The sequence below is a fragment of the Citrobacter portucalensis genome, assembly GCF_023374935.1.
GTDB lineage: Bacteria > Pseudomonadota > Gammaproteobacteria > Enterobacterales > Enterobacteriaceae > Citrobacter > Citrobacter portucalensis.
In genome coordinates this window covers 3,048,844-3,164,186 of sequence record NZ_CP092466.1, presented here as the reverse complement: position 1 = coordinate 3,164,186, position 115,343 = coordinate 3,048,844, and the positions used below count along the sequence as shown (strand labels likewise).

Sequence of the window (115,343 nt, the reverse complement as noted above, 5' to 3'; positions counted from 1 at the left end):
CGACGGGTTCCCCGTCAGTCTTATGACCAATGCAATTGCACTGCTGAAGGTAGTCAACGCAACGACACCTTCCCAATTGGCCAGGGCGTAGACCTGACTTCCGAGAACCGAACCCAGCGCCATACCGATAAACACCATCGTAAACAGCAGAGCGTTCAATCGTCCTCGTGCCAGAGGCTCCAGGCTATAGACCAGATTCTGGTGAGCAACCAGGCTGGATTGCAATCCGAGATCAAAACCTACCGCCGAAAGGGCGATGAGCAGCCACTGCCCCTGAACGGGCAGGGCGGGTAACAAAAACATCAGAGCGAAAGATGCCGTTACCAGCAAAGCACCCAATTGCGTTACTTTTGCCGCACCCACTTTATCGGCAAGATGACCCGCCAACGGTGCGGCAAGCGCTCCGGCTGCTCCCGCGATACCAAAAGCACCCGCTATAGCGCTACCCATGTGGTAATGCTCAGATAACATTACCGCCAGCGTAGACCAGAAGGCGCTAAAAGCAATGGACAGAAAGCCTTGTGCCAGTGCTGCGCGACGCAAGGTGGAATATCGTTGCCAAAGTTGCGCCATTGAGAGCATTAATGATGGATAGCTCAACGTGGAATGGACCGTAAAGCGAGGCAGTACTTTCCACATAATCGCGGTAATTATGGCAATGCTGACGGCAGCGAGTTGATACATCTCGCGCCAGCCAAACGCTTCGCCCACCACTCCACTGACGGTACGTGAGAGTAAAATCCCCAGCAGAAGGCCCGTCATCACAGTGCCCACCGTTTTTCCCTGCTTGCCGTTGGGCGCCAGTATTGCCGCCGCAGGCACAATATCTTGTGCCATGGTTGCCGCCATTCCCATCAGCAGGCTCACCAGTAATAGCGAATGCAACTGACCGGTAAAGCTACAGGCCAGCAGCAGCGCGGCAAGAGAGATGCTTTTCAGCAGGATTAATGTCCGGCGGTCATAACGATCGCCTAATGGCAATAAAAACAATATACCTAACGCATATCCCGCCTGGGTCAGCGTCGGGACCAACCCCATACCGGTGAGACTTAAGGCCAGATCCTGACCCATTAAAGGCAGAAGAGGCTGGGCGTAGTAGATAGCGGCCACGCTGAATCCGGCGCCCATTGCCAGAACAAAAATGACCCAACGGGAAAGTGCGGTATGTGTGTTCACAAATGATTCCTCAATCACAGGATGTGCGGCTATTTTTATCCTTCTGCGGGTGGTGCGGTAGCGAGCGCAGTGGTAAAACAGTTATACGCCAGACGTATGAAGAAACTGATAATGATAAAAACTGAACGTATAGATAGGGTGGAGCTGATGCGCACGTTTGTGCGTATCGTAGAAGCAGGATCGCTTTCGGCAGCGGCAAAACAGATAGGGACGACGCAAGCGACCGTTAGCCGACGGCTGCAATCGCTGGAGACGCTGCTGGGTGTGAAACTGCTTATGCGTACCACGCATGCGATGAAATTGACCGACGACGGCGAAAGAGGCTATCAGCATGCTAAGAAGATTATTGATGCCTGGCTGGCGCTGGAAGATGGACTTAATGTCACAGAAGATGAACCGGTGGGGACGTTGCGAGTCCGCGCACCGCATGCCTTCGGGCAACAACAACTACTTGAGCCGCTTTTGCAGTTTCTTTCACGCTATCCCCAGTTGGCAGTAGAGTGGATGCTCAACGATAAAACCGTTGATTTTCTGAGCGATAATATTGATTGCGCTATTCGGGTTGGCGCGGAAGTCGATCCGGCCACGGTTTCCGTCTTACTGGCTGAAGTTCCCCGTAGTATGGTGGTGAGTCCAGGACTGCTGGAGCAATATGGCGAGCTTTCTCATCCTGAGCAGTTATCAGCGCTGCCCTGGATTGCAGTGAACACGTTTTATCAGCATAGCGTTTCGTTGTTGCACCAATTGCGTAATGAGCCAGTCACGCTGAATATTTCACCCAGATTAAGCACAGACAGTATTTATGTCGCAAGAAATGCCGCGCTGGCGGGGTTGGGAGTGACTATTGTTTCAAGCTGGATGGTGGCGGAGGATATTGCCGACGGACGTCTGGTTGCGTTGCTACCTGAGTGGCATGCGGCGCCGTTGCCTGTACATTTGGTTTATCCGTGGGCGCGTTACTATCCGACCCGCTTACGCAAGTTTCTGGCCCTAATGAAGGATGTTATGCCGCAGCTGACGGGGATGAAAGGCGTAGATCAGATATAAAAAAGCCGACCCGAAGGCCGGCTTTGATATTGATTATGGCTTACTCAACAGGCTGTGGACGTGTTGCTGGCGCAGTCGCTTGATGCGTTGCGCTATGTCCACCTGCGGCACCTTTGCCTTCAAAGGCGAATGCCGGACGCTGCCAGTCGCTATGACGCGGCGCTTCTGGCACATATTCCGGTGCCGGAGCGCGGGTCATTGGCGCGGTTGCATGGCTGTGCAGGTGTTCAGCATCAGCGCTTGCTGCGACAACTTCAGCCTTAACGACTTCAGTTTCGACGACAGGCGCGGCAACAACGACTTTCGGCGCTGCAACCTCTTCAACAGCTGGCGCTGTTTCCACAACTTCAGCAATCTCTTCAACCACTTCTGGCTGGGGAATAACCACCTCTGCAGGCTCTTCGGCAACCGGTGCAGTCACAACGTCAGCCACAGGTTCGGCTTCACCGGCGATTTCTTCTGCTACGGGCGCATCAGATGCAGCGATAATTTGCGGTTGTTCCTCGACAGGGGTCGCAATCACTTCCGGATGCGTGGTTTCAACCTGTGTGGTTTCAACAACGGCGGCCTGAGGCTCAGCTACGACAACCTCTGGCTGCACGGCTTCAACCGGCGCAGGGGTATCCACAATGTGTTCAACGGCAGCGGCAGCAACCTGAGGCTCTACGGCGACAGGTGCAGCTTGTTGCTGGACCATTTCCTGTTCGCGCTGTTCTTCAACCTGCTGATCCTGAGGACGTGCAACAGGGTAGCGGATCCAAACCTTACCGGACGCTAATTCAGGAGATGCGCAGGCGACCGTTAACGGCATCGGTGACTGAACCGGATAACGCTCGTCACGGTAACGACGACGACGCTGTCCACTGACGCGCAGATGGCGAGGAGAGCGGCGAGAACGACGCGGCATACCGTTGGAGTCACGAGCTTCGCTGTTGTCTTCCTGCTCAGTCGCAACGACGGCTGGCAGATCAACTTTCGCCAGTTCGGTGCGCTGTGCCGGTACCGGCTGTTCTGTTGGTTGAGCAACAGCAGTTTCAGCGATTGCAGCAACAGTAGCCACTTCGGCTTCAACCGCCGGGCTGTCTGTGAAACGAACTTTCTGAGTCAACTGACGCTGTTTGCGGCGGGTTTGAGGCTGACGTACGCGCTCTTCCTGCTCAGTATCCTGCACAGGTTGTTCAGCCTGGTTCAGCTCTTTAACTTCCTGCTGAGCCTGACGCTTGTCATCGTTACGACGGCGGTTGCGTTCGCGACGCGGCGCCTGCTGTTCATCACCGGATTTCGCTTTGTCTGCAACATCAGTGGTTTGCTGGCGGTTATCGCGAGCTTCCGCATTTTGCTGCTGGGACTGACGACGGTTACGGCGGTTATCTTCACGGTTTTCGCCGTTTTCTGAACGTTCGCTACGGTTGTCGCGGTCACCGCGATTATCACGGTTATCACGACGATCGTTACGGTCGCGACGATTGTTCTGACGCGGTTTACGACGATCCTGCTGGCGTTCGGTTTTCTCTTCAGCTTTCGGCGCAGGTTGTTCAACCGGTTTCACTTCTTCGCTACCACCGAAGATGGACTTCAGTGCGCCAAAGAAACGGCTAATCAAACCGGGTTGTGCGGCAACGGCTGCGGTTGCTGCTGCAGCTTTAGGCGCGGTGGCTTTCGCGGCAGGTTCCTGCAGAGCAGGGGCTGGCGGAACGTCTGGCATGGCGAAGGTGGCCAGCGCCGGTTGCTCAGGCTGTTTACGCTCGACGTACTCTTCTTCCGTCGGCAATGCCATTGCCTCTTCATGCAGTTTCGGCAGCAGGTAGCTCAGGGTCGGTGTTTCTTCCCCTTTACGTACGCGCAGCACAGAATAGTGCGGGGTTTCCATCTGATCGTTTGGCACGATCACACAGCGCACGCCATTCTGACGCGTTTCGATAGCATTAACCGCGGTACGTTTTTCGTTAAGCAGGTAAGAGGCGATTGGCACAGGAACAATAGCATGAACTTCTTGCGTATTTTCTTTCAGTGCTTCTTCTTCGATCAGACGCAGAATAGACAGCGACAGTGATTCGTTATCACGTACGGTACCGGTGCCGGAACAGCGTGGGCACACGTGATGGCTGGATTCACCCAGAGACGGGCTCAGACGCTGACGAGACATCTCCAGCAGACCGAAGCGAGAAATATGGCTGATCTGAATACGCGCTCTGTCCTGGCGTACGGCCTCGCGCAGACGGTTTTCAACCGCGCGCTGGTGGCGAACCGGCGTCATATCAATGAAGTCGATTACAATCAGACCGCCGAGGTCGCGCAGACGTAGCTGACGGGCAATTTCATCGGCTGCTTCAAGGTTAGTGTTGAACGCAGTTTCTTCGATGTCGCCGCCGCGAGTTGCACGCGCGGAGTTGATATCGATAGCGGTCAGGGCCTCTGTGCTGTCAATAACGATTGAGCCGCCGGACGGCAGGCGCACTTCGCGCTGGAACGCGGATTCAATCTGAGACTCGATCTGATAGTGGCTGAACAGCGGGATTTCACCGGTGTACAGTTTGATTTTGCTGCTGAAATCCGGACGACCCAGTGCGGCGATGTGCTGACGCGCCATCTCCATCACTTTCGGATTATCGATAAGGATTTCGCCGATGTCCTGACGTAAGTAGTCACGGAAAGCGCGAACGATAACGTTGCTTTCCTGGTGGATCAGGAACGGAGCAGGGCGGCTGTCAGCGGCTTTTTGAATCGCTTCCCAGTGCTTCAGGCGGAAGCTCAGGTCCCACTGCAGCGCTTCGGCGGATTTGCCGACCCCTGCGGTACGCACGATAAGGCCCATGCCATCAGGCAGTTCCAGGCTTGCCAGCGCTTCTTTTAATTCGGTACGGTCGTCGCCTTCAATGCGACGGGAGATACCGCCCGCGCGCGGGTTGTTCGGCATCAGAACCAGATAACTACCCGCCAGGCTGATAAAGGTAGTCAGCGCAGCGCCTTTATTGCCGCGTTCTTCTTTATCGATCTGAACGATGACTTCCTGACCTTCGCGCAACACGTCTTTAATGTTGGGACGACCATGGGAGTTGTAGTTAGCGGGGAAGTATTCGCGGGCAATTTCTTTTAACGGGAGGAAACCGTGACGTTCAGCGCCGTAATCAACAAAAGCAGCTTCCAGACTCGGTTCAATACGGGTAATTTTGCCTTTATAGATGTTGGCTTTTTTCTGTTCGTGTCCAGGACTTTCGATATCCAGATCGTACAGACGTTGCCCATCTACAAGGGCGACACGCAACTCTTCCTGCTGAGTTGCGTTAATTAACATTCTTTTCATCGTAACTTACTCATTATTCTTACATTGACGACTAAGCTGCGGGCAGAGTAATGCCTTTCCGGGTGTGAACCGATGGCCTCGTGTCTATTCGCGTCGCCAACCTCACGGTTATCGTCAGCTCAAAGAGGCGCAGAGTGTCGGTTGCCTGCATTTCATACGGAAACACAGCGCAATTATCAGGGGAACAGTCTGGGTGTTACTCTCCAGAAAAGCTTCCATATTACCGGTAAGGACTGCAACCCGCAGCCCGCTAACTGCCTGAAAGATCAATACGTCTTACGCCATTGCTGCGTTGATGATCGGTCGGGCAAAATTGGGTCATTCCGGAAAAGTTCTTGTTTTAACAAGATTCAACACGGAAACAACCTCATTATTCCACTGCTAACCTTGTTATAGCAAGATGACTTTTGCCATTTATCACCCGGTTACTCACAGTTTTTTCACTTCCGCGTAGTGATTGCTTTAATAACCACCAAATCGGCTATGTCAAACTTAAGTAATAGGGTATAGCAGTTAATATAAGCATAGAAAAATGTGTGGCGCGAATCTTGATGGCTATTTAAAATCGGCCCCCATGAAAACAGAGACTCCAGCCGTAAAAACAGTTGCCATTACTGCCGACGAAGCAGGGCAACGCATCGATAACTTTTTGCGCACCCAGCTTAAGGGCGTGCCGAAAAGTATGATTTATCGCATTTTGCGTAAAGGCGAAGTGCGGGTGAATAAAAAACGCATTAAACCCGAGTACAAACTCGAAGACGGGGATATTGTGCGTATTCCACCTGTGCGTGTCGCTGAACGTGAAGAAGAGGCCATTTCACCGAACCTGCAAAAGGTCGCGGCGCTGACCGACGTCATTTTATATGAAGATGACCACATTCTGGTGCTTAACAAACCTTCAGGTACGGCCGTACATGGCGGAAGCGGGTTAAGCTTTGGCGTCATTGAAGGATTACGAGCACTGCGCCCAGAAGCGCGTTTCCTTGAACTGGTGCATCGCCTCGACCGGGATACCTCCGGCGTGCTGTTGGTTGCCAAAAAACGCTCAGCCTTGCGTTCATTGCATGAACAACTGCGTGAAAAAGGCATGCAGAAAGACTATCTCGCGCTGGTTCGAGGCCAATGGCAGTCGCATGTCAAAACCGTGCAGGCGCCGCTGTTAAAGAACATTCTGCAAAGTGGCGAGCGTATCGTGCGGGTGAACCAGGAAGGCAAACCGTCAGAAACACGTTTTAAAGTGGAAGAGCGCTATGCGTTTGCCACGCTTGTGCGCTGTAGCCCGGTGACCGGACGTACGCACCAGATTCGTGTGCATACCCAGTATGCCGGTCATCCAATTGCTTTTGACGATCGCTACGGTGACCGTGAGTTCGATAAGCAACTGGCGGATACGGGGTTGAATCGACTTTTCCTGCACGCCGCAGCGTTGAAATTTACCCATCCTGGAACGGGTGAAGTGATGCGTATTGAGGCGCCGATGGATAAGCAATTGAAGCGCTGCCTCGAGGTTTTACGCAGTAAAGCCTGATGCGCGTTGCTTATCAGGCCTACAATCGTGTGATGCGCCGTAGGCCTGATAAGACGCATCGCGTCGCCATCAGGCAGATCAATCAGGCATTCAACGGGTTCATCTCTTCCCGCCGCAGCATTTGACACAACGCGATAAGCGGCAAACCGATCAGGGTATTTGGGTCACGACCCTCCAGGCGTTCAAAGAGTGCAATACCTAACCCTTCACTTTTGAAGCTACCTGCACAATGGAGCGGGCGCTCTTTGCGCAGATAATCATCAATTTCCGCCTCGCTTAAATGACGGAAATGGACGTCAAAAGGTTCTACTTCAGTTTGTAAATGTCCGGTCGCAGAATTATACAGCGCCAGTCCGGTGTAAAACGTCACAATATTGCCACGGGCTTTGAGTAATTGTTGGCGCGCATTTTCTTCAGTTAATGGTTTGCCGGTTATTTCACCATCAAGAACACAAATTTGATCGGAGCCAATAATCAGATGCGATGGGTAACGGTGGGCGAGAGATTGCGCTTTTTTCTGCGCCAGTCGCAAGACTAAATGGCGTGGTGCTTCGCCGGGCAACGGCGTTTCATCAACCTCTGGCGCAGCGCATTCAAACGGGATTGCCAGTTTTTCGAGTAAAGCGCGACGCCAGGGGGAGGTAGAAGCAAGAATAAGTTGAGGCATATTTTTTCCCTCGCATATAGCGTATTGATGAGAGCCATTTTAAACTATGGACTTCGACCTACAAGCTGGCTGTAGTGGCTTGTCTTGAGCGATTTTAAGTCGATGACCCGCAATGTGTGCGAATTATTGGCAAAAGGCAACCACAGGCTGCCTTTTTCTTTGACTATATGACGTTACAAAGTTAATATGCGCGCCCTATGCAAAAGGTAAAATTACCCCTGACTCTTGATCCGGTTCGTACGGCTCAAAAACGCCTCGATTATGAAGGTATCTATACTTCTGATCTGGTTGAGCGCGTCGCCGATTCTGTAGTCAGTGTGGACAGTGATGTGGAATGCTCCATGTCGTTCGCTATCGATAACCAGCGTCTCGCCGTTATAACCGGTGATGCGAAGGTATCGGTTACGCTCGAATGTCAGCGTTGCGGGAAACCGTTCCCACTTCATGTTCACACAACATATTGTTTTAGTCCTGTCCGTTCTGACGAGCAGGCTGAAGCACTCCCGGAAGCGTATGAGCCGATTGAGGTTAACGAATTCGGTGAAATCGATCTGCTTGCAATGGTTGAAGATGAGATTATCCTCTCCTTGCCGGTAGTTCCGGTGCATGATTCTGAACACTGTGAAGTGTCCGAGGCGGACATGGTCTTTGGCGAATTGCCTGATGAAGCGCAAAAACCAAACCCATTTGCCGTATTAGCCAGCTTAAAGCGTAAGTAATTGAGGAGTAAGGTCCATGGCCGTACAACAGAATAAACCAACCCGTTCCAAACGTGGCATGCGTCGTTCTCATGACGCTCTGACCGCAGTCACCAGCCTGTCTGTAGACAAAACTTCTGGTGAACAACACCTGCGTCACCACATCACTGCCGACGGTTTCTACCGTGGCCGTAAGGTAATCGCTAAGTAATCACGCATGACTCAATGGCTTTCCCACTTCTGGTGAGAAAGACAAAGAGTGAACGCGTGATGAAGCTTAGTGAGGCTTTCCCCGGGTAACTGGGGAAACACCTAACCGGGCAGCGACGATACCTTGACACGTCTAACCCTGGCGTTAGATGTCATGGGGGGAGATTTTGGCCCTACCGTGACAGTGCCTGCAGCATTGCAGGCACTGAATTCTAATTCGCAACTCACACTTCTTTTAGTCGGGGATCCCGATACAATCACGCCATTACTTGCCAAAGCTGACTTCGAACAACGTTCGCGTCTGCAGATTATCCCTGCTCAGTCAGTTATTGCCAGTGATGCCCGGCCCTCGCAAGCTATTCGCGCCAGTCGTGGAAGCTCAATGCGTGTTGCCCTGGAGCTCGTGAAAGAAGGTCAGGCACAAGCTTGTGTCAGCGCCGGTAATACGGGCGCACTCATGGGACTTGCGAAGTTATTGCTCAAACCTCTTGAGGGGATTGAGCGTCCTGCGTTGGTGACGGTGTTACCCCATCAGCAAAAGGGCAAAACGGTGGTGCTGGATTTGGGCGCCAACGTAGATTGTGATAGCACGATGTTGGTGCAATTTGCCGTCATGGGTTCCGTGCTGGCAGAAGAGGTTGTTGGCATTGCCAATCCTCGCGTAGCGTTACTCAACATCGGCGAAGAAGAAACGAAAGGTCTCGACAATATTCGAGATGCTTCAGCTGTGCTAAAAACAATCCCTTCCATTAATTATATCGGCTATCTTGAAGCCAATGAGTTACTGACTGGCAAAACCGATGTGTTGGTCTGTGACGGTTTTACAGGTAATGTCACATTAAAGACGATGGAAGGTGTTGTCAGAATGTTCCTTTCACTGCTGAAATCTCAGGGTGAGGGCAAAAAACGGTCGTGGTGGCTTCTGTTATTAAAACGTTGGTTACAAAAAAGCCTGACAAGGCGATTTAGTCACCTCAACCCCGACCAGTATAATGGCGCCTGTCTGTTAGGATTGCGCGGCGCGGTGATTAAGAGTCATGGTGCGGCCAATCAGCGAGCATTTGAAGTCGCGATTGAACAGGCAGTGCAGGCGGTGCAGCGACAAGTTCCTCAGCGAATTGCCGCTCGCCTGGAATCTGTATACCCAGCTGGATTCGAACTGCTGGACGGTGGCGAAAGCGCAAAATCACGAGCACACAGATAACGGTGCGTTTGTGAATGTGGCCAACGTATCAGCGATTTGCTCGTAGCGGTATATAACCAAAAAGTGACTGAGCGTACATGTATACGAAGATTATTGGTACTGGCAGCTATCTGCCTGAACAAGTGCGTACTAACGCCGATTTGGAAAAAATGGTTGAGACGTCTGATGAGTGGATCGTCACTCGTACAGGTATCCGTGAACGCCATATTGCAGCGCCAAATGAAACAGTTGCGACGATGGGCTTTGCCGCCGCAAACCGTGCGATTGAAATGGCGGGCATCGACAAAGAACAAATTGGTCTGATTGTGGTTGCTACCACATCATCCACTCACGCATTTCCAAGCGCGGCGTGCCAGATCCAAAGTATGCTGGGGATCAAAGGCTGTCCAGCGTTTGACGTTGCAGCCGCTTGTGCTGGCTTCACTTACGCCCTGAGCGTTGCCGACCAGTACGTTAAATCTGGCGCAGTTAAGCATGCTCTGGTCGTTGGCTCCGATGTCCTGGCCCGTACCTGCGATCCAACCGATCGCGGAACGATCATTATTTTCGGTGATGGGGCTGGTGCGGTTGTACTGAGCGCATCAGAAGAGCCAGGCATTCTCTCCACGCATCTGCACGCTGACGGTCGCTACGGCGAACTGTTGACGCTGCCTAACGCCGATCGCGTGAACCCGGAAAACCCGATCCACCTGACGATGGCGGGTAACGAAGTATTTAAAGTCGCGGTGACTGAGCTTGCACACATCGTTGATGAAACGCTGGAAGCCAATAATCTCGACCGTTCTGCGCTGGACTGGCTGGTGCCGCATCAGGCTAACCTGCGCATTATCAGCGCGACAGCTAAAAAGCTGGGTATGTCGATGGATAATGTTGTCGTGACGCTCGACAGACATGGTAATACCTCTGCTGCCTCCGTACCGTGCGCGCTGGACGAAGCCGTCCGCGACGGGCGTATTAAAGCTGGGCAGTTGATATTGCTTGAAGCCTTCGGGGGTGGATTCACCTGGGGCTCCGCGCTGGTTCGTTTCTAGTATAAGGATTTAAACATGACGCAATTTGCATTTGTGTTTCCGGGGCAGGGTTCCCAGACCGTTGGGATGTTGTCTGAAATGGCAGCAAACTACCCAATTGTTGAAGAAACATTTGCTGAAGCATCAGCTGCACTGGGCTATGATCTGTGGGCGTTGACTCAGCAAGGTCCGGCTGAAGAACTGAACAAAACCTGGCAGACGCAGCCCGCGCTGTTGACCGCATCCGTTGCGCTTTATCGCGTATGGCAGCAGCAGGGGGGTAAAACACCTGCGCTGATGGCGGGTCACAGCCTGGGCGAATATTCTGCGCTGGTATGTGCGGGTGTTATCAGTTTTGCCGATGCCGTACGTCTGGTTGAACTGCGTGGCAAATTCATGCAGGAAGCGGTTCCGGAAGGCACTGGCGGCATGTCTGCTATTATCGGTCTGGACGATGCTGCTATCGCTAAAGCGTGCGAAGAGTCTGCCGAAGGCCAGGTGGTTTCACCGGTAAACTTTAACTCACCGGGTCAGGTGGTTATTGCCGGGCATAAAGAAGCCGTAGAACGTGCTGGTGCTGCCTGTAAAGCCGCGGGCGCTAAGCGTGCGCTGCCGCTGCCGGTCAGCGTTCCTTCTCACTGCGCGCTGATGAAGCCTGCCGCTGAGAAACTGGCCGTTGAGCTGCAGAAAATCACCTTTAACGCACCGACTGTTCCGGTTGTGAACAACGTCGACGTGAAGTGTGAAACTACGGCAGACGCAATTCGCGATGCGCTGGTTCGTCAGCTGTATAGCCCGGTTCAGTGGACTAAAACCGTTGAATTTATGGCATCCCAGGGCGTAGAGCACCTGTATGAAGTCGGTCCGGGTAAAGTTCTGACCGGTCTGACGAAACGTATTGTTGACACCCTGACTGCTTCGGCACTGAATGAGCCGGCGGCACTGTCTGCGGCGCTAGAGCAATAAAAGAGGAAGACCATGAGTTTTGAAGGAAAAATCGCGCTGGTTACCGGTGCAAGCCGTGGCATTGGCCGCGCAATTGCTGAGACACTTGTTGCCCGTGGCGCGAAAGTTATCGGTACTGCTACCAGCGAAAGCGGCGCGCAGGCCATTAGCGATTACTTAGGTGCAAATGGTAAAGGTCTGATGTTGAATGTGACCGATCCGGCATCTATCGAATCTGTTCTGGAAAATATTCGCGCAGAATTTGGTGAAGTCGATATCCTGGTCAATAATGCCGGGATTACTCGTGATAACCTGTTAATGCGCATGAAAGATGACGAGTGGAACGATATCATCGAAACCAACCTGTCATCTGTTTTCCGTCTGTCAAAAGCGGTAATGCGAGCTATGATGAAAAAGCGTCATGGGCGTATTATCACTATCGGTTCTGTGGTTGGTACCATGGGAAATGCGGGTCAGGCTAACTACGCTGCGGCGAAAGCGGGTCTGATCGGCTTCAGTAAATCACTGGCGCGCGAAGTTGCGTCTCGTGGCATTACTGTAAACGTTGTTGCTCCGGGCTTTATTGAAACGGACATGACGCGTGCGCTGTCTGATGATCAGCGTGCGGGTATTCTGGCGCAGGTTCCTGCGGGTCGCCTTGGCGGCGCTCAGGAAATCGCCAGTGCGGTTGCATTTTTAGCTTCTGACGAAGCAAGTTACATCACAGGTGAGACTTTGCACGTCAACGGCGGGATGTACATGGTTTAACCACGATGAAAAATATTTGCGTTATTGTGGGTCTTGGCCTCAAAATAACGTAAAATCGTGGTAAGACCTGCCGGGATTTAGTTGCAAATTTTTCAACATTTTATACACTACGAAAACCATCGCGAAAGCGAGTTTTGATAGGAAATTTAAGAGTATGAGCACTATCGAAGAACGCGTTAAGAAAATTATCGGCGAACAGCTGGGCGTTAAGCAGGAAGAAGTAACCAACAATGCTTCCTTCGTTGAAGACCTGGGCGCAGATTCTCTTGACACCGTTGAGCTGGTAATGGCTCTGGAAGAAGAGTTTGATACTGAGATTCCGGACGAAGAAGCTGAGAAAATCACTACCGTTCAGGCTGCCATTGATTACATCAACGGCCACCAGGCGTAAGTGAACATCTCCAGGCGGTCATTCGACCGCCTGAGTTTTATCTTTTTATCCCACTTGAATTATTTTCCCTCCCTGGAGGACAACCGTGTCTAAGCGTCGTGTAGTTGTGACCGGACTGGGCATGTTGTCTCCTGTCGGCAATACCGTAGAGTCTACCTGGAAAGCTCTCCTTGCCGGTCAGAGTGGCATCAGCCTGATCGACCATTTCGATACTAGCGCCTATGCAACGAAATTTGCTGGCTTAGTAAAGGATTTTAACTGTGAAGACATTATCTCGCGCAAAGAACAGCGCAAGATGGATGCCTTCATTCAATATGGAATTGTCGCTGGCGTTCAGGCCATGCAGGATTCTGGCCTCGAAATTACGGAAGAGAACGCTCATCGTATTGGCGCCGCTATCGGCTCTGGTATTGGCGGTCTCGGTCTTATCGAAGAAAACCATACCTCACTGGTAAACGGTGGACCGCGTAAGATCAGCCCGTTCTTCGTTCCGTCGACGATTGTTAACATGGTGGCTGGTCACCTGACCATCATGTACGGCCTGCAAGGGCCAAGCATCTCCATCGCGACCGCCTGTACTTCAGGCGTGCATAACATCGGTCATGCCGCACGTATCATTGCATACGGCGACGCAGACGCGATGGTTGCGGGTGGTGCTGAAAAAGCCAGTACGCCGTTGGGTGTGGGTGGCTTTGGCGCGGCACGTGCACTGTCTACGCGTAATGATAATCCGCAAGCGGCAAGCCGCCCATGGGACAAAGAGCGTGACGGTTTTGTGCTGGGCGACGGCGCTGGCATGGTGGTACTGGAAGAGTACGAGCATGCGAAAGCGCGCGGTGCAAAAATCTATGCTGAAGTCGTTGGCTTCGGTATGAGCAGCGATGCTTACCACATGACGTCGCCACCGGAAAACGGTGCAGGCGCTGCGCTGGCAATGGTCAACGCACTGCGCGATGCGGCTATCGAAGCGGGTCAGATTGGCTATGTCAACGCACATGGTACGTCCACCCCAGCGGGCGATAAAGCGGAAACCCAGGCAGTGAAATCTGTCTTTGGCGATGCGGCAAGCCGTGTAATGGTAAGCTCCACTAAATCCATGACCGGACACCTGTTGGGTGCGGCGGGCGCGGTAGAGTCAATTTTCTCTATCCTGGCGTTGCGCGATCAGGCTATTCCGCCAACCATCAACCTGGATAACCCGGATGAAGGTTGTGACCTGGACTTCGTACCTCACGAAGCGCGTCAGGTTAGTGGTCTGGAGTATGCGCTGTGTAACTCCTTTGGCTTCGGTGGTACCAACGGCTCTTTGATCTTTAAAAAGATTTAAGTCCGTCAGGTGATGCGCTAGCATCGATAGCAAATTGAAAAGGTCCGCTTGTCGGGCCTTTTTTTATTCGGTTTTCCGCCCTTGTCCTGTGTTACTCATCCTGCCAAACTAGCGGACCAGAAATAAGGAGCCACCATGTTCTTAATTAATGGCTGCGAGCAAGATATGCTGGCCGCAAGCGATCGAGCGACCCAATTTGGTGATGGCTGTTTTACCACTGCCTGTATTATCGACGGTGAAATCCCTCTCTTTGCAGCGCATCTTGAGCGTTTACAAGACGCTTGCCAAAAACTGCTGATCTCTTTTGAAGATTGGTTCGAGCTGCAAAATGAAATGAAAATGCTGGCGAAAGGGCACGTACGCGGTGTGTTGAAGGTGATTATCAGCCGTGGCAGTGGAGGCCGGGGTTACAGTGGCAAAAATTGTCATAGTGCCACACGCATCCTCTCCGTTTCAGCCTGGCCCGATCATTACGATCGATGGCGCCATGAGGGGATTACGCTGGCGTTGAGTCCAGTGCGTCTGGGCCGTAATCCACTGCTTGCCGGACTTAAACATCTGAATCGTCTGGAGCAGGTATTGATTCGCTCTCATCTTGAGCAGACGGATGCTGATGAAGCGCTGGTTCTTGACAGCGAGGGATGGGTTACGGAATGCTGTGCGGCTAATTTGTTCTGGCGTAAAGGCAATGTGGTTTACACTCCCCGGGTGGATCAGGCCGGAGTGAACGGCATTATGCGACAATTCTGTATCCGTATGCTGGCACAATCACCGTTCAGCCTTGTCGAAGTGTATGCCGGGTTGGACGAGGTTATGCAAGCCGATGAAATCGTCGTCTGTAACGCATTAATGCCGGTTATTCCCGTGCGTACCTGTGGCGACACGTTGTTGTCTTCACGTTTATTATTCGATTATTTAGCCCCACTTTGTGAGCACCCGAATTAGTCATGAAAAAACTGTTACTTGTTGTCCTGTTATTGCTGGTTGTGCTGGGCATTGCCGCTGGAGTGGGAATGTGGAAAGTTCGTCATCTGGCGGACAGCAAATTATTGATTAAAGAAGAAACGATTTTTACGCTGAAAGCGGGGACGGGCCGTCTGGCTCTCGGCGAACAGCTGTATGCAGACAAAGTTATCAATCGTCCGCGCTTGTTCCAGTGGCTGCTGCGTGTGGAGCCCGAGCTGTCGCATTTTAAGGCCGGAACATATCGCTTCACGCCTGACATGACGGTGCGGGACATGCTGCAACTGCTGGAAAGCGGCAAAGAGGCGCAGTTCCCGTTACGTCTGGTTGAAGGGATGCGCCTGAGCGATTACCTCAAACAGCTGCGTGATGCCCCGTATATCAAACATACGTTAAGCGACGATAGCTATGAGACCGTGGCCGAGGAACTTAAGCTGGAAAACCCGCAATGGGTAGAAGGCTGGTTCTGGCCAGATACCTGGATGTATACCGCCAATACTACTGACGTAGCGTTGCTAAAACGCGCGCATCAGAAAATGGTTAAAGCGGTGGATACTGTCTGGGAGGGGCGCGCTGATGGCCTGCCTTATCAGGACAAAAATCAGCTGGTAACCATGGCTTCTATTATTGAAAAAGAAACTGCGGTTGCCAGCGAGCGCGACCAGGTGGCTTCGGTCTTTATTAACCGCTTACGTATCGGTATGCGTTTACAAACCGATCCGACCGTGATTTACGGGATGGGTACACGGTATAATGGCAAATTGTCGCGTGTGGATTTAGACACCCCGACCGCCTATAACACCTATACCATTACGGGACTGCCGCCTGGCCCGATTGCCATGCCGGGAGAGGCTTCATTGCAGGCCGCGGCGCATCCGGCAAAAACGCCGTATCTCTATTTTGTGGCTGACGGTAAAGGCGGCCACACGTTTAACACCAATCTTGCCAGCCATAACCGGTCCGTGCAGGATTACCTGAAAGTGCTTAAGGAAAAAAATGGGCAGTAACTATATCGTCATTGAAGGCCTGGAAGGCGCCGGAAAAACCACCGCGCGTAACGTGGTGGTGGAGACACTTGAGCAACTCGGTATTCGTGACATGGTTTTCACCCGTGAACCTGGTGGAACGCAGCTGGCTGAGAAACTAAGAAGTCTGGTGCTGGATATTAAATCGGTCGGTGACGAGGTCATTACCGACAAAGCCGAAGTTCTGATGTTTTACGCGGCGCGTGTACAGTTGGTCGAAACCGTTATTAAACCTGCACTGGCGAAAGGCGCGTGGGTAATTGGCGATCGTCACGATCTGTCGACCCAGGCGTACCAGGGCGGCGGACGCGGTATCGATCAAAATATGCTGGCAACCCTGCGCGATGCGGTGCTTGGTGATTTTCGCCCGGACCTGACGATTTATCTGGATGTGACACCAGAAGTCGGGTTGAAGCGTGCCCGTGCCCGCGGCGAGCTGGATCGTATTGAGCAGGAATCTTTCGACTTCTTTAATCGTACTCGCGCGCGCTATCTTGAGCTGGCTGCCAAAGACGCCAGCATTCGTACTATAGACGCTACGCAGCCGTTGGAGGCTGTGATGGCTGATATCCGTCATACCATCACCCAATGGGTGAAGGAGCAGGGCGCATGAAATGGTACCCATGGTTACGACCGGATTTTGAAAAACTGGTAGCCAGCTACCAGACGGGTCGTGGTCACCATGCGTTACTGATTCAGGCGTTACCCGGAATGGGCGACGACGCGCTGATTTACGCCCTCAGCCGCTATTTAATGTGCCAGCAGCCGGAAGGGCATAAAAGCTGTGGACAGTGCCGCGGCTGTCAGCTAATGCAGGCGGGGACGCACCCTGACTACTATTCGCTGCTGCCGGAAAAAGGCAAAAGCACGCTGGGGGTTGATGCGGTACGCGAAGTCAGTGAAAAGCTGTACGAGCATTCGCGTCTCGGCGGTGCGAAGGTCGTGTGGATCCCGGATGCTGCCCAGTTAACCGATGCCGCCGCCAACGCCTTGCTGAAAACGCTGGAAGAACCCCCGGCACAAACCTGGTTTTTCCTCGCCAGCACAGAGCCAGCTCGCTTGCTGGCGACATTACGCAGTCGTTGCCGGTTACATCATCTTGCGCCACCGGCTGAGTCGTATGCGATCTCCTGGCTTGCCCGAGAAGTGACCGCGTCTCCAGAAGCGCTGCTTAGCGCGTTACGCCTGAGTGCTGGTTCGCCTGGCGCGGCACTTACGTTGTTACAGGCTGAAAGCTGGGCGCACCGCACAGATTTTTGTGCGGCACTGGGGAACACATTAAATGCAGGCGACTGGTATATCTTGCTCGCGGCGTTAAACCACGATCAGGCTGCCGCCCGTTTGCACTGGCTGGCAACGTTGTTGATGGATGCGTTGAAACGTCCGTATGGGGTTTCCCATTTAACGAATCCTGATGCGCTGGACCTGATATCTTCTATCGCAGAACGGTTATCCGTTGCCCAGATACAGGCGATACTCGGTGACGTTTGTCATTGTCGTCAGCAACTGCTGAACGTAACAGGCGTAAACCGTGAGCTGGTGTTAACCGATCTTATTCTTCGTATTGAGCATTACCTGCAACCAGGCACCGTACTGCCTGTTCCCCATCTTTGAGAGAGACATTATGTTTTTAGTCGACTCACACTGCCATCTTGATGGCCTGGATTATCAATCTCTGCATAAGGACGTGGATGACGTGCTGGCGAAAGCGGCCGCACGTGATGTGAAATTCTGTCTTGCCGTTGCGACCACTCTGCCAGGATATCGCAGTATGCGCGAACTGGTCGGTGAGCGTGATAATGTGGTTTTCTCCTGCGGCGTGCATCCGTTAAATCAGGATGAAACCTATGATGTTGAGGACCTGCGTCGTTTTGCCGCCGAAGAGGGGGTTGTGGCGATGGGAGAAACCGGGCTGGACTATTTTTACACGCCGGAAACAAAGGTGCGCCAGCAGGAATCTTTTATCCACCATATTCAGATCGGCCGTGAGTTACAGAAGCCGGTTATCGTGCATACCCGCGATGCGCGAGCCGATACGCTGTCTATTCTGCGCGAAGAAAAAGTGACGGATTGTGGCGGCGTACTACACTGTTTTACAGAGGACAGAGAAACGGCGGGCAAATTGCTGGACCTTGGATTCTATATCTCGTTTTCCGGCATCGTCACGTTCCGAAATGCAGAGCAGCTCCGTGATGCCGCCCGCTATGTTCCTCTGGACCGGTTATTGGTCGAGACGGATTCTCCCTACCTTGCGCCTGTACCGCATCGTGGAAAAGAGAACCAGCCCGCCATGACTCGTGACGTTGCAGAGTACTTGGCCGTAGTGAAAGGTGTTGCCGTTGAAGAACTGGCGCAGGCAACCACTGATAACTTTGCCCGCCTGTTTCACATCGACGCTTCTCGCCTGCAATCTGTTCGTTAACTGACTTTTTTTAAAGCTCGTAATTAATCACTAATGCGAGTAAAGTTCACCGCCACAAAATGGGCGGTGAATAATCAGTTTGACACATTCAGAAACTCATTTTATCGGAATGTGCGGATTTTGCGGCCATTCACGACTGAACTGTGATAGCCGTCAAACAAAAACAAACTGAATTATTTTACTCTGTGTAATAAATAAAGGGTACTTAGATGCCCTGTACACGGCGAGGTTCTCCCCCCTCGCCAATGCGTGAGAACGTAGAATACACAAAGTCAATCAAGCTGCATCAAGGCGGCAAGTGAGTGAATTGCAGGAGCTTACTAGAGTAAGTGTCTGGGATGAACGAGCGCAGCCCGCGCTGAGGCGGTTTGAAGGATGAAGTGTATAAGCACAAATACTCAGGAGCACTCCTAATTATGTTTAAGAATGCATTTGCTAACCTGCAAAAGGTCGGTAAATCGCTGATGCTGCCGGTATCCGTACTCCCGATTGCAGGTATCCTGCTGGGCGTCGGTTCCGCTAACTTCAGCTGGCTGCCAGCCGTTGTATCGCACGTAATGGCAGAAGCAGGCGGTTCTGTTTTTGCGAACATGCCGCTGATTTTTGCTATCGGTGTTGCGTTAGGCTTCACTAATAATGACGGTGTATCTGCACTGGCATCCGTTGTTGCTTACGGCATCATGGTTAAGACCATGGCTGTTGTTGCGCCGCTGGTTCTGCATTTACCTGCTGAAGAGATCGCCGCTAAACACCTTGCTGATACGGGTGTTCTCGGGGGGATTATCTCCGGTGCGATTGCAGCGTATATGTTCAACCGTTTCTACCGTATCAAATTGCCTGAGTATCTTGGCTTCTTTGCGGGTAAGCGTTTCGTTCCTATCATTTCTGGTCTGGCTGCCATCTTCACAGGTGTGGTTCTGTCCTTCATTTGGCCACCGATCGGTACTGCGATTCAGACGTTCTCTCAGTGGGCTGCATACCAGAACCCGGTCGTAGCGTTCGGTATCTATGGCTTCATTGAACGCTGCCTGGTACCGTTTGGTCTGCACCATATCTGGAACGTTCCATTCCAGATGCAGATCGGTGAGTACACCAACGCTGCGGGCCAGGTGTTCCACGGTGATATTCCTCGCTATATGGCGGGTGACCCGACTGCGGGCAAACTGTCCGGTGGCTTCCTGTTCAAAATGTACGGTCTGCCGGCTGCTGCTATCGCTATCTGGCACTCTGCTAAACCAGAAAACCGCGCGAAAGTGGGCGGTATCATGATCTCCGCGGCGCTGACCTCGTTCCTGACCGGTATTACCGAGCCGATCGAGTTCTCCTTCATGTTCGTGGCGCCGATCCTGTACATCATCCACGCGATTCTGGCTGGTCTGGCATTCCCGATCTGTATCCTGCTGGGTATGCGCGACGGTACGTCGTTCTCCCACGGTCTGATCGACTTTATCGTTCTGTCCGGTAACAGCAGCAAGCTGTGGCTGTTCCCGATTGTCGGTATCGGTTATGCGATTGTTTACTACACCATCTTCCGTGTGCTGATCAAAGCGCTGGACCTGAAAACGCCAGGTCGTGAAGATGCTACCGAAGACAGCAAAGCAGGTGCGACCGGTGAAATGGCTCCGGCTCTGGTTGCTGCATTCGGCGGTAAAGAAAACATCACTAACCTCGATGCGTGCATCACTCGTCTGCGTGTCAGCGTGGCTGACGTTGCTAAAGTGGATCAGGCTGGCCTGAAGAAACTGGGTGCGGCAGGCGTTGTGGTAGCTGGTTCCGGTGTTCAGGCTATCTTCGGGACTAAGTCCGATAACCTGAAAACTGAAATGGATGAGTACATCCGTAACAGCTAAGCAGTAAGAAGTTGGGGAGAACTAAGGCAGCCTGCGGGCTGCCTTTTTTATTGCATTAATTAGCCTGAACGCGAATCGGTGCGGTGGCAGCGAACAGCCAGGGACGAGCCTCTGCGTTCACGCGCGGGGATAGCGTCTCTCTGACCTGCTGGTGGTAATCATCAATCCACTGTTTCTCAGCATCACTCAGCAGATGCAGTTCGACCAGATTCAAATCAATCGGTACCAGCGTCAGCGTTGAGAAACGACAGAAACCAGGACGACTGTTGATAATCTCCACTTGATTTTCAATGCGGATCCCATATTGTCCAGCCAGATAATAACCTGGCTCGATGGTGATGATGTTGCCTGCGACCAGTGGCCACGGGTTTACTTTTTTGGCAATGCGATGTGGCTGCTCATGAATAAGCAACTGGTGACCCACGCCGTGTCCCGTGCCATGATCAAAATCCAGTCCCAGCTCCCACAACGCCCGGCGGCTAAAAGCATCCAGTTGATGGCCCTGAGTCCCGCTGGGAAACTGCAGCGAAATAAGCGACAAAAAGCCTTTCAACACGGCGGTGTAATGCAGGCGACGTTGCGGATCCTGTGGGCCAAATGCGAGGGTACGCGTCGTATCCGTCGTACCATTGTGGTACTGGCCACCGGAATCATTCAGATACATGGCCTGCGAGGTAATTGGCGTATTGGTCTTTTCACTGGAGTGGTAATGACACATTGCGGCATTGCTGGCAGAGGCCGAAATCGTGCTGAAACTTTGCTCGATAAATCCCGGCTGCTGCTGGCGAAATTCCAGTTGCTTGGCCTGCGCTTCCAGCTCGGTGACCGGATTGCCTGCGGCTTCGCGCAAAGGAACTTCATGGGCCAGCCAGGCAAGGAAGTTTACCCAGGCTGCGCCATCTTGTTCATGGCATTCACGATAGCCTGCCAGTTCAACGTCATTTTTGTGGGATTTCATCAGAGTGATGGGATCGGGCGCCCAAAGAACGTTGCCACCGTGTTCTTCAATGGCAAAACGCAATGCGACCGGGGCGTAGTCTTTATCGACCAGGAAACGCTTCCCATTAGCTAATTGCTGGCAGCGAGTCAGAAAATTCTCTTGCGGGGCCAGAGTAAGCGTATCCAGCAGTGATGAGGGGAGCTGTTGCGTTTTATTGCTATCCACAAACCATTCCAGCTCACCGCTGCGATGGAGCAGGGCAAACGAAAACGGCACTGGTACCATGGCCAGATCCGAACCACGCACATTCAATAACCAGGCAATGTTATCCGGCAGGGTAATTGCCAGCACGTCAGCCTGGTGTTGAGCGAGTTGTTCCACGACGCGGGCACGCTTTTGCGTGCTGCTTTCCCCGCTGATTTCAATGGGCATTTCACGAATGATGCCGCAGGGTGCTGCCGGACGGTCTAGCCATACCTGGTCAAAAGGATCTTGCTCAAGAGGCATCAGCTCGCAGTGGGTTGCCGACAGTGCTTCAAACTGACTATTGACCATCAGCATTGGTTCAAAGCCGATACGTGTACCTGCTGCAACATGAGACTGCAAATAGTCGGCCAGCGGCTCATCGTGTAAATGATGAATTTCAAAATCATCCAGCGAGACTTCATTGCGTACCTGGACCTGATAGCGTCCATCGACAAACATTAACGCGCGATCCCGAAGGACCAACGCGAGGCCAGCAGAGCCGCTAAAACCGGTCAGCCAGGCCAGTTTATTGTCATGCGGCGTACAATCTTCACTTTGATGAGCATCGGCGCGCGGAACAATCATGCCATCCAGCCCCTGCGCTATCAGCAGGTTGCGCAGGGCGGAAAGAGGAGTTGAGTTGTGCATAGTTACCTTCAGGTCTTAACGGAACGGCGGTTCGTTGAATGTACGTAATTTACGGGAGTGCAGTCGGTCGCCTTCAGCACGCAAACGATCGATAGCCCGGATACCTATTTGCAGATGCTCAGAAATGGCACCTTCATAAAAACGGTTGGCCTGACCCGGCAGTTTGATCTCACCGTGCAGCGGCTTGTCGGAAACGCACAGCAGCGTGCCGTACGGAACGCGGAAACGGTATCCCTGGGCGGCGATGGTGGCGCTTTCCATATCGATAGCCACCGCGCGGCTGAGGTTAAAGCGTAGCGCAGAAGCGGAATAGCGTAGCTCCCAGTTGCGATCGTCAGTGGTGACGACGGTACCGGTACGCAGGCGCTGTTTAACCTCTTCGCCGGGCATACCGCTGACTTCTTTGGTAGCGTCATACAGTGCGCGCTGCACTTCCGCGATGCTCGGAATTGGAATATCTGGCGGCAGTACGGCATCCAGTACGTGGTCATCACGCAGATAAGCGTGGGCCAGAACATAGTCGCCAATCGCCTGGCTTTCACGCAGCCCGCCACAGTGACCAATCATCAACCAGACGTCAGGACGCAGTACGGCCAAATGATCGCAAATGGTTTTGGCGTTAGACGGGCCAACGCCGATATTAACCAGCGTGATTCCCTGACCGTCGGCGGTAATTAAATGCCAGGCGGGCATCTGGTGTTTCTTCCAGGCGAGATCGGAGATGGCTTCTTCAGGCGCTTCAGTTTCAGCGGTGATCCAGATCCCGCCCGCGCAAGAAAGCGCGATATACGGGCTGTCCGGGTCGAGGATCTGGCTGCAACCCCAACGCACAAACTCATCGACGTAGCGGGTGTAGTTGGTGAACAGCACAAACGGCTGAAAATGTTCAACCGGTGTTCCCGTGTAGTGGCGCAGTCGCGCCAGCGAAAAATCTACTCGTCGGGCGTCGAAGTGCGACAACGGGGAGAATTCCGCCGGATGATAGATACCGTCGGCTGTTTCATCGCCAATCTGTGATAGCTCGGTAGTGGGGAAATGGCGCGTTAGGCCGGCGCTCATCGAGCGGTCGAGTGTCAGTTCAGAACCGTCAATGACATACGGATAGGGAATTTCATGCTGCGACGGCTCAACGGAGATATGCGCATCATAATCCTGATACAGCAGCGTGAGTTGTTCTTCAAGATACGGACGAAAAAGCGACGGACGGGTAATCGTAGTGGTGTAGCAGCCCGCATGGGTAAAACGACCATAGGCGCGGGTTTTCGGGGGATTGGTGGCGCTGCCATCCCAGGTGACACACAGTGATGGGTAAACAAAAAGACCGTTATGGCGGGCAATTACGTCAGGGAGCGTCCCTGTTTCAATATACTTACCAATGGCGCTACGCAGTGCTTTAACCGACTGCTCGTACAGCGCGTCCAGTTTATCCAGTGCCTGAGCCGGGGTCAGGCTGGAGCCCTTATTGTTCATGTCTGTCTCCTTGTTCCACAGATGTACTGCTCTCCCGATAGTATGTCACAGGAATGTGAAACAAAAGTCAGACGTTGAGGAAGATTGTGCGAAGACCGGACGGCCTCCGCACCCGGGCTTAACCGTGCTGCTTATCCCGCATCAGCAATGCTGTAGTGGCGGAAATAAGACAACCCGCCATCAGATAAATGGCCACACTGTGCCAGTCTCCGCCGGAGAATGTTACCAGCGCAGCAGCAATGAAGGGGGTAAAACCGCCGCCAACCACACTTGCTACCTGATAACCAACGCCAGCGCCGCTGTAGCGGTAGCTTGCGCCAAACAAACCGGTAAACATAGGTTGCTGCACGCAGACCACCATATCGTGTGCAATGTTGGCCAACATAATCGCGAAGAACACGATCCAGAAAATGGATTGCGCTTCTAACGCCATAAAGAACGGGAATGCGCTGAGCGTCCCGACCAGTGCGCCGGTAATGTAAACGCGCCGGCGACCAAAGCGGTCGGCGAGCCAGGCAAAGCAGGGAATGGTCAGACAGCTCAGTCCACCTACCAATAAGCCGATATTCAGAAACAGTTCGCGAGGTAAGCCCAGATTCTGCGTGGAGTAATTTAGGGCAAACGCGGTGACGATATACATCGTCAGCAGTTCACACAGGCGCAGAGCGATAATTTTCAAAAAGGCACCTGGATGACGGATTAACGCCTCGACTACCGGTAGTCTCTTTTTCTCTGGTTGCGCTGCCTGCTGCTGCTGTTCGAATTCGGCTGATTCATCCATTCGGTTACGCATCCACAACGCGCCCAATACCAGCACGATGCTGAACAGGAATGGAATACGCCAGCCCCAACTCAGGAACTGCTCATCGGTGGTTTGCGAGCTAATCAGCGAGACCAGACCGGTAGAAAGCAGTAGCCCGACGCCATAACCGACTTGAACACCGCTGCTGTAGAAGGCTTTTTTATTTTTCGGCGCGCTTTCGACCGAGAGCAACGCCGCGCCGCCCCATTCACCGCCAACGGCGAATCCCTGAATAGCACGCAGCGTCACCAGCAGAACGGGAGCCCACCAGCCAATGGTGTCAAAGGAAGGAATAATCCCTATCAGTGCAGTGGCGATCCCCATCATCCAGACGGTGAGCATCAGCATACGTTTACGCCCCAGGCGATCGCCGAAGTGGCCGAAGATCACCCCGCCTAACGGGCGGAACAAAAATCCGACGCCAAAGGTAGCAAATGCGGCAAGTGTCCCCATTGCCGGGCTGACTTGCGGGAAGAACTCGCGGTTAAAGACCAGTGCGGCAGTGATGCCGTAAAGCAGAAAATCATACCAGTCGACCACGGCACCCGCGAAGCTACCAAGCGCAGCGCGTCGGGCGCGGTTAAGTGAAGAGGCGTCCTGTTGGGGACCCGTGGAGGTGAGGGAGGAATCCATAGTTATCCTGTCTGTACTGTTTTTAGTTATTAGTATTTGAGTTGGGTTACACACATTGCAGTCGCAATATTAACGACCGTTATGAGATTACCGCGACAGACGGGAAGTGAAAACGATTATCTCCCTCATCTGATGGCAACATGAAAAATAAGACGAATGAGAAAACAGAAAAGCAAAAAACTGCTGCGAAAGCAGGGTGTTCAAAAATTGGTGCCTTTTGTTCAAAGTGTGCGCAGTAGATGCGGTAGCCCAGCGCATTAAGCAACATCGCGTCGGCCGGTGTGGCTTCACGGATTTGTAATGTCATGAATGATTCCCGTCCTGGTAATAAATTGGCGATTGCTGAATCATATCAAAACTGTCAGTGATACAGTGGTATGCGAACATTTCAGAGGCTTATCAGTATGAAGATTGTTTTTATCCCTGCGTTGATCGTAGTCCTGATTGATAAAGAACAGGACATGGGACGGGAATTGACCCGCGATGAGGTTGAGTCCATCCGCGATGGCGCTACAGCCATCCGCCTGCCGGCCGAAGCAGCCGAGGATATAATCAGAGAGCGTGGCTACCGCGATATTGATCCTGAGAATGTCTGGCGCGAGTGGCAGGCGTATAAAGCTGACTGAATGTTGATGGGAACACGCTGCTTAAATGGCACATGAAAATTGTGCACTTACACGGATGCGTTTACTCCGCACCTGGCGTGGCGCTGAGGGGCAACTTTGAGCGACATGCAGTCAGTGAGTTTTGAATAAAATATAACGGCTAAATCGACGCCCCGTGATTTTTGTAATCGGGGCATTTTTATCTTCAGAACCTATTAACTCCAGCCTTGTTTACTACGACGGATATAAGGTAATACGGATAATAAGGCCATAACCGCTAATACCATTCCAATCCATAAAGCTGAACGCAAACCGAATCCAGATGAAATTGCCATTCCACCTAAATAAGAACCGCCACCTAATCCAATATTGATAACGGAAGTATGAACGGCATTGACCATTGGTCCTGGATGTGCCACGCTGACAATTCTTGCCATCATTGCCGGATTCATTGGCACGCCTGACAAACCGATGAGTATGACAGCCAGAATAGCAATAATCTGATATTGAACAAATAGTGCCATGCCGAGCAAAGAAATACTCAATGTTGTTAAGCCGACAACCATAACAGCTAAACTATGGCGATATGCAAGACGTCCCGTTACCATATTACCGATGATATTGGCTAGCCCATAAAGCATTAGAATGAAGGGGACCGTCTGCATTGTAAATTCACTGACATCAGTCAGCATGGGAACAAAATAACTGAATGCCGCAAAACTTGCGCCCAAAATCAAACAGCTGGTTGCACAGGCTTTCCAATAGGCTTTGTTTTTAAATGCCTTAATCTCTTCAGCCATCTTAATAGCACTGCCGCCGCTCATATGTGGCAATAATCGTACTAATGCTAACAGGCATATGAAAACCAGGATCGCGACCAGCCCAAAACTCATTTTCCAGCCCCATTGCTGGTCAATGATTGTCGCGATAGGTACACCAAAGACATTGGATACCATAAAACCTGCTATCACTATTGATGCGGCACGAGGGCGATTTTCTACAGATACAAGAGCCATACTTGTCGCGAGTGAAAGACTTAAACACCCTGCACACAAAATTCCTGTCATGATTCGAATAGCAACTAACACATTGTAATCGGAGACAAAGACGCTTAATCCTTGTACGATAACATATAACCCTAACAGCCATAATAACGTTGAACGATAGGGTGCTTTAAATTTAAGAAAGGCGTAGGTTAATACAGGGCCACCTAGCATTACACCGAATGCATAATATGAAATCAAATGCCCAACTTCGCCGACTGTAACACCAAATGCTTCAGATAGCGTGGTCATCATACCCGCTACCATTAACTCTGCTGTACCTAATGAAAAAATGGCTAACCCTAAAATATATACGACTAATGGCATGGTTTTTTATTTTCTCCTTGTATTGGAATGATCGTTACAAAAATGAATGCAAGTAGACAATGAACTTTTGCGTTTTTTTATAAATTGATTAACAGACCAGCGACGACATCTTCGAGGATTTTTCTATCTGAAATGTTTTTATTCAGCACACGTAAACCGTAATAGCCTGCCATAAAGCCTCTCGCCATTTCGACGGCTGATGCTTTATTGTTTAGTTCGCCGCTTTGTTGACCTTCAATGAATACTGCCACCAGCGTTTGTTCTAAATGCTGACGATATTCATTATTCAGGTTTGCAACGGCTTCATCTTTACTGCCCATCTCCAGAGCTGAAAATAAGACCATCGCATCATGCTGCTCTGGCTGAGAAAGATCTTCGGCAATACCCCAGAGCAGAAGGGTATGCAATCGCTCTTTTACCAGACCTGATTGTGTGAGTATTGCTAACTGTGCTGACATAGTTTGTTCATGGCTGCGCAACAAAGCTTGCTCGTACAGGGCTTGCTTGCTTCCAAAGGCATTGTATAGGCTTCCCCGCCCTAATCCCGTACCATTGCATAAATCTTGCGCAGAGGTGCCTGCATAACCATTGGCGCTGAAAACAGCGACGGCAGCATCAATGACATCCTGATCTTCGAACTTTCGTGGACGACCTGGAAAGGCTGGTTTTTCAGCACTCATAGGGATGTGGGACTTGAAATGAGTTGAGGCGGCATAGTATTGATTATGGAACGATCAGTCAAATAATTCTCATAAAAAAATCAGCGGTGACTCGAAGACAGATTTTCTTATGAATTGCTATGCGTTTCTGTAGAGGGATGTGTGGATTTTATCCTTTCCAGAATAGTACATTGATAAAACAGCTACCACGCGTAATGATTAATCATCATACCTGAATTTACCGTATTCTAGTGGACATACAATGTCCAACGTCCCCCTTCGATTAAGGATAGCGTTGCATCGACCGATTGAACTCACAGGGAAGAGTGAAGTCATCGCAGCACGAGTGATATGACGGCGACCCAGACTGTATCATCTACCTCACTACACACATTGGCCTGCCAGATACTGGTTCGGGGTGTATCTCCGTATCCACGCTGAATATGGTTCTCAGCAATCCAGGGTTCATCACCTCTTCTGGTGTGCCTTGCGCCATAACATGTCCGTTCGCCATTACCACCAGATGGTCGCAGTACCGGCTGGCTTGATTAAGGTCGTGCAGCACGGCGACCACCGTTTTCCCCTGAGCCCGGAGTTCGCCCATCAGCCGCATCAGTTCCACCTGGTGATTGATATCGAGATAGGTGGTTGGCTCATCGAGTAGTACAACGGGCGTATCCTGCGCCAGGACCATCGCCAGAAATGCGCGCTGTCGCTGACCGCCAGAAAGATCGGTTAACCGTCGGTCAGCAAGATGTTGGATCTGCGTCTGGCTCATAGCATCATGGACTCGCGTATTGTCTTCAACGGAGAGACGTCCCCAGAGTGACAACCACGGGTTGCGACCGTACGAAACAAGCTCCTGGACGGTGATCCCCTCGGGAGTTAAATGGTGCTGGGGCAGCAGCGCCAGCCTGCGGGCTAGCTGGCGTGATGAGAGCGTATTGATGGCTCTATCGCCGAGAAATACGCCGCCGGACTGCGGCGTTAACAGTCGTGAAAAACAGTTTAACAACGTTGACTTCCCGCAGCCGTTAGGGCCGAGCAGGGCGGTTGTCTTCCCCGCTGGTAGGGCGAGTGAAACGCCATCAAGCACCTTGTTTGTACCGTAACAGACCGTCAGATTTTCAGTTCGTAATGTCATTTATCGCATTCTCACAAGCAGCCAGACAAACCATGGTGCACCGATAATGGCGGTCAGCACGCCAGCCGGAAGTTCCAGAGGAGGATGAATAATTCGCGCCAGCAGGTCGGCAACCACCAGCAGTAACGCACCTGTCATGGCTGAAACGGGCAGCAGCCAGCGGTGACGTCCACCAGTAATGCTGCGCACCATATGCGGCACCACAAGACCAATAAAGCTAATTGGGCCGCAGACGGCCACGCCGGTCGATGTCATGGCGACGGCCAGTAGTAAAGCCTGGAGCCGAATACGCGGCACCGACACACCGAGCGTGGCGGCGCGCGCATCGCCCAATGCCAGGAGGTCGAGATCGCGGCAAAAACGCAGACTCAGCGGCAGAAACAAAATCAGCAGTGGGGCGGCTATTTTCACAAAGTTCCAGTCACGGCCCCATAAGCTGCCGGTCAGCCACAGCAGGGCGCTGTTCACATCCTGCGGACGCGAAAGTATCAGATAATCCGTCAGGCTGGCCCAGCAGGCAGAGAGCGCAACACCCGTGAGCGCAAGCTTCATCGGCTGGCTGGTGTTCGCCAGTATTCTCAGCAGGATCAGGCCCGCCATGCCACCGGCAAAGGCCAGCAGCGGCAGAGTAATCACCGGTAGTGACGGTAAAAGAAGCAGTGCGCCTACAGAGGCAAGACTGGCGGCATGGTTTACGCCGAGGATATCCGGTGATGCCAGAGGGTTACGCACGATCCCTTGCACCAGCGCGCCTGCCACCGCGAGGGCTGCACCGACAAGCAGCGCCAGCAGCAGTCGCGGCAGGCGGTACGCCGTTAATATGTAATGATATTCGCGCCCGGTCTGCCAGTCGCTCAGCAGAGCACGCCAGGGAACGGCGATCACCCCCATTTGTAGTGACAAAGCCGAAAGTCCTGCCAGCGCGAGGGCGATGAAAATGACGAACGCAATTTTCATCCACGTCTCCTGACCAGCCAGACAAAACAGGGTGCACCAATCAGCGCCACTACTGCCCCCGCGGGCAATTCGCCAGGGAAGGCCAGCGCTCGGGCCAGAACATCAGCCAGCAGCAGCAGCGTGGCGCCCATAAGCATGCTCATCGGCAGGACCTTGCGCTGATCGAATCCCACCCAGAAGCGAGCCAGATGCGGCATCAGCAGGCCGATAAAGGCTACCGGGCCCGCCACGCTAACGCAGGCGCCCACCAAAATGAGCACCAGAAGATTGAGCGCCAGGCGCAGCCGGGTCAAATTCACCCCCAGCGTTTGCGCAGTGCTGTCGCTCACGTTAAGCAAGTTCAGTTGATTAGCCAGCAGCAATACCACCGGTACAGCAACCACTACCATTGGGAAAAGCTGCCAGAACTCCTGCCAACGTGCGTGGGATACGCCTCCCGCAAGCCAGTAAAAAATGCCGTAGGCGTGATCTTCCGTCAGCAGCAGAGTGATGCGGGTAAGGGCCATGCAGAAAGCCGAGAACGCGATGCCCGCGAGGATCAATTTGTTTCTGTCCTGGGTGTGGCGAAATCCACCACCTGCGGTCATCACCATCAGCCAGCTTACGCCGCCACCGCAGGCGGCGATAAAGGCGATGGAGTAACCCGTAACGGGCGCAGGGCTGATAGCGCTGGTAAGCGCCATCGCCAGCGCTGCGCCACTGTTAATACCGAGTAGTGAAGGGGAGGCCATTGCATTATGCGTCAGGGTCTGCAGCAGCGTTCCTGCCAGAGCCAGGCTTGCGCCGATCAAAATGGCGACCAGGCTTCTCGGCAAACGAAGGTTTTGCACCAGTGCTTGTGGAAGCGTCGGCGTATGGCCTGGCAGCAGGGCGTGAATGGCATCAACGCCGGAAACAGGAATGGCCGAGTAGCAAAACAGACTCAGCCAGAAGATAGCGATAAGCGCGACAAGGGGAAGCCCCCACTGTAGCGCTGGATGTTTGAAAATTGTCATTTCACATCGGATAAAGGCTGGTGGTGAAAGATTTTTACCGTGTCGCTGGCAATGCGTTCGGCTGCGAAAATGCCGCGCATCCGCGCCCAGGCGTTACTGTCGACCGACGCCGTCTGCTGTTTTTGCGCCGCAGTTAACATCTGCCACAGCGGGTCTTGTTGCCAGCGTTTCACGATGCTCTCTTCACGATAGTGCGCGACCAGCAGCCATGCCGGATTGAGCGCCAGTAGCTGTTCCAGACCGATGGACGGCATAGACGAACCCGCCATAGCCGCAGGCACCGTCAGCCCCAGAGAGGTCAGGACGCCCCCGGTCCAGGTCTCCTGAGTATGCAGGTTGAACTGCTGCTCCCGGGACGTACCAAACACCACCATCGTGTCTTTTGGCAGTTGGCTGGCCCACGCAGACATCTGTTGTTGGTGCTGCGCCAGACGTGACTGCATCTGTGCCTTTTTACCCACGATTGCACCGATGATGGCCGCAGATTGCAGATTTTCAGCGTAAGTTTCATTGCGGGACTTGAGCAGCAGCACAGGTGCGATTTGCTGTAAGGCGCTGTAAATACCCGCATGGCGGTTGCTGTCGGCAATGATCAGATCCGGTTTCAGCGCGCTGATGGCTTCTAAACTCGGCTGCGCACGCGTGCCGACAGACTGCCAGGGTTTCAGATGGGCACGAACCTCTGGAAGAATGCGCATGGCATCGTTATCGTCGGCAATGCCGACCGGACTGACATCGACAGCAGCCAGTGCGTCCGCGAACGACAGTTCCAGCACCACTATCCGTTGTGGCGTTTTATCAAGCGTAAAGGTGCCATGTTCGTCATGAACCGTGGTGGCAAAAGCATGGCCGGTGAGCAGCAGAGCGGCGAATAGCGTACGTAATAGTGTGAACATGTAAATTGCCTGCGTCGGGTGGCGTTTCGTTTGCCCGACCTACAAAAGCATCATGCAGGCCGGTCAACCGGGATTTAGAACTTCAACGAACCCTGCATATACAGCGTGCGCGGCTGGCCTGCGTAGATGCCTTTGTTGTTGTCGTCGTAAGAGCGGGTGAAATACTCTTGGTCGAAGATATTTTTCACGCCAAACGCCAGGTTCAGGTCTGCCATCTGCGGACCAAAGTCATAGGCCATGCGTGCGTCCCAGAGCATAAAGCCAGGGATGCGACCGGTACTGCCGTCAGCGCTCTCTTTAACGGTGTTGGTGTTGTCCGCAAACTGGCTGGACTGGAAATCGCTGTTCAGGTTGAAGGTCCAGCTACCCGGCTTATAGTCCACGCCCAACGTGCCTTTGTGTTTTGGTGAGAAGGGCACCTGATTGCCGTAGGTATCGCCTTTCTCGCGGATCTCAGCGTTCACATACGCATAGCTTGCGTAGACTGAAACGTTGTCGAGCGTTGGCGTCAATGTGCCGAGATCATAGCGAGTCTGAGTTTCCAGTCCGGTATGGCGCGTTTTACCGCGTGCGGTAACGGTGTCGTTGGTTTGGTTGGAATCGTACTGATTATTAAAGTTAATCAGGAACAGCCCCATTTCCGCCGTCAGCGCGCCATCGTCGTATCGGGTTCCGAGCTCCCAGGTTCGCGCTTTTTCCGGTTCCACATTGCCGCTTTGCACAGCCTTGCCAATTTGGCTGTACTGTACGGTGCCGAATGAGCCTTCAGTGTTTGCATAAAGATTCCAGCTATCAGTCAGGTGATAAAGTACGTTTAGCGCCGGAAGTGGGGCGTTGTAGCTTACTTCCTCATGTGTGCCTTTGATGGCGTTGTTCTGGTATGACTCGATATGTTCAAAGCGCATACCCGGTGTGATAGTCCAGTTGCCAATGTCTATTTTGTCATCCAGATACCAGGCGTGCGCTTCGGTGCCGGAACGAGTGTCGCGATCGTAAGGGCTGGCGCTGGACGGCAGTTGTCCACTGCTGGTGGCCGTGTAGTAACGCATTTCATGCGTCGACTCGCTCACATAGCGGTATCCCACGCCCACTTCGTGCGCGGAAGGACCTACCATAAAGCTCTGACTGTAGCGTGGTTCAATGCCGCGTACCCAGTAGTTACGCGGTGAAAGGGTGAGGCGTTTTCCCTGTTCCAGGTAGCCGCTGCGCAGGGTTTCAGTGTAGAAGCCCTGAATATTGAATTTATGCTGGCTGTCCGGCTGGAACTGATAGCCGAGGCTTGCCAGCTTGCGGCGCCCCCAGAAGCGATCGTAAGGGCGCGTGGATTGCCAGCGGTCGGCGTCGTAATCCGCGCGAGACAGGCCGCTGGGCATGTCGGCTTCACCGTCGTAGTATTGCAACAGACTGTTGAAGGTATGCACTTCGTTTGGCGCATATTTGCTTTTCAGCATCAGGTCGTCGATGCGGGTCGCGCTGTGTTCGCGCCAGTCGCTTCCACGTGTACCGGAGTAAAGCAGGGCGGTACCAAAACCGTTATCCGCCGTGCCACCCACCATCAGATTGTGCGTTTCTTTTGGGTTATTTTGTGAAGATGTTGGGCTGAGCTGGCCTTCCACGCCGGCTTCCATGCCGAAGTCTTGCGGAATAGCGCGGGTAACAAAGTTTACCACCCCGCCCACGCTCTGTGGCCCGTAACGCACTGCGCCACCGCCGCGAACCACGTCGATGGCGTCCATATTTCCGAGTGAGACAGGCGCCAGTGAAAGCTGCGGCTGGCCGTAAGGGGCAAACGGCACGGGAATACCGTCCATCAGCACCGTTGAACGGCTGGCCAGGCGCGGATTCAGGCCGCGAATACCAAAGTTCATTGCCAGATCGTGGCTACCGGTGCCGTTGTTTTCTGGGGCGGTAACGCCAGGAATGCGGTTCAGTACCTCGCGCATGGATGTTGCGCCGGTTTTGGCGAAATCCTCACGGCGGATAACGTCACGTGCGCCAGCATGTTCGAAAACGTCGTTTTCGCGCGCATCCCCCAGCCAGTCGCCCACCACGGTCAGGGCATCTTCTTGCGGTGTTGGTGCGGGCTCCAGCGTCCAGCTGTTATTACCCAGCGGTTTCACCTGCAGGCCACTACCGTTCAGCAGGTGTTGCAGGCCGGTTTCGACGTCGTAGTCACCGTGAAGACCGTTACTCTGTTTGCCGCGCGTCAGGCTGGCGTCAACCGACAGGGTAATTCCGCTGAGCGCGGCATACTGATTAAGGGCTTTGTCGAGCGAACCCGGTGCGATATCAACCTGCGCTGCGAAGGCGGATAACGACAGCCCGGCCAGCGGCAGCAGGCTCAGGCGAACGGCGTTAACCAAAGGTGTTGTTTTGCGAAAAACGCGTAAAGGCGTCATACCTTCTCCATCATCATTTTTGTTGTGTTCATCTATGAGTCGAATGAGAAGGGGGAAAAGGACAATCGAAATGAGAATTATTTTTCTTACAATGCAGAAATATTTACCCAGTATCGCGTAACTGACTGAATTTTCACTGGAAGAGTCTTGGCAATAACATCCAGGATTGCATCGGTATTTTTCAGCGGGAAAGTGCCACTCAGGCGTAACCCGGCCACCGCCGGATCGCAGCGCAGCACGCCGTTGCGATAACGGCTCAGCGTGGCAATCACGTCACCCAAAGGTTTATCGCTGAAGCTCAGAATGCCCTGCGTCCAGGCGGCGCTTTCATCATCCGCAGAGGTAATTGCACCAAATTCAGACGCGCTAAACTGCAGGCTCTCGCCAGCGCTGACGATGCGTTTTTCCTGCGGACGGTTTGCGAGTAAAACTTCAACAGCGTGTTGTTGAACGACAACGCGTGTGACGTTGTCCTGCTGGTAGACGGTAAATTCTGTGCCTAATGCGGTGAGCTGGCCCTGGCGGGTCACAACGCGAAAAGGTCTCTGCTGCGCGTCTTTTGCAGTGGTAATAGCAATTTCGCCGTACCAGAGATGGACAGCGCGTTGACGCGTATCAAAACGAACGTCCGCGGCGCTTTGTGTGTTGAGCGTCAGCAGAGAACCATCTTCCAGCCGCTGATGGCTCACCGCGCCTTTGGCGGTGCGGTAATCCGCGCGCAGACCTTCACCGGCTTCAGACTGCCAGAGCTGCCAGCCGCCGCCCACGCCGAGCAGCAGCAGTAGCCCTTTCATGACATGACGACGGGTAAGGCGCGTATCGTGCAGCGCCCGGCTGGCAACATCGCCCGGTACGCGGCTGAGCTGGCTGCGCAGGTTTTCAACCTGTTGCCAGGCCCACTGATGATCTTTGTCCTCTTCGTACCATTGTTGCCAGCGCGCTTCTTGCTGTGGGCTGACACGCTCGCCGCTCAATACAGCATACCAGTGCGATGCCGAGCGCAATGCCTGGCGGCGAGAATCGGTGATAGAAGCATTCACAGGCCGTGCTCCAGACGAAACAGCAGACAATGTTCGATAGCCTTTGCCATATACTTTTTCACCGAGCTGACGGAGATACCGAGCTTCAGCGCGATCTCGCTGTATGTCAGACCATCCAGTTGCGAAAGCAGAAACGCTTCTCGTGTTTTCCCGTTCAGCCCGTCAAGCATGCTGTCGATGAGTTGCAGGGTTTCGAGCTGGCTCTCGCGTTCCTCGGGGGAAGGCGCGAGCGCCTCCGGCATAAGCGCCAGCATCTCCAGATAGGCTTTTTCCAGCGCGTTTCGGCGAAACAGGTCGACCATCACCCGTTTGGCGAGAGTGCACAGAAAGGAGCGCGGATCGCGGAGCGTCGAGAGCGAGTCGCTGCCCATTACCCGTAGAAAAGTGTCCTGGGCAATGTCATCTGCATCAAAGGCGGACTGGAGTTTGCGCGTCAGCCAGCTTTTCAGCCAGCCGTGATGTGCGCCATAAAGCGACTCGAGCGTAAAGGAAGCAGTGGTAGTGGCGTGGTCAGACATGCGGAATGTATCAAAAGTTAATTATCACGCGATCATAGTAATATGAGAATGGTTATCATTACAATTGGAAATATAATTGTATTACGTTGAACTTCTTAATGCGTTGTTATTTATAAAAATGTTCTGAGGTGGATATCGGAAGGGGAAGAGGGAGTCTGCTTCTGGCATGTGACGGTTGGAATGACATCTGACCATGTCTGCTGTGAGCATGGAGCAGACGAATGCTTTAAAGCATACTGAATTCTTTAAAAGTAAACCGTTTTGGGAGGACACTGAGAGCAGAGCAGCTGTTACTTTTCGGGAAAAGGTGAGTTGCGGATCAGGAAATGCTCAATCGAGTCGATTAAACCGGGAGCTAAGGGGAGCGCGGGTTCAGCGTATGTCGCGATATTCGCTTTGCGATCGTCCGAAGTCACCTCTTTCATAACATGGTTCATATTGGGCAGTATAACCAGGGACGCTTGAGGATTCGCGGCCTTAAGCAGTCCTGCATCCGTTTCTTCCACCTGGAGATCGCGTTGCCCTTGTAGCACTAACACGGGTTTGGAAATACTCGAAATGAGTTGACCCGGATTATATGAAAACGCATTGATCAAAAACCCCTGAACAGCAGGATTAAAGATACTTTGCAGTGCTGGGTGAATATTCGTAATATCGACTCGCTGCTGATGCTCCAGAGCATCAATTATCGGCAGCGCCTGCTTTAATAGAATTTCATTTTCCGGATTAGCGTTAAGTTGCCCCCTCAACACCTCGCCCATCGGCCTCCCGGGCGTTGCGATAAGAACCACACCGCACACATTCTCTTCTTGAGCCGAGGCAAGTGCGACTACGCCCCCTTCGCTGTGCCCTAAAACCCAAACACAGGGAGTGTGCATGTGACGTCTAAGCACGTCTACCCAGGATCGAATGTCGTCAACATAGTCAGCAATCGTCACCGCATTGGCATCCTCTACAGCCATTGCGCTAGCGAACATTCCACGTTTGTCAATACGAAGCGTCGCAAAGCCTTTGGCAGCAAGGCCTTCAGCAAGAAGTCGGTAAGGCGATGCATTCACACCAAGCGGGTTGTTTCCATCCCGATCGGTTGGCCCGGAGCCAGGAACGATAAGAACAACGGCTGTTGGTTTTGAATTCGGGGTGAGTAACGTGCCTTTCAAAGGGCCTTTTGGCCCTGCGGCATCCAGGACAGTTTCGGAAAAGGTCACCGGTACTGCCGCCAGACTCACAAATGGGCAAGCGCCCAAAAGGGCAATTGAGGCGGCAATATTCATTGGAGATGTTCCTGTAAAATTCAGCGTATCCGTCAATTTATATTATAAATATGGCCTGCTCTCCATTGATTACTATATCAGCGGCGATAGAAAACGCCGCTGCTGGCACAGAACGGAGGTACTGGGTGAGTTTAAAGTCTGCAGTGAGCGAAGAGCGGACATCTCAACTCATTGTCGGTCCTGTCTATTGATATGGAAGCCCGGAACGGCAAGCGTCTGGAACAAATACCTGCGGCTATTATGAATGAAGTGTTGGCCAAACTAAGTTGAGGTTTTGATATGCGCAATGAGCAATGGCATAAAAGCAAAAAGCCTGCTTAGTTTCCTAAGCAGGCTTCTTAAATATGGCTCCTCTGACTGGACTCGAACCAGTGACATACGGATTAACAGTCCGCCGTTCTACCGACTGAACTACAGAGGAATCGTTTGAACGAGGCGCATATTAGCGAGGGTGGTGAGGCTTGTCAAAGGGGTAAATACATTTGTGTGTTCGTTTGCTGACAAAATCAGCAAAGAGGCGATCTTTCCGTCTTTTTATGCTTTTGCCCCATTCTGGTGCGTGTCTACCTCTTCCAGGGCAGACTGAATGAGATACTTAGGTGTGCAGAATGATCTTCCTTCGCTTTTACTCCTGACTTTATGCGGCTTTAACCGTAAAACACCGTTTTAGAAGAAAGTGGCAAGCATCTTGCAATCCTGAATTCAATGACTGCCAGCACGGGTTCTGGTATTCCGACAGGAGGCAAAATGAACTTCAGACGACTGAAATATTTCGTGAAAATCGTCGATATTGGTAGCCTGACCCAGGCAGCGGAAGTGTTGCACATTGCGCAACCCGCGCTGAGCCAGCAGGTCGCTACGCTGGAAGGTGAGCTGGATCAGCAATTGCTGATTCGTACCAAGCGTGGCGTCACGCCGACGGAAGCAGGAAAAGTGCTATATACCCACGCCCGGACGATTTTACGTCAGTGCGAACAGGCGCAACTTGCGGTTAATAACGTGGGCCAGACCTTGAGTGGACAGGTCTCTATCGGCCTTGCGCCGGGGACAGTCGCGTCATCCATTACCATGCCGTTATTACAGACGCTACGTGCCGAATTGCCTGATGTGCTGGTCTATTTGCATGAAAACAGTGGGGCAGTGCTGAATGACAAGCTGCTCAGCGGGCAATTAGATATGGCTGTGCTCTATGAGCGTTCTCCTGTGGCGGGCATCAGCAGTCAACCGTTGCTTAAAGAGGATCTGTACCTGGTCGGCACGCGTGAGTGTCCTGGCCAAAGCGTCGATTTAGCCGCAGTGGCGCAGATGAATTTGTTCTTGCCACGGGATTACAGCGCGGTTCGCCTGCGCGTGGATGAAGCTTTTTCGCTACGTCGCTTAACGGCTAAAGTGATTGGCGAAATTGAGTCTATCTCCACCCTAACGGCCGCCATTGCCAGTGGTATGGGTGTCACAGTGTTGCCTGAGTCGGCCGCCCGTTCATTATGCAATACGGCTAACGGCTGGATGGCGCGTATTACAACACCGTCGATGAATCTGCCATTATCGTTGAACGTATCCGCCAGAGGGAGCTTATCGCCCCAGGCGCAGGCCGTGAAGGAGATCCTGTTGTCGCTGGTCAGCCGTCCGGCGCTGGAAAATCGCGAGCTGCAGCTGGTCAGCTAAACCTTATTCCCGCAAGGAATAAGATGCAGGTTTTTATTATTTGTTATGCCGGGCATCAGACTTTAACAATAGCGTAATGTCTGATGTGCCCGGAGCGAAACGTGAATTTCCAGCAACTTAAAATAATCCGCGAGGCGGCCCGTCAGGATTACAACCTGACAGAGGTCGCGAATATACTGTACACCTCGCAGTCGGGCGTCAGCCGACACATTCGTGAACTTGAAGATGAACTTGGCATCGAGATTTTTATCCGTCGCGGTAAACGCCTGTTGGGCATGACCGAACCGGGTAAAGCCTTGCTGGTTATTGCCGAGCGTATTCTGAATGAGGCCAGTAATGTTCGTCGACTGGCGGATCTGTTTACCAATGACACGACCGGCGTTCTGACGATTGCCACCACGCATACCCAGGCACGCTATAGCTTGCCTGCGGTGATAAAAGCCTTTCGTGAGCTGTTCCCTGAGGTGCGTCTGGAACTTATTCAGGGCACGCCACAGGAGATTGATGTCCTGCTACAAAATGGCGGGGCAGATATCGGAATTGCCAGTGAGCGGCTGAGCAGCGATCCATTGTTGGTGGCTTTTCCCTGGTTTCGTTGGCACCACAGCCTGCTTGTTCCTCACGACCATCCATTAGTGAAAGCCTCTCCGCTCACGCTGGAGTCTATTGCTCACTGGCCGTTAATTACCTATCGTCAGGGGATTACAGGGCGTTCCCGCATCGATGAAGCATTTGCTCGCAAAGGGCTGATACCGGATATTATTCTCAGCGCCCAGGACTCGGATGTGATTAAAACTTACGTGTCGCTGGGGTTGGGGATTGGGCTGGTGGCAGAGCAATCCAGCGGCGAGCAGGAAGAGGGGACCTTAACCCGTCTGGATACCCGGCATTTGTTTGATGCAAATACCGTTTGGCTGGGGCTTAAACGCGGACAGCTGCAGCGCAACTACGTCTGGCGATTCATCGAGCTATGCAATGCAGGGTTATCCGTCGATGAAATTAAGCGTCAGGCGATGGAGCCAGATGAGGCGGTGATTGATTATCAGATTTAACTACAAAAGCCCGTGAGTAAACGGGCTTCCCTGACGTCGCTGAATAGCGGGTAGAAAGCTGCGTTACCTCAAGGTCTCCAGCCTCAGATCCTGCGTCGGCACCCGCGACAATATCGAACAAGACACCGCCCGTCCCGAATCCGCATAAATAAACTGAAATCCATTCTTCACCGAAAGAACATCTCGATTAGTAAACGTATAGAATTTATTACTCTGACTACGCCGGGCATCGGAAACATAAAAACTATTGTTTTCCCACAGCACGCTAACGTGCTGGAACAGATGAAATGTCACCTCCGCCCAGCCTCTGTCCGGGCAACGTAGCGTGACTTTCTCACCGGCTATTGTACTCAGTGAAATTACTAATAAAGCGGTTAGCGCTGCTTTCAGCAGTATCGGCATGGGCAAGTATGGGTCTCATTCTGATGTCGTTGCACGATAAGATACTTAACCATGACGTTAACGAATTGGATCACAGAGACATTTTGCATAAGCAGACGGACATTCTCCCGTCGGTAGTATGGAAAACCTGGTGTGGAATGAAGCGGTCTACCTGGCAAATGGGATCGCAGAAAAGCAAAAAGCCTGCTTAGTTTCCTAAGCAGGCTTCTTAAATATGGCTCCTCTGACTGGACTCGAACCAGTGACATACGGATTAACAGTCCGCCGTTCTACCGACTGAACTACAGAGGAATCGTTTGAACGAGGCGAATATTAGCGATGCCGCTCAGCGTTGTCAAAGCCTGAATGGATAAATGCGATCGTTTGCTGAAATATTCCCCATTTCGCCGCTTATTCAGACGCAACCGGTTGTTTTATGCACTTTTCGCGTTCGGGGCGCGGGTATTTCCACAGCCAGCGGCCGGTGACCATACGCCAGTAAAATAACGCGGCGCGTACGGCCCAGTCGAAGAACATGCCTAACCAAACGCCGACAACTCCCCATCCTAATACGATACCCAGGGTGTAACCCGCGACTACGCGGCAGCCCCACATGCCCAGCATCGATACCCACATAGCAAAACGTGCATCTCGCGCACCTTTAAAGCCTGCTGGTAACACCCAGGAGGCTGCCCATATCGGCATAAATGCTGCGTTGAGCCAAATCAGGATGACTATGACCTCTTTTACATCCTGATCGTGGGTATAAAATGAGGCCATCACCCCGGCGAAAGGAGCGGTCAACCAGGCAATTGCCGTCAGGCCGATCGTCGACAGCCAGAATACATGCCGTAGCTGGATTTCAGCCTGGGCAATCTGGCCATTTCCCAGACGCCTGCCGGTAATGATCGTCGACGCGGAACCTAAAGCATTCCCCGGTAAGTTGATAAGCGCGGCGATAGAAAATGCAATAAAGTTCCCGGCGATAACGCTGGTTCCCATGCCTGAAACAAACATCTGCGTCAAAAGTTTACCGCCATTGAACAGCACTGACTCGATACTTGCCGGAATGCCGATCCCCATCACCTCCCAGATAATGGCGAGATTGAGTGGCTTAAAATAGCTTTTGAAGGGGATTCGCAGTGCGGGGTTAAAACCAATCATCAGTACCCAGATGATGGCAATCGCCCCGATGTAGCGCGAAATGGTCAGTCCCAGGCCTGCTCCCACAAATCCCAGACCTTGCCAGGAAAAGATCCCGTAAATCAGGATGCTACTGATGATGATATTCAGGATGTTCATGCCGCCGTTAATCAACAACGGTATTTTTGTATTTCCGGCTCCACGTAGTGCGCCACTGCCGATCAGCGCAATGGCTGCCGCCGGGTAGCTGAGCACCGTCAGCTCCAGATAGGTGAGTGCCAAAGCTTTAACGTCTGGTGTTGCTTCACCTGCGACAACGTCAATAATCTGTTGACCAAAATAGTGAATGACCGCTGCCAGCACGGTAGCAAAAATTGTCATGATCACCAGTGATTGTCTGGCCGCGGCTCTGGCCCGTCGACGATCTCGTTTCCCGAGGCTAAATGCTACAACCACGGTGGTGCCCAGATCGATGGCGGCGAAAAATGCCATGATGACCATATTAAAGCTGTCGGCGAGTCCAACCCCGGCCATCGCTTCTTTTCCCAACCAGCTGACCAGGAAGGTACTCAGAACACCCATCAATAGCACACAGGTGTTTTCCAGAAAAATGGGGACAGCCAGCGGAGTGATTTCGCGCCAAAAGAGAACCTTATAACTCTTGCGTTTGGCATACCAGGGCGTGCGGGAAGCGACCTGGCGTAAGGCAGCGGAGACGTTCAAAGTGGACCTTAACGAAGAAAGTTGAAACCTCATTTCAAATGATGAGGGAGAATCAAAAAAGCTGCAAAGTTTTTTCTATTTAAAATGTCTGTAAATGCAACAAACTGTTGAGAGAAGCATCAATTGATTCGCATTCGAGGAAATGGGGTTTGACAAAAATTTTTTCGCCGCTAAGATAAGCCTCCACAACGATTCCTCTGTAGTTCAGTCGGTAGAACGGCGGACTGTTAATCCGTATGTCACTGGTTCGAGTCCAGTCAGAGGAGCCATATTTAAGAAGCCTGCTTAGGAAACTAAGCAGGCTTTTTGCTTTTTTGCGTCTCTGGTGTTAACTCAGAATCGCATCCAGCCTAGCAAGCACCTCATTGACAACGGCGTCAGGTATGCGTTCCAGACACTTGCCGTTCCGGGCCGCCATATCTATAGTTCTGGGCTGGTCGCAGCGAATAACGCCCGTTGTTTTTGTTCCCGCGTCGTCCAGGGAGACGGTAAAACCGGCTGCACGGGCAAAGTTTCCGCCACTGGTGACGGGAACGACAATGGGTAGCCGGGTGAACTTATTAAATGATGCCTTCGATACGATAAGTACCGGACGTTTTCTGCTTTGTTCATGTCCGGCTGTAGGATCCAGTGAGACGAGCCAGATTTCCCCTCTGTCCATTTACAGGACCTCCTTGCCCACCGCAGGCGCATCAATCCATTCCCGATTCTCGTCGCTCATTTCGGCGTGCGGATCGCACTGTGCCAGCAGTTCCTCAAGCGAATAACGGGGCCGTTTCTGGGGTTCAATAATCAGGCAGCCATCATCAATGGTCATGCCCACTTCGCTGTCCGTCGACAGCCCCAGCGTTTTCAGCACGGCGGGAGGGACCGCCAGCATGACGGATCCGCCAACCTTTTTCAGACGCGTGGTATACATAGAGCACCTCCGGATATTATATTTTAATATAACATCAATGGCGGGTGGTGCGCAATTTTTAGTCAGATTCATTATGGTTTCCTTAGTGTGGCTAAGCGTGAAGGAGGCCTTAATCCGTACGAAGACAGATCCGGCAGTTTTCAAAGGCTGCATTACCGGTAAAACGGCGACCATACTGATACATCAGGCGCTTCTTTCAGGTCATGAAGCATTTTGTGCAGGCGGGAGCTTAGTTCGTGGTAAGAAGGCCGATAATAGAAAACTGTTTTTTCGGTTCAAAGGATTATGACGGATCAGATAAACGAAATGCGGCGCAGGTTCTGGATCCGGACTGCACTGGAAAGATATCTGCGATGGTGCGTTACATCAACGGTGAATGTACCAGAATGTCACACTGCACGAGATGTAATGCGACAAGATCTCACTAGGCAAGGTAGGTCAAATCATCGGTAATGATTTGTTTTGAGGGAGTATTATGGTTATCTATACTGAACAAAGTATAATAAAAAAGTGAGAGGTTGGTAAGTTGGGTGGAATGAGCGGGTAATATTCTACTCAAATATATAGGTTCACACTTAATCAAAAATCCTTACTATTTATTTAGTTGTTTATGCCTGTGCCAGAAGCCAGACTTTCGAAGTTATTTTAATTCTAGAAAGATTTTTCTTCTAATCTTCTAAGGAGATGCGTTTTCATGAGTATTAAGGCGCAGGTAAGTATCGCGCAAAAACTGGGATTCACCTCTCACCAGAATGCGGTTCCGCTGCTACGTGAGCTTGTTTTGCATAACGAATCAGATCAAACCCTTCAGGATCTTACGTTGCATCTGCAGACGGCACCGGCAGTATTAGAAGCAAAGCAATGGAATATTGATCGTCTGCTTCCTGATTCATCTCTTGATATTCGTGAGCGTGATGTGAAGCTCAACGCAGAATGGCTGGCCGAACTTACTGAAAGTGTGACTTGTGAAGTTACATTAAGTTTGCGTCAGGGGGACGAAGAACTTTTTACCCTTAATTATCCCCTCGAAGCGTTGGCGAAAAATGAGTGGGGTGGCAATGCGATGTCTGAGCTGCTGCCCTCTTTCATTATGCCGAATGATCCTGCCGTAGACCGTCTCCTCAAAGCTACATCAGACGTTCTGCGTAGTGCCGGGAAAAACGATGCGCTGGATGGATATGAAAGCCAGTCCAGAACTCGCGTATGGGAGATTGCGTCCGCGCTCTGGACAGCGGTCTGTAATTTGGGTATCAGCTATGCGCTACCTCCCGCCAGCTTTGAGCGTAATGGGCAGAAAATTCGTACACCCGGTGCCATCCTGGAGGGTAAAGTCGCTACCTGTCTGGATACAACGCTCTTGTTTGCCTCCACGCTGGAGCAAATTGGGTTTAACGCACTGGTATTCCTTAGCGAAGGACATGCTTTTGCAGGTTTCTGGCTTCAACCTCAGGAGTTTGCGCAATTAGTGACTGAGGATGTTTCTTCGGTTCGTAAACGTGTTGATTTGAAAGAAATGGTGGTATTCGAAACAACCCTGGTGACTAAGGAATATCCACCTTCATTCTCGCAGGCGTGTGAGGTTGCGCTAAAACACCTGACGGAAGAGGAATTTCATGCCGCTATTGATACTCGCCGTGCACGAATGCAAAAAATTCGTCCTTTGGCATTGGGCATCACTCGTCTGGAAAACCCGACTAACTTAGCAGCAGATGTTCGGCATGGGTTTGAAGATGCCCCAATACTCCCTTCCTTTGATTTAGATATCGACATTGAAGGTAAGAAAGAAGCCGCCAGTCGGCTGGCGCACTGGCAGCGCAAGCTACTTGATTTAACGACTCGTAACCGTCTGTTACACATGCCCGAAAATGCGAAAGGTATCCGGCTGATATGTACAAATCCAGGGCATCTGGAAGATAAACTGGCAGAAGGCAAACGAATACGCATTGTCTCAATGCCAGACCTGGAGTCGGGAGGGCGTGATGCAGAGTTATATCGCCAGCAAACAAACGCTAACCTGCAGGAAGAGTATGCTCAGCTTGCGCTTGATCGTGGGGAAGTTGTGTCACTGCTTGAAAAAGATCGTCTGGAATCCTCCCTCATCGATCTGTATCGTAAATCAAAGAGTGACCTGGAGGAGGGCGGTGCTAACACGCTTTTTCTTGCGGTAGGCTTCCTTAAATGGAAAAAATCGGCTGATGACCCCAAGAGCTATTCTGCGCCGCTGATCCTTCTGCCGATTCAACTTGATCGCAAGAGCGCACTGTCAGGCGTGACCATGCGTTTGCTGGAAGAAGAGCCGCGTTTCAACCTGACGTTACTCGAACTATTACACAACGATTTTGCATTGACGATCAACGGTCTTGATGGTGAGTTGCCCACGGATGAAAGCGGCATTGATGTGGAGGGTATCTGGAACACTGTTCGCCGTGCAGTACGGGATATGGTCGGTTTTGAAGTCACCCGGGATGTCGTGATTGGCACCTTCTCTTTTGCTAAATATCTGATGTGGAAAGATCTTGTCGGTCGTGCTCCGCAGTTAATGCAAAGCCCTCTGGTAAAATATCTTATTGAACGCGGTCAGGAGAATGCTGTACTGGAAAATAGCGGCGAAATTGTTGAGGTTGATAAACTCGACGATGCCATCAGTACACACGACCTTTTCCTGCCGTTACCTGCCGACTCCTCGCAAATTGCCGCCGTTGTCGCTTCCGCCAAAGGCCGTGATTTTGTACTGGATGGGCCACCTGGTACCGGTAAATCCCAGACGATTGCTAATATGATTGCCCATAACCTGGCGCTGGGTCGGCGTGTATTGTTTGTTGCCGAAAAGAAAGCTGCGCTTGATGTGGTCTACCGCCGACTGGAGGCAAAAGGTTTGGGAGAGTTTTGTCTGGAATTGCACTCCAGTAAGACTTCAAAAATGGATTTCCTTAAACAGCTTGAACGAGCCTGGGATGCGCGCGATGTGCTGACCACCAGTGAGTGGGAAGCAGAAGCGGGTAAAGTGCAACGTTTGCGTGACAAGTTAAATGAGGTTGTTCGGTTACTGCATCTACGATGGCCTAATGGCCTGACTCTCCATCAGGCAATGGGGCGTGTCATCAAAGACGCCGGGAGTACAACACCGCAATTCACCTGGCCTGCTGGTACTCTGCATACTGCTGAACAAATGACAGCGTTCAGAGAGATAGCCAAACGTCTTGAACTCAACCGTGATGCTTTTAAACAGCATGGTACATATTTTGGACTTATAAACCAAACTGACTGGACCAACGGCTGGCAAGCGTCGTTGACCACAGAAGCTCAGGCAATCCCGGAGAAAATTGAGCATCTAGAAAAAGCCGCAGGAGAATTACTTAAAGCGACGGGCATCACTCCGGATTCCAATGAACCTGACAGGCTGCTTCAACTGGTCTCACTTTGTGAGCTGTTGTCTAAAGTGGCAGGTATTGATCTGAGTTTTATGTTTGCTCCGGATGCTGCGGCTCGAATTGATGCGGCTAAAACGGCAATCAGTCTGCTTACGGAAATTGAATCCAGTAAAGCGCATTTGTCCGTATCCTATCCCGGCAATAGCTGGCAGAACGTCAATGTTCAACAGATTAAACACTCACTCGAAGAGGCTGACAAAAAGTTTTGGTTCTTCGCCACCAATGCTCGCAAGAAAGTCATTGGCGAAGTGGTTCGACAATATTTGCTTAGCGCGCCCCCCGACCTTGCCATCGATCTTCCCGTTATTGATAAGCTTCAGGCATTACACCAGAGGCTATCAGAGCTGGCTCCTTTGACAGCGATTCTGCCGGGGTGGAACGGCCTTGATACCGATAACTCTGATCTACAGAACTCACTGGATCTGGTTGACGCCATTCGGAATGCTCTGGGCAGTTTTGCTTCATCCCCTCAGCAACTTGCAGAGCTCCGTTCTGCGGTTAAAACGTTAGTTATTGATGCTAATGACTTGCTTAGTCCGCTGGGGATTATTGCTGTACTCACCCAGAAACTGCGAGCCTCTATATCTGACCTCAATGAAGCCAAAGTAAGATTCTGCAATTTGCTCAATGCGTCAGAAAGTGGTTTGGCTATACCAGCCTTACGTGATTGTGCATTGGGTATTATTCATCACCAATCTGCGCTGAAAGCCTGGAGTGACTGGAGTCGGGTGCGGGAAGACGCGGTAGCTCAGGGATTATTGCCTCTGCTCGATACTCTGATCCAGTTGGATTCAAACGATAAAAGTGCAGTTGAGTTTTTTGAAATTGCGTATTGCCGCTGGTTTGCTTCGTGGGTGATTGACTCTGAACCATTGCTGCATAATTTCGTTCCTGCTGAACATATGAGTGATATTGAGGCCTATCGTACCCAGACCGACCGTATTGCAGAACTGTCTATCCGCTATATTCGTTCCCGTTTGTGTGGTGTGATACCCGCGAAAAATGAGATCAGCAAGCAAGGTGGCTTTGCGTTGCTTAAGCATGAGTTGCAGAAATCGCGCCGCCATAAGCCCGTCCGCCAGATGGCTGCAGAAATGGGCGATGCGATGTCTAAGCTTGCCCCCTGTATGTTGATGAGTCCGCTCTCAGTGGCCCAGTTTTTGCCTTCGGAGCTGGCGTTATTTGATCTGGTGATTTTTGATGAAGCATCACAGATATCTCCCTGGGATGCTATTGGCGCAATGGCCCGTGGTAAACAGGTGGTCATTGCGGGTGATCCGCGCCAAATGCCACCAACTAGTTTCTTTAACCGTGCGGCAAATGAAACTGACGATGACACTGAAGAAGACATGGAAAGCATCCTTGATGAGTGCCTGGCTGCGGGTTTGTATAATCACAGTCTGAGCTGGCATTACCGGAGTCGTCATGAAAGCCTGATCACATTCTCTAACCATCGTTACTACGACAGTAATCTCATTACCTTCCCTGCGTCTGAAACAAAGCAAAGTGCTGTCCAGTGGCGCAACGTTGCCGGCGTTTATTCCAAAGGCAAAGGGCGTCATAACCAGGCTGAAGCCGAAGCTATGGTGGCTGAGACTGTAAAACGCCTGACGGATAAAACCTTTATTGCGTCTGGCAAATCTATTGGCATTATCACTCTAAATACAGAGCAGCAAAAACTCATTAATGATCTTTTAGATCGCGCTCGTCAACAGCACCCTGAAATTGAACCATTCTTCCAGCCCGAACTGGAAGAACCTGTTGTGGTTAAAAACCTTGAGACTGTTCAGGGTGATGAGCGCGATCTGATCATGCTCGGAATTGGTTATGGTCCGACAGAGCCTGGTGCTAATACTATGTCGATGAACTTTGGCCCATTGAACCGTGATGGTGGCTGGCGCCGTCTTAACGTTGCTGTAACCCGTGCACGTCAGGAAATGCTGGTTTTCAGTTCTTTTGAGCCATCTTTGATCGATCTTAACCGGACAAGTGCACGAGCTGTCGCCGACCTTAAGCATTTTATCGAATTTGCCCAGCGTGGCCCAATGGCTCTGGCACAGGCCGTTCATGGTTCGGTTGGGGGATATGACTCACCGTTTGAGGAAGCTGTTGCAAATGGGCTGAGAAAAAAAGGCTGGCACGTTGTACCGCAGATTGGTGTGTCACGCTTTCGCATTGATTTAGGAATCGTTCATCCAGATAAACCTGGCGACTTTCTTGTAGGGATTGAATGCGACGGTGCCACCTACCATAGTGCAGCGACTGCGCGTGACCGTGATAAAGTTCGCAGCACGATTCTGCAGGGGCTGGGCTGGAAACTGCTTCGTCTTTGGTCAACAGAGTGGTGGGTTGATAAGGAGGGGGCGCTGGAAAGACTGGATATAGCGATTAATGGCCTGCTGGAAGAGTCCAGAGCCATTGAAGCTGCAATAGCTGAAGCCGCAGAGCTGGTCAGGATTGCCTCAGTAGAAAACGATACTGTACAAACCGTTGAAGAAGGAGATTCAACTCCTGTTATCACGCCAGTCGCAAATGACGAAGATATCGCTGTTCCTGTAAAAGATATTGAATCTGTTGCCATTTCAGTAGACGCGGGAGTTGTAATAGAAGATGTATTGCCTGAGTTGAAGTATGCCTGTTCGGCGGTAACAGATGTAAAACGGAGCGATAATACCGGCAAATATGTAATGATTGATTTACAGGATTGGCAGAGCAAAATCGATGCGGAGAAATTTTATGTACCGGAATATGATGAAACTCTAAGCGCTCTTATCGCAGAAGTGGTTAATGGTGAGTCACCTTTACTTGATTCCACATTGGTGCAGCGCATTGCACGCGCACATGGATTTAACCGTTCAGGCAGGTTGATTCGCGAGCGTGTCATGGAGATTGTGGACCAACACTATCACGTTGCAGCAGATCGTTCCGGTGAAAATTTTGTATGGCTGTCAGAATCGCAACGAGTAGACTGGAGCTCATACCGTTTGCCTGCTACGGATTACGATGTTCGTCAGGTTGATGCAATCCCAATTGAAGAGCTACGAGCATTGGCTCTTAGTATTGATGGCGAAAATAAGGTCTCAGAAATGGCACGGTCACTGGGTATTAAGCGATTGACCAGTCAAGCAAGACAAAGGCTGGAGTTATTACTGTAGTAAATAAATAGTCATTTTTGGAGGCCCTCTCAGATAGCCATCGTTAATTTGGCAATGTGTCCGGTTGGTTAAATCAGGCACATAATATGTCATTGAGGTTTATTCATGGGCCGCGTTAATGTGTGTTAATCACTATAGGCTCGGAAGCTCCTCAGTGTGGAGCCGAGCCATTGATGCCTATCCTTACCAAAGGTGGTCATTCTGGTGGTCTTGACAAGCAGGAAATTCAGGTTTAGCTTACTTATTAGCCATTTATTGGCTAAGGCGATCCCAGTCAGAGGAGCCATATTTAAGAAGCCTGCTTAGGAAACTAAGCAGGCTTTTTGCTTTTTTGTTTCAAGCCTGGTCGAGCGAAGCTACGCCGGAATCTTACGCCGGGAAATCCCCATGCTGACGCGCAACCAACGTCAGAATGGAATACAGCGCCACCGCCTGCTGGTGCTGATTAAAGATCTCCACCGACCACTCCACCACGCCGGTCGCTTTTTCTTCGGCATTGCGCTGACGTTTCACCGTTTTGCGTTTGCAGGTTAAACGCACCTGGATAGTGTCGCCCGGCTTAACCGGCTCGATAAAGCGCAGGTTTTCCATGCCATAGTTGGCAATCACCGGACCGACGCCCGCGTCAACAAACAGACCGGCTGCGGCGGAAATCAGGAAGTAACCGTGCACCACGCGCTCGCCGAAAATGGAATCGGCTGCTGCAATCTTGTCCATATGGGCGTAGAAGTGGTCACCGCTGAGGCAGGCAAAGTTAACGATATCCGCTTCGGTCAGTGTACGACGTGGCGTCAGCAGGCTGTCGCCCGGCTGGATCTCTTCGAAGTATTTACGGAACGGGTGAATACGATCTTCCTCCACCCGAGCGCCACGCACCCACTGTTGGCTTACCGCCGCGAGCATGGTTGGGCTGCCCTGAATGGCGGTGCGTTGCATGTAGTGTTTCACCGCGCGCAGACCGCCCAGCTCTTCACCGCCGCCTGCACGTCCAGGCCCGCCGTGGACCAACTGTGGCAGCGGAGAGCCGTGACCGGTCGATTCCGTCGAGGACTCTTCGTTCAGCACCTGAATACGCCCGTGGGCGCGGGCCGCACCGAGGACAAACTCTCGCGCCAGTTCGCCGCTCGCCGTCACCAGCGTTCCTGCCAGACTGCCTTCACCGGCGCGCGCCAGCGTCATGGCATGCCCGGTATTTTGATACGGCATCAGCGTGGCGACCGGACCAAAGGCTTCAATTGCATGTACCGCGGCAATTTCATCCGGCTGCGGACAAAACAGCAGCGTTGGCGGGAAGAAAGCCCCAGCCGTGCTCAGATCTGCTTTTCCGCCCAGCAGCACCTCACACCCGGCTTCAACCAGACGATTCACATTATCCTGTACGTCCTGACGCTGATCGTTATTCACCAGCGACCCCATCTTCACGCCTTCCTGCGCCGGATCGCCCACTACCACTTTTTGCAGACGGGTAATCAGCGCCTCGCTGACTGCTTTCACCTGCGACTGTGGCACGATAATGCGGCGGATAGCGGTACATTTCTGCCCGGCTTTGGTCGTCATCTCGCGCACTACTTCACGTACAAACAATGCAAACTCAGGCTGTTCTGGGGTGACGTCATCACCCAGCACGCAGCAGTTGAGTGAATCCGCTTCCATGGTGAAAGGAACCGATTTAGCCACCAGGTTGGGGTGCACGCGCAACTGCTGCCCGGTATGAGCAGAACCGGTAAAGGTCACCACATCCTGGCTGTCGAGGTGATCGAGCAGGTCGCCCGCGCCGCCACAGATAAGGCTAATTGCGCCGTTCGGTACCAGGCCACTGTCGATAATCGCTTTCACCATTGCCTGAGTGAGCTGCGCGGTGGCGGTTGCAGGTTTGATAATGGCTGGCATCCCGGCAAGCCAGGTTGGCGCCAGCTTCTCTAGCATACCCCAGCAGGGGAAGTTAAAGGCGTTGATATGCACCGCAACACCGGATTTGGAGGTCAGCACGTGGCGTGCGGCAAAACCGCCCTGTTTGGACAGCGGGATCAGTTCGTCTTCCGGCCACAGCGTATCGTCCGGCAGCTCGCGGCCACCGAGACTGGCATAAGTGAAAAGCGTGCCAATGCCGCCTTCGATATCGACCCAGCTGTCACCGCGCGTTGCTCCGGTTTGCGCGGATATGGCATAGAAATCGGCTTTCAGTTCCATTAAATGCTTCGCCACCGCTTTTAGCATCGCGCTGCGCTCAATAAAACTCATTGCCTGTAACGCTTTGCCGCCGTGCTCAATAGCAAAGCGGCGCGCCTGCGCCATATCCAGTCCAACGCTTGTCACTTCCCAAAGCGCTTCACCGGTAAGGGCGTGGTGGATGGTGCGGGTGCGGCCCCGGCCTGTCTGCCAGGCACCGGATAAATAACTGGCTAACTGCTGCATCGTTAATCTCCAGATGTGTTCCGTAATATCTCTTTAAATAGTTCTTTTATGAATCACAAAATGCAAGTGAGATTTTAATAATTTATTAACAATGAGATCGCGAACACTTTACCTTCATTGGGTATCTATCTGTTATTAATGGATAAACAAAAACCATTTGCGACAAGTATCGCAAAACCAGCAAACATAATTTGTGGTTTTATTTAACCAAGATGTAACTTTTATAAAACAAAGTGATTCATAAATATTTGTTTGTTGAGATTATCGGAATCATAAGGTGATGACGTGACAGAAGAACAACGCTTTGACCAGCGCATCGCGCAGGAAACGGCCATCGAGCCGCAGGACTGGATGCCGGACGCATACCGTAAGACGCTGATCCGCCAGATTGGCCAGCATGCGCACTCGGAAATTGTCGGCATGTTGCCGGAAGGCAACTGGATAACCCGCGCACCCACGCTGCGGCGTAAGGCCATTCTGCTCGCAAAAGTACAGGACGAGGCCGGACACGGCCTGTACCTCTACAGCGCGGCGGAAACACTGGGCTGCGCGCGTGAAGATCTGTACCAGAAGATGCTCGACGGCCAGATGAAATACTCCTCCATCTTCAACTACCCAACCCTCAGCTGGGCGGATATCGGTGTGATCGGCTGGCTGGTCGATGGCGCGGCGATTGTTAACCAGGTGGCGCTGTGTCGTACCTCCTACGGCCCGTATGCCAGGGCGATGGTCAAAATCTGCAAAGAAGAGAGCTTCCATCAGCGTCAGGGCTTCGAAGCGTGTATGGCGCTGGCTACCGGTAGCGAGGATCAGCGTCAGATGCTGCAGGACGCCATCAACCGTTTCTGGTGGCCTGCACTAATGATGTTTGGCCCGAACGACGACAACTCACCGAACAGCGCCCGCAGCATGGCGTGGAAAATCAAACTGCACTCCAACGACGAACTGCGTCAGCGCTTTGTTGATAACACGGTCCCGCAGGTAGAAATTCTCGGTATGACCGTGCCGGACGCCGACCTACAGCTTGATGAAGCGACGGGGAAATATCGATTCGGTGAGATCGACTGGCAGGAATTTAATGAGGTCATCAACGGTCGTGGTGTCTGCAACCACGAACGTCTGGGCGCAAAGCGTAAGGCCTGGGAAGAAGGGGCATGGGTGCGCGAGGCCGCACTGGCGCACGCCGAAAAGCAACAGGCCCGCGACGCGGCGTAAGGAGAGAGTCATGAGCAAAACATACTGGCCGTTATACGAAGTTTTTGTCCGCAGCAAACAAGGGTTATCGCACCGTCACGTTGGCAGTCTGCATGCCGCCGATGACCAGATGGCGCTGGAAAATGCCCGCGATGCCTATACACGCCGCAGCGAAGGCTGCTCCATCTGGGTGGTGAAAGCCAGCGAAATTGTTGCGTCACAGCCGGAAGAACGCGGTGAGTTTTTTGACCCGGCGGAGAGCAAAGTCTATCGCCATCCCACGTTCTACACCGTGCCGGACGGCATGGAACATATGTGAGGCAACGATGAATAACCTGAATCCCGTTGCAACCTATGCCCTGCGTCTGGGCGATAACGGCCTGGTGCTGGCTCAGCGTCTGGGTGCCTGGTGCGGTCATGCGCCGGAGCTGGAGATTGATCTGGCGCTGGCTAATATCGGCCTCGACCTGCTGGGGCAGGCGCGCAACTTCCTCAGCTACGCCGCCGAACTGGCGGGTAGCGGCGACGAAGACACACTGGCTTTTGGTCGTGACGAGCGTCAGTTCCGCAATCTGTTGCTGGTGGAACAGCCTAACGGCAACTTTGCCGACACGATCGCTCGCCAGTTCTTTATCGATGTCTGGCATGTGGCGCTATTCACTCGTTTGGTTAACAGCCGCGATAAGCAGATTGCCGCTATCGCTGCCAAAGGACTGAAAGAAGTGCGTTATCACCTGCGCTTCAGCCGCGGCTGGCTGGAGCGACTGGGGAATGGTACTGACTACTCCGCGCAACTGATGCAGCAGGCGGTCAACAACCTGTGGCGCTTCACCGGTGAACTGTTTATGGCCGACGAGCTGGACATCAGCCTGAGCGAGCAGGGCATCGCCGTTGACCCGCGCGAATTAGAAGCTGAATGGCAGACCACGGTGCACACCGCGCTGCTCGATGCGGGTCTGCAAATCCCTGAAGAAGCGGCGTTCCGTCGCGGCGGCAAGCAGGGGCTGCACAGCGAACATCTCGGCCCGATGCTGGCAGAGATGCAGTATTTACCGCGGTCGTATCCCGGCCAGCAGTGGTAACAGGAGGTGGCTATGCAACGTCTCGCCGCAATCGCACCCCCGGAGGTGCGTACCGTCTGGGGATTGCTAAGCGCCATTCCAGACCCGGAAGTCCCGGTGTTGACCATTACCGACCTCGGCATGGTGCGCCGCGTTGAGCGTCACGGCGACGGCTGGGTGATTGGCTTTACGCCAACCTACTCGGGTTGCCCGGCCACCGAACATCTGCTGGGGGACATTCGGGCGGTGATGGCGGAGCACGGCTATACGCCAGTACATATCGTCCTGCAGCTTGACCCACCGTGGACCACTGACTGGATGAGCCCGGACGCCCGCGAACGCCTGCGCCAGTATGGTATCAGCCCGCCGCAGGCCCACGCCTGCCATGCCGAAATGCCAACTGACGTACAGTGCCCGCGCTGCGCCAGCACCCATACCTCGCTGATTAGCGAATTCGGATCCACGGCCTGTAAAGCGTTGTATCGCTGCGACAGCTGCCGTGAACCCTTTGATTACTTTAAATGTATTTGAGGTTGCGATGACAACATTTCATTCGCTTACCGTGGCCAACGTCGAAGCGGAAACGCGCGATGCGGTGACCATCACTTTCACCATTCCCGACGCGCTGCGTAATGACTACGCCTTCCGACCGGGCCAGCATTTGACGCTGAAAGCTCACCTCGGTGGAGAAGAGCTGCGTCGGTGTTACTCCATTTGTCGCAGCCGCTCGCCGTCGGAAATTAGCGTCGCGGTTAAAGCTATCGACGGTGGGCGTTTCTCCCGCTATGCCCAGCAGGATATCCAGCAGGGTATGGCGCTGGAGGTGATGGTGCCGCAAGGGCACTTCGGCTACCAGCCGCAGGCCGAGCGCGAAGCCCAATATCTGGCGATTGCCGCCGGGTCCGGCATTACGCCGATGATGGCGATTATTGAAGCGACGCTGACGACCGAACCGGCCAGCCAGTTCACGCTGATCTACGGCAACCGCAGCAGCCACAGCATGATGTTCCGTCAGGCGCTGGCCGATCTGAAAGACCGCTATCCGCAGCGTTTACAGGTGGTGCACCTGTTCAGTCAGGAGTCGATGGACAGCGATCTGCTACAGGGTCGTATCGACGGCGACAAACTGCGTGCGCTGGGCAAAAACCTGCTCGATTTCAGCCGCTTTGACGACGCCTTTATCTGTGGCCCATCGGCAATGATGGATGAAGCCGAAGTGGCACTGCGCGAACTGGGCATAGCGGAAAAATCCATTCACCTTGAGCGTTTCAATACGCCGGGGACCAGCGTGAAACGCGTCACCGGCGTGCAGGCGGAAGGCCGCACGGTCACCCTTCGTCAGGATGGGCGCGATCGCCTGATTTCACTGAATGCGGAAGATGACAGCATTCTCGACGCCGCGTTGCGCCAGGGCGCTGACCTGCCGTTCGCCTGTAAAGGCGGCGTGTGCGCTACCTGCAAATGCAAGGTGGTCAGCGGCGAGGTGGCGATGGCCGCCAACTACAGCCTTGAAGCCGATGAACTGGCGGCGGGCTATGTGCTGAGCTGCCAGGCGCTGCCAACCAGCGGTGACGTAGTGGTCGACTTCGATGCGCGGGGGATGGCATGAGCGAACTGCTGATTTCCCGTCACGACCGTGTACTGCAACTGACCCTGAACCGCCCACAGGCGCGTAACGCCCTGAACAATGCGCTGCTAACGCAGATTGCTGACGCGCTGGAAAGCGCGGCGGCGGACGCCAGCATCAGCGTTTGCGTGATTAGCGGCAACCCGCGCTACTTCGCTGCCGGAGCCGATCTCAACGAAATGGCGGAAAAAGATCTGCCCGCCACTTTCGACGATATTCGCCCACGCCTGTGGGCACGTATTGATGCCTTCAACAAGCCGCTGATCGCGGTGGTTAACGGTTACGCGCTGGGAGCCGGGTGCGAGCTGGCTCTGCTGTGCGACCTGGTGATTGCCGGGGATAACGCCCGCTTTGGTCTGCCGGAGATTACTCTCGGCACCATGCCAGGGGCGGGCGGTACGCAGCGGCTTATCCGTTGTGTTGGCAAAGCGCTGGCCAGCCGAATGGTGCTGAGCGGTGAAAGCATTGATGCAGAACGAGCGCAACAGGCCGGGCTGGTGAGTGACATTCACCCGGCGAACCTCTCCGATGAATACGCGCTCAAGCTGGCGGCGACCATCGCCCGTCACTCACCGCTGGCGCTGCGGGCGGCAAAACAGTCTCTACGCGCTGCGCAAGAAGTGGGTCTTCAGGCCGGTCTGGTGCAGGAACGTCAGCTGTTTACGCTGCTGAGCGGCACCGAAGATCGTCGTGAAGGCGTCAGCGCCTTTTTAGAAAAACGCACACCGGAATTTAAAGGACGCTAATCGTGGACGTATTTATTCTCAGCGAAGTGGAGCAGGGCGTGATGACTATCACCCTGAACTGCCCGGACCGACTCAACAGCTTTAACGACGTGATGCACCAGCAGCTTGCCGACTGCCTGAAACAGGCCGAGCGCGACGACACCATTCGTTGCCTGCTGATCACCGGCGCCGGACGCGGATTTTGCGCCGGACAGGATCTGAACGACCGTAACGTTGACCCGAGCGGCCCCGCGCCGGATCTGGGCATGTCGGTGGAACGCTTCTACAACCCGCTGGTGCGCCGCTTAGCCGCGCTGCCGAAGCCGGTTATCTGCGCCGTCAACGGCGTTGCCGCTGGTGCCGGTGCCACACTGGCCTTGGGCTGCGACATCGTCCTCGCCGCGCGCTCGGCGAAGTTTGTCATGGCCTTCAGCAAGCTCGGTCTGGTGCCGGACTGCGGCGGAAGCTGGGTGCTGCCGCGCGTAGCCGGTCGCGCTCGTGCTGTGGGTTTGCTGATGCTTGGCGATAACCTCAGCGCCGAACAGGCCGCGCAGTGGGGCATGATCTGGCAAGTGGTCGACGATGCCGAGTTGAAAGATACCGCGTTGACCATGGCGCGCCATTTCGCGACGCAGCCGACCTATGGCCTGGGGCTGATTAAGAAAGCCTTGCAGCTTTCCGAAACCAACACGCTGGATCAGCAGCTTGAGCTTGAGCGCGACTACCAGCGCATGGCCGGTCGCAGCGACGACTATCGCGAAGGGGTCAGCGCCTTCCTCGCCAAACGTCCACCACAGTTCAGCGGGAAATAAGCCATGACGCAAACTCTTCACCGCGTTGCCGTGATCGGCGGCGGAACAATGGGTGCAGGCATTGCCGAGGTGGCTGCCAGCGCCGGACATTCGGTCCTGCTGTATGACATTTCCGCTGAGGCGATTACTCGCGCCATTGAGGGTATTCGCCAGCGACTCGACGTTCGTGTTGGTCGTGGAAAAATCAGTGCGGAACAGGCCAGTGAGCTGCTGGCACGGATCGCCCCCGCGACTGAACTGAATCAGCTTGCCGATGCACAACTGGTGATTGAAGCCGCTTCCGAGCGGCTGGAAATTAAAAAAGCGCTGTTCAGTCAGTTGGCGGAGATCTGTTTGCCGTCAACGCTGCTGACCAGTAATACCTCGTCGATCTCAATTACCGCAATTGCGGCGGGAGTGAAGCATCCGGAACGTGTGGCGGGGCTGCACTTCTTTAACCCTGCACCGGTGATGAAACTGGTGGAAGTGGTGAGCGGCCTTGCCACCTCAACCGAGGTAGTCGAGCAGCTTTGCCAGTGCGTAATCGCCTGGGGCAAGCAGCCGGTGCGCTGCCGCTCAACTCCGGGTTTTATCGTCAACCGCGTGGCGCGTCCGTATTACGCTGAAGCCTGGCGCGCGCTGGAAGAACAGGTTGCGTCAGCGGAAGTGATTGATGCGGCACTGCGCGACGGCGGCGGTTTCCCGATGGGACCGCTGGCGCTGACCGACTTGATTGGTCAGGATGTCAACTTTGCCGTGACCTGTTCGGTGTTTAACGCTTTCTGGCAGGACCGCCGTTTTCTACCGTCTTTGCTGCAACAGGAGCTCGCTCTGGCGGGGCGTTTGGGCAAGAAGAGCGGCCACGGCGTCTATTGCTGGCCTGCTGAGGTATCGCCTGAACTGGCTGTTGCAGCGGTAGCGCCTGAAAATGCAGCAAAAAATATCAAGAGTGACGTTGTCACTGAACTGGATGATGTGCTGCTCCTTGAAACGACCGGTGAAACCGCGCTGGCCTTAAGCGTGCGGCACCAGCGCCCGGTGGTGGTGTATGACCATGCTGCGGGCGACACCGTCGTGCTGGCAAGCGCACCAACCAACCCGGCTTCAGCCACCGACAAAGCGGTGTACTACTTCCAGCAGCAGGGCAAAAAAGTGCTGCGTATTGCCGACTACCCAGGGCTGCTGGTATGGCGCACGGTAGCGATGCTGGCGAACGAAGCGCTGGATGCGCTGCAAAAAGGAGTCGCCAGCGCCGAGGATATCGATGCCGCCATGCGCTTGGGGGTCAACTACCCGCACGGGCCGCTGGCCTGGGGCGAATCGCTCGGCTGGGGACGTGTGCTTCGTCTGCTGGAAAATCTACAACAGCACTACGGCGAAGAACGCTATCGCCCGAGTGCGCTGCTGCGCCAGAAAGCGCTGATGGAGATGCGTCATGAGTAACGAAGCCTGGCGCAACGCCCGCGCCATGTATGTGAAAGACACCTGCGCGCAGGCGCTGGGGATTGAAATTATTGAGATGGACGACGGTTATTCGCAGATGACTATGACCGTGTCGCCGTCGCAACTGAATGGCCATCAGACCTGTCACGGCGGGCAACTGTTTTCACTGGCGGATACTGCCTTTGCTTACGCCTGCAACAGTCAGGGACTGGCGGCAGTAGCCTCAGCGGCCAGTATCGACTTTCTGCGTCCGGCCTTTGCAGGTGACAAACTGACCGCCACCGCGCGGGTTAAGCAGCAAGGCAAACTCACTGGCGTTTACGACATTGAAATTGTCAATCAGCAACACAAAACCGTGGCTCTGTTTCGCGGCAAATCCCACCGCATCGGTGGCACGATTACAGGAGAAGTCTAATGCGTGACGCATTTATTTGTGACGGTATTCGTACCCCGATTGGTCGCTACGGCGGGGCGCTGGCAGGCGTGCGTGCCGACGATCTGGCGGCCATCCCGTTGCGTGAATTACTCAACCGCAACCCACGCCTGGATCCCAGCGCTATTGACGATGTGATCTTCGGTTGCGCCAACCAGGCGGGCGAGGATAACCGCAACGTGGCGCATATGGCGACCCTGCTGGCGGGTTATCCGCACAGCGTTGCCGGCACGACCATCAACCGTCTGTGCGGCTCCGGGCTTGATGCAATCGGCTTCGCTGCTCGCACGATCAAAGCCGGTGATGCCGACCTGCTGATCGCTGGTGGTGTTGAGTCAATGTCACGCGCGCCGTTTGTAATGGGCAAAGCCACCGCGCCGTTTCAGCGTCAGGCCGAGATGTTTGATACCACCATTGGCTGGCGTTTTGTGAACCCGCTCATGCAGCAACAATTCGGAACTGACAGCATGCCGGAAACGGCGGAGAATGTAGCTGAATTGTTAAATATAAGCCGAGAGGACCAGGACGCCTTTGCGTATCGCAGCCAGCAGCGCACGGCGAAAGCCCAGCGTGACGGCATTCTGGCGCAGGAAATTGTGCCGGTACAAATCATTGGCAAGAAAGGGGCAGTTAGCGCAGTACGTGAAGATGAACATCCGCGTGCAGAAACCACGCTGGAGCAACTCGCACAACTGAAAACACCGTTTCGTAAGAACGGCGTGGTTACCGCAGGCAATGCCTCTGGGGTGAACGACGGCGCGGCAGCAATGATCGTAGCCAGCGAGCAACACATAAAGGCCCAGGGACTAACGCCGCGTGCACGCATTGTCGCGATGGCGACGGCGGGCGTGGAGCCGAAGTTTATGGGGCTTGGGCCAGTTCCTGCGGTACGAAAAGTGCTGGAGCGCGCCGGGCTGAATATCAACGATATGGATGTGATTGAGCTGAATGAAGCCTTTGCCGCCCAGGCGTTGGGGGTGATGAGACAGCTTGGACTGGCAGATGACGCAGAACACGTGAATCCCAATGGGGGGGCTATCGCTTTAGGTCACCCGCTGGGGATGAGCGGTGTGCGGTTAGCGCTGGCCGCAACGCTGGAGCTGGAACGACGCAATGGACGTTATGCGCTGTGTACGATGTGTATTGGCGTGGGTCAGGGCATTGCCATGATCCTTGAGCGAGTGTGAGCTAATTGACCTGCGAGTGCCCTACAAAATGACAACGACAACAACAAAATTAGATCCGATTGAAACCGCATCGCGTGACGAATTACAGGCTTTGCAAACCGAGCGCCTGAAATGGACGTTAAAACACGCCTATGAAAATGTCCCGATGTACCGCCGTAAGTTCGACGCGGCGGGGGTTCACCCGGATGATTTCCGTGAGCTGAGCGATCTGAGCAAGTTTCCCTGCACCACCAAGCAGGACCTGCGTGACAACTATCCCTTCGACACCTTCGCGGTACCGATGGAGCAGGTGGTGCGTATCCATGCATCATCCGGCACCACGGGTAAACCGACGGTGGTGGGCTATACGCAAAATGATATCGATACCTGGGCTAACATCGTCGCCCGCTCGCTGCGTGCCGCAGGCGGTACCGCGAAAGATAAAATCCACGTCGCTTATGGCTATGGCCTTTTCACCGGCGGACTGGGCGCGCACTACGGCGCGGAACGCCTGGGGGCAACGGTTATCCCGATGTCCGGCGGTCAAACCGAGAAACAGGCGCAGCTGATTCGCGATTTCAAACCTGACATGATTATGGTCACGCCATCCTACTGTCTGAACCTGATTGAAGAGCTGGAGCGCCAGATGGGCGGTGACGCGCGGGGTTGTTCGCTGCGTACCGGTGTCTTTGGCGCAGAGCCGTGGACAACGGGGATGCGCGCGGAGATCGAACGTCGCCTGGGTATTACGGCGCTGGATATTTATGGCCTCTCGGAAGTGATGGGGCCGGGCGTGGCGATGGAGTGCATCGAAACGGGTGATGGTCCGACAATATGGGAGGATCATTTCTTCCCGGAAGTGGTCAATCCGGATGACGGTACGCCACTGGCCGACGGCGAGCACGGCGAACTGCTGTTCACCACGCTGACGAAAGAAGCGCTACCGGTCATTCGTTATCGTACCCGCGACCTGACGCGCCTGCTGCCGGGTACCGCGCGCACGATGCGTCGTATGGATCGCATTAGCGGGCGCAGCGACGATATGCTGATTATTCGCGGCGTCAACGTCTTCCCATCGCAGGTGGAAGAAGAGATCCTCAAGATTGAACATCTGGCTCCGCATTACCAGTTGGAAGTGGATCGCCGAGGACATCTTGATTCGCTTTCGGTACGCGTGGAGCTTAAAGAGAGCAGCCTGGTGCTAAGCCATGAGCAGCGCTGCCAGATTTGCCATCATTTGCGTCATCGTATTAAGTCGATGGTCGGTATTTCAACGGACGTAAGCATTGTTAACTGCGGCAGCATTCCGCGCTCAGAAGGAAAGGCGTGCCGGGTGTTCGACCTGCGCAAAGTTGCCGCCAACGGCTAAGCCTCGTAGGCCTGATAAGCGCAGCGCCATCAGGCGAGAGCGCACAAGTTGCCGGATGGCGGCGTTGCCTTATCCGGCCTACAAATTCCTGCCATACCGCGGAAATTTTCCTGTGCTATGATTCAAAAAGGACAAAAAAGACAACAGTATGAATCATATGGAAAAACTCGATAGTTTTATTCAGCAGGCGGTAACCGCAATGCCGGTCAGCGGCACCTCGCTTATCGCCTCGCTTTACGGGGACTGTTTATCGCAACGCGGTGGAGAAGTCTGGCTCGGTAGCGTTGCCGCGCTGCTGGAAGGGCTTGGCTTCGGTGAACGTTTTGTACGTACCGCGCTGTTTCGCCTTAATAAAGAAGAATGGCTGGACGTAGTACGTATCGGCCGTCGCAGTTTCTACCGCCTGAGTGATAAAGGGCTACGCTTGACGCGCCGCGCCGAGAGCAAAATCTACCGTGCCAACGCCCCTGAGTGGGACGGTACCTGGCTGCTGCTGCTGTCGGAGGGGCTGGAGAAAAATACCCTGGCCGAAGTTAAAAAGCAGCTGTTATGGCAAGGTTTTGGCGTACTGGCGCCGAGTCTGCTGGCGTCGCCATCGCAAAAGCTGGCGGACGTACAGTCGCTGCTCCATGAAGCTGGGGTGGCGGAAAACGTCATCGTTTTTGAGGCGCATTCGCCGTTGGCACTCTCCCGCGCTGCGCTGCGTGAGCGGGTAGAAGGGTGCTGGCACTTAACCGAACAAAATGCCATGTACGAGGCGTTTATCACGCTGTTCCGTCCGTTGTTACCGCTACTGCGTGACGCCGGGCCGGACGAACTTACGCCAGAGCGCTGCTTCCAGATCCGCCTGTTGCTCATTCACTTCTATCGTCGGGTTGTGCTCAAAGATCCGCTGCTGCCGGAAGAATTGTTGCCTGCTCACTGGCTGGGTCAGACGGCGCGTCAGCTGTGCATTAATATTTATCAACGTGTTGCGCCCGGCGCCCAGGTTTTCGTCAGCGAAAAAGGCGAGAGCTCGGTGGGGGAACTGCCCGCGCCGGGTCCGCTCTATTATCAACGCTTCGGCGGATTAGCCGAGGTGTAACAGGAGAAGCCATGCCGATTTACCAGATTGACGGGATGATCCCGGTAGTTCCTGCAGAAAGCTATGTTCACCCAACCGCAGTGCTGATTGGCGATGTCATTCTCGGCAAAGGTGTTTATGTTGGTCCCAACGCCAGCCTGCGCGGAGATTTTGGGCGTATCGTGGTTAAAGATGGGGCGAATATCCAGGATAACTGCGTGATGCACGGATTTCCCGGCCAGGATACGGTGGTGGAAGAGGACGGACATATCGGCCACGGGGCGATTCTGCACGGCTGTGTGATTGGGCGTAACGCGCTGATCGGCATGAGCGCGGTGATTATCGATGGTGCGACCATCGGTGAAAACAGTATCGTTGGTGCTTCGGCGTTTGTGAAAGCGCGCGCTGAGATGCCTGCCAACCATCTGATTGTCGGCAGCCCGGCGAAAGCGATTCGCATGTTAACTGAGCAGGAACTGGTGTGGAAAAAACAGGGCACTCGCGAGTATCAGGTGCTGGTGGGGCGCTGTCAGCAGACGCTTGCAGAAGTGGAGCCGCTGACTGCGGTAGAACCCGACAGAAAGCGGCTGGAGTTTGATGAGAATTTGCAACCTAAGTCAGCGAGTTAGCGATTCTACGCAATACCCGGTGTCAGAACTGGTAGCTGGCGGTAACGCTGACGTTGCGCGGCTCACCATAAACGATAGAACCGTCGATATTCGTGTCGTAGGTTTTATCGAATAGGTTATTAAGGTTACCCTGCACTGAGAAGTTTTTTGTTACCTGGTAGCGGGTAAACAAATCTACCAGGGCGTAGCTTCCCTGTTCCGCGCGGAATGTGCCATAAGGCGTGACCGTATCGCTGTAAACACGATTCTGCCAGTTAACTCCACCGCCAACGGTCAGTTCCGGCATGGCTGGCAGGCGATAACGGGTAAACAGTTTGACCGTGGTCCGCGGCAGGTTTGGGTTTACTGCATTGCCTTCGTTGTCTTCTGCAACATAGCGTGTCGCACCAAACGTCATCTGCCAGTTATCGGTGATCGCACCGTTAATCTCGAATTCGACCCCTTTACTGACCGTACCATCCATCGCTTTAAAGGCCGTGTCGCCATTGCTACCGGCGATTGGCACGCCGGTTGATTGCGCTACGTTATCCTGTTCGATGCGGAACACCGCGAGCGTGGTGGTTAAACGGCTGTTCATCCAGTCGGACTTCAGACCAAGCTCATAGTTGTTGCCGGTGATCGGAGAGAGATATTTACCGGAACTGTCGTGCTTGTTCTGCGGCTGGAAGATTGAGGTATAGCTGGCGTAGGTAGACCAGTTATCGTCAATGTCATATACCAGACCCGCATACGGCGTGGTGTGGTTTTGCTCCATGCTGTAGGTCAGGGTGTCGATACGCCAGTTGGTGTAACGTGCGCCAACAATCAAATGCAGTGGGTCGGCCAGCGAAATACGCGTTGCGGCGTACAGCGATTTCATGTGCGTGGTATCGTCCTGAGCCAATGACTGCGGGTTCCAGTTGGTTTCAGGGAAGTTACCATCATAGGTATAGAAGCTGCCGATTTCGTTGGGGAAAACGTTCGCCCACGAGCTTTCATAACGGTTATTCTGTTTACTGTAGCTGCCGCCCAGCATCAGATTATGCTGACGACCAAACAGATCGTAACCGCCGTCGGCAAATAGATCGACAGCATCCACTTTACGTTTGCCGCTGTTCCAGCCAGTTCCTCCGACGTAGTCATATCCCGGACCATAGTTGCCATATGGGCCAATCAGCGTGCCGTCGGCCTTATTAACATAGGCATCGACGTACATCATTTTACTGTCGAACTTGACCTCGGAGTGGGTGGCGTTCATGGTCGCCTGCCAGGTATCGGCAAAACGCTGTTTGATGGTGACAAACACTTTGTTGAAGTCTTTATCGTTGTAAGCCCAGTCCGGCGCAGTGCTGCGCGAACGGTCGTAGCTGTTTTTACTGCCATCGGTATTCCAGCGCGGCAATCCACCCCAGGTTGGGCTGTTGATATCAATGCGCTGATATTCATAGCCCGCAGACAGGCTGGTGGTGTCACCCAAATCGGCATCGACAATCCCGGAGAAGAACATTTTTTCGCTATTGTAGCGATCAAGCCAGGAGTCGTTATTCTGGTAACCCGCCACGATGCGACCGCGCACGTTGCCGTCTGCCGTAAGCGGGCTTTGCAGATCGGTCACATAGCGTTGTTTGTTCCAACTGCCATATTCCGCTGAAACATTACCGGTGAACTCGCGGCTGGTGGCATGCTTACGGATCATGTTAATGGAGGCTGAAGGGTTACCCGTCCCGGTCATTAGCCCGTTTGCGCCACGGACCACTTCGACACGCTCAAAAAGGGCGGTGTCAGAAAGGGCGTCACCGAGATTCCAGCGGGATTCAAAATAGGTCGGGATCCCATCGACCATATAGTTATCAATCTGAAATCCGCGCGAGTAATAGCTGCTGCGATCTGAATCCGCCTGGCTTTTGCTTATCCCCAACGTGTTGTCCATCACATCACCCAGCGTTTGCAATTGCTGATCTTCCATGCGTTGCTGGCTGACAATGCTGACCGATTGCGGAATATCGCGCTGTGTCATTTGCATTTTTGTGCCAGCGGTCGTTGATTTAACGCTGTAATCTTGCTCCTCACTGGATGCCGAAGGAGCAGAACCTTCCACGATCACTGTCTCTTCTGCAGGGGCTGCGAGGCTGGTGGAAGGTAAAAGGGCTAGCGTGATGCATGCTGCCAGCAAAGAAGGGGCAAGCCCCGGTTGGCGTTGAACATTCCCGTTGAGTGTTGTGAAAGACATCGAAAAGTCCTTGATAATTATTAATATTAAGTTCGAATCACCGGTAGTTGTGATGAACCCTTTGGTTGTAAACTATTAAATGCGCATGTAAATACAAATGCGAAATATACGCATTAGCAATTAATGTGTAAACAGATGCTACGACATAAATGAAATATTGTTTCAGTACTATGCTTGAGCAATAGCGCAGGAAAATGGTTATAAGAGCAGCACTGACTGAGGTTTTCGCTTAAAAAATCGAGGGTTAAAGTTGAAAGAGCGTGAGGAACTCGCTCATACTCTATACTCGCAGAGTTACCCGGCGTAGCATGGCAAAACGCTTGGGCTGTTAATGAAAAAGGAAAACGTCGTGGCAGAAGAAACTATATTCAGCAAAATTATTCGTCGTGAGATTCCGTCGGATATCGTATACCAGGATGAACTGGTCACTGCGTTTCGTGATATTTCCCCTCAGGCACCAACGCATATCCTGATCATTCCTAACATTCTGATCCCAACTGTCAACGATGTGACGGCGGAACATGAACAGGCATTGGGCCGCATGATCACCGTTGCGGCGAAAATTGCTGAGCAGGAAGGCATTGCTGCAGATGGGTACCGCTTAATCATGAACACCAACCGCCACGGGGGGCAGGAGGTGTATCACATTCATATGCACCTGCTGGGTGGACGTGCGCTTGGCCCAATGCTTGCGCATAAAGGTCTGTAAGCATGACCAGAGGATGCATTGCGCTTTCACTGGGCTTGTTGTTGCTGGCGGGTTGTCGTTCACACCCTGAAATCCCAGTAAGTGATGAACAGTCGCTGGTGATGGAATCAACAATTCTGGCGGCGGGTATTACAGCAGAGCAGCCCACGTTAACAACGTCTGATATTCAGGCTTCGGCATCCTCGCGACTCTATAACGAAAGACAAGAACCCGTTACCGTTCATTATCGGTTTTACTGGTATGACGCCAGAGGGCTGGAAATGCACCCTCTGGAAGCGCCACGCAGTGTGACTATTCCGGCTCATTCGTCGGTGACGCTGTACGGCAGCGCCAATTTTCTGGGGGCGCACAAGGTTAGACTTTATCTTTATTTGTAAGGGGTGAATCTTGATGAACAAAATGAATCGCTACGCACTGATTGCCGCGCTGGCGATGTTTCTCTCTGGCTGTGTGGCGCAACGTGAGCCCGCGCCGGTAGAGGAAGTGAAGCCGGTACCGGAACAGCCTGCGCAGCCGCAACAGCCGGTGCCGGTTGTGCCAACGGTGCCAAGCATACCGCAGCAGCCGGGCCCAATTGAGCATGAGGACCAAACGGCGCAGCCGACGCCACGTCAACGTCACTATGACTGGAACGGGGCTATGCAGCCGATGGTCGGCAAAATGCTGCAGGCCGACGGCGTCAAAGCGGGCGGCGTTCTGCTGGTTGATAGCGTGAATAACCGCACCAATGGCTCGTTGAACGCGGGTGAAGCCACCGAAACCTTACGTAACGCGCTGGCGAATAATGGTAAGTTTACGCTGATTTCTGCCCAACAGCTGGCTGTCGCCAAACAGCAGTTAGGTCTGTCTCCGAATGACAGTCTGGGAACGCGCAGTAAAGCGATTGGTATCGCCCGTAACGTTGGCGCGCAGTATGTGCTTTATTCCAGCGCATCCGGCAACGTCAATTCGCCTGCGCTGCAAATGCAATTAATGCTGGTACAAACTGGCGAGATAATCTGGTCAGGTAAAGGTGCCGTTCAGCAACAATAGCAGACTCACGCGCGGCGAAGTGTTGTCGCGCTATTTCCCGCAGTATCATCCCGTCGCAACCAGCCAAACCGGCCTGAGCGGCGGGAGCTGCATCATTGAACACCGTTCCCACCGGCTGGTACTGCGCTGCCATCACGATCCTGACGCGCCGGAATCTCATTTCTTACGCCAATATCATGCGTTAAAACACCTGCCAGAAAGCCTTGCGCCACGTCCTCATTTTTATACGCGTGGGTGGATGGCAGTCGAGTTTTTTCACGGTAAGGTAGAATCCAGATTACCGGACGCCGACGAACTCGCAGGCTTACTGTATCATCTGCACCAGCAACCCCGATTGGGCTGGCGAATCAGCCTGCTTCCGCTACTTGAACAGTACTGGCAGTGTGGCGATCCGGCGCGTCGTACACCATGCTGGCTGCGCGCGCTGAAGCGGCTAAGGAAACGAGGTGAGCCTCGACCTTTGCGCCTGGGGCCGCTGCATATGGATGTTCACGGTGACAACATCGTACGTACGGCATCAGGGCTGCGGCTGATTGACTGGGAATACGCCGGAGACGGTGATATTGCCCTGGAGCTGGCGGCAGTATGGGTTAGCGATGAATCCCAGCACCAACAGTTGGTTAGCACCTACGCCCAACGAGCGCACATTGAGCCAGACGTTTTGTGGCGACAGGTCAGACAATGGCAACCCTGGATAATGATGCTGAAGGCGGGGTGGTTTGAGTATCGCTGGCGGCAAACCGGCGATCGACAATTTATCAGGCTGGCCGATGAAACCTGGCGGCAGCTAACAATTAAAGGATAAGGAGAGCAGTGTGGGCCCAGTAATGTTGGATGTCGAAGGGTATGAGCTGGACGCTGAAGAGCGTGAGATTCTGGCACATCCGCTGGTAGGTGGGTTGATCCTCTTTACCCGAAATTATCATGACCCGGAACAGCTGCGTGAATTAGTGCGTCAGATCCGGGCTGCGTCACGTAACCATCTGGTGGTGGCGGTAGATCAGGAAGGCGGACGCGTACAGCGTTTTCGTGAGGGCTTTACCCGCCTGCCTGCAGCTCAATCCTTTGCTGCGTTGCACGGTCTGGAAGAAGGCGGCAAACTGGCTCAGGACGCAGGGTGGTTGATGGCCAGCGAAATGATCGCGATGGACATTGATATCAGCTTTGCACCCGTGCTGGATGTGGGCCATATCAGCGCGGCAATCGGCGAGCGTTCTTACCATGCCGATCCGCTAAAAGCGCTGGCGATGGCGACCCGCTTCATTGACGGGATGCATGCTGCTGGCATGAAAACGACCGGTAAACATTTCCCAGGACATGGGGCGGTGACGGCGGATTCACACAAAGAAACCCCAACCGATCCACGCCCAGAAGCCGAGATTCGTGCGAAAGATATGTCCGTGTTCCAGACGTTGATTACGGAAAACAAACTGGATGCCATTATGCCTGCGCATGTCATCTACAGTGATGTCGATCCGCGTCCGGCGAGTGGCTCACCTCACTGGTTGAAAACGGTGCTACGCCAGGAGCTTGGCTTCGATGGTGTCATTTTCTCCGACGATTTGTCGATGGAAGGGGCGGCGATAATGGGAAGCTATGCGGAGCGTGGACAGGCATCGCTGGATGCAGGTTGCGATATGATCCTGGTCTGCAATAATCGTAAGGGAGCGGTCAGTGTGTTAGATAATCTGTCGCCGATCAATGCAGAACGTGTTACACGTTTGTATCATAAAGGTTCATTTTCACGTCAGGAACTGATGGACTCGGCATGCTGGAAGACGGTAAGCACTCAGCTTAACCAACTTCATGAGCGCTGGCAGGAAGAGAAAGCAGGTCATTAACGCAAGTTTGGCGAGGATGCGATGATTATCTATTTACACGGTTTTGACTCTAACAGCCCGGGCAACCATGAGAAGGTGTTGCAGCTGCAATTCATCGACCCGGATGTCAGGCTGATTAGCTACAGTACGCGGCATCCTAAACATGATATGCAGCATCTGCTGAAAGAAGTGGACAAAATGCTGCAGCTGAATGTGGATGACCGTCCGCTGATTTGTGGTGTGGGGCTCGGGGGATATTGGGCTGAACGGATTGGTTTCCTGTGTGATATTCGTCAGGTAGTGTTTAATCCCAACCTGTTCCCGTATGAGAACATGGAAGGCAAAATCGACAGACCTGAGGAGTATGCAGACATCGCAACAAAATGCGTGACCAATTTCCGTGAGAAGAATCGCGATCGCTGCCTGGTGATCCTGTCACGTCATGATGAAGCGCTTAACAGTCAGCGTTCGTCGGAAGAGCTGCATCATTTTTACGAGATAGTCTGGGACGAAGAGCAGACGCATAAGTTTAAGAATATCTCTCCGCATTTGCAGCGCATCAAAGCGTTCAAGACGTTAGGTTAATTCTTATTGAGTGTGTAAAAAACCAGCCATCGGGCTGGTTTTTTTGTTCTTAAAGTTCCGGTTGTCTATCTTTTCAGCATCAAAACTTGATACATATCAATTTTGGTATGACCAATGCACCGTTCGTGTTATTCTCACTCTCGAAGAACATTTTCATTGCCGTAACTTGTTGTTAATTAAAGGCTATGCTCATAACTTTTAATTAACAATTGGTTAATAAATTTGAGGGGGTCACGTTGACTACACCATTGAAAAGGATCGTGATTGTCGGCGGCGGTGCTGGCGGACTGGAAATGGCGACGCAGCTGGGTAAAAAACTCGGGCGTAAGAAAAAGGCCAAAATCACACTGGTAGACAGAAACCACAGTCACTTGTGGAAACCGTTACTGCATGAAGTGGCGACGGGTTCACTGGACGAAGGTGTGGATGCGCTGAGTTATTTGGCTCATGCCCGTAACCATGGCTTCCAGTTCCAGTTAGGCTCGGTGGTGGATATCGATCGTGAAGCGAAGACCATTACTCTCGCTGAGCTGCGCGATGAGAAGGGTGAGCTACTGGTTCCTGAGCGTAAAGTGCCGTATGACACGCTGGTGATGGCGTTGGGCAGTACGTCCAACGATTTCAACACCCCTGGCGTGAAAGAAAACTGCATTTTCCTCGATAACCCGCATCAGGCGCGTCGTTTCCACCAGGAGATGCTGAATCTGTTCCTGAAGTATTCCGCGAATCTGGGCGCTAACGGAAAAGTGAATATCGCCATTGTGGGCGGCGGTGCGACGGGTGTTGAACTCTCCGCTGAGCTGCACAATGCGGTAAAACAACTGCACAGCTATGGTTACAAAGGGCTGACCAATGACGCGCTGAACGTTACGCTGGTCGAAGCCGGTGAGCGTATTCTGCCTGCGTTGCCGCCGCGTATTTCCGGTGCTGCGCATAATGAGTTAACCAAACTGGGCGTACGCGTACTGACCCAGACGATGGTAACCAGCGCTGATGAAGGCGGACTGCACACCAAAGATGGCGAATACATTAAAGCCGATCTGATGGTGTGGGCGGCGGGTATCAAAGCGCCAGACTTTATGAAAGACATTGGCGGTCTGGAAACGAACCGTATTAACCAACTGGTGGTTGAGCCAACTCTGCAGAGCACGCGCGATCCTGACGTGTACGCGATTGGCGACTGCGCTTCCTGCGCTCGCCCGGAAGGCGGTTTTGTGCCTCCGCGCGCTCAGGCAGCACACCAGATGGCGACCTGCGCGATGAACAATATTCTGGCACAGATGAACGGTAAGCCGCTGAAAGCGTATCAGTACAAAGATCACGGCTCTCTGGTCTCGCTCTCTAACTTCTCTACCGTGGGTAGCCTGATGGGCAACCTGACCCGTGGTTCGATGATGGTGGAAGGACGTATTGCGCGCTTTGTGTACATCTCACTGTACCGCATGCACCAGATTGCTTTGCACGGCTACTTCAAAACCGGCCTGATGATGCTGGTCGGCAGTATCAACCGGGTGATTCGCCCGCGTCTGAAACTGCATTAATATCGACCTGTGGCGTCGGATGATTTTACGCATCCGACGCCTTCCTTCAGAGTTGTCTGAATCATTCCGCTTTCGCTCCACCTCCCGCTATTTTCATCCGTAATCTGATTGGCATTCCTCACCTTCTGTTGCAAAGTTGTTGCTAATAGCAAAAAAGGAGGAAGTCCCGTGAATAAATCAATGTTGGCGGGTATAGGGATTGGCGTAGCTGCTGCGCTGGGTGTTGCAGCGGTGGCCAGTCTGAACGTTTTCGAGCGTGGCCCACAGTATGCGCAAGTTGTCTCTGCAACACCGATTAAAGAGTCGGTAAAAACACCGCGTCAGGAGTGCCGGAACGTAACGGTCACCCACCGCAAGCCGGTACAAGATGAAAACCGTATCGCGGGTTCCGTACTGGGCGCGGTTGCGGGTGGTGTTATTGGGCATCAGTTTGGCGGTGGACGTGGTAAAGATATTGCCACCGTGGCCGGTGCTTTAGGCGGCGGCTATGCAGGTAACCAGATTCAGGGTTCGATGCAGGAAAACGATACTTACACCACCACGCAGCAGCGTTGTAAAACGGTGTATGACAAATCTGAAAAGATGCTGGGCTACGACGTGACGTACAAAATTGGCGATCAGCAGGGGAAAATCCGTATGGATAAGGACCCCGGCGCGCAAATTCCGTTGGATAACAACGGACAGTTGGTACTGAATAACAAAGCGTAAAATAGCATTATCCTGAACATTAGCCCCCCATTCGCTCAGGCTGGGGGGCTTTTTTTATCAGAAGGTTAAGGCGTAGTTCAGACCAAAAGTACGACCCCGGCCCTTGTATTCATACAGTGACGGGCTGCCGTAGGTTGGGCTATACAGCAGTGGCGCACGTTGTCCCCACAGTGTGGTGTACTCTTCATTCAGCAGGTTTTCCACGCTGAAGGTCAGCTTACCCAACGGGAGCTGATAGCTGCCGATAAAGTCCATCGTGTTATAGCCATCTAGCTTGTTACCGCTGGCGTCGGTCAGATCAAATGTTTGCTGGCTCTGTACGCGCAAGGTCCACGGTTCTGGTGCCCAGCCGACCCACGCGGTTGCTTTGGACGGTGAGGCCAGCGTGACATCCCATTTTTGCCATTTACCGTTCTGTTTCACTTCCGATTTAATGACGTTGAAGTTGCCACCCAGGCTCCAGTCCGTGTCCGCAATGAAATAATCCACCGCACCTTCAAGGCCATAAATGCGGCGATCGTCGGGCTGAACGTTAATGGTCATATCGCTGCGGTTGATAACGATCGATTTATCTGAAGTCGAGTAGTAAGCGGCCAGTTGCGTGCGCAGACTATCGCCGGTATAGCGCCACCCCAGTTCGTACGAGTTAACTTTAATCCCTTCCAGACGTGAATCCGCCACGTTGACGCTGCGCTGGAGCTGGTAATGATCGCCAACCAGCGAATAGGTACCGTTACCGTAATATTTCCCTGGGTCCGGAAGCTCCACGCCCTGAGAAAAGTTAAACCACGTTTGCTGACGGTCGGTCAGGCGGGCAAGGATACCGGCGTTGAACAGGAAATTATCGTAATCGGTTTTGCCGCCTGGAATGGAATCGGCAGAGTTCGCAAGCCCGGTCGCGATTCCCTGCTGTTGAGCATAGCCAACGAAATCATCAACCCTGTTTTCGGTCCACTGATAGCGCACGCCGGCGCTGAGGGTAAAGATATCGTTAATGTCATAGCTGTTTTGCAGGAAAGGCGCGAAGTTGGTGATGCTGTAACCGGGGTAACGCCCGGTGGTATAAGCGGTACGGTTATCCATACCGCCGGAGGGCAGGGACCAGGCCAGATCGAAGAATTTCTGATTGGAGTCGAAGGTTTCGTGATCGGCATCGACACCCCACGTCAGCTCCCAGTTATCCATCAACTGGCTGTTGAGGGTAATTTTGGCACCAAACTGGTCGGTGTCCTGCTGTGATGCGGAGAAACTGGTGACTTTGCCTTTGCTGAGCGTAGGGAAGGGGTAGAATTTCAGCGATTCGTCACGGTAATAGATTTGGCTGACCAGGTTCTGGCCAAAAAAATCTGCATCTGAATATTGCAGACTAATAAGATGACGTTCGGTGCCGGGAATACGATCGGAATTCAGTCCGCTGCTGGTATATGCTTTGCCGTTTCCGGTCACGGCGGACATGTTCTCGCCGAGATCCAGCCCGTAATCGTCATCCCCCTGACTTTTATAGTACTGCGTAACCAGTTGCAACTGACGGTTGTCGTCAAGTTCAATCGTCCCTGTGCCCATGACGTCCAGACGATCGGAGTGCTGTAACCCGGTTTGGGTGTTATCGAGCAGCAGGGCATCGTGATTACCGTCATACCAGCCGCCAAATCGTTGATACGCGACGGACATACGCCCGGAAGCGCGATCGGTTCCGCCACTTACCGCCACGGCAACGCGTTCATCATGATCGTTGCTATTGTTGAAGCCGCTTTTGCCCCCCAGTTCGAGTTCTACTTCACGCTCCGGCTGGCCTTTTTTGGTGACAATGTTGATTAATCCGCCGGTACTGCCACCGCCATAAAGTGAGGTTGCGCCTGAAATGACTTCAATGTGCGCAATGTTAAATGGGTCAATGGAGTCAAGCTGACGGCTGTCGGTTCGCGAGGAGTTCAGACGGACGCCGTCAATTAGCACGACAATGGCGCGACCACGCATGTTCATGCCGTAGTTGGTTCGTCCCTGACTGCTGACATCAATTCCGGGGATTAACTGAGCAAGAACATCCTTGAACTCTTTACCACCCTGAACTTGCTGTTCAATTTCGCTTCCTTCAATAACCCAGGTCGTTTGCGCCATTTCTGCCACTGTGCGCTGGCTACGGTTGGCGCTGACGATGAGGTTCTCTTCCTCAGCCGCAACGGCGGGTAGAGTTAAAGATAACAGAAGAGGATTGAGCACCCAGAGACGCTTATGCATTTGTATTCCTTTTAAAAAAGTCGGTCTGTTTCTGTTATAGCGGTAGAGAAACCGATGGTTACATTGTGAAACAGGTATTAAAACAAATGCGAATATTGCTGATAATAATTGTCGTTATCAATACTTTTTTCAAAAAATGATCGGGTAACACGATGAAAACAATGAGAAATGTAGGGTCAATAGAACGGGAATCTAACCGGGGGCTTTATCAGCTCCCGGTGGTGTGAGTACAGCGGGGGAATTGTGGGAAAGGGTTAAGCTTTGACGAGTTCGGGCCACAGTCGCAGGGTTGTGTGTGCGATCTGCATCAGTTTTTCAAACGTTGCGCCTTCACGGGCGCTGATCGACATACCTTGTAAAATACAGTTCAGGTATTCGGCCAGTTTTTGCACGTCGCAATGGGCCGGAATTTCGCCTCGTTGCTGGCGCTGGTGAAGGAACTGGGTAAGCGTCTGTTCCTGCATTGCATGGCGGGATTTCACCGTGTGTGCAATATCGCGGGAAGAGGCTGCCAGCGTCGCAGAAGTATTAATCATGAAACATCCCGCCGGGGTGTCCTTGCTGGTAAAGCAGGTCGCTATAGCAGTGAAATAGTCTTCCAGTGCGGACTCAAGGCTTTTTTCTTCACAAAACAGCTGGGCTTCGTGTTTCGCCGCAAAGCGGGTGATGTAGCGGTCCAGTACGGCACGGAACAACCCTTCTTTATTGGTGAACTCCGCATACAGCGTAGGCGCTTTTGCGCCGGTGGCTTCCACGAGATCGGCGAGTGAGGTCGCTTCATATCCGTGCTGCCAGAAGAGTGTCATGGCCTTATCAAGCGCGGCTTCCCTGTCGAACACTTTTGGTCGGCCACGGCTTTTTTTTGCACAACCTGTCGTTTCAGTTGTCATGGTGCCGATGTACCTTTGTTGGGTTTATTGAATAACCATTATAAAAATATTCGACTGCACACTCCAGCGGATTCACGATAAAAATAATTTATAGCTATTAGCATGAAAAATAAGACCTTTATATTTTATATAACGATCATTATAAAAAAATGTTGACGTGTGACCTGGATCACATCTATGATTTACCTATCGATCGTTAAGTTAATATTTTCGACACCCATTCATCTGCTAAAGGTCACTATCATGAAAAACGTAAAAACACTGTTTGTCGCTGCTGTTCTTAGCTCACTGTCATTTGCAAGCTTTGCCGCTGTTGAAGTTCAGTCCACCCCTGCGGGTCAAGAGAAAGTCGGTACTATTTCTGCGAATGCGGGGACTAACTTAGGTTCTCTGGAAGATCAACTGGCGCAGAAAGCCGATGAGATGGGGGCGAAGTCTTTCCGTATTACTTCCGTTACCGGTCCTAACACTCTTCACGGAACTGCTGTTATCTACAAATAAGATTTAACCCATCGCAATGCCACTGCGAGTTAATTAAAAAACCCCCGCGGAATAAAATCCAGCGGGGGTTTTTTTATACGCTACGTTTACAGCGGTTGTTGAGCAACGTCATGATGACGGGTCACATCGACCGGCATGCCTGAGCGAATCTCCATCGCATGATCCATGACGGCGGTATCTGTTTGCGCCGCATTTTTAAATGTCTGCATGGACGCGTTCAGCACGATCGGCAGCAGTTGCGGGTCGTCATTGATTTTTTCGGACAGCGGTTGGTGTACTTCCACCAGGCGCACGCCGTTAGGCTCAACGGATGCTTTGATCGGCGTATTGATAATATTGACCTTAGTTCCGGGCGTTACCTGACGGAACAGGGTTTCGATATCACCGTCGCGCAGACGAATACAGCCGGAACTGACGCGCATTCCGATGCCAAAATCAGCATTTGTACCGTGCAACAGGTACACGCCGCCGTATGCCGCTAAGCGAATTGCATGATGGCCCATCGGGTTATCCGGACCGGCAGGCACAACGGCAGGCAGGTCAATCCCGTTTGCTTTGTATCGCGCGCGGATATTTGCCGTCGGCGTCCAGGTGGGGTTGGCGCGTTTATCAGAGATGGTGGTTACCATCGTAGGCGTCAGCGTGTCACCACCTAACTGGCCAATACCAATAGGATACACGGTCACCGAATTGGTCCCCGGCTGGTAATAATAAAGACGCAGTTCGGCGAGGTTGATAACAATACCTTCGCGCGGGGCGTCAGGTAGCAGAGTTTGTAACGGGATCGTCAAAACGCTGCCCGGACGTGGTACGTAAGGGTCAACGCCAGGGTTGGCCTGCAGTAGCGCGAGAAAGCCGACATTGTACTTTTTCGCAATCGCTTCCAGAGAACCGCCATTGTCTTCAACAACGTGAACGGCATTCTGACCTACCAGACGGCTTCCCGGTGGCGGCAGCGGCCAGGTGTTTGCCTGAGCCGGAAGTGCTAACGCGAATGTCGCTGCAAGCGTAAAAAACGCGAGCCAGCGAGAGAGTCGTTTATTGTTTAACATCACCATAAATCCATTGTTTTTACGTGGTTTTTATTATGTAAAAGTAAACGAGAATTATGGCTGTTTGCTGTGTCGGGAAGTGCAGGGAAGTGCAAAGAGTTTGTAAATTCATCAGGCCGGGTGAGTGGTGTGCTCACCCGGCCTGTTCACTATGCTTATGCTACGGCGTTTTCTTCAAGCTGACGCATAAACTGGCGGACCCAGTCGATCCGCGTTTTACGCTCGCTCAACTCCTGCATGAATTTCAGCCGGGTTGGACCGTCCAGACGGAAGTGCTGCGGCTGCTTTTGAAGTAAACCAATCAGCCAGACCGGGTTGACGTGGTTTTTCTCGGCAAATTCAATGGTACCGCCTTTTTCATTGCCTTCGAGCTTTCTGATCCCCAGTTTCTGAGCCTGCTGGCGTAAACGGGCGATATCCAGCAGCGTACGAGCCGGGTCGGGCAGCAAGCCAAAACGGTCTATCAGCTCAACCTTAATTTCTTCCAGCTCGTTTTCGCCTTTCGCACTGGCAATACGCTTGTAGAACGACAGTCGCGTGTTGACATCGGGAATATAGTCATCCGGCAGCAGTGATGGCATGCGCAGTTCAACTTCGGTTTGCTGGCTGGTGAGATCTTCCAGCGACGGTTCGCGTCCCTCTTTGAGCGCATCGACCGCGTTTTCCAGCAGTTCCATATACAGTGAGAAGCCGATGCTTTCCATGGAACCACTCTGATCTTCACCCAGTAATTCCCCGGCGCCGCGAATTTCGAGGTCGTGGGTCGCCAGCGCAAAACCTGCGCCCAAATCTTCCAGCGAGGCGATGGCTTCCAGACGTTTTTGCGCGTCGGTGGTCATTGCTTTCGGATGCGGCGTCAGCAGCCAGGCGTAAGCCTGGTGGTGAGAACGTCCCACACGACCGCGCAGCTGGTGTAATTGCGCTAAACCAAAGTGATCCGCTCGTTCGATGATGATGGTGTTAGCGGTGGGGATGTCGATCCCGGTTTCGATAATGGTGGTACACACCAGCACGTTAAAACGCTGATGGTGGAAATCGTTCATCACGCGTTCCAGTTCGCGCTCGCGCATTTGTCCGTGACCGATACCAATACGCGCTTCCGGCACCAGTTCTGCTAATCTGTCAGCGGTTTTCTGGATGTTTTCGACGTCGTTAAACAGATAATAAACTTGTCCCCCGCGCAGAACTTCACGCAGGATCGCCTCGCGTACCACCAGGTTGTCGTATTCGCGCACGAAGGTTTTGACCGCCAGACGACGAGCGGGTGGCGTGGCGATAATCGACAGATCGCGCATGCCGCTCATTGCCATATTGAGCGTACGTGGAATTGGCGTTGCCGTCAGGGTCAGAATATCGACATCTGCGCGCATCGCCTTGATGCGTTCTTTGTGGCGAACGCCGAAACGGTGCTCTTCATCAACAATCAGCAGACCCAGATCTTTTAACTTCACGTCCGCTTGCAGTAGTTTGTGCGTGCCGATGAGAATATCAATTTTTCCCTCGGCAACCTGCTCCAGAATCTGCGCTTGCTCTTTGGCGCTACGGAAACGGGACAACATCTCAATGCGTACCGGCCAGTTGGCAAAGCGGTCGCGGAAGTTGTCGAAGTGCTGCTGTGCGAGCAGGGTGGTCGGCACCAGCACGGCAACCTGCTTGTGGTTCTCTACGGCGAGGAAGGCGGCGCGCATCGCGACTTCGGTTTTACCAAAGCCGACGTCGCCGCACACCAGGCGGTCCATGGCCAGCGGTTGACACATATCGCTGAGTACCGCGTTAATCGCCTGCGCCTGGTCAGGCGTGGTTTCAAACGGGAAGCTGTCGCAAAACAGCTGGTACTGTTCACGGTCATGCTTAAAGGCAAAGCCTTCTTTCGCCGCGCGCTGGGCATAAATATCCAGCAGCTCTGCCGCAACATCGCGCACCTTCTCAGCGGCTTTCTGTCGGGCACGTGACCAGGCATCGCCGCCAAGTTTATGCAGCGGCGCATTCTCTTCCGCGCCGCCGGCATAGCGGCTGATCAGATGCAGTGACGACACCGGCACGTACAGTTTGGCGTCGTTGGCATAGGTGAGCATCAGATATTCACCGGTGATACCGCCCGCTTCCAGCGTGGTCATACCGGCATAACGACCCACGCCATGCTCCAGATGCACCACCGGCTGACCGGGATGCAGCTCTGCGAGGTTACGAATTAACGTATCCGGGTTGATGGTGCGACGAGAATCCTGGCGGCGGCGCGCCACGCGTTCCCCAAGCAGATCGCTTTCACAAATCAGCGCCAGATTGCGTTTGCTATCGATGAAGCCGTGCTCAGCTGCGCCAATCATCAGATAACGACCGTTATCTACGGCTTCATCGAGTCGCAATATCCGCTTCGGTGCCACTTTGATACGGGCGAGCAGTTCGCCAAGTGCTTCACGGCGGCCTTCACTTTCCACCGAGAAAATCACCGGACCGGTGAAGCCTTCAAGGAATTTACGTAACGCATCTAACGGCGCTTTTTGCTGCGCCTGAACGGCGATATCCGGCAGCTTCTGGAACCCGAGGTTAGTATTCGCTGCTTTGTTCGCCAGACTCTCGGTTTTCAGTTGAACGCGCGGCCAGCGTTTAAGTTCAGAAAACAGCTCATCAACCCGCAGCCACAGCGATTCCGGCGGCAGAAGCGGGCGCATCGGATCAACACCGCGATTCTCAAAGCGTGACAGGGTATCGGCCTGGAAGCGTTCTGCGCTGGTCTCGATATCACCGGTATTGACCAATAACGTATTGGCGGGGAAGTAGCTGAACAGCGGCGGCAGCGGCTCGCTGAAAAACAGCGGTTGCCAGTATTCAATACCCGCAGGTAACGTGCCTTTGCTGACCTGCTGGTAAATATGTTCGGCGTCGCGTTTCACCTCAAAGGTATCTCGCCACTGGCTACGGAACAGCTCAATGGCCGTTTTGTCAGTCGGGAATTCGTGTGCGGGTAGCAAATTAATGGCATCGACTTCTTCCAGCGTGCGCTGGGTGTCGGTATCAAACAGACGCAGACTGTCGATTTCGTCATCAAAGAAATCCAGGCGATAAGGCAACTCGCTACCCATCGGGAACAAATCCAACAGTGCGCCGCGCGTGGCGTATTCGCCGTGTTCCATGACCTGATCAACATGGCGATAGCCAGCGCTATCCAGCTGTTCGCGCAGGGCGTCGCGAGAAAGCCTCTGACCTTTTTTCATTACCAGCGCATGGCCGTGCAGATAGCTGTGCGGACAGACACGCTGCATCAGGGTATTTACCGGAACGATCAGCACGCCGCGCTGCATGGCAGGCAGCTGATACAGCGTGGAGAGACGCGAGGAGATAATCTCCTGATGAGGAGAAAAGCTGTCGTAGGGAAGCGTTTCCCAGTCGGCCAGGTTCATTACCATCTGGTCGGTAAACTGACGAATTTCATCATGCAAACGCAGCGCATTTTGCATGTCCGGCGCGATCAGGACCACTGGACCGGCATGATGTTCGGCGATTTCGGCAACCAGCGTTGCGCAGGCCGCGCCGGTAAGCTCACCCAACTGGCGCTGATCGCCTGCTTTCGCTGGGAGCGTGTAACGATGTTGTTCAGGCATTCGGTTGTCAGGATCTCGTTTAGATATACATCTGATAAGCAATGTTCTTTATTATCCGTGATCGTTTCTCATAAGCAAATTGATTCGCCCCCGAATGGGGGCAAAAAGCGCGTAGGGGTTAGCGCGAGACAGCCGATAAAGAAGGCGGGGAAAAGAGCAGGTCGGCCACTGTTTTTTGTGAAATTTTACGTACCAACAGGCCAAACAAGGTGCACAGTAGCAGGCAGGCAAACGGATACACCAGCAGCAGGGCCAGCTCCGCATATGCAGGCCAGGCGGTATGATTGATTTTAGGGATTAGCGTTAAGCTGAACAGCTCAACCAAAATACGGTGGGTGGTGTAGATGGCGATGGTATTGGATCCAATCACGCTTAACGGGCCGGACTCACGCATACCAAAGCGCAACTCAAATTGATAAAACAGCTTCATGATCAGCACAATGGAAAGCAGAGAAAGTAATAGTGAGACATTTGCCAGCCACGCGACGACGGCGGCAATTGCGCTAACCAGAACAATGACCGCATGGCGGTGCAGGGGCACCTCCTTGATCCATACCATTAGCGTTGCGCCAAACCATGCACCGAGGCTGTACCAGGGCAGATTGCGAATCACGCTGTTCATTCCCCACCACGGCGTCGGGACAAAATTGATCGCCACGCTCAGCACCACAAATAACGCCAACAGTGGCACCGCCCAGCGGCTGAAAATCTTACACAGAACAAAATAGACAATCAGCGCGTACAGATACCACAAGCTGGTGCTGGCGGTCAGCATTCCGTGGGTAAAACCCGCGATCGAATCGGCATAAGCGGCGTTGGCAGCATGGCTCAGATCGCGCTGTGGGGCCAGCCAGTTATTGAGCGCGACTAACGCCAGCCATTGCACCACTCCCCAAAGCACCAGCACCCAGGCAATGCTCCAGATCCGCTTATCCACGCAGGTTGTCCACGGGACGCTATCAATGTAGCGACGGATCAGATACCCCGAAATAAAGAAAAAGACCGGCATGCGAAACGGCGCCAGGTACAAATTGAGGTAAATCCAGCATTTGCTCAGCAGCTCTGAAAGCGGATGCTGAAAAGTAGTGAGGTGCGGGTAAAACGTGATTACCGAGTGGTAAATGACCACCAGACAAATACATAACCCTTTGATTTGATTAATCCATAGTTCTTTTTTCTTCATCGAGACGGCGTGTCCATATTGTTGGCTATAGCCTGCCATCCTGCGCAACCCGCTGTGCGCTGTAATGCGTAACTGTCTGCATTTTGTTTTTTTAAGATAAAGATCAGGGACCCGGGCTGAAGGAAAGAGGGACAACTTTAGCGAATTGATTTATTTATACTTTTAGGAATAGTGCTGACGAACACTTACGGTTCAGTCATTTACCCATTCCGCTTTCGCTTATATACTCGTGACTTTGCTAACAGCAACCAGACGGATTTCATGTACCAACCTGTCGCTCTATTCATCGGCCTGCGTTATATGCGTGGGCGTGCAGCAGATCGCTTCGGTCGCTTCGTTTCCTGGCTCTCCACCATAGGCATTACTCTCGGGGTAATGGCGCTGGTCACGGTGTTGTCGGTGATGAACGGTTTCGAGCGCGAGCTGCAAAACAATATTCTTGGCCTGATGCCTCAGGCCGTACTCTCGTCTGAACAGGGTTCCCTCAACCCGCAACAACTGCCGGAAAAAGCGGTGGTGTTGAACGGCGTCAACCGCGTTGCGCCTATAACTACGGGAGATGTGGTGCTGCAAAGTGCGCGTAGCGTGGCGGTCGGCGTGATGCTCGGTATCGATCCGGCGCAAAAAGATCCGTTAACGCCGTATCTGGTCAATGTGAAGCAAACAGATCTGCAACCGGGTAAGTATAATGTCATCCTCGGCGAGCAGCTTGCCGGGCAGTTGGGCGTGAACCGTGGCGATCAAATCCGTGTGATGGTGCCCTCGGCCAGCCAGTTTACGCCGATGGGGCGTTTGCCGAGCCAGCGTTTGTTTACAGTGATTGGCACTTTCGCCGCCAACAGCGAAGTCGATGGCTACCAGATGCTGACCAACATTCAGGATGCCTCGCGTCTGATGCGTTATCCGGTGGGTAATATCACTGGCTGGCGTCTGTGGCTGAACGAACCGTTAAAAGTTGACACGCTGAGCCAGCAAACGCTGCCGCAAGGCACCAAATGGCAGGACTGGCGCGAGCGCAAAGGGGAACTGTTCCAGGCCGTGCGCATGGAAAAGAACATGATGGGGCTGCTGCTTAGCCTGATCGTGGCGGTGGCGGCTTTTAATATTATTACCTCGCTGGGTCTGATGGTAATGGAGAAGCAAGGGGAAGTGGCGATTTTACAAACGCAGGGGCTAACGCCGCGGCAGATAATGATGGTGTTTATGGTTCAGGGGGCCAGTGCCGGGGTGATTGGCGCGCTGCTGGGCGCTGTGCTGGGGGCATTGCTCGCCAGCCAACTGAACAATCTGATGCCAATTATTGGTGTGCTGCTGGATGGCGCTGCGCTGCCGGTCGCCATTGAGCCGCTGCAGGTTATCGTCATTGCGCTGGTGGCGATGGCCATCGCGCTGCTGTCTACGCTTTATCCTTCCTGGCGCGCTGCCGCCACTCAACCCGCTGAGGCTTTACGTTATGAATAAGATCCTGTTGCAATGCGACAACCTGTGCAAACGCTATCAGGAAGGCACTGTGCAGACCGATGTACTGCACGATGTCAGTTTTTGCGTCGGCGAAGGTGAGATGATGGCGATTGTCGGCAGCTCCGGCTCCGGCAAGAGTACGCTGCTGCATCTGTTAGGCGGGCTGGATACCCCGACTTCCGGCGACGTCATTTTTAGCGGTCAGCCAATGAGCAAGCTCTCGTCGGCGGCGAAAGCGGAACTGCGTAATCAGAAGCTGGGCTTTATTTACCAGTTCCACCATTTGCTGCCGGATTTTACCGCACTGGAAAACGTAGCGATGCCGCTGTTGATCGGCAAGAAAAAACCGGCTGAAATCACCGAGCGCGCACGGGATATGCTGAAAGCGGTAGGGCTGGATCATCGTGCCAGTCATCGCCCGTCTGAACTGTCTGGCGGCGAACGTCAGCGTGTGGCCATCGCGCGTGCGCTGGTGAACAACCCGCGCCTGGTCCTGGCAGATGAGCCAACGGGTAACCTGGATGCGCGTAACGCGGACAGCATTTTCGAGCTTCTGGGCGAGCTGAACCGCTCTCAGGGCACGGCATTTCTGGTGGTGACGCACGATCTGCAACTGGCGAAGCGGATGAGTCGCCAGCTTGAAATGCGCGATGGTCGCCTGACGGCTGAACTGAGCCTGATGGGAGCTGAGTAATGGCTTCGCCTTTATCGTTATTGATTGGTCTGCGCTTTAGCCGTGGTCGGCGGCGCGGCGGTATGGTTTCGTTGATTTCGGTGATATCTACCGTTGGCATCGCGTTGGGTGTGGCGGTGTTGATCGTCGGTTTAAGTGCCATGAACGGATTTGAGCGTGAGCTGAACAACCGTATTCTGGCCGTAGTCCCACACGGAGAGATTGAAGCCGTAAATCAGCCGTGGAATAACTGGCAGGAAGCGCTCGACAAGGTACAAAAAGTGCCGGGTATTGTCGCCGCGGCGCCTTATATCAACTTTACCGGACTGGTGGAGAGCGGGGCGAACTTACGCGCGGTGCAGGTGAAGGGCGTTGACCCGAAACAGGAACAGCGTTTAAGCGCGCTGCCATCCTTCGTGCAAAACCACGCCTGGGATAATTTTAAAGCCGGTGAACAACAAATCATCATTGGTAAGGGTATTGCCGATGCGCTGAAGGTGAAGCAGGGCGACTGGGTGTCGATTATGATCCCTAACGCCAGCGCGGATCATAAGCTACAGCAGCCTAAACGCGTGCGTTTGCACGTGACGGGAATCCTGCAACTGAGCGGTCAGCTCGATCACAGCTTTGCCATGATCCCAATGGAAGATGCCCAGCAATATCTGGATATGGGAACCAGCGTTTCCGGGATCGCGCTGAAGGTTAACGACGTGTTTAACGCCAATAAGCTGGTGCGAGACGCGGGTGAAGTCACCAATAACTATGTTTACATAAAGAGCTGGATTGGCACCTACGGCTATATGTACCGCGATATTCAGATGATCCGCGCCATTATGTATCTGGCTATGGTGCTGGTGATTGGCGTGGCCTGTTTTAATATCGTTTCCACGTTAGTGATGGCGGTAAAAGACAAAAGCGGCGATATTGCGGTATTAAGAACACTCGGGGCGAAAGATGGGTTGATCCGTGCCATTTTTGTCTGGTACGGCCTGCTGGCGGGTCTGTTCGGTAGCCTGATAGGCGTCGTCATCGGGGTGGTTGTGTCGTTGCAACTGACGCCGATCATAAACGGGATTGAGGCGCTTATCGGCCATCAGTTCCTGTCCGGCGATATCTATTTCATTGACTTCCTGCCATCGGAATTACACTGGCTGGATGTGATTTACGTGCTGGTGACAGCACTCGTGCTGAGTCTTTTGGCAAGTTGGTATCCGGCGCGTCGCGCCAGCAATATTGATCCTGCGAGAGTACTTAGCGGCCAATAACAACAATAATACACGACAGCATTCATGCTGCATCAAGGCGTAGCCAACGCAGAGGCATCTTGAAGGATGACGTGTATCAAGGAGCGGTGATGTATTACGGATTTGACATCGGCGGGACCAAAATTGCGCTGGGCGTGTTTGATAAGCAACGTCGTCTGCAATGGGAAACTCGCGTTCCTACGCCTCGCGACAGCTACGACGCTTTCCTTGATGCGGTCTGCAATCTGGTGACGGAAGCGGATCAGCGGTTCGGCATCAAAGGTTCGATAGGCATCGGCATTCCGGGCATGCCGGAAACCGAAGACGGCACGCTGTACGCGGCCAATGTTCCTGCCGCCAGTGGCAAACCGCTCCGCGCCGATCTCAGCGCTCGCCTTGACCGCGATGTGCGTCTGGATAACGATGCGAACTGTTTTGCTCTCTCCGAAGCCTGGGATGACGAGTTCACCCAATATCCGCTGGTAATGGGGTTGATCCTCGGTACGGGCGTTGGCGGCGGCCTGGTGCTTAACGGGAAATCCATCACCGGACGCAGCTATATCACCGGTGAGTTTGGTCATATTCGTTTGCCGGTCGATGCGCTGACGCTGATGGGCTTTGATTTCCCGCTGCGCCGCTGCGGATGCGGTCAACTGGGATGCATCGAAAGCTATCTTTCCGGCGGTGGATTTGCGTGGTTGTATCAGCATTACTACCATCAACCGCTGGATGCCCGCGAAATTATTGCGCTGTGGGAGCAGGGTGATGAACACGCGCGTGCCCACGTTGAACGCTATCTGGATTTGCTGGCGGTGTGTCTTGGGAATATCCTGACTATCGTCGATCCTGATTTGGTAGTGATTGGCGGAGGCTTGTCGAATTTTACCGCTATTACGACGCAACTGGCGGATCGACTGCCACGTCATCTGCTGCCGGTTGCTCGGGTGCCGCGTATTGAGCAGGCACGGCACGGTGATGCCGGCGGGATGCGCGGGGCCGCTTTCCTACATCTTACCGATTAATACAAAGAGGTTGTTATGCTGTCGCGTCGGGGTCATCGGTTAAGCCGCTTTCGTAAAAATAAACGCCATTTGCGCGATCGCCTGCGTCAACGAATCTTTTTCAGAGACAGAGTGGTGCCTGAATTGATGGAAAAACCAAGAGTGCTGGTACTGACTGGAGCGGGAATCTCCGCTGAGTCAGGAATTCGAACATTCCGCGCGGCGGATGGTCTCTGGGAAGAACATCGGGTAGAGGACGTTGCGACTCCGGAAGGATTTAGTCGAAATCCGGAACTGGTTCAGTCGTTTTATAACGCCCGTCGCCATCAGTTGCAACAGCCGGAAATCCAACCCAACGCGGCGCATATCGCACTGGCAAAACTCGAAGCCGAGCTGGGCGATCGTTTTTTACTGGTGACACAGAACATTGATAACTTGCATGAGCGTGCGGGCAGCCAGAACGTTATCCATATGCACGGCGAGTTGCTCAAAGTTCGCTGTTCGCAAAGCGGGCAGATTCTGGAATGGACGGGCGATGTGACCCCGGAAGATAAATGTCATTGCTGCCAGTTTCCGGCACCGCTGCGACCACACGTCGTGTGGTTTGGTGAAATGCCGCTGGGTATGGATGAAATTTATATGGCACTGGCAATGGCAGATGTGTTCATTGCGATTGGCACATCGGGACATGTTTATCCGGCAGCGGGTTTTGTGCATGAGGCGCGGCTGCATGGGGCACATACGGTAGAACTAAATCTCGAACCGAGCCAGGTAGGCAGCGAGTTTGAAGAGAAGTATTACGGTCCGGCAAGCCAGGTAGTGCCTGAGTTCGTTGAGAAGTTATTGAAAGGGCTGTAACGGCTATCCGGATAATACTGTTTAAGCCTGTACAAGCTGGCGGTCCTCACGCAGGGCCGCCATAATCAAAAATCCTACGATGTAAAAACAACAGATCAGCCCCAGTGCGCTTAGCCATATGGGTAGTCGGGTAATGTAAACCAGGCTGCACGAGATAATCACCAGAATAATTCCGGTATACATGGGGTGCGCAATCCAGGCAAAAATGCCGCGCGTGACCCTTTTTGCACGGGGTAAATAGTAGCCTGTCCACGTGTGGCTCTCCCCCAAATCCCATTTTCCTTTGATGACCAGCGCGTTACCTACGATCGCCAAAATCAGACATCCCCACTCCACCGGGCCAATCTGATGACTGAAAAACAGGCTATAACCAAAAACCAGGATCGGTATTAAAAAGGTGAGCCGTAGCAGGTGGGTTGCGATGACAGGTAGCAAAGGACGAGCGTTTACCGGCTGCTTACGCGGGAGAATCACCAGCGTAAATACGATCAGATTAGCCAACTCAAGTAGCAGCCAGAGCGTTGTCATTGGAAGCCTCAGAAGCCGGCCTGGAATACTGTAAGCATAGCCAGAAACTGGGGAGAGGGAATCAGTCGAAAGGCGTAAAAAGTAGGGATTGGCAGGTAGCAACCCGGCGCAGCGACGCCTGCCGGGTTGCACGAGTATTAACGTCCTGCTTTCAGCTTCTGATAATACTCTTCATAGATAGCGCTGGCGGAACCGACATCGTTCTGCCATTCCCCTTTGTTGATGGTTTCCGCGTCAGGGTAGAGCGTTTTGTCGTTCGCGACCTCAGGACTTAACAGCTTGCGTGCTGCCAGGTTTGGCGTCGGGTAACCGATAGTTTCTGCGACTTCTTTCGCGACGTCCGGGCGCAGCAGGAAGTTAATCAGCTTCAGCGCACCTTCTTTGTTTTTCGCGTTAGCCGGAATAGACAGGCTGTCCATCCAGAAAATGCCACCTTCTTTCGGCCATACCACTTCCAACGGTGTGCCCGCCTGACGCGCAACATACGCGGAGCCGTTCCACACCATTCCCAGATTGACTTCGCCTTCCATATACGGATTGGCCGGGTTGTCAGAGTTAAATGCCGCAACGTTAGGCATCAGCTTCTTCAACTCGTTATAGGCGGCTTCAATCTCTTTGGGATCGGTGGTATTGCCGGAATATCCCAGCTTGCGCAGCGCCATCTGGAACACTTCTCGCGCATCATCCGTTAACAGCAGACTGCCTTTGTACTCCGGCTTCCACAGATCGGCCCAACTGGTGACGGTTTTCGGATCGATAGCATCGCTGTTGACGCCAATGGCCGTTGCACCCCAGATATACGGGATGGAGTAGTCATTGTTTGGGTCAAACGGCTTGTTGAGCATTTCCGGATCGAGGTTGTGGAAGTTGGTCAACGTCGACTTGTCGATCTTCTGGATCATGCCTTCTTTACGCATTTTATCGACGTAATAGGTGGACGGAACCACCAAATCGTATGCGCCGTCTTTATAGGTTTTGAGCTTGGCGTACATGGTTTCATTCGACTCGTAGGTCGAATAGATAACCTTAATGCCGGTTTCTTTGGTGAACTGTTCCAGCAGCCCTGGCGGGACATACTCGGTCCAGTTATAGAAATAGAGCGTGTTGTTGTCATTCGCGTGAGCGGCGCTCATGCCCAGTGCCAGAGCACCCGCCGCGAGCAGGTGGCGTGACCATTTTTTCATCATTTAACGTCCCCTGAATAAAGGGCCTCAGCGGCCCTTGGTTTTATCACGTGCAATAAGCTGGCTGGCAATCACCATAACCAGCGACAGAACCAACAAAATGGTCGCCAGCGCGTTCACCTCAGGTGATACGCCGACTTTAACCATTGAGTAGATTTTTAATGGCAAAATTTCATAACCCGGTCCGGTGACGAAAGATGAAACAACAACATCATCCATCGACAGCGTAAAGCTCAGCAACCAACCCGCAGCCACCGCAGGCATAGCCAGTGGCAGTATTATCTTGCGCAGAATAGTTACTTCGCTGGCACCCAAATCTTTAGCCGCCTCAAGCATGCGGACATCAAAACCTTTCAGGCGAGAGTAAACCGTCACCACCACAAAAGGCAGACAAAAAGTGATATGCGAGAACAGCAGCGACCAGAAGCCCAGTTGAATGCCGATCAGCATAAACAGCACCAGCAGAGATATTGCCATTACAATATCCGGCGACATCATCACCACGAACAGCATGCCACTGACGAACGGCTTACCGCGAAAACGGTAACGATAAAGCGCGACCGCAGTGAGTGAGCCGATCAAGGTGGCAAACGTGGCGGATAGCACCGCCATCGTCAGCGAGTGCTGCGCCGCCTGCAACAGGCTGTCGTTATTCATCAGCAGGCCGTACCATTTAGTAGTAAAACCCTGCCAGTTGATGCCAAAGCGCGAGCTGTTAAAGGAGTTCACAATCAAAATAATGATTGGAATGTACAGATACGCGTAGATAGCGGTCATAAAACCGCCGCGAAGCAGTCGACCGATCATTCGAGTTCTACCCTCTTATTCAGCAGGCGGGAGGCGCGCCAGTAGACCAGCAGCATCAGCCCCATCACGATAGTCAGCGTTATGCTGGTGGCGGCGCCAAACGGCCAGTCGCGAATGTTCAGGAACTGAACTTTAATTACGTTACCAATCAGCAGGTTTTTCGCTCCGCCCATTAAGTCGGAAACGTAAAACAGCCCCATTGCGGGCAGCATGACCAGCAGGCATCCGGCGATAATCCCCGGCATCGTCAACGGAATAATAATGCGGGTGAAGGTCTGAAGCTTACTGGCGCCTAAATCGCGTGCGGCTTCCAGCAGCGGTTTATCGAGCTTTTCAATGCTGGAATAGAGCGGCATCACCATAAACGGCAGCAGGATGTATACCAGCCCGATAATCACCGCGCTGGGGGTAAACATAATGCGAATGGGGGTATCGATAACGCCGAGCCATAACAGAAACTCGTTGAGATAGCCTTTGGTACTGAGGAAAATTTTGAGTCCGTAGATGCGAATCAGAGAATTGGTCCAGAACGGAACAATCAGCAGGAACAGCAGTAGCGGGCGTACTTTTTCCGGCAGTTTCACCAAAAACCAGGCAAACGGGTAGCCGAGTACCAGACAGGCGAGCGTGGCAATCAGCGCCATATTGAGGGAGTGAACCAGCACCTCAAAATAGAGCGGATCGAGCAGACGCGTATAGTTCTCCAGCGTAAAGACCATTTTGACGAAATTGGCGTCGTCACGGGTCAAAAAGCTGGTGCCGATGATCATCAGGTTGGGCAGAAAGACAAATAACACAAGCCAACCGACAATGGTGAAGATCACCACACTCTGGAATTTACTTGTGCTCTTCATCAGCCAGTACGACCTCCCAGCTTTCTACCCAGTTAATTGCCATTTTCTGGTCGAGCGAGTGGTCAAAGTCAGGATCGTCTTCGTTGAAGAATTCACTGACCATCACCATCTTGCCATTTTCCAGTTCCACAACCGACTCCAGCGTCATGCCTTTGTAGTTGCGTTCACGCACGTAGCCGATCAGGCCTTCGATATGATTATCATCATTGATTTCATCAACGCGCAAATCTTCAGGGCGTAACAGGACGTGCAGCTTTTGTCCGGGAACTACCGCGAAGTTGACATAAATATTGCACTCGCGGCCTTCAACGTTAGCACGAACACGCTGTTCATCCAGACGTTCAATCACCGTGGCGTTAAACATATTGATCTCGCCGATAAACCCGGCGACAAACAGATTCTTTGGCTCTTCGTAGATTTCGCGCGGCGTACCGTCCTGCTCAATCTTACCATCGCGCATCACCACGATGCGGTCGGACATGGTTAGCGCTTCTTCCTGATCGTGTGTGACAAAGACAAAAGTGATACCAAGCTTACGCTGCAGTGCTTTCAGTTCATTCTGCATCTGCTTACGCAGTTTGTAGTCCAGCGCAGAGAGGGATTCATCTAACAAGAGTAAGCGGGGTTTGTTGACCACTGCTCGGGCAATCGCTACGCGCTGCTGCTGTCCGCCGGAAAGTTGATGCGGTTTTCTCTGGGCGAACTCTTCCAGTTGCACCATGCGCAGGGCTTCGGTAACGCGGGGAGAAATGTCGGCTGCGGGCGTTTTTTGCATGCGCAAACCAAAGGCCACATTTTCAAACACAGTCATGTGGGGGAATAGCGCATAGCTTTGGAAGACGGTATTCACGTAGCGATTTTCCGCTGGAACGTGAGTGATGTCCTCGTTGTCCAACAAAATATGACCGGAATCAACCGTTTCCAGACCGGCAATCAGGCGAAGAACGGTTGTTTTACCGCAGCCAGAGGGGCCAAGCAGCGTAAGAAACTCGCCATTATTGATGGTCAAATCCAGGCTGGAAATCACCTCTTTGCCATCGAAACTTTTGCGAATTCCCGCTAATTGCACCAGTGGAGAAAGCGAACGCGGTTGTTTATTCAATTTTTTACTCTGTCCCATGTAAACGCAACGGATGGCTGACCGATGCGGGGTTTGTGGTTAACCACCTTGATGACTCTTAATGAGGGCCGTTATTCTACGGCAAACCATTGTAATCGCCAATCCTTGTTGCGAATTACTGACTTAGCCCTATAGTCAGAGGGGATGTCAGGGCGAAATATTCTCACTTGCGGGGATAAAAGTGACCTGACGCAATATTTGTCTTTTGTTGCTTATTGATAATGTTGTCACAAAAAGTGAGGGTGACTGCATGGATAAACTACTTGAGCGTTTTTTACACTACGTGTCGCTGGACACCCAATCAAAATCGGGCGTGCGGCAGGTACCCAGCACCGAAGGACAGTGGAAATTATTACAACTGCTCAAACAACAGCTCGAAGAGATGGGGCTGGTTAATATTTCACTGAGCGAAAAAGGCACGCTGATGGCAACGTTACCCGCGAACGTTGCTGGCAATATTTCTGCGATCGGCTTTATTTCCCATGTGGATACCTCACCGGATTTCAGCGGTAAAAATGTCAATCCGCAAATCGTTGAAAACTATCGCGGTGGCGATATTGCGTTAGGCATTGGTGATGAAGTTTTATCGCCGGTGATGTTCCCGGTGCTGCATCAACTTCTGGGTCAGACGCTGATCACCACAGACGGTAAAACGTTGCTGGGCGCGGATGATAAAGCAGGCGTGGCGGAAATCATGACCGCACTGGCTGTGCTTATCCAAAAAAATATTCCGCACGGTGATATCCGCGTGGCCTTTACGCCGGACGAAGAAGTGGGTAAAGGGGCGAAGCATTTTGATGTTCCGGCATTTGATGCGCAGTGGGCCTATACCGTTGACGGTGGTGGCGTAGGTGAGTTGGAGTTTGAGAACTTCAACGCCGCGTCGGTTAATATCAAAATTGTTGGCAACAATGTGCATCCCGGCACCGCAAAAGGGGTGATGGTGAATGCGCTGTCGCTGGCAGCGCGTATTCATGCAGAGGTTCCGGCAGATGAAAGCCCGGAAAAGACGGAAGGCTACGAAGGCTTTTATCATCTGGCGAGCATGAAAGGGACGGTCGATCGGGCGGATATGCACTACATTATTCGTGATTTTGATCGTAAGCAGTTTGAAGCGCGTAAACGTAAGATCATGGATATCGCCAAGAAGGTCGGCAAAGGGTTACACCCGGACTGTTATATCGAATTGGTGATTGAAGACAGTTACTACAATATGCGCGAAAAAGTGATTGAGCATCCGCACGTGCTGGATATCGCCCAGCAGGCGATGCGCGATTGTGATATTGAGCCAGTGCTGAAACCGATCCGTGGCGGCACTGACGGCGCACAGCTGTCATTTATGGGATTACCGTGTCCGAATCTGTTCACCGGCGGCTACAACTATCATGGCAAGCATGAGTTTGTAACCCTGGAAGGAATGGAAAAAGCGGTGCAGGTGATTGTGCGTATTGCTGAATTGGCCACGAAACAAAAATAAAGCATGTGTAGTTGCCGGATGGCGCTTTGCTTATCCGGCCTACAATATTTCACTCCAGTAGGCCTGATAAGACGCATAGCGTCGTATCAGGCACAGTCCGCATTACCCTTCGAAGAACCAGTACCCGCTGTTGACCAGCGCGGCAAGCATGGCAAGGAAAGAAGGATCTTCCAGCGCATCCTCAAAGTTCTCAGCCGTCAGCACAATATGACTGGCCAGCGCTTCCAGCGCAGGACGATGCGGCGAATCAATTTTCTCACCGTTAGCGTAGACGTCATCGCCAATGCGCAATACGCGCAACCCGCCCAGACGCACTAACACATCACCTTGTTTCAGGGCATCATAAATTTCGTCTGGCTGATACGGTGGCTCCGGCGGGGCAATATCCAGCTCATGACGAGACTGAGAGATAAATTCGCCAAACCACTGCTGGAAATGTTCTGGCTGATTAATCAGGCCCAGCATCATTTCGCGCAGCTTATCCATCTCCTGCGGCAGAACATCTGCCGGATGATCGCGCGGTGGCAGGTCCGGATCGCTGTAATAGGTGCTGCCCAGTTCGCGTTGTAAAACGTAATCGGCGAACCCGCTGATCAGCTCGCGAGTGTTTGGCGCGCGGAAACCAACCGAATAGTTCATCGCGTTTTCTAACGCATAGCCTTCGTGCGGGAATCCCGGTGGAATGTACAGGATATCGCCGGGTTCCAGCTCTTCATCAATGATGGCTTCGAACGGGTCGACCTGAAGAAGATCCGGGTGAGGGCAGTGCTGCTTCAACTGCAGCTTTTCGCCTACGCGCCAGCGACGACGACCGGTTCCCTGAATGATAAATACATCGTACTGATCCAGGTGCGGGCCAACGCCGCCGCCGGGTACAGAGAAAGAAATCATTAGATCGTCGATACGCCAGTCCGGTAATTCACGGAACGGGCGCATCAGCGCGGCGGTAGGTTCGTGCCAGTGGTTGACCGCCTGCACCAGCAGAGACCAGTTGTTCTCGCCAAGATGGTCGTAGCTTTCGAAGGGACCGTGGCTAACCTGCCATTTACCATCCTGATGGCTGACGAGTCGGCTGTCGACTTCGCTTTCCATTGCCAGTCCAGCCAGTTCGTCAGGAGAAAGAGGATCAATAAAGTTATTAAACCCGCGTTTTAAGACCACTGGGCGTTTCTGCCAGTGGCGTTCAAGAAAATCGGGCCAATTAAGTGTGAGTTGGTATTCCATAGTGAGCATCCCGCAGGCTGGTATCTGCAACCGATTATAACGGATACTTAACCTCAAGCGTGAAGTCAGTACATATTTATTACATGCGACGATTACTCGTCTTTCTGGCCCGGCTGCTGGCGACCAAAAATAACTTCCATGCGCGCACCACCCAGCAGGCTATCACCAGCAATAATCTGCCCGTCATACTGTTCGGTGATTTCTCGCGCCACCGCCAGACCGACGCCTTGTCCGGGACGTAGTGTATCTACGCGCTGTCCGCGGTCAAACACCACTTCCCGTTTGCTTTGCGGAATACCAGGACCATCGTCTTCAACCAGAATATGCAGCTGATCCTCAGACAGTTGCGCCGAAATCTCGACAAACTCCAGACAATATTTACAGGCGTTATCCAAGACGTTGCCCAACACCTCGACAAAGTCATTCTGTTCGCCCACAAAGCTGATCTCAGGTGAGATATCGAGATTAATGTTGACCCCTTTACGCTGATACACCTTATTCAGCGCCGAGATGAGCTTATCCAGCAACGGCGCGACCGGGTGCAGCTCGCGGCTGAGTAGGGCACTGCTGCCACGCATACTGGCGCGATGCAGGTAATAGCCTATCTGTTGGGAAATACGGCTGATTTGTTCCAGCATGATAGGCTCTGCGTCGCTGACGTTCATCTTTTCGTTACGCATTGAGCGCAACGTACTTTGCAGTACCGCCAGTGGCGTTTTCAGGCTATGGGTGAGATCGGTTAACGTGGTGCGGTATTTATCGTAGCGCTCACGTTCGCTTTTTAAAAGTCGATTGAGATTACGAACCAGGCTGGTCAATTCGCGTGTGGTGGCGGGATTTAGCATCTCACGATGATGTTCCTCAAGCTCACGGACTTCACGCGCCAGCGACTCAATCGGCCGCAAGCTCCACCAGGCGGCCGCCCATAACAGCGGAATGACCAGCAACAGATTGGCGACCAGGACATAAATAAACCAGCTCCAGACCATATACGAGCGCTTTAGCTCTATAGGAATGGTGTCGACAACCACAATGGTCAGTTGCGGCATTCTGGCTGTGGCGGGGTAGACGTTCACCGCCACGGAGTGGGTCATTTCGGCGTCGTCATCATCTTCTCTGACTTCTTTTAACTGCTGCTGAGCGGAGTGATCTTCGCCCAGTAAAGTGCTGGTGGCGTCTACATTGGCTTCAATTTCATGAAAACCGTTCGTTTTTAGCCAGTCCGGTTGGATACTTTTCGTCAGCCAGGGAACATTGCGCTGAGCCCACAACAACTCACCGCTTTCGTTATAGATCAGCGACATTGTTGGGCTTTGCATATCGAGATTTTCAGGCAACTCGACGTTTATCTTGCCGTTTTCCCACTTTGCCAGGGTATAAAACAGATTACTTTCACCCCGCAGCAGGCGAAACGTTGTCTTATCAAAGCTGACGCTGTAGCCCACCAGAGCAACCATGCCGTAGGCCAGCGAGAGCACCAACACCACGCCCGCAGTTGCCAGTAAAAAGCGCAACCGCAGCGATAGCGGGAAAAAATGACGCAATAGTTTATTCATTAGCGCAGTTCAAAAAGATATCCCTGACCACGCACGGTGGTGATGACGTCGTCCGGATATTGCGCCTGAATTTTCTTACGCAGACGTCCCATTAGAACATCAATGGTGTGACTTTCGCGCAGCTCGGCATCCGGGTAAAGCTGCAGCATGAGCGAATCTTTACTGACCACTTTGCCATTATTACGGATGAGCGTTTCCATAATGGTGTATTCAAACGCAGTGAGCTTGATAACTTCATCATTGACGGATAACTCGCGTCGAGAGAGGTCCACCTGAAAAGGCGGAAGGGAGATAATTTGCGATGCCAGACCGCTGTTGCGGCGCATCAGTGCCTGCATGCGCGCAGCCACTTCTTCGATGTGAAACGGTTTGGTGACGTAATCGTCAGCGCCAGCGCTGAGGACTTCCACCTTGTCCTGCCAGCCTTCGCGTGCGGTTAATACCAGAATCGGCAGCGAAACCTCATTACTGCGCCAGCGGCGGATCAGCGACAAACCATCTTCATCGGGGAGTCCTAAATCAACGATCGCGATATCCGGCAGATGTTCATTCAGATAATAGTCCGCTTCCTTCGCATCTTCTGCATCATCCACCTGATGCCCTAAATCCTGCAACTGAACCTTGAGGTGGTGGCGTAATAAAGCATTATCCTCGACAACCAGTACGCGCATCATCGTTTCTCCCTAAAATAATGGTATGAATAGTTTAACGCTGATTATGTGGATTGAAAGCAGCGCTATGAAATTAAATAACTTTTCTCATGCTCCCCTGCCCGTGGGGGCGCCCTGGGGGCAGTGCCGTTGGCATCTGATTGTTCAGCATGTTGACCTGATCCTGGTTCATGTCGCCAATCCACTTGGAGTAAACCTCGTACACCATGCGCGCATCTTCATGTCCCATCTGACTCGCTATGAATGACGGGTTCGCTCCGGCCATCAACGTCCAGCATGCGTAGGTATGCCGTGACTGATAAGGATTCCTTTCGCGGATATTTGCAAGTTTAGTGCCTCGCTTCCAGCCATAGGCAATCGAGTTCTTGGAGAAGTAACTGCCTTTTTTTGACGAATATGCTGTTGGTGAAAAAACGAAGCGAAGAGATTGCTGCTCAGTTTTTCCGATCTCCCGATGGTGAAATCGAATTTCTTGCTTCGGATTAGCGCCGGTGACTTCGTATTGTTCCTTCAGTGCATCCAGAGCAGGTTTAAGCAACGTTATCGTCCTTATTCCGGCATCTGTCTTAGGGGGTACAAATACTCGCTTATTCGTCAAACTTCTGGATACGTGGATTTCACCTTTTACCAAATCAATGTCTTCCCATGCCAGGGCGCATATCTCGCCCGGCCTCATCCCCGTATGTACGGCAACAATAATGATTAATGCCTGGCTACGGGGAAGGGCGGCTATCAGTGCCTGGTACTCATGAAGTAAAAGTGGGTCGGGATCATTTTTAGATAACTTGAGTCGCGACACTCCTTCATAAGGAGCATGCAATATAAACTGGCTTCGGTTTGCGAGCTTAAGCATTTCTGATAAAACTGCCATCTGTTTATTGACTGTTGAGGGCGCGCGGCCCTGCCTGGTCAGATTCGGCATTGCCGGGTTAATAATTGTCCCGGTCAATAACTCCTTTCGGTAATGCAAAATATCGGCATGCTCAATATCTACCAGACGGGTATTTTCTCCGACTACACGCAGTAACGTATTTACGACCGAAGTAAGCGATAGCAGTGTTGCACCAGATACCTCTAAGGCTTTGGTGTCTGTAAAAAAATCACTTAGTTCTTTAAACGTGGTAATTTTTTTGGTTGTGATGAACTTCTTAAGCGCTTTGGATTCCGGGAAACGTTCCGCATAGTCGAACTTACCGAGCTGTATTTCACTTGTTATGAGCGCACGAAGATTTCCAGCTTTTTTGATGTTGCTGCTGTTCACCGTCCAGCCGCGAAGGACTTCGCGGCAACGTTTGCCGCGATAGGTAAATGTGATCCGTATTTTTCCATTATGCAGCTCAACGCCGGTTGGAAAGTCCATCATGCATCCTGTACTAATTGGTTAATCTTTGGATAGTTGTACCAAAGCAGACCTTTAGAATTGTCAGTTTCCCCGAGAGCTGTCAGATGTTTGAAATGCACGCCTTCGATCCACAAATTCAACCGATAACTTTTAATTTGTCTTTCCGACAAGCCGGTCTTTTCTGTTAGTCGCGCTTCAACCATCCACTCTTCGCTGAAAATGAGTTGCGACATACATAACTCCGATGCCGCCAGCTACAACAGTACATGCTGTAGCTGGCTGTAAGTGAAAACCTAAAATCAGTTTTTTGTCAGGCGCTGCCAGATTGCAGATACGTATTTGACCTGATGCCGGGCGTCAGAAAGCGCATTGTGCATGCCGCCTTCAAATGGGATGTCGAAGCGCGGGTTGATACCGACAGATTTACCCAGTTCAACCATGGTCCTTACGTCCCTGTCATTCCAGAACGGAACAGCGAAGGGAGTCTCTGTTAATGCATATGCGCGGCGGAGAATGACGTTATCAAACGAGCATCCATTACCCCACAGCTGAACAGTGTGACTACCGTTAGCAGCATTTTCAGCAATGAAGTCAGCCAGTAGTTCAAGGGTTTCACGCAGCCCCATGGCCTCATCAACCAGAATTGCAGAGCGGGCTTCAGATGATTGTTTCAACCACCACTGAATTGTTGACGCATCCGGTTTCATGCCAAACGACATCGATGATTCAAGACTGACAACCTGGTAAAATTCGGCACCAGTGTTACCAGTTGAAGGATCAAAATATACGGCGCCGATAGAGACTATTGGTGCATCAGGACCGCTGCCCATAGTTTCCAAATCAACCATCAGGTGAGTATAAAAAGCGTTCAGGTGATCCGTATCTATATGGTGAACGGGTTCATTATTCAGGGACGCTTGAGGCTCACCAGTTGCATCAGTGCTTTCAACTGGCAAAGCTGCTGCTTCGCCCTGAGGCACATCAGGATTGGCTTTGATTTCGCTGTTGTCAGTTTTTTCCATCTGCACATCGTTGGTGGTTTCCTCGGTATTGGCTTGATGTAATTTTTCTTCGACGGCGCGCTGGCGTACCTGGTCTACGACAGAAAGCGCTGGCGCCGGCTGGTTACCCATCAGGCCATCAATGGAGAAAACACCGTTGCCCATGTTGGCGATTTCTGGTTGCTCGGCTATTGCCTTCTGTTCAGCTGTGGACTTCTCTTTAATCTCGTTTTCCCAGCTTTTTTCTGGTACGTGACCGGCTGCCGCCAGGGTTTCTTCAGTTGGGTGCTGGTGGTCGGTTTCAGTCAGGTTTTTGTTGATGTAACGGCTCAGCAGTTCCGGGAAATGGTGAGTGTTTTCTTCTGCACTACGAATAAGCGCGAAAATAGCTGCGCGGGAATAATCCAGGATGCCAGCGCGTTTGCGCAGGGCGGCGGACCACTCTTTGAACGGACTTTCGTTTTTAGAAATGATCTCTTTTGCACGACGGAAAACGCCACCAGGAATATCGTAGATGTTGAAATCCATTGGAAGTGTGGCCAGCGCAATATCAATGTCCAGAGTATCCAGCGTGTGGACAAGTTGCGGGTTGCGATCGGTCTTATTGCCTCCACCAGCGTTGGTTCCGGAGTCAGTGCGCTGAATCTGCGACACACGATTGCCCTTACACCACTCTTTAACCAGCAGCCCACGGTCAATGTGTTCAGTGTTGAACCAGGCCTTAAAGAACTGAATGACGGTGACCAGTTCAACTCGTTTTCCATCAACCGGAAAAACGGTTTTCAGCGCGCTGACAATCTTCCAGATATCGATCTCTGGCGCTTTCCTGAATGGTTCTACATTCTCGGCGGCAAGCAGCAGGTTCTGCACATAGCTGTTATCCACATCCAGTTCGAGTTCCTGAATAGTTTTCTTCTGCTCAGTATCAATATGGTAAGCATATTCTTCAGAAATAAACTGAGCTAAGAGGCGCTGGCGTAGCGGCAGAGTCGCAACGGTAATAAGCTCTGGCGTTACAGGTGGAGTGTCATGTTCATCACCCGCAACTCGTGCTTTCTTATTATTAACCCACTCCTGAACGATAAGATCCCGCTTTTCTGGTTCTTCAATCCACTCGGTAATAAATTGCTCAAATGAAGCAACGGTATAGACCTGCTCACGGTCAAAAACTTCTTTTATTGCATTTGCCAGCTTCCACTCAACATGAGCAGAAAGCTCTTTCACCGCCGGCACATTCGCAACGGCCAGTAACAGGTTTTGTACATAGAGATCATTTTCGTCCAGTACCATTTGTCCGATCTGGATGTGCTGCGCTTCACTGATTTCCTTCTCTTCAGTGTCATTGACCAGGTGCGCAATCAGTCGCTGAGACAGGCGCAGGCGAGATATGGGGCGGAGCAACGTTGGTGCATCGCTGGTGGGTACATTGGCACTGGTAGTTTCAGGTTTTTGCTGGCAGGAAGTCTCCTGATTCTCATGATCAGGCTTCTGTTTCAGTTGCCACGTTTGCTGATCTTCTGCCAGTTCGTAACGATCGCACCATGTGTCATCAAGTGTGCTTTCCTCAGGAAGATCGTCAACAACAAACCAGTTGGTGCGGACAGGTAATTGATAGTCGGCGCCACGACCGACGGCAATATCGTTGTCTTCGAGAATATTGAGGATTTCGCGTTCTGCACGGGAATCTGATTTCGCAGAGAACCAGCAAAACAGGTTTTTTGCCTCAGTTGCTTTCGCTTTGGCTTTAATAAGATACGCATACGTTAACATTGCGTTCGGGCTCCATTGGATTGTAAGATACCCGGCAACTGATGATCGCCGCCTAAGGTAGTGGTTATTGGTCAAAACTCGTTCCGGAAAGCTTTGGTCGGCTGACCGGGTACTTAACCCGCCTTGCGCGGGTTTTGTGCTTTATGGGGTAGGGGATTTTCCCTGCACCAACTGTGCGACGGGGACCCACTCCAGAGCATTCAGCACGGGCTCAAATGAATCAGGCGTGTGAGTAACGGCGCGAACGACGTCAGCCACGCTGGGGTTTGCTTTGCTAAGGTGGTACCCGCCACCAGCGCCACGCTGGCTGGTGACGATTTCACTTCTGCGCAGCTTCGAGAAAATCTGCTCGAGGTAAGACACAGACAGCTTTGATTCTTTACTGATAGATGCGACGGAAACAGGGCTGCCGTTGTAAATCCTGTTGAGGATGGCAACCACCTGAACAGATGCCACCACACGTTTCATTCCAAATTCCATAGTCACTTCCTTACTGATGCTGGCAACAGCCATTGGTCAAACTCGTTATGAACGAACTGCAGTCTGTTGGTCGGCAGACGGGTCGCCCTTCTGGGCGAGCATGTAGCAAATCAGTCGAATGATTACTTCAATGCGATTTAGATGTACGGCCTGACACCGCACTGGTTTACGCGCAAAATCAATCATTTTGGTTTCCTTGTTTTACCGGTCATTTCTCCATTTCAGGCTCGGTGATAAGCTGGTATTTCCCATCTAGCCAGCAAGGACATAAAACTGGCCGCTCGACCAATAAGTGTTTTTTGGTTCAAGAACCGCGCACAGTATGATTCCTGTAAAGAAGTTCTGACCGATTCGTGGGTATTACCTGATGACTATCGGGACTGGCTCATCCGTTTCAATCAAATGATTGAGCGTTACGAACGTAGCGGTATCCAAGTTATTAAAATAGAGATAGAGCCCAACGAGTTCTCCGTTTGGTGCCTCTCCAATGGCTGTGAAATAAGCACCAAGAGCTGCAACGATTTCGCTGTTTTCCATGGCAGTAGCTATGCGATCCGCGACAGAGAGCTTGATAGGGGATATGACTAAGCAAACCTTGCCTCCAACTTTAGTTATTTCGATCCTCATAATGTTTCCCTCAACATTCTGTCCCTGTGTCCAGTAACAGTGATACAGGGGGTTCTTCATTTAGCCTTATCGCTGGCAAGCGGAACGGTACTGACTGCTGCGCATTAATGTTCGCCATCTCATCCGGTGATTCGTATGCTGCCGGCAGCTACTTCGTGGGCGTCCTGCCTAGATGACGTTTTTCAAACTGTGTTTATATTTAAACTCTAAATGTGTTTGAAAGTCAACACAGCATGTGTTTAAGGTGGCGTGGATGATAACGATATGGGAAAAGGGAAGGTGAAAGGCATAAAAAAACCAGCCAAGTAGGCTGGTTAGATTGTTAAAAATTGTAGTTTAATCGTCAGTTGGCTTTAATCGTCCCCGAAGGTACTTCTCGACATACTCATCAATTTCTTTCAGCCGCAATTGAAAGGTATCGATCATTCTGTCTTGTTCAGACTCCGGCAACTGGTCAAAAAGAGTAATCAACTTACGATGTTTTGGCGTTAACCATGATTCGGCGTGATCATCACCAAACATTAGTTCAGCCGGGCTAATTCCGAGAGCTTTAGATATCGTTATAGCGTCGTCAACGCCCACATTGCGGCGACCCGCTTCATAGTTCCCGATGCGTGACTGAGCCCACCCACATAACTCTGCGAGTTTAGATTGCGACATATTTTTCTGTTCGCGTAGCTGCTTCAGTCTGGCGGCAATTGCAGTGTTTATATTCATTACTGATTTTTACCACGTTACGTGTTAACGCTCAAAGAACGTTTCGTCTTGACTATCTAACACATTGTGTGTTTAATTCAGCTAAACACTAAATGTGAGGACAAGATGAACAACATCGCCAAAGAACGGCAAGCGCTCGGTTTAACTCAAGAGCAATTAGCCAAATTATTCGGGTGGCGTCAGTCAAGGCTCTCAAATTATGAGAACGGAACACGTCAGCCTGGCCTACCGGAATGCAGATTGATTGTGGAGAAGCTTAACGAGTTAGGGCGCACCTGCTCTCTTGATAGTGTATTTCCGCCACAAAGCGAGGTCTGAAAGATGCAATCAGTAGCTTATTCCCATAATAAACCACGAGTAGCCGCTGCGGTGAAATCGCAAAATCAATTTAAACCCCAGCGACGTGACAGTATCCAGCACCGTGCCATATTGGCCGCCGTTCGTGAATGGGAATCGACATTACCAGGACAGGCACAGGAACGGATCGCTCAGCTGGTGGCTGAAGAGTGGGCCAAAGCAGATGGCCGCGGAATCGCTGTTAATAAACAGAATTTATTCCGATATCTGAAAAATGAAGGGGGGTCAGAAAAGTACACGGCTTACGTTATGCAGCTGTCAGACTCAATCATTGCTGCTATGCCAGTTCAGATTGCCAGGAAGCACGGGTTAAGTAATGCGAGCACAGAAGCGGAGCTGGTGGCGAACGCTATCAAAGAGTGCAGTGAGGCACACCATGCGAAATTAATTGGCGCTCCATTACAAAAGCTCGAGAAGGAAATTCGTGAGGCGGCAATCGCATTGTTCAACATGCTACCTGCTGACGCGGCGGGACCACTACTGGCGAGTATAAGCGCCGTAGCGCCGCAATTGTTTTAATCGAGTTTTGACCTATGACCATTATTACTGCAACTCGCGGGGTGAAGTATGCCTAATCCTTTGGCTAAGGCCATGCCTAAGAGTAAGGCTAGTAACGAGCCTTACCGTAAGGTGAAGATCACCATGTGGGATGATCCTAAGTTTCGAGCCTTATCACCACTCCCGCCAAGTGGGCAGAGTCTGTTTATTTACCTGCTTACAGGTCCATTCACAGGGATTATTCCCGGGCTTTATAAGGCGGGAAGGGCGGCTATGGCCGAAGAATTAAACTGGGATGTCGAAGCCTTCGACTTAGCCTTAGGTGAAGCCATAGCGTTAGGTATGGTGGAAGCCGATCTTAAAGCCAGAGTTTTTTGGTTGCCTAATGCGGTGAAACATAATCCGCCAGCATCAGTAAACGTGATCAAATCCTGGGCAAGATCGTTTGAATTACTGCCCGAATGTTCACTGAAAGATAAAGCTTATGAAGCTCTCAAAGTCGCCTGCTACGGGGTTTCTGACGCTATGGGGATGGCTTTTGATAAGGCTTTCGCCTTGCCTAAGGATAAGGCTAAGTCTTTGGCTAAACCTTTGCCATCAGGTATCCAGAAAGCAGTTAGCAGTAAACAGATCTTAAACCCCTCTCTTAACGCGGGCGCGATGAAAAATCCGAATGGGGAGGAACTGCCATCCCCGTCCATGCCCCGGTACCTGGACGGTGTTGATGAACCGATCGGGAAATTCAGCATGGCAGATAGCTGGCTTCCCTCCAGAGACTTCCGACAGCGCGCCGCATCGTGGGGTATCTCCCTGCCTGAACCAGATTACCTTCTGACTGAACTCGCAGAATTCACCGCGTATTGGGAGTCGGAAGGGAAAGTTTTTACTCAAATCCAGTGGGAACAAAAATTTGCCCGACATGTAGCCCGGGTGAGAACGCAGGTAAAACCAGAAACCGGAGGTAACAGTCATGTGGGAGCAGGATCAGAACCAACAGCATCCCGGGCAGTTCAGCAAATTCAGTCAGCACACGCAGAGTGGCGCCGCAGGAATGGACTTGATGGCGACGGAAACAGCCTGGCGACTGTGGCAGGTCATGGGGGAGGTGTATTCGAACCGATGGACCCAGAAGAACGGGGCGGAGCCTTCGCCTATCTGGATAGCCCAGATAGGTTCGATGACTGAACAGCAAATTCGGCTGGTCTGTCAGCAATGCATGGAGCGCTGCGCGATGGGAAATACATGGCCGCCTGACCTGGCTGAGTTTGTTTCTCTGGTTTCAGAGAGTGGTGCGAATCCATTCGGACTGAAATCGGAGCAGGTTATGACGGAATACCGGCGCTGGCGCAATGAGTCATATCGGTATTCAGGAAGCGATAAATATCCATGGCCTCAGCCCGTGCTGTATCACATCTGCATTGAAATGCGGAGAACGGGCGTAGAACGACAAATGACAGAGGGGGAGCTGAAACGACTGGCAGAAAAGTTACTCACGAAGTGGTCGAAGCATGTTGGTAATGGACTAAGTGTCCCACCAATTCGACGTCAACTGGAAGCGCCGCGCCATCCGGCAGGACCAACGCCAGCACAATTACTGATAGATGAATACAGGCGTCGAAAAGCGGCAGGATTAACAAATTGAATAATGAACAATCAGTAAATCTGATATTAAAACCACATAGCCATCATATTCGAATTTTCGAATGTGATGGTTGACGACACTCAACTATTGCAGGAAACTACGGAGAGAATTCAGGAGACTAAAATGGCTGAACTAACTTCTCTACAACTCTTCAAAAACCTTTCCGATGAAACTCGGCTGGGCATCGTATTGCTGCTTAGAGAAATGGGAGAGCTATGCGTGTGCGATCTCTGTACGGCGCTGGATCAGTCGCAGCCCAAGATCTCCCGTCATCTGGCAATGCTCCGGGAAAGTGGATTATTACTGGATCGCAAGCAGGGCAAGTGGGTTCACTACCGCTTATCTCCGCATATTCCGTCATGGGCTGCTCAGGTAATTGAGCAGGCTTGGTTAAGCCAACAGGACGACGTACAGGCCATCGCCCGTAAGCTGGCATCGGCAAACTGCTCTGGTAGCGGTAAGGCTGTTTGCATCTAAAAAATTTGCCTGAACATATATGATTTTTCGAATGTGAGGTATTCAGAATGAAGACGTTAACGGTGTTTGACCCGGCAATGTGCTGCAGTACCGGCGTATGTGGCTCAGATGTCGATCAGGTTCTGGTTGATTTCTCTGCTGATGTGCAGTGGCTGAAAGGACGTGGCGTACAGGTTGAACGTTATAACCTGGCGCAGCAGCCCATGAGCTTTGTTCATAATGAGAAAGCGAAAGTATTCCTCGAAGCATCTGGAGCAGAAGGGCTTCCGCTACTGCTGTTGGACGGTGAAACGGTGATGGCTGGGCGATACCCAAAACGCGCTGAGCTGGCTCGCTGGTTCGGTATTCCGCTGGAGAAGGTAGGGTTAGCTCCCACCAGCTGCTGTGGTGGTAATACTTCCTGTTGCTGAATATGTCAGGAGGACATATGAAATTCTTAGAGAATATCCCGCCTTACCTGTTTTTTACTGGCAAGGGTGGCGTAGGAAAAACGTCCATTTCCTGCGCGACGGCTATCCGCCTTGCCGAACAAGGTAAGCGGGTTTTGCTGGTCAGTACAGATCCAGCCTCCAATGTCGGTCAGGTATTCGACCAGGCTATCGGTAACACCATTCGCTCTGTGACAGCAGTTACTGAACTTTCCGCTCTGGAGATTGACCCTCAGGAAGCCGCCCAACAATACCGCTCCAGAATCGTTGATCCTATCAAAGGTCTTCTGCCTGAAGACGTTGTTAACAGTATCAGCGAGCAGCTTTCAGGAGCCTGTACGACTGAGATTGCGGCGTTTGATGAGTTCACCGGCTTATTGACAGACGCTTCCCTGCTGACCCGCTTCGATCACATCATTTTTGATACAGCGCCGACGGGCCACACGATTCGCCTTCTCCAGCTTCCCGGTGCCTGGAGTAGTTTCATTGAAAGTAATCCGGATGGTGCTTCCTGTCTTGGCCCAATGGCCGGGCTGGAAAAGCAGCGTGAGCAGTATGCTCATGCGGTAGAGGCGTTGTCCGATCCTGAACGTACCCGCCTGGTTCTGGTTGCACGACTGCAAAAATCTACGCTGCAGGAAGTAGCCCGCACCCATGAAGAACTGGCCGCAATTGGCCTGAAAAACCAGTACCTGGTTATTAATGGTGTGCTGCCTAAAGCCGAAGCTGAACATGACGCGCTGGCTGCTGCGATATGGCAACGGGAGCAGGAAGCACTGGCAAATCTTCCTGCTGGTTTATCTGAGCTACCGAGAGATACCTTATTACTCCAGCCAGTAAATATGGTTGGTGTGTCTGCGTTGAAGGGGCTGCTGGATACCCGTTTTGATGCATTACCGCTCCCGGTACCGAACGTCCTGTACACGCCTGAAAACTTATCGCTCTCTGACCTGGTCGATGATATCGCCCGCAGTGAACATGGCCTGATTATGTTGATGGGCAAAGGTGGTGTAGGGAAAACCACGATGGCTGCTGCTATCGCCGTAAGGCTGGCAGACATGGGATATGACGTGCATCTCACCACCTCTGATCCCGCTGCGCACCTGAGTACAACGCTGAACGGCAGCCTCAAAAACCTGCAGGTCAGCCGCATCAACCCTCACGATGAAACCGAACGCTATCGCCAGCATGTTCTTGAGACGAAGGGAAAAGATCTGGACGAAGCAGGGAAACGGCTATTGGAAGAAGATTTACGTTCTCCCTGTACTGAAGAAATTGCCGTGTTCCAGGCTTTTTCCCGAGTGATTCGTGAAGCAGGTAAGCGGTTTGTTGTCATGGATACAGCTCCCACTGGGCACACGCTGTTGTTGCTGGATGCTACCGGGGCTTACCACCGAGAGATTGCCAAAAAAATGGGGGAGAAAGGTCATTTTACTACCCCAATGATGCAGCTTCAGGACCCGGAACGAACCAAAGTTCTGCTGGTCACTCTGCCTGAAACCACACCGGTACTGGAAGCGGCAAGCCTACAGGCTGACCTTGAAAGAGCGGGGATTCATCCATGGGGCTGGATTATCAATAACAGCCTTTCCATCGCGGATACGCGTTCTCCGTTGCTTTGCCAGCGCGCTCAGCAGGAACAGCCTCAGATTGAGGCTGTTAAGAATCAGCACGCTGACCATATAGCGCTCGTTCCGGTACTGGCTTCTGAGCCAACAGGTATTGAAAAACTCAGAGAGTTGGCGAGTTAATTTTTTGTTTATACAGGGCGGCAGATCCGCCCTGTCAGGAGGGTGTATGTTACTGGCAGGCGCTATTTTTGTCCTGACCATTGTCTTGGTTATCTGTCAACCGAAAGGATTAGGGATCGGCTGGAGTGCAACGCTGGGCGCGGGCCTGGCTTTGATTTCTGGCGTTGTGCATATAGGCGATATTCCGGTGGTGTGGAATATCGTCTGGAACGCGACAGCGACCTTTATTGCGGTGATTATCATCAGCCTGCTGCTCGATGAATCAGGCTTTTTCGAATGGGCGGCATTGCATGTTTCACGCTGGGGTAACGGTCGTGGCCGTTTGCTCTTTACCTATATCGTCCTGCTCGGCGCAGCGGTGGCGGCACTGTTTGCCAACGATGGTGCGGCACTTATTTTGACACCAATCGTTATTGCTATGCTGCTGGCATTAGGATTCAGCAAAGGTACCACGCTGGCATTCGTCATGGCAGCCGGGTTTATTGCCGATACTGCCAGCCTGCCGCTTATCGTGTCGAACCTGGTGAATATTGTTTCGGCGGACTTCTTTGGTCTGGGATTCACCGAATATGCATCGGTGATGGTACCGGTCGATATCGCCGCCATTATTGCCACACTAATTATGCTGCATCTGTTTTTCCGCAAGGACATCCCGCCAACTTACGATCTGGCCCTCCTAAAGAAACCAACAGAGGCAATAAAAGATACGGCTACATTCCGCACTGGCTGGATAGTTCTGATTCTCCTGCTTGTTGGTTTCTTCGTCCTCGAGCCGCTCGGTATTCCCGTTAGTGCGATTGCAGCGGTTGGGGCGATAATTCTGTTTGCAGTGGCGAAACGAGGCCATGCCATTAACACTGGTAAAGTGCTACATGGTGCACCCTGGCAGATCGTCATCTTCTCATTGGGGATGTACCTGGTAGTTTACGGTCTGCGCAACGCAGGGCTAACCGAATATCTTTCAGGTGTTCTGAACGTGCTGGCTGATAAAGGACTCTGGGCCGCGACGCTGGGTACTGGCTTCCTGACGGCTTTCCTGTCTTCCATCATGAACAACATGCCTACCGTGCTGGTTGGCGCTCTTTCTATTGATGGCAGTACCGCAACCGGCGTCATCAAAGAGGCGATGATTTATGCCAACGTGATTGGCTGCGATCTGGGGCCGAAAATCACACCTATTGGTAGCCTGGCAACGCTGCTCTGGCTACATGTACTTTCACAGAAGAATATGACCATCACGTGGGGATACTATTTCCGCACCGGGATTATCATGACTCTGCCTGTGCTGTTTGTAACGCTGGCAGCGCTGGCGCTACGTCTCTCTTTCACTTTGTAATGAGATACTGATATGAGCAACATCACCATTTATCACAATCCTGCCTGCGGCACGTCGCGTAACACGCTTGAGATGATCCGCAACAGCGGTAATGAGCCGACCGTTATTCTTTACCTTGAGACTCCACCTTCACGCGATGAGCTGGTCAAACTCATTGCTGATATGGGCATTTCCGTCCGGGCGTTACTACGTAAGAACGTCGAGCCATATGAGGAACTGGGTCTTGCCGAAGATAAATTTACTGACGACCAGTTAATTAACTTTATGTTGCAGCATCCGATCCTGATTAATCGCCCCATCGTTGTAACACCGCTGGGAACCAAACTGTGCCGTCCTTCTGAAGTTGTTCTGGATATCCTTCCTGATGCTCAGAAAGGGGCTTTCGCCAAGGAAGATGGCGAGAAAGTCGTTGATGATGCAGGCAAAAAATTGAAATAAGCGACAGGAGAGCCGCCTGTTATTTAGGCGGCTCCTTTATCAAATAAAAACAATGGATTGCCTCGATTTAAATCTTTGGACTGTTGATGCAACATTCTTCGCGTAGAAAATCAATAATCGACTCTAACTTGTCATATTGAGAAACGCAGATTAAGGAGCGGCTTTCGCGATTTTGTTTGACCAGACCTACGGAAACAAGAGCGGATATATGATGACTCAGTGTTGAAGATGGAATCGCAAGTTGTTTTTGTAGATCACCTACAGGTAAACCTTGTTCACCGGCTTTAACAAGGTGTTTGAAAATAAACAAACGTGTTGGATGTCCTAATTCTTTCATAGCTTTAGCTACTTCTTCTAGTTGCATGGTACCTTCCTCATCTATTGATATTTCGATAATACCAGAAATATGTTGATCTAACCTCAATAATTCGATTATTCTAGAAGTATGGTTTATAGGGGGGTTCATGAATAGCTGGATTTCTATGTTTACTAACGCGGCAGAGATGTTCTTGTTTCTTGCTGTCGAGTTGTCTGCGCTTTTTTTTCTGATTAGTGCGGGTGTTAGCCTTATCAGGCAAAAAATTCCGGACCAAAAGATTCAAAGAATGTTAGGGGCGAGAAAGGGGAGAGGTTACATACTTGCATCGCTGTTAGGAGCTGTAACACCGTTTTGCAGCTGCTCTACAATTCCCATGTTACGCGGACTGTTATCAGCAAAAGCAGGCTTCGGTCCAACACTTACATTCTTGTTTGTTTCACCTCTGCTTAACCCGATAATCATTGGTCTGATGTGGGTTACTTTTGGTTGGAAAGTTACCCTGCTATACGCTGTTATAGCTGCAACAGTTTCCGTACTGGCAAGTATTTTGTTAGATGTGCTTGGTTTTGACCGACATATTGTCGAAACATCAAAACCGCTGGCTAGCTGTTGTGGTGTTAGCAGTGGAAAAACTCCTGAAACTAAACTACAGAGTGTTTCAGCTTGCTGTTCTGTATCAAATCAACAGGACATAGGGGCTAATAGTTGTTCTAAACCACAAGAAACGTTTAAGAGTTTCTCAGCATTTCGGGGCACAAATTGTGAATTGAGCTGCGAGACGGGCCAAACAAATAAACAATTCTTCGCGAAAAGTGTAGTAAGAGAGCCTGGTGCGATACGACTGGCATTTCAGGATGCCTGGACTCAATTTAAAGATGTATTACCTTATCTGATGTTAGGTATTGTTATAGGGTCGTTTATCTACGGTTTTATACCTGCAGAGTGGATTGCTGCTCATGCTGGGAATGATAATCCGTTTGCGATTCCACTAAGTGCAATTATTGGAATACCGTTGTATATACGTGCTGAGGCAGTAATTCCGTTGGCATCAGTCTTGATGGATAAAGGCATGGGAACGGGAGCAGTAATGGCTCTGATTATTGGTAGCGCAGGAGCTAGTCTGACGGAAGTAATACTGCTTAAATCAATGTTCAAAACACCCTTGATTGCTGCATTTCTGACCGTTATTTTGGGCATGGCGATTATTATGGGATACCTGACACAGTTGTTATTTTGATTGGGTATGTTAGACAGAACCTGAAAAAGTTGCAGGGGGAGACGAGCATATGAAAGTTGCGCAATCAATCCCAATCAAAGCAGTTATCCAAATTTAAGGACGTTGATATCTCAATACTTACAATGGTGTCAAAACAACAAGTCCTCATTGGATTGAACCCGCTTCGGCGGGTTTTTTTTGCATCTCATTTATAGGCTAAGGTTAACAATTTGTGCTCTTAAGTCATTGATCATTTCAATGTATCGGTGTACTGTACAAATATACAGTATATGCAGTGGAGGCTAATATGAAAGTTGAACTCACCATTGATCGTACTAAAGAACTTCCAAAGGGAGCAGTGCCGGCGCTGGAGAAAGAGTTACTTAAAAGGTTGGGTAATCAGTATGAGAACTGCAGCCTGAGCATACGTCGTACAGGCTCTGATGGCTTAAGTGTTCTTGGTGGTGACAAGGAAGATAAAAAGAAAATAGAGACTATCCTCCAGGAAACCTGGGAAAGTGCTGACGACTGGTTTTATTAATTATTTTGGGTGTTACTTTTATCCCGTTTGCATGGGGGAGTTTAAGTGAAAGAAAAATTAGGATTGCCCAAAAAAGGCTACGCAGTCATCAGATGTCACGATGGAGTCATCGTTGCCAGGCTGCAATCATTTCCTGAGTGTGAGCGCGCCCTGATGTACCGTCGCGGTAGCATGGTGTCTTTCATGCCTCTTCAGGATAATGAAATTATTGGTACACCTACGTTGTTTACCCAGATGCTGGAAAGGGCTGGTTATCGCGTTACCCAAAAATCTGTTACACTCCCGTCATAGGCCTGAACAACCTATACCTGCTGCGCCACAGGAGAAAAGCCCCATGGCGCAAGATCAATTCAAGCAATCCCTCATACTGACGTTAACCAACGCCAGCGATTTTCTTTTTGCCGCATCCAGAGGTGCGTTATGAAGAAAAGCTGGTTTCAACATACACAACTCACCACTGAGCAGGCTGACGAACTGGAAGCCAGCTATAAAGCAAAGCAGATTAAGACCGAGCGTAGTCTGGATAATGACTTTATTCACTGGACGATCAGCGCGTTCTTGCCGGAAGCATCTAAGCCTCCTCGCCAGGACAGAACCTGGCAACAGCGGATCTGGAGGTGAATGTGAAAGTCTACGATATCACCCCAATGGGCAAGCCCCGAATGACGCGCGCTGACAAATGGAAAAAGCGTCCTGAGGTTCTGCGTTACCGGGCTTTCTGTGATGAAGTTCGTCTGCAGGGTGTTGAGCTGCCGGAAAGCGGTTCGCATGTCACCTTCATGCTTCCGATGCCAGCGAGCTGGAGCAAAAAGAAACGGGCTGAGTTAAACGGTAAACCACACCAGGCTAAACCCGATTTCGACAACATGATGAAAGCGCTGATGGATGCCATTTACGAAGATGACGCTCACATCTGGGATTCACGCGTCACTAAATTATGGGGAGAGAAGGGACAAATAATTATCGGGGAGATAGCAGAATGAGGGCGCTGCTGAAGCCGGTGGTTGCGCGTGAGCTTGGAATTGTGCTGCTCAAACCGGGCAGTGAGCTGATGTCATTATTCAGTTGTGAACGTGTGCTGGTGGAAAGCCAGCCGGCAAGCATGGAAAGGTTGCCTGCTGGCCGTGTTCCTGACGTTCGCCAGCCACTTGCCAGTGACGACTCCCTGAAGCCGTTCTTCCTGGATGAAAAAGTTATTAAGGCTGCTGGTGATTTGAGTGGCCTTGATTACTGGCTTCTGCGTTATGGCGGTAGCTGCTGCCAGTGGCCACACAGCGATTACCATTATCACGAGCTAACCACTCTGCGTCATGAACCTGGATCGGTTCTCCTGTGTGGACATTGTGATAACCATTTGCGTGACCACTACAGCGAACAACTTTCAGAGCTGGCGAGACGTAATGTTGTTAACTGGATTATTAACAGCATCATGGTGGCGCTGAATATGGATTCTTCCAGAGAGTTGTCGCTAGCGGAGCTTTGCTGGTGGGCTGTTCGTATGGGGATTACCGACGTAATTCCCGAATCAGTAGTAAGCGTCGTCTGAGTACCGTCTGGTCCCGAATCCAGGATCCTGTAACTTAAGCACCCACTTATTTTGCAGGTGGACACCTCATGCGCGCTAAAGAAAGACTTCCCCGGAAACACTATTCCCCTGAATTCAAAATGGAACTGGTCAGGCTGGCTCTTGAAGAAGAAGGCAGTATTGCCGCACTGGCCCGGAAACATGACGTCAATGATAACCTGCTCTTTAAATGGATAAGGCTCTGGCAGCGTGAAGGGCGGGTCTGTCGGCCCCGAAAAAACTCATCGTCGCTTCCTGCCCTGATACCCGTGCAGCTTCAGGCGGGCTCTTCTCTCCCAACCTTCGAACTACCATCCTGCTCTCCTCCCGCTACCTGCCACATAAAATGTCGGGGAGGAGAAATAACACTGACTCATCCCTCTGCTGAACTCATGAGCACTGTCCTGCGCGAACTGATGCGGGGGCCGGTATGATAAATCTTCCCGCAGGCACAAAAATCTGGCTGGTTGCCGGTATCACCGATATGCGCAACGGCTTCAATGGCCTCGCCGCAAAGGTGCAGACCGCGCTGAAAGATGACCCGATGTCCGGCCACGTCTTCATCTTCCGGGGACGCAGCGGCAGTCAGGTAAAACTGCTCTGGTCCACCGGCGATGGTCTGTGCCTGCTGACAAAGCGACTGGAACGTGGTCGCTTCGCCTGGCCCTCAGCCCGCGATGGCAAAGTGTTCCTGACGCCGGCGCAACTGGCGATGCTGATGGAAGGTATCGACTGGCGACAGCCAAAGCGGTTACTGACATCCCTGACCATGTTGTAGCGCTCTTTATCCTGGTTGTCGCAGAATAAGCCTGGTAAAATACAGGCTTATGAACGATACCTCTTCTGACGACATCCTTCTGCTGAAACAGCGCCTGGCCGAACAGGAAGCGTTGATCCACGCCCTGCAGGAAAAGCTGAGCAACCGGGAACGCGAAATAGACCATCTGCAGGCGCAACTGGATAAGCTGCGCCGGATGAACTTCGGCAGTCGTTCCGAAAAGGTATCCCGCCGTATCGCGCAAATGGAAGCTGACCTGAACCTGCTGCAGCAGGAAAGCGATACGCTGACCGGCCGGGTGGATGACCCGGCAGTGCAGCGCCCGCTGCGTCAGACCCGCACCCGCAAACCGTTCCCTGAGTCACTCCCACGGGATGAGAAGCGGCTGCTGCCGACTGAGCCGTGTTGCCCGGAGTGCGGTGGTTCGCTGAGTTACCTGGGTGAGGATGCCGCCGAACAGCTGGAGCTGATGCGCAGCGCCTTCCGGGTTATCCGGACAGTCCGTGAAAAGCATGCCTGCCGTCGGTGCGATCGCATCGTTCAGGCCCCGGCTCCTTCGCGCCCCATCGAACGGGGGATCGCCGGACCGGGGCTGCTGGCCCGAGTGCTGACCTCAAAGTATGCAGAGCACACACCGCTGTATCGCCAGTCGGAGATCTATGCCCGCCAGGGTGTAGTGTTGAGTCGTTCTGTACTGTCGGGCTGGGTGGATGCGTGTTGTCGTCTGCTGGCACCGCTGGATGAAGCCCTTCAGCACTATGTCCTGACCGACGGCAAACTCCATGCTGACGATACGCCTGTCCCGGTGCTGTTGCCGGGCAATAAGAAGACGAAGACCGGGCGCTTATGGACGTACGTTCGAGACGACCGCAACGCCGGATCAGCGCTGGCCCCCGCAGTGTGGTTCGCTTACAGCCCGGACAGAAAAGGTATCCACCCTCAGACCCATCTTGCAGGCTTCAGTGGCGTACTGCAGGCTGATGCCTACGCCGGGTTCAACGAGCTCTACCGCGACGGCCATATAAAGGAAGCCGCGTGCTGGGCCCATGCCCGCCGAAAAATCCACGATGTTCACGTCCGTACCCCGTCAGTCCTGACGGAGGAGGCGCTGAAACGGATCGGCGAGCTGTATGCCATCGAGTCGGAGATCAGAGGTAAAAGAGCAGAGGAACGGCAGGCAGTCCGGCACCAAAAAGTGCTGCCGCTGCTGGCGTCACTGGAGGGGTGGCTGCGGGAGAAACAGAAAACCCTCTCAAGGCACTCAGAACTGGCGAAGGCGTTCGGGTATGCGCTGAACCAGTGGCCGGCGCTGATCCGCTATGCAGAAGATGGCTGGGTGGAGGTGGATAATAACATTGCCGAAAACGCCCTACGACGGGTCAGTCTGGGGAGAAAAAACTGGCTGTTCTTCGGCTCGGATCATGGTGGTGAGCGCGGTGCGTCACTGTACAGTCTTATCGGGACGTGCAAATTAAACGGCGTGGATCCGGAACGCTATCTGCATTATGTACTTGATGTCATCGCCGACTGGCCTGTGAACCGGGTGGGTGCTCTGCTCCCGTGGCGGGTTACTCTGCCTGCCTGACCAGCTTCACTTCGTCAATACGGTTCTCACTGCACGCTTACAATCAGTAGCCAGCCGGGCGCTCCGTATTCCTTCGGAAGAACATCAGTCAGTCATGCGTGAATGCGATATCAAACCGGGTGTAACCGCCACCAGCATCATTACAGCTAAAGCCAGCACAATACCCGTGAACTTGCCACCAGCGCAGGTACCTGCGGTTAAGCCCATAGTTGGTGTTCTGGTCGATCCTGAG

109 protein-coding genes, 3 tRNA genes and 1 pseudogene (2 of these 113 only partly in view) are annotated in these 115,343 nt (G+C 52.4%); 68 read left to right on the top strand and 45 right to left on the bottom strand.

Features of this window, described 5'->3' with window-relative positions:
* Positions 1 to 1,176: the 5' portion of an MFS transporter gene (locus tag LY264_RS15480; protein WP_048226964.1), read on the bottom strand. It extends 24 nt beyond the left edge of the window; only the first 1,176 of its 1,200 coding nucleotides appear in the window; it begins with the start codon at positions 1,174 to 1,176; its stop codon lies off the left edge, out of view.
* A 21-nt stretch (positions 1,177 to 1,197) separates the two neighbouring features.
* Between LY264_RS15480 and LY264_RS15475 the strand changes: the two genes are divergently transcribed.
* Positions 1,198 to 2,223 carry a LysR family transcriptional regulator gene (locus LY264_RS15475; RefSeq protein ID WP_048226963.1) on the top strand — a complete coding sequence of 342 codons (1,026 nt, stop codon included), beginning with the start codon at positions 1,198 to 1,200 and terminating at the stop codon, positions 2,221 to 2,223.
* A 40-nt stretch (positions 2,224 to 2,263) separates the two neighbouring features.
* Here the strand turns inward: LY264_RS15475 and rne are convergent, their stop codons facing one another.
* Positions 2,264 to 5,527: a ribonuclease E gene (gene rne, locus LY264_RS15470; RefSeq protein WP_048226961.1), complete on the bottom strand. Its 3,264-nt coding sequence runs from the start codon at positions 5,525 to 5,527 to the stop codon at positions 2,264 to 2,266.
* A 574-nt stretch (positions 5,528 to 6,101) separates the two neighbouring features.
* Here rne and rluC point away from each other — a divergent pair.
* Positions 6,102 to 7,055, top strand: a complete 954-nt coding sequence (gene rluC / locus LY264_RS15465) for a 23S rRNA pseudouridine(955/2504/2580) synthase RluC (RefSeq protein WP_003036228.1) — start codon at positions 6,102 to 6,104, stop codon at positions 7,053 to 7,055.
* 82 nt (positions 7,056 to 7,137) lie between these two features.
* On the opposite strand, the gene LY264_RS15460 is transcribed toward rluC, so the two are convergent.
* A complete protein-coding gene (locus tag LY264_RS15460) occupies positions 7,138 to 7,722 on the bottom strand; it encodes a Maf family protein (RefSeq protein ID WP_003832177.1) in 585 nt (194 codons plus the stop codon).
* A 197-nt stretch (positions 7,723 to 7,919) separates the two neighbouring features.
* Here LY264_RS15460 and yceD point away from each other — a divergent pair, with 197 nt between their 5' ends.
* From yceD to ptsG, 14 genes are all read left to right on the top strand, one after another.
* On the top strand, positions 7,920 to 8,441 hold the full coding sequence (gene yceD / locus LY264_RS15455) for a 23S rRNA accumulation protein YceD (protein ID WP_003036239.1): 522 nt from the start codon (positions 7,920 to 7,922) through the stop codon (positions 8,439 to 8,441).
* Positions 8,442 to 8,457: 16 nt separating this feature from the next.
* Positions 8,458 to 8,631 (top strand): 50S ribosomal protein L32, encoded by a 174-nt coding sequence (gene rpmF / locus LY264_RS15450; RefSeq protein ID WP_003036242.1) that lies wholly within the window; start codon positions 8,458 to 8,460, stop codon positions 8,629 to 8,631.
* A gap of 123 nt (positions 8,632 to 8,754) precedes the next feature.
* On the top strand, positions 8,755 to 9,834 hold the full coding sequence (gene plsX / locus LY264_RS15445) for a phosphate acyltransferase PlsX (RefSeq protein ID WP_071692203.1): 1,080 nt from the start codon (positions 8,755 to 8,757) through the stop codon (positions 9,832 to 9,834).
* A gap of 77 nt (positions 9,835 to 9,911) precedes the next feature.
* Complete coding sequence (gene fabH / locus LY264_RS15440) at positions 9,912 to 10,865, top strand: beta-ketoacyl-ACP synthase III (protein WP_003832181.1); 954 nt, start codon at positions 9,912 to 9,914, stop codon at positions 10,863 to 10,865.
* A 15-nt stretch (positions 10,866 to 10,880) separates the two neighbouring features.
* Positions 10,881 to 11,810, top strand: a complete 930-nt coding sequence (fabD, locus tag LY264_RS15435) for an ACP S-malonyltransferase (RefSeq protein WP_048226957.1) — start codon at positions 10,881 to 10,883, stop codon at positions 11,808 to 11,810.
* A gap of 12 nt (positions 11,811 to 11,822) precedes the next feature.
* On the top strand, positions 11,823 to 12,557 hold the full coding sequence (fabG, locus tag LY264_RS15430; RefSeq protein ID WP_003036255.1) for a 3-oxoacyl-ACP reductase FabG: 735 nt from the start codon (positions 11,823 to 11,825) through the stop codon (positions 12,555 to 12,557).
* Positions 12,558 to 12,711: 154 nt separating this feature from the next.
* Positions 12,712 to 12,948: an acyl carrier protein gene (gene acpP / locus LY264_RS15425; protein ID WP_000103754.1), complete on the top strand. Its 237-nt coding sequence runs from the start codon at positions 12,712 to 12,714 to the stop codon at positions 12,946 to 12,948.
* Between the two features lie 85 nt (positions 12,949 to 13,033).
* Positions 13,034 to 14,275: a beta-ketoacyl-ACP synthase II gene (gene fabF, locus LY264_RS15420; RefSeq protein WP_003036260.1), complete on the top strand. Its 1,242-nt coding sequence runs from the start codon at positions 13,034 to 13,036 to the stop codon at positions 14,273 to 14,275.
* Positions 14,276 to 14,410: 135 nt separating this feature from the next.
* Positions 14,411 to 15,220 (top strand): aminodeoxychorismate lyase, encoded by an 810-nt coding sequence (pabC, locus tag LY264_RS15415; protein ID WP_048226955.1) that lies wholly within the window; start codon positions 14,411 to 14,413, stop codon positions 15,218 to 15,220.
* Between the two features lie 2 nt (positions 15,221 to 15,222).
* Positions 15,223 to 16,245 (top strand): cell division protein YceG, encoded by a 1,023-nt coding sequence (yceG, locus tag LY264_RS15410; RefSeq protein ID WP_048226954.1) that lies wholly within the window; start codon positions 15,223 to 15,225, stop codon positions 16,243 to 16,245.
* Entirely contained in the window at positions 16,235 to 16,876 is a 642-nt protein-coding gene (gene tmk / locus LY264_RS15405; protein ID WP_048214457.1) for a dTMP kinase, read from the top strand. Before yceG ends, tmk begins: the two co-directional genes overlap by 11 nt.
* The gene (gene holB, locus LY264_RS15400) at positions 16,873 to 17,877 is read left to right on the top strand and encodes a DNA polymerase III subunit delta' (protein WP_071692204.1); all 1,005 of its coding nucleotides are present in this window, start codon (positions 16,873 to 16,875) and stop codon (positions 17,875 to 17,877) included. Before tmk ends, holB begins: the two co-directional genes overlap by 4 nt.
* 10 nt (positions 17,878 to 17,887) lie before the next feature.
* Positions 17,888 to 18,685 (top strand): metal-dependent hydrolase, encoded by a 798-nt coding sequence (locus LY264_RS15395; RefSeq protein WP_048214455.1) that lies wholly within the window; start codon positions 17,888 to 17,890, stop codon positions 18,683 to 18,685.
* Between the two features lie 416 nt (positions 18,686 to 19,101).
* On the top strand, positions 19,102 to 20,535 hold the full coding sequence (gene ptsG, locus LY264_RS15390; protein WP_003836725.1) for a PTS glucose transporter subunit IIBC: 1,434 nt from the start codon (positions 19,102 to 19,104) through the stop codon (positions 20,533 to 20,535).
* Between the two features lie 55 nt (positions 20,536 to 20,590).
* On the opposite strand, the gene LY264_RS15385 is transcribed toward ptsG, so the two are convergent.
* From LY264_RS15385 to LY264_RS15370, 4 genes are all read right to left on the bottom strand, one after another.
* The gene (locus LY264_RS15385) at positions 20,591 to 22,369 is read right to left on the bottom strand and encodes an aminopeptidase P family protein (protein WP_048226949.1); all 1,779 of its coding nucleotides are present in this window, start codon (positions 22,367 to 22,369) and stop codon (positions 20,591 to 20,593) included.
* A 15-nt stretch (positions 22,370 to 22,384) separates the two neighbouring features.
* Entirely contained in the window at positions 22,385 to 23,839 is a 1,455-nt protein-coding gene (locus tag LY264_RS15380; RefSeq protein ID WP_048214453.1) for an AMP nucleosidase, read from the bottom strand.
* A 118-nt stretch (positions 23,840 to 23,957) separates the two neighbouring features.
* Positions 23,958 to 25,274 (bottom strand): shikimate transporter, encoded by a 1,317-nt coding sequence (gene shiA / locus LY264_RS15375; RefSeq protein ID WP_048226947.1) that lies wholly within the window; start codon positions 25,272 to 25,274, stop codon positions 23,958 to 23,960.
* A gap of 79 nt (positions 25,275 to 25,353) precedes the next feature.
* Positions 25,354 to 25,581, bottom strand: a complete 228-nt coding sequence (locus LY264_RS15370) for a hypothetical protein (RefSeq protein ID WP_240498907.1) — start codon at positions 25,579 to 25,581, stop codon at positions 25,354 to 25,356.
* 97 nt (positions 25,582 to 25,678) lie between these two features.
* Between LY264_RS15370 and LY264_RS15365 the strand changes: the two genes are divergently transcribed.
* Positions 25,679 to 25,900 carry a hypothetical protein gene (locus LY264_RS15365; protein WP_045378298.1) on the top strand — a complete coding sequence of 74 codons (222 nt, stop codon included), beginning with the start codon at positions 25,679 to 25,681 and terminating at the stop codon, positions 25,898 to 25,900.
* A gap of 194 nt (positions 25,901 to 26,094) precedes the next feature.
* Here LY264_RS15365 and LY264_RS15360 read toward each other — a convergent pair whose 3' ends face one another.
* The 11 genes from LY264_RS15360 to LY264_RS15310 all read right to left on the bottom strand — a co-directional run bounded on the left by LY264_RS15360 (position 26,095) and on the right by LY264_RS15310 (position 37,552).
* Positions 26,095 to 27,249, bottom strand: a complete 1,155-nt coding sequence (locus LY264_RS15360; protein WP_048226945.1) for an MFS transporter — start codon at positions 27,247 to 27,249, stop codon at positions 26,095 to 26,097.
* A gap of 77 nt (positions 27,250 to 27,326) precedes the next feature.
* Positions 27,327 to 27,929: a TetR/AcrR family transcriptional regulator gene (locus LY264_RS15355; protein ID WP_048226943.1), complete on the bottom strand. Its 603-nt coding sequence runs from the start codon at positions 27,927 to 27,929 to the stop codon at positions 27,327 to 27,329.
* Positions 27,930 to 28,284: 355 nt separating this feature from the next.
* Positions 28,285 to 29,052, bottom strand: a complete 768-nt coding sequence (fecE, locus tag LY264_RS15350; RefSeq protein WP_048226942.1) for a Fe(3+) dicitrate ABC transporter ATP-binding protein FecE — start codon at positions 29,050 to 29,052, stop codon at positions 28,285 to 28,287.
* The gene (fecD, locus tag LY264_RS15345; RefSeq protein ID WP_048226940.1) at positions 29,053 to 30,009 is read right to left on the bottom strand and encodes a Fe(3+) dicitrate ABC transporter permease subunit FecD; all 957 of its coding nucleotides are present in this window, start codon (positions 30,007 to 30,009) and stop codon (positions 29,053 to 29,055) included.
* Positions 30,006 to 31,004, bottom strand: a complete 999-nt coding sequence (gene fecC, locus LY264_RS15340) for an iron-dicitrate ABC transporter permease FecC (RefSeq protein ID WP_048226938.1) — start codon at positions 31,002 to 31,004, stop codon at positions 30,006 to 30,008. Before fecC ends, fecD begins: the two co-directional genes overlap by 4 nt.
* Positions 31,001 to 31,900 carry a Fe(3+) dicitrate ABC transporter substrate-binding protein FecB gene (locus LY264_RS15335; protein WP_048226937.1) on the bottom strand — a complete coding sequence of 300 codons (900 nt, stop codon included), beginning with the start codon at positions 31,898 to 31,900 and terminating at the stop codon, positions 31,001 to 31,003. Before LY264_RS15335 ends, fecC begins: the two co-directional genes overlap by 4 nt.
* Positions 31,901 to 31,974: 74 nt before the next feature.
* Positions 31,975 to 34,299 carry a TonB-dependent Fe(3+) dicitrate receptor FecA gene (gene fecA, locus LY264_RS15330; protein WP_071692205.1) on the bottom strand — a complete coding sequence of 775 codons (2,325 nt, stop codon included), beginning with the start codon at positions 34,297 to 34,299 and terminating at the stop codon, positions 31,975 to 31,977.
* An 86-nt stretch (positions 34,300 to 34,385) separates the two neighbouring features.
* Positions 34,386 to 35,339 carry a ferric citrate uptake sigma factor regulator FecR gene (gene fecR, locus LY264_RS15325; protein ID WP_048226933.1) on the bottom strand — a complete coding sequence of 318 codons (954 nt, stop codon included), beginning with the start codon at positions 35,337 to 35,339 and terminating at the stop codon, positions 34,386 to 34,388.
* Complete coding sequence (gene fecI, locus LY264_RS15320) at positions 35,336 to 35,857, bottom strand: ferric citrate uptake sigma factor FecI (RefSeq protein WP_048226931.1); 522 nt, start codon at positions 35,855 to 35,857, stop codon at positions 35,336 to 35,338. The genes fecR and fecI overlap by 4 nt, the downstream gene beginning before the upstream one ends.
* A 290-nt stretch (positions 35,858 to 36,147) precedes the next feature.
* Positions 36,148 to 37,131, bottom strand: a complete 984-nt coding sequence (locus LY264_RS15315; RefSeq protein WP_048226929.1) for an alpha/beta hydrolase — start codon at positions 37,129 to 37,131, stop codon at positions 36,148 to 36,150.
* A 345-nt stretch (positions 37,132 to 37,476) separates the two neighbouring features.
* Positions 37,477 to 37,552: transfer RNA gene (locus tag LY264_RS15310), tRNA-Asn, on the bottom strand.
* Between the two features lie 326 nt (positions 37,553 to 37,878).
* Between LY264_RS15310 and nac the strand changes: the two genes are divergently transcribed.
* Complete coding sequence (nac, locus tag LY264_RS15305) at positions 37,879 to 38,796, top strand: nitrogen assimilation transcriptional regulator NAC (RefSeq protein ID WP_048226927.1); 918 nt, start codon at positions 37,879 to 37,881, stop codon at positions 38,794 to 38,796.
* Positions 38,797 to 38,897: 101 nt separating this feature from the next.
* Positions 38,898 to 39,848, top strand: coding sequence for an HTH-type transcriptional regulator Cbl (gene cbl / locus LY264_RS15300; RefSeq protein ID WP_048226925.1), 951 nt, complete (start codon positions 38,898 to 38,900; stop codon positions 39,846 to 39,848).
* A 617-nt stretch (positions 39,849 to 40,465) separates the two neighbouring features.
* On the opposite strand, the gene LY264_RS15295 is transcribed toward cbl, so the two are convergent.
* Positions 40,466 to 40,541: transfer RNA gene (locus LY264_RS15295), tRNA-Asn, on the bottom strand.
* Between the two features lie 99 nt (positions 40,542 to 40,640).
* Positions 40,641 to 42,128 carry an EmmdR/YeeO family multidrug/toxin efflux MATE transporter gene (locus LY264_RS15290; protein ID WP_003846749.1) on the bottom strand — a complete coding sequence of 496 codons (1,488 nt, stop codon included), beginning with the start codon at positions 42,126 to 42,128 and terminating at the stop codon, positions 40,641 to 40,643.
* 160 nt (positions 42,129 to 42,288) lie between these two features.
* On the opposite strand from LY264_RS15290, the gene LY264_RS15285 reads away from it, so the two are divergent.
* Positions 42,289 to 42,364, top strand: a tRNA-Asn gene (locus LY264_RS15285).
* A gap of 59 nt (positions 42,365 to 42,423) precedes the next feature.
* Here the strand turns inward: LY264_RS15285 and LY264_RS15280 are convergent.
* Together LY264_RS15280 and LY264_RS15275 are read right to left on the bottom strand one after the other, a co-directional pair.
* On the bottom strand, positions 42,424 to 42,756 hold the full coding sequence (locus tag LY264_RS15280) for a type II toxin-antitoxin system PemK/MazF family toxin (RefSeq protein WP_048226922.1): 333 nt from the start codon (positions 42,754 to 42,756) through the stop codon (positions 42,424 to 42,426).
* Entirely contained in the window at positions 42,757 to 43,014 is a 258-nt protein-coding gene (locus LY264_RS15275) for an AbrB/MazE/SpoVT family DNA-binding domain-containing protein (protein ID WP_048226920.1), read from the bottom strand.
* A 694-nt stretch (positions 43,015 to 43,708) separates the two neighbouring features.
* On the opposite strand from LY264_RS15275, the gene LY264_RS15270 reads away from it, so the two are divergent.
* The gene (locus LY264_RS15270; protein ID WP_071692450.1) at positions 43,709 to 49,600 is read left to right on the top strand and encodes a DUF3320 domain-containing protein; all 5,892 of its coding nucleotides are present in this window, start codon (positions 43,709 to 43,711) and stop codon (positions 49,598 to 49,600) included.
* A 369-nt stretch (positions 49,601 to 49,969) separates the two neighbouring features.
* Here LY264_RS15270 and paaZ read toward each other — a convergent pair whose 3' ends face one another.
* Positions 49,970 to 52,015, bottom strand: coding sequence for a phenylacetic acid degradation bifunctional protein PaaZ (gene paaZ, locus LY264_RS15265; RefSeq protein WP_048226916.1), 2,046 nt, complete (start codon positions 52,013 to 52,015; stop codon positions 49,970 to 49,972).
* Positions 52,016 to 52,300: 285 nt separating this feature from the next.
* Between paaZ and paaA the strand changes: the two genes are divergently transcribed.
* The 13 genes from paaA to paaY all read left to right on the top strand — a co-directional run bounded on the left by paaA (position 52,301) and on the right by paaY (position 63,516).
* Complete coding sequence (gene paaA / locus LY264_RS15260) at positions 52,301 to 53,230, top strand: 1,2-phenylacetyl-CoA epoxidase subunit PaaA (RefSeq protein WP_008784410.1); 930 nt, start codon at positions 52,301 to 52,303, stop codon at positions 53,228 to 53,230.
* A gap of 10 nt (positions 53,231 to 53,240) precedes the next feature.
* A complete protein-coding gene (paaB, locus tag LY264_RS15255; protein ID WP_032943000.1) occupies positions 53,241 to 53,528 on the top strand; it encodes a 1,2-phenylacetyl-CoA epoxidase subunit PaaB in 288 nt (95 codons plus the stop codon).
* A 7-nt stretch (positions 53,529 to 53,535) separates the two neighbouring features.
* Positions 53,536 to 54,291, top strand: coding sequence for a 1,2-phenylacetyl-CoA epoxidase subunit PaaC (paaC, locus tag LY264_RS15250; RefSeq protein ID WP_071692449.1), 756 nt, complete (start codon positions 53,536 to 53,538; stop codon positions 54,289 to 54,291).
* A 12-nt stretch (positions 54,292 to 54,303) separates the two neighbouring features.
* Entirely contained in the window at positions 54,304 to 54,801 is a 498-nt protein-coding gene (paaD, locus tag LY264_RS15245) for a 1,2-phenylacetyl-CoA epoxidase subunit PaaD (RefSeq protein ID WP_048226912.1), read from the top strand.
* 7 nt (positions 54,802 to 54,808) lie between these two features.
* On the top strand, positions 54,809 to 55,879 hold the full coding sequence (gene paaE, locus LY264_RS15240) for a 1,2-phenylacetyl-CoA epoxidase subunit PaaE (RefSeq protein ID WP_048226910.1): 1,071 nt from the start codon (positions 54,809 to 54,811) through the stop codon (positions 55,877 to 55,879).
* Positions 55,876 to 56,643 carry a 2,3-dehydroadipyl-CoA hydratase PaaF gene (gene paaF, locus LY264_RS15235; RefSeq protein ID WP_048226908.1) on the top strand — a complete coding sequence of 256 codons (768 nt, stop codon included), beginning with the start codon at positions 55,876 to 55,878 and terminating at the stop codon, positions 56,641 to 56,643. Before paaE ends, paaF begins: the two co-directional genes overlap by 4 nt.
* Before the next feature lie 2 nt (positions 56,644 to 56,645).
* Positions 56,646 to 57,434 carry a 2-(1,2-epoxy-1,2-dihydrophenyl)acetyl-CoA isomerase PaaG gene (gene paaG, locus LY264_RS15230; protein WP_048226906.1) on the top strand — a complete coding sequence of 263 codons (789 nt, stop codon included), beginning with the start codon at positions 56,646 to 56,648 and terminating at the stop codon, positions 57,432 to 57,434.
* Positions 57,435 to 57,437: 3 nt separating this feature from the next.
* Positions 57,438 to 58,856, top strand: a complete 1,419-nt coding sequence (locus LY264_RS15225) for a 3-hydroxyacyl-CoA dehydrogenase (protein ID WP_048226904.1) — start codon at positions 57,438 to 57,440, stop codon at positions 58,854 to 58,856.
* Positions 58,849 to 59,271: a hydroxyphenylacetyl-CoA thioesterase PaaI gene (gene paaI / locus LY264_RS15220; RefSeq protein WP_003832239.1), complete on the top strand. Its 423-nt coding sequence runs from the start codon at positions 58,849 to 58,851 to the stop codon at positions 59,269 to 59,271. Before LY264_RS15225 ends, paaI begins: the two co-directional genes overlap by 8 nt.
* On the top strand, positions 59,271 to 60,476 hold the full coding sequence (gene pcaF, locus LY264_RS15215) for a 3-oxoadipyl-CoA thiolase (RefSeq protein ID WP_048214430.1): 1,206 nt from the start codon (positions 59,271 to 59,273) through the stop codon (positions 60,474 to 60,476). The genes paaI and pcaF overlap by 1 nt, the downstream gene beginning before the upstream one ends.
* A gap of 28 nt (positions 60,477 to 60,504) precedes the next feature.
* On the top strand, positions 60,505 to 61,824 hold the full coding sequence (paaK, locus tag LY264_RS15210) for a phenylacetate--CoA ligase PaaK (protein WP_003832244.1): 1,320 nt from the start codon (positions 60,505 to 60,507) through the stop codon (positions 61,822 to 61,824).
* A 157-nt stretch (positions 61,825 to 61,981) separates the two neighbouring features.
* Positions 61,982 to 62,908, top strand: coding sequence for a phenylacetic acid degradation operon negative regulatory protein PaaX (gene paaX, locus LY264_RS15205; RefSeq protein ID WP_165612492.1), 927 nt, complete (start codon positions 61,982 to 61,984; stop codon positions 62,906 to 62,908).
* Between the two features lie 11 nt (positions 62,909 to 62,919).
* The gene (gene paaY, locus LY264_RS15200) at positions 62,920 to 63,516 is read left to right on the top strand and encodes a phenylacetic acid degradation protein PaaY (RefSeq protein WP_032943013.1); all 597 of its coding nucleotides are present in this window, start codon (positions 62,920 to 62,922) and stop codon (positions 63,514 to 63,516) included.
* A gap of 22 nt (positions 63,517 to 63,538) precedes the next feature.
* Here the strand turns inward: paaY and fhuE are convergent, their stop codons facing one another.
* Positions 63,539 to 65,725: a ferric-rhodotorulic acid/ferric-coprogen receptor FhuE gene (gene fhuE, locus LY264_RS15195; RefSeq protein WP_048226902.1), complete on the bottom strand. Its 2,187-nt coding sequence runs from the start codon at positions 65,723 to 65,725 to the stop codon at positions 63,539 to 63,541.
* A 349-nt stretch (positions 65,726 to 66,074) separates the two neighbouring features.
* Between fhuE and hinT the strand changes: the two genes are divergently transcribed.
* The 8 genes from hinT to LY264_RS15155 all read left to right on the top strand — a co-directional run bounded on the left by hinT (position 66,075) and on the right by LY264_RS15155 (position 72,120).
* The gene (gene hinT, locus LY264_RS15190; protein ID WP_003030826.1) at positions 66,075 to 66,434 is read left to right on the top strand and encodes a purine nucleoside phosphoramidase; all 360 of its coding nucleotides are present in this window, start codon (positions 66,075 to 66,077) and stop codon (positions 66,432 to 66,434) included.
* 2 nt (positions 66,435 to 66,436) lie between these two features.
* The gene (locus LY264_RS15185) at positions 66,437 to 66,811 is read left to right on the top strand and encodes a YcfL family putative periplasmic lipoprotein (RefSeq protein ID WP_048214425.1); all 375 of its coding nucleotides are present in this window, start codon (positions 66,437 to 66,439) and stop codon (positions 66,809 to 66,811) included.
* A 13-nt stretch (positions 66,812 to 66,824) separates the two neighbouring features.
* Positions 66,825 to 67,466: a penicillin-binding protein activator LpoB gene (gene lpoB, locus LY264_RS15180; RefSeq protein WP_008784426.1), complete on the top strand. Its 642-nt coding sequence runs from the start codon at positions 66,825 to 66,827 to the stop codon at positions 67,464 to 67,466.
* Positions 67,447 to 68,271: a thiamine kinase gene (gene thiK, locus LY264_RS15175; RefSeq protein ID WP_048226900.1), complete on the top strand. Its 825-nt coding sequence runs from the start codon at positions 67,447 to 67,449 to the stop codon at positions 68,269 to 68,271. The genes lpoB and thiK overlap by 20 nt, the downstream gene beginning before the upstream one ends.
* Positions 68,272 to 68,281: 10 nt before the next feature.
* Positions 68,282 to 69,307 carry a beta-N-acetylhexosaminidase gene (nagZ, locus tag LY264_RS15170; protein ID WP_048226898.1) on the top strand — a complete coding sequence of 342 codons (1,026 nt, stop codon included), beginning with the start codon at positions 68,282 to 68,284 and terminating at the stop codon, positions 69,305 to 69,307.
* A 21-nt stretch (positions 69,308 to 69,328) separates the two neighbouring features.
* Entirely contained in the window at positions 69,329 to 69,871 is a 543-nt protein-coding gene (gene ycfP / locus LY264_RS15165) for an alpha/beta hydrolase YcfP (protein WP_003030817.1), read from the top strand.
* A gap of 236 nt (positions 69,872 to 70,107) precedes the next feature.
* Positions 70,108 to 71,412, top strand: a complete 1,305-nt coding sequence (gene ndh, locus LY264_RS15160; RefSeq protein WP_003832263.1) for an NADH-quinone dehydrogenase — start codon at positions 70,108 to 70,110, stop codon at positions 71,410 to 71,412.
* Between the two features lie 168 nt (positions 71,413 to 71,580).
* Positions 71,581 to 72,120, top strand: a complete 540-nt coding sequence (locus LY264_RS15155; RefSeq protein ID WP_003030814.1) for a glycine zipper 2TM domain-containing protein — start codon at positions 71,581 to 71,583, stop codon at positions 72,118 to 72,120.
* A gap of 57 nt (positions 72,121 to 72,177) precedes the next feature.
* On the opposite strand, the gene LY264_RS15150 is transcribed toward LY264_RS15155, so the two are convergent.
* Together LY264_RS15150 and comR are read right to left on the bottom strand one after the other, a co-directional pair.
* Positions 72,178 to 74,358, bottom strand: coding sequence for a TonB-dependent siderophore receptor (locus tag LY264_RS15150; protein ID WP_048226897.1), 2,181 nt, complete (start codon positions 74,356 to 74,358; stop codon positions 72,178 to 72,180).
* 254 nt (positions 74,359 to 74,612) lie between these two features.
* Entirely contained in the window at positions 74,613 to 75,248 is a 636-nt protein-coding gene (gene comR / locus LY264_RS15145; protein WP_008784432.1) for a TetR family copper-responsive transcriptional repressor ComR, read from the bottom strand.
* Between the two features lie 243 nt (positions 75,249 to 75,491).
* Between comR and bhsA the strand changes: the two genes are divergently transcribed.
* Positions 75,492 to 75,749: a multiple stress resistance protein BhsA gene (gene bhsA, locus LY264_RS15140; protein WP_003030810.1), complete on the top strand. Its 258-nt coding sequence runs from the start codon at positions 75,492 to 75,494 to the stop codon at positions 75,747 to 75,749.
* A gap of 86 nt (positions 75,750 to 75,835) precedes the next feature.
* On the opposite strand, the gene ldtC is transcribed toward bhsA, so the two are convergent.
* The 3 genes from ldtC to LY264_RS15125 form a co-directional block, all read right to left on the bottom strand.
* Positions 75,836 to 76,801: a L,D-transpeptidase LdtC gene (ldtC, locus tag LY264_RS15135; RefSeq protein WP_032944376.1), complete on the bottom strand. Its 966-nt coding sequence runs from the start codon at positions 76,799 to 76,801 to the stop codon at positions 75,836 to 75,838.
* Between the two features lie 155 nt (positions 76,802 to 76,956).
* Positions 76,957 to 80,403 (bottom strand): transcription-repair coupling factor, encoded by a 3,447-nt coding sequence (gene mfd / locus LY264_RS15130; protein WP_008784434.1) that lies wholly within the window; start codon positions 80,401 to 80,403, stop codon positions 76,957 to 76,959.
* Positions 80,404 to 80,521: 118 nt separating this feature from the next.
* A complete protein-coding gene (locus LY264_RS15125) occupies positions 80,522 to 81,586 on the bottom strand; it encodes an acyltransferase family protein (protein ID WP_071692446.1) in 1,065 nt (354 codons plus the stop codon).
* A gap of 261 nt (positions 81,587 to 81,847) precedes the next feature.
* On the opposite strand from LY264_RS15125, the gene lolC reads away from it, so the two are divergent.
* The 5 genes from lolC (at position 81,848) to cobB (ending at position 86,823) form a co-directional block, all read left to right on the top strand.
* The gene (gene lolC, locus LY264_RS15120; RefSeq protein WP_032934420.1) at positions 81,848 to 83,047 is read left to right on the top strand and encodes a lipoprotein-releasing ABC transporter permease subunit LolC; all 1,200 of its coding nucleotides are present in this window, start codon (positions 81,848 to 81,850) and stop codon (positions 83,045 to 83,047) included.
* Positions 83,040 to 83,741, top strand: coding sequence for a lipoprotein-releasing ABC transporter ATP-binding protein LolD (gene lolD, locus LY264_RS15115; RefSeq protein WP_003832278.1), 702 nt, complete (start codon positions 83,040 to 83,042; stop codon positions 83,739 to 83,741). The genes lolC and lolD overlap by 8 nt, the downstream gene beginning before the upstream one ends.
* Entirely contained in the window at positions 83,741 to 84,985 is a 1,245-nt protein-coding gene (gene lolE / locus LY264_RS15110) for a lipoprotein-releasing ABC transporter permease subunit LolE (protein WP_003030804.1), read from the top strand. Before lolD ends, lolE begins: the two co-directional genes overlap by 1 nt.
* A gap of 89 nt (positions 84,986 to 85,074) precedes the next feature.
* Entirely contained in the window at positions 85,075 to 85,986 is a 912-nt protein-coding gene (gene nagK / locus LY264_RS15105) for an N-acetylglucosamine kinase (RefSeq protein ID WP_048226891.1), read from the top strand.
* A gap of 15 nt (positions 85,987 to 86,001) precedes the next feature.
* Entirely contained in the window at positions 86,002 to 86,823 is an 822-nt protein-coding gene (gene cobB, locus LY264_RS15100; RefSeq protein ID WP_003832281.1) for a Sir2 family NAD+-dependent deacetylase, read from the top strand.
* Positions 86,824 to 86,844: 21 nt separating this feature from the next.
* Here the strand turns inward: cobB and LY264_RS15095 are convergent, their stop codons facing one another.
* From LY264_RS15095 to potA, 5 genes are all read right to left on the bottom strand, one after another.
* A complete protein-coding gene (locus LY264_RS15095) occupies positions 86,845 to 87,351 on the bottom strand; it encodes a methyltransferase family protein (protein WP_048226888.1) in 507 nt (168 codons plus the stop codon).
* Between the two features lie 137 nt (positions 87,352 to 87,488).
* Complete coding sequence (potD, locus tag LY264_RS15090) at positions 87,489 to 88,535, bottom strand: spermidine/putrescine ABC transporter substrate-binding protein PotD (protein WP_003030797.1); 1,047 nt, start codon at positions 88,533 to 88,535, stop codon at positions 87,489 to 87,491.
* A 27-nt stretch (positions 88,536 to 88,562) separates the two neighbouring features.
* The gene (gene potC / locus LY264_RS15085; RefSeq protein ID WP_003030794.1) at positions 88,563 to 89,342 is read right to left on the bottom strand and encodes a spermidine/putrescine ABC transporter permease PotC; all 780 of its coding nucleotides are present in this window, start codon (positions 89,340 to 89,342) and stop codon (positions 88,563 to 88,565) included.
* The gene (gene potB / locus LY264_RS15080; RefSeq protein ID WP_008784439.1) at positions 89,339 to 90,196 is read right to left on the bottom strand and encodes a spermidine/putrescine ABC transporter permease PotB; all 858 of its coding nucleotides are present in this window, start codon (positions 90,194 to 90,196) and stop codon (positions 89,339 to 89,341) included. Before potB ends, potC begins: the two co-directional genes overlap by 4 nt.
* Positions 90,180 to 91,316, bottom strand: coding sequence for a spermidine/putrescine ABC transporter ATP-binding protein PotA (gene potA / locus LY264_RS15075; protein WP_003832287.1), 1,137 nt, complete (start codon positions 91,314 to 91,316; stop codon positions 90,180 to 90,182). The genes potB and potA overlap by 17 nt, the downstream gene beginning before the upstream one ends.
* Positions 91,317 to 91,566: 250 nt before the next feature.
* Between potA and pepT the strand changes: the two genes are divergently transcribed.
* Complete coding sequence (gene pepT / locus LY264_RS15070; RefSeq protein WP_048226884.1) at positions 91,567 to 92,793, top strand: peptidase T; 1,227 nt, start codon at positions 91,567 to 91,569, stop codon at positions 92,791 to 92,793.
* Between the two features lie 102 nt (positions 92,794 to 92,895).
* Here the strand turns inward: pepT and roxA are convergent, their stop codons facing one another.
* The 10 genes and pseudogenes from roxA to LY264_RS15020 form a co-directional block, all read right to left on the bottom strand.
* Positions 92,896 to 94,017 carry a [50S ribosomal protein L16]-arginine 3-hydroxylase gene (gene roxA, locus LY264_RS15065; RefSeq protein WP_003030786.1) on the bottom strand — a complete coding sequence of 374 codons (1,122 nt, stop codon included), beginning with the start codon at positions 94,015 to 94,017 and terminating at the stop codon, positions 92,896 to 92,898.
* Positions 94,018 to 94,109: 92 nt separating this feature from the next.
* Complete coding sequence (phoQ, locus tag LY264_RS15060; RefSeq protein ID WP_048226883.1) at positions 94,110 to 95,573, bottom strand: two-component system sensor histidine kinase PhoQ; 1,464 nt, start codon at positions 95,571 to 95,573, stop codon at positions 94,110 to 94,112.
* Positions 95,573 to 96,244 (bottom strand): two-component system response regulator PhoP, encoded by a 672-nt coding sequence (gene phoP, locus LY264_RS15055; RefSeq protein WP_003846709.1) that lies wholly within the window; start codon positions 96,242 to 96,244, stop codon positions 95,573 to 95,575. Before phoP ends, phoQ begins: the two co-directional genes overlap by 1 nt.
* 73 nt (positions 96,245 to 96,317) lie before the next feature.
* Positions 96,318 to 97,604, bottom strand: a complete 1,287-nt coding sequence (locus LY264_RS15050; RefSeq protein ID WP_044700610.1) for a site-specific integrase — start codon at positions 97,602 to 97,604, stop codon at positions 96,318 to 96,320.
* Positions 97,604 to 97,819 carry an excisionase family protein gene (xisR, locus tag LY264_RS15045; protein WP_032943036.1) on the bottom strand — a complete coding sequence of 72 codons (216 nt, stop codon included), beginning with the start codon at positions 97,817 to 97,819 and terminating at the stop codon, positions 97,604 to 97,606. Before xisR ends, LY264_RS15050 begins: the two co-directional genes overlap by 1 nt.
* A gap of 66 nt (positions 97,820 to 97,885) precedes the next feature.
* Entirely contained in the window at positions 97,886 to 100,357 is a 2,472-nt protein-coding gene (locus LY264_RS15040; protein ID WP_052946585.1) for a 3'-5' exonuclease, read from the bottom strand.
* Positions 100,358 to 100,498: 141 nt separating this feature from the next.
* The gene (locus tag LY264_RS15035; RefSeq protein ID WP_224776500.1) at positions 100,499 to 100,837 is read right to left on the bottom strand and encodes an RrF2 family transcriptional regulator; all 339 of its coding nucleotides are present in this window, start codon (positions 100,835 to 100,837) and stop codon (positions 100,499 to 100,501) included.
* A gap of 45 nt (positions 100,838 to 100,882) precedes the next feature.
* Positions 100,883 to 101,026 (bottom strand): annotated as a pseudogene (locus LY264_RS15030) (hypothetical protein); the annotation flags it as partial.
* 171 nt (positions 101,027 to 101,197) lie between these two features.
* Entirely contained in the window at positions 101,198 to 101,464 is a 267-nt protein-coding gene (locus LY264_RS15025; protein WP_044700608.1) for a hypothetical protein, read from the bottom strand.
* A 336-nt stretch (positions 101,465 to 101,800) separates the two neighbouring features.
* Complete coding sequence (locus LY264_RS15020; protein WP_003832307.1) at positions 101,801 to 102,181, bottom strand: helix-turn-helix domain-containing protein; 381 nt, start codon at positions 102,179 to 102,181, stop codon at positions 101,801 to 101,803.
* A gap of 105 nt (positions 102,182 to 102,286) precedes the next feature.
* On the opposite strand from LY264_RS15020, the gene LY264_RS15015 reads away from it, so the two are divergent.
* From LY264_RS15015 to arsC, 9 genes are all read left to right on the top strand, one after another.
* The gene (locus LY264_RS15015) at positions 102,287 to 102,499 is read left to right on the top strand and encodes a helix-turn-helix domain-containing protein (protein ID WP_003832309.1); all 213 of its coding nucleotides are present in this window, start codon (positions 102,287 to 102,289) and stop codon (positions 102,497 to 102,499) included.
* 3 nt (positions 102,500 to 102,502) lie between these two features.
* Positions 102,503 to 103,057, top strand: coding sequence for a toxin YdaT family protein (locus LY264_RS15010; RefSeq protein ID WP_044700607.1), 555 nt, complete (start codon positions 102,503 to 102,505; stop codon positions 103,055 to 103,057).
* Between the two features lie 252 nt (positions 103,058 to 103,309).
* Positions 103,310 to 104,221: a DnaT-like ssDNA-binding domain-containing protein gene (locus LY264_RS15005; protein WP_044700638.1), complete on the top strand. Its 912-nt coding sequence runs from the start codon at positions 103,310 to 103,312 to the stop codon at positions 104,219 to 104,221.
* Complete coding sequence (locus tag LY264_RS15000) at positions 104,133 to 104,678, top strand: replication protein P (RefSeq protein ID WP_122984015.1); 546 nt, start codon at positions 104,133 to 104,135, stop codon at positions 104,676 to 104,678. The genes LY264_RS15005 and LY264_RS15000 overlap by 89 nt, the downstream gene beginning before the upstream one ends.
* Positions 104,679 to 104,801: 123 nt before the next feature.
* Complete coding sequence (gene arsR / locus LY264_RS14995) at positions 104,802 to 105,155, top strand: As(III)-sensing metalloregulatory transcriptional repressor ArsR (RefSeq protein WP_044700602.1); 354 nt, start codon at positions 104,802 to 104,804, stop codon at positions 105,153 to 105,155.
* A 47-nt stretch (positions 105,156 to 105,202) separates the two neighbouring features.
* Positions 105,203 to 105,565 (top strand): arsenite efflux transporter metallochaperone ArsD, encoded by a 363-nt coding sequence (gene arsD / locus LY264_RS14990; protein ID WP_038641374.1) that lies wholly within the window; start codon positions 105,203 to 105,205, stop codon positions 105,563 to 105,565.
* A 17-nt stretch (positions 105,566 to 105,582) separates the two neighbouring features.
* Positions 105,583 to 107,334: an arsenite efflux transporter ATPase subunit ArsA gene (gene arsA, locus LY264_RS14985; RefSeq protein ID WP_044700601.1), complete on the top strand. Its 1,752-nt coding sequence runs from the start codon at positions 105,583 to 105,585 to the stop codon at positions 107,332 to 107,334.
* A gap of 46 nt (positions 107,335 to 107,380) precedes the next feature.
* On the top strand, positions 107,381 to 108,670 hold the full coding sequence (gene arsB / locus LY264_RS14980) for an arsenite efflux transporter membrane subunit ArsB (RefSeq protein WP_038641369.1): 1,290 nt from the start codon (positions 107,381 to 107,383) through the stop codon (positions 108,668 to 108,670).
* A 12-nt stretch (positions 108,671 to 108,682) separates the two neighbouring features.
* Positions 108,683 to 109,108 carry a glutaredoxin-dependent arsenate reductase gene (gene arsC, locus LY264_RS14975; RefSeq protein ID WP_038641366.1) on the top strand — a complete coding sequence of 142 codons (426 nt, stop codon included), beginning with the start codon at positions 108,683 to 108,685 and terminating at the stop codon, positions 109,106 to 109,108.
* Between the two features lie 67 nt (positions 109,109 to 109,175).
* Here arsC and LY264_RS14970 read toward each other — a convergent pair whose 3' ends face one another.
* A complete protein-coding gene (locus tag LY264_RS14970) occupies positions 109,176 to 109,472 on the bottom strand; it encodes an ArsR/SmtB family transcription factor (protein WP_038641364.1) in 297 nt (98 codons plus the stop codon).
* Between the two features lie 100 nt (positions 109,473 to 109,572).
* Here LY264_RS14970 and LY264_RS14965 point away from each other — a divergent pair, with 100 nt between their 5' ends.
* The 10 genes from LY264_RS14965 to LY264_RS14925 all read left to right on the top strand — a co-directional run.
* Positions 109,573 to 110,664 carry a permease gene (locus LY264_RS14965; protein WP_048226880.1) on the top strand — a complete coding sequence of 364 codons (1,092 nt, stop codon included), beginning with the start codon at positions 109,573 to 109,575 and terminating at the stop codon, positions 110,662 to 110,664.
* Positions 110,665 to 110,950: 286 nt separating this feature from the next.
* Positions 110,951 to 111,184 (top strand): DinI family protein, encoded by a 234-nt coding sequence (locus LY264_RS14960; RefSeq protein WP_044700595.1) that lies wholly within the window; start codon positions 110,951 to 110,953, stop codon positions 111,182 to 111,184.
* Positions 111,185 to 111,229: 45 nt separating this feature from the next.
* Positions 111,230 to 111,475 (top strand): hypothetical protein, encoded by a 246-nt coding sequence (locus LY264_RS14955; RefSeq protein WP_071681812.1) that lies wholly within the window; start codon positions 111,230 to 111,232, stop codon positions 111,473 to 111,475.
* Positions 111,476 to 111,604: 129 nt separating this feature from the next.
* Positions 111,605 to 111,805: a hypothetical protein gene (locus LY264_RS14950; RefSeq protein WP_044700593.1), complete on the top strand. Its 201-nt coding sequence runs from the start codon at positions 111,605 to 111,607 to the stop codon at positions 111,803 to 111,805.
* A gap of 2 nt (positions 111,806 to 111,807) precedes the next feature.
* Positions 111,808 to 112,167, top strand: a complete 360-nt coding sequence (locus LY264_RS14945; protein ID WP_044700591.1) for a RusA family crossover junction endodeoxyribonuclease — start codon at positions 111,808 to 111,810, stop codon at positions 112,165 to 112,167.
* Positions 112,164 to 112,730, top strand: a complete 567-nt coding sequence (locus LY264_RS14940; protein ID WP_249457352.1) for a hypothetical protein — start codon at positions 112,164 to 112,166, stop codon at positions 112,728 to 112,730. The genes LY264_RS14945 and LY264_RS14940 overlap by 4 nt, the downstream gene beginning before the upstream one ends.
* 68 nt (positions 112,731 to 112,798) lie before the next feature.
* Positions 112,799 to 113,182 carry an IS66-like element accessory protein TnpA gene (tnpA, locus tag LY264_RS26000; RefSeq protein WP_001201739.1) on the top strand — a complete coding sequence of 128 codons (384 nt, stop codon included), beginning with the start codon at positions 112,799 to 112,801 and terminating at the stop codon, positions 113,180 to 113,182.
* On the top strand, positions 113,179 to 113,526 hold the full coding sequence (tnpB, locus tag LY264_RS14935; protein ID WP_000609174.1) for an IS66 family insertion sequence element accessory protein TnpB: 348 nt from the start codon (positions 113,179 to 113,181) through the stop codon (positions 113,524 to 113,526). The genes tnpA and tnpB overlap by 4 nt, the downstream gene beginning before the upstream one ends.
* A 49-nt stretch (positions 113,527 to 113,575) precedes the next feature.
* Positions 113,576 to 115,111, top strand: coding sequence for an IS66 family transposase (gene tnpC / locus LY264_RS14930; protein WP_001000409.1), 1,536 nt, complete (start codon positions 113,576 to 113,578; stop codon positions 115,109 to 115,111).
* Positions 115,074 to 115,343, top strand: partial view of a DUF968 domain-containing protein gene (locus LY264_RS14925; protein ID WP_479690932.1) — the start only. The gene runs 306 nt beyond the window's last position; the window shows 270 of its 576 coding nt (coding positions 1-270); the start codon lies at positions 115,074 to 115,076; its stop codon lies beyond the right edge, outside the window. Before tnpC ends, LY264_RS14925 begins: the two co-directional genes overlap by 38 nt.

Bases quoted from the DNA above. Each gene is read 5' to 3' on its own strand.
- LY264_RS15385 (WP_048226949.1), bottom strand. From the start codon at position 22,369: ATGCACAACTCAACTCCTCTTTCCGCCCTGCGCAACCTGCTGATAGCG.
- LY264_RS15475 (WP_048226963.1), top strand. From the start codon at position 1,198: ATGTGCGGCTATTTTTATCCTTCTGCGGGTGGTGCGGTAGCGAGCGCA.
- cobB (WP_003832281.1), top strand. From the start codon at position 86,002: ATGCTGTCGCGTCGGGGTCATCGGTTAAGCCGCTTTCGTAAAAATAAA.
- paaE (WP_048226910.1), top strand. From the start codon at position 54,809: ATGACAACATTTCATTCGCTTACCGTGGCCAACGTCGAAGCGGAAACG.
- lolC (WP_032934420.1), top strand. From the start codon at position 81,848: ATGTACCAACCTGTCGCTCTATTCATCGGCCTGCGTTATATGCGTGGG.
- lolE (WP_003030804.1), top strand. From the start codon at position 83,741: ATGGCTTCGCCTTTATCGTTATTGATTGGTCTGCGCTTTAGCCGTGGT.
- mfd (WP_008784434.1), bottom strand. From the start codon at position 80,403: ATGCCTGAACAACATCGTTACACGCTCCCAGCGAAAGCAGGCGATCAG.
- comR (WP_008784432.1), bottom strand. From the start codon at position 75,248: ATGACAACTGAAACGACAGGTTGTGCAAAAAAAAGCCGTGGCCGACCA.
- LY264_RS15355 (WP_048226943.1), bottom strand. From the start codon at position 27,929: ATGAGTGCTGAAAAACCAGCCTTTCCAGGTCGTCCACGAAAGTTCGAA.
- LY264_RS15020 (WP_003832307.1), bottom strand. From the start codon at position 102,181: ATGAATATAAACACTGCAATTGCCGCCAGACTGAAGCAGCTACGCGAA.
- LY264_RS15015 (WP_003832309.1), top strand. From the start codon at position 102,287: ATGAACAACATCGCCAAAGAACGGCAAGCGCTCGGTTTAACTCAAGAG.
- LY264_RS15005 (WP_044700638.1), top strand. From the start codon at position 103,310: ATGGCCGAAGAATTAAACTGGGATGTCGAAGCCTTCGACTTAGCCTTA.
- LY264_RS15000 (WP_122984015.1), top strand. From the start codon at position 104,133: ATGGGGGAGGTGTATTCGAACCGATGGACCCAGAAGAACGGGGCGGAG.
- LY264_RS15335 (WP_048226937.1), bottom strand. From the start codon at position 31,900: ATGTTCACACTATTACGTACGCTATTCGCCGCTCTGCTGCTCACCGGC.
- LY264_RS15315 (WP_048226929.1), bottom strand. From the start codon at position 37,131: ATGAATATTGCCGCCTCAATTGCCCTTTTGGGCGCTTGCCCATTTGTG.
- LY264_RS15460 (WP_003832177.1), bottom strand. From the start codon at position 7,722: ATGCCTCAACTTATTCTTGCTTCTACCTCCCCCTGGCGTCGCGCTTTA.
- roxA (WP_003030786.1), bottom strand. From the start codon at position 94,017: ATGGAATACCAACTCACACTTAATTGGCCCGATTTTCTTGAACGCCAC.
- fecI (WP_048226931.1), bottom strand. From the start codon at position 35,857: ATGTCTGACCACGCCACTACCACTGCTTCCTTTACGCTCGAGTCGCTT.
- tnpA (WP_001201739.1), top strand. From the start codon at position 112,799: ATGCGCGCTAAAGAAAGACTTCCCCGGAAACACTATTCCCCTGAATTC.
- phoQ (WP_048226883.1), bottom strand. From the start codon at position 95,573: ATGAATAAACTATTGCGTCATTTTTTCCCGCTATCGCTGCGGTTGCGC.
- potD (WP_003030797.1), bottom strand. From the start codon at position 88,535: ATGAAAAAATGGTCACGCCACCTGCTCGCGGCGGGTGCTCTGGCACTG.
- xisR (WP_032943036.1), bottom strand. From the start codon at position 97,819: ATGTCGCAACTCATTTTCAGCGAAGAGTGGATGGTTGAAGCGCGACTA.
- potA (WP_003832287.1), bottom strand. From the start codon at position 91,316: ATGGGACAGAGTAAAAAATTGAATAAACAACCGCGTTCGCTTTCTCCA.
- LY264_RS15290 (WP_003846749.1), bottom strand. From the start codon at position 42,128: ATGAGGTTTCAACTTTCTTCGTTAAGGTCCACTTTGAACGTCTCCGCT.
- fecD (WP_048226940.1), bottom strand. From the start codon at position 30,009: ATGAAAATTGCGTTCGTCATTTTCATCGCCCTCGCGCTGGCAGGACTT.
- LY264_RS15365 (WP_045378298.1), top strand. From the start codon at position 25,679: ATGAAGATTGTTTTTATCCCTGCGTTGATCGTAGTCCTGATTGATAAA.
- tnpC (WP_001000409.1), top strand. From the start codon at position 113,576: ATGAACGATACCTCTTCTGACGACATCCTTCTGCTGAAACAGCGCCTG.
- LY264_RS14960 (WP_044700595.1), top strand. From the start codon at position 110,951: ATGAAAGTTGAACTCACCATTGATCGTACTAAAGAACTTCCAAAGGGA.
- LY264_RS15395 (WP_048214455.1), top strand. From the start codon at position 17,888: ATGTTTTTAGTCGACTCACACTGCCATCTTGATGGCCTGGATTATCAA.
- pabC (WP_048226955.1), top strand. From the start codon at position 14,411: ATGTTCTTAATTAATGGCTGCGAGCAAGATATGCTGGCCGCAAGCGAT.
- shiA (WP_048226947.1), bottom strand. From the start codon at position 25,274: ATGGATTCCTCCCTCACCTCCACGGGTCCCCAACAGGACGCCTCTTCA.
- LY264_RS15095 (WP_048226888.1), bottom strand. From the start codon at position 87,351: ATGACAACGCTCTGGCTGCTACTTGAGTTGGCTAATCTGATCGTATTT.
- LY264_RS15270 (WP_071692450.1), top strand. From the start codon at position 43,709: ATGAGTATTAAGGCGCAGGTAAGTATCGCGCAAAAACTGGGATTCACC.
- fecA (WP_071692205.1), bottom strand. From the start codon at position 34,299: ATGACGCCTTTACGCGTTTTTCGCAAAACAACACCTTTGGTTAACGCC.
- potC (WP_003030794.1), bottom strand. From the start codon at position 89,342: ATGATCGGTCGACTGCTTCGCGGCGGTTTTATGACCGCTATCTACGCG.
- LY264_RS14940 (WP_249457352.1), top strand. From the start codon at position 112,164: ATGAGGGCGCTGCTGAAGCCGGTGGTTGCGCGTGAGCTTGGAATTGTG.
- bhsA (WP_003030810.1), top strand. From the start codon at position 75,492: ATGAAAAACGTAAAAACACTGTTTGTCGCTGCTGTTCTTAGCTCACTG.
- arsD (WP_038641374.1), top strand. From the start codon at position 105,203: ATGAAGACGTTAACGGTGTTTGACCCGGCAATGTGCTGCAGTACCGGC.
- paaY (WP_032943013.1), top strand. From the start codon at position 62,920: ATGCCGATTTACCAGATTGACGGGATGATCCCGGTAGTTCCTGCAGAA.
- paaF (WP_048226908.1), top strand. From the start codon at position 55,876: ATGAGCGAACTGCTGATTTCCCGTCACGACCGTGTACTGCAACTGACC.
- LY264_RS15150 (WP_048226897.1), bottom strand. From the start codon at position 74,358: ATGCATAAGCGTCTCTGGGTGCTCAATCCTCTTCTGTTATCTTTAACT.
- paaC (WP_071692449.1), top strand. From the start codon at position 53,536: ATGAATAACCTGAATCCCGTTGCAACCTATGCCCTGCGTCTGGGCGAT.
- LY264_RS15370 (WP_240498907.1), bottom strand. From the start codon at position 25,581: ATGACATTACAAATCCGTGAAGCCACACCGGCCGACGCGATGTTGCTT.
- fabG (WP_003036255.1), top strand. From the start codon at position 11,823: ATGAGTTTTGAAGGAAAAATCGCGCTGGTTACCGGTGCAAGCCGTGGC.
- rpmF (WP_003036242.1), top strand. From the start codon at position 8,458: ATGGCCGTACAACAGAATAAACCAACCCGTTCCAAACGTGGCATGCGT.
- LY264_RS15360 (WP_048226945.1), bottom strand. From the start codon at position 27,249: ATGCCATTAGTCGTATATATTTTAGGGTTAGCCATTTTTTCATTAGGT.
- paaB (WP_032943000.1), top strand. From the start codon at position 53,241: ATGAGCAAAACATACTGGCCGTTATACGAAGTTTTTGTCCGCAGCAAA.
- acpP (WP_000103754.1), top strand. From the start codon at position 12,712: ATGAGCACTATCGAAGAACGCGTTAAGAAAATTATCGGCGAACAGCTG.
- paaX (WP_165612492.1), top strand. From the start codon at position 61,982: ATGGAAAAACTCGATAGTTTTATTCAGCAGGCGGTAACCGCAATGCCG.
- nac (WP_048226927.1), top strand. From the start codon at position 37,879: ATGAACTTCAGACGACTGAAATATTTCGTGAAAATCGTCGATATTGGT.
- paaD (WP_048226912.1), top strand. From the start codon at position 54,304: ATGCAACGTCTCGCCGCAATCGCACCCCCGGAGGTGCGTACCGTCTGG.
- rne (WP_048226961.1), bottom strand. From the start codon at position 5,527: ATGAAAAGAATGTTAATTAACGCAACTCAGCAGGAAGAGTTGCGTGTC.
- LY264_RS15040 (WP_052946585.1), bottom strand. From the start codon at position 100,357: ATGTTAACGTATGCGTATCTTATTAAAGCCAAAGCGAAAGCAACTGAG.
- LY264_RS14950 (WP_044700593.1), top strand. From the start codon at position 111,605: ATGAAGAAAAGCTGGTTTCAACATACACAACTCACCACTGAGCAGGCT.
- lolD (WP_003832278.1), top strand. From the start codon at position 83,040: ATGAATAAGATCCTGTTGCAATGCGACAACCTGTGCAAACGCTATCAG.
- pcaF (WP_048214430.1), top strand. From the start codon at position 59,271: ATGCGTGACGCATTTATTTGTGACGGTATTCGTACCCCGATTGGTCGC.
- fhuE (WP_048226902.1), bottom strand. From the start codon at position 65,725: ATGTCTTTCACAACACTCAACGGGAATGTTCAACGCCAACCGGGGCTT.
- LY264_RS14970 (WP_038641364.1), bottom strand. From the start codon at position 109,472: ATGCAACTAGAAGAAGTAGCTAAAGCTATGAAAGAATTAGGACATCCA.
- arsB (WP_038641369.1), top strand. From the start codon at position 107,381: ATGTTACTGGCAGGCGCTATTTTTGTCCTGACCATTGTCTTGGTTATC.
- arsC (WP_038641366.1), top strand. From the start codon at position 108,683: ATGAGCAACATCACCATTTATCACAATCCTGCCTGCGGCACGTCGCGT.
- LY264_RS15125 (WP_071692446.1), bottom strand. From the start codon at position 81,586: ATGAAGAAAAAAGAACTATGGATTAATCAAATCAAAGGGTTATGTATT.
- LY264_RS15050 (WP_044700610.1), bottom strand. From the start codon at position 97,604: ATGGACTTTCCAACCGGCGTTGAGCTGCATAATGGAAAAATACGGATC.
- LY264_RS15275 (WP_048226920.1), bottom strand. From the start codon at position 43,014: ATGTATACCACGCGTCTGAAAAAGGTTGGCGGATCCGTCATGCTGGCG.
- ycfP (WP_003030817.1), top strand. From the start codon at position 69,329: ATGATTATCTATTTACACGGTTTTGACTCTAACAGCCCGGGCAACCAT.
- phoP (WP_003846709.1), bottom strand. From the start codon at position 96,244: ATGCGCGTACTGGTTGTCGAGGATAATGCTTTATTACGCCACCACCTC.
- holB (WP_071692204.1), top strand. From the start codon at position 16,873: ATGAAATGGTACCCATGGTTACGACCGGATTTTGAAAAACTGGTAGCC.
- fabD (WP_048226957.1), top strand. From the start codon at position 10,881: ATGACGCAATTTGCATTTGTGTTTCCGGGGCAGGGTTCCCAGACCGTT.
- yceD (WP_003036239.1), top strand. From the start codon at position 7,920: ATGCAAAAGGTAAAATTACCCCTGACTCTTGATCCGGTTCGTACGGCT.
- LY264_RS15280 (WP_048226922.1), bottom strand. From the start codon at position 42,756: ATGGACAGAGGGGAAATCTGGCTCGTCTCACTGGATCCTACAGCCGGA.
- ldtC (WP_032944376.1), bottom strand. From the start codon at position 76,801: ATGTTAAACAATAAACGACTCTCTCGCTGGCTCGCGTTTTTTACGCTT.
- LY264_RS15025 (WP_044700608.1), bottom strand. From the start codon at position 101,464: ATGAGGATCGAAATAACTAAAGTTGGAGGCAAGGTTTGCTTAGTCATA.
- nagK (WP_048226891.1), top strand. From the start codon at position 85,075: ATGTATTACGGATTTGACATCGGCGGGACCAAAATTGCGCTGGGCGTG.
- arsA (WP_044700601.1), top strand. From the start codon at position 105,583: ATGAAATTCTTAGAGAATATCCCGCCTTACCTGTTTTTTACTGGCAAG.
- fecC (WP_048226938.1), bottom strand. From the start codon at position 31,004: ATGACAATTTTCAAACATCCAGCGCTACAGTGGGGGCTTCCCCTTGTC.
- paaK (WP_003832244.1), top strand. From the start codon at position 60,505: ATGACAACGACAACAACAAAATTAGATCCGATTGAAACCGCATCGCGT.
- lpoB (WP_008784426.1), top strand. From the start codon at position 66,825: ATGAACAAAATGAATCGCTACGCACTGATTGCCGCGCTGGCGATGTTT.
- tnpB (WP_000609174.1), top strand. From the start codon at position 113,179: ATGATAAATCTTCCCGCAGGCACAAAAATCTGGCTGGTTGCCGGTATC.
- LY264_RS15185 (WP_048214425.1), top strand. From the start codon at position 66,437: ATGACCAGAGGATGCATTGCGCTTTCACTGGGCTTGTTGTTGCTGGCG.
- rluC (WP_003036228.1), top strand. From the start codon at position 6,102: ATGAAAACAGAGACTCCAGCCGTAAAAACAGTTGCCATTACTGCCGAC.
- fabH (WP_003832181.1), top strand. From the start codon at position 9,912: ATGTATACGAAGATTATTGGTACTGGCAGCTATCTGCCTGAACAAGTG.
- LY264_RS14965 (WP_048226880.1), top strand. From the start codon at position 109,573: ATGAATAGCTGGATTTCTATGTTTACTAACGCGGCAGAGATGTTCTTG.
- LY264_RS15380 (WP_048214453.1), bottom strand. From the start codon at position 23,839: ATGAACAATAAGGGCTCCAGCCTGACCCCGGCTCAGGCACTGGATAAA.
- ptsG (WP_003836725.1), top strand. From the start codon at position 19,102: ATGTTTAAGAATGCATTTGCTAACCTGCAAAAGGTCGGTAAATCGCTG.
- paaI (WP_003832239.1), top strand. From the start codon at position 58,849: ATGAGTAACGAAGCCTGGCGCAACGCCCGCGCCATGTATGTGAAAGAC.
- arsR (WP_044700602.1), top strand. From the start codon at position 104,802: ATGGCTGAACTAACTTCTCTACAACTCTTCAAAAACCTTTCCGATGAA.
- potB (WP_008784439.1), bottom strand. From the start codon at position 90,196: ATGAAGAGCACAAGTAAATTCCAGAGTGTGGTGATCTTCACCATTGTC.
- LY264_RS15225 (WP_048226904.1), top strand. From the start codon at position 57,438: ATGACGCAAACTCTTCACCGCGTTGCCGTGATCGGCGGCGGAACAATG.
- yceG (WP_048226954.1), top strand. From the start codon at position 15,223: ATGAAAAAACTGTTACTTGTTGTCCTGTTATTGCTGGTTGTGCTGGGC.
- LY264_RS15010 (WP_044700607.1), top strand. From the start codon at position 102,503: ATGCAATCAGTAGCTTATTCCCATAATAAACCACGAGTAGCCGCTGCG.
- pepT (WP_048226884.1), top strand. From the start codon at position 91,567: ATGGATAAACTACTTGAGCGTTTTTTACACTACGTGTCGCTGGACACC.
- tmk (WP_048214457.1), top strand. From the start codon at position 16,235: ATGGGCAGTAACTATATCGTCATTGAAGGCCTGGAAGGCGCCGGAAAA.
- LY264_RS15035 (WP_224776500.1), bottom strand. From the start codon at position 100,837: ATGGAATTTGGAATGAAACGTGTGGTGGCATCTGTTCAGGTGGTTGCC.
- paaZ (WP_048226916.1), bottom strand. From the start codon at position 52,015: ATGCAGCAGTTAGCCAGTTATTTATCCGGTGCCTGGCAGACAGGCCGG.
- fecE (WP_048226942.1), bottom strand. From the start codon at position 29,052: ATGACATTACGAACTGAAAATCTGACGGTCTGTTACGGTACAAACAAG.